Genomic DNA, 114,167 nt, shown 5'->3' on the forward strand with positions numbered 1-114,167 from the left:
GACCAGACCGTTTTCATAGGCGAGGTCGAAGCGACCGAAGTAGTCGCTAGCGGTGGTAGTGTTGCAGCTGGAACCGCCTCCCCACAGCTGACCCACGATGCGGGGGTTGCTGGTCGTCCCATCGGCGAACAGGCCCGAGCCGCTGCTTCCGCCTTCGGTGATGCCGGTGGTCCAGCGGACCTGGTACATCGGGGATTGGGTGTTGAAGGAACTGTCGACGTTGAAGTACTCGACGCCCTGGGAAACAAAGGTATTCAGCACGGACCCGTATCCGATCAGCCGTCCGTCGGAGCGGCGAAGGACCTCACCACCTGGGCTGTGTACGTCGACGTAGTTCGTATTGCCACCTACGACCTCACGCTGAAATGCCCAACCGGCATAGATGGTTCCTGCAGGCGGTGTGTCGATCAGATCCAGCAACGAGGTGTCGGTGCCGACAGGTGTGCGCAGGCTGCCCGAGAACTCGGTTTTGTTATAGCGCAGGTTGGCGCCGCTATAACTGACGTTGGTGGAGAAGTTGTAAGTGGGGTCAAGGGTGTTGTTGTTGCAATCGCTACTGCGATAGAACCAGAAGACATCCAACGAGTTGGCCACCGTTTGCGTGTTGATGCAGTGATTGGCGGTCAGAAAATAGCCCTGCTGCGTGGCACCGCGGTTGGCGATCAGCGTTCCGGTGCAGACATACGACGAGCTGCCGTCGACGAAGTCCATTGAGCCCACGGCATTGGTCACGGGTGGGAGGGTGCAGGTGGCATTGGGGGTCACCCCAGGACAGGCCGACCTTTGCTCGATCTGGCCCAGGCTGGCCTTGGGTGCCAGCACGGCCTGGTGCATGAGCCTGGGCACCGTGAACACGACGGAAGAGGTTGGGCTCCCCTCCGGCAGGTCGATTTCCAGCACCGAGGCTTCACCGACAGTCGTCGGCGTCCAGTAGGTGCGGGCGGCCTCCGAGTCGCCGTCGGCCTTTACAGCGGTGGCGATTCGCGCGTTGATGTGAGCGCCCGTGGTCTCTTGGGCGTCGGCGCTGCCTTCGGCATACACCCGCAGGACTGCATCGTCGGGCAAGGCCTGGACGAGCATCCCCAGGCGCAAGCCAGCCGCCCCGGTGGAGCTGAAGCGCAGGCTGGCCCGCAGCACGCCGCTGGCTGTGGTGTTCCAGACGATCTGCTGCAGGCTCTTGCGCGAGTTGGTGGCGGCCACGTCCCGTGCGAATCCGTTTTGAACCCGCTTGGCTCTCTCAAGGCCGTTTCCTTTTCGGTTGTGCCGCTCCATCTTCTCGATGGCCGAAGCTTCGGGCTGGCCCAGATCCACGCTGATGCCGGGGTTGGGCGCGGCACGCCGATCGATGCTCACCTTGGCAACCGGATTGGCCTGTGCATCCGCACCCTTGGGGGCAGCGCTCTGCAGCACCGCGTCGGTGGCGTTGATGCTGGATGCGCTCTGTTTGCTTTCGAGATCGCTGGCAGTGACGTCACTGCCCTTTGAGATCGACTCGCTGGAGCCGCCTGGCGATTCCCCCGAGCCTCCACAGGCCGCCATTAACAGACTAGCCAGCAGGGCGGCAAGTCGATGATGTTGAACCCTATGTTTTGAGCGCATTCGCATTCCTCCTGAAATAGGTTTTGAATTGTAAAAGAGTGCTTAATTGTTCGGTCAGACCTGAGTCAATCACGCGCGCACTGGCCATGTTCAGCGCACACGGCCCAGCCTGCCGGCCCAGTCCCGGGGGGCGAAGCCCACAGTGACCGAGCTGTCTGCCCAGCCGACCACCGGGCGCTTGATCAGGCTGGGATGCAGCAGCAACACGGCGCGCGCACTCGGGTTGTCCACCACGGCCAGGCGGGTGGCCTCGTCCAGTCCACGCCAGGTGGTGCCTTTGCGGTTGACCAGCGTTTCCCAGCCCGCGGCGGCCAGCCACAGGTCCAGTGCGGCCTCGGGCACGCCCTGCTTCTTGAAGTCGTGGAAGCTGTGCGCGACGCCGTGCTCGTTCAGCCAGGCCCGGGCCTTTTTGACGGTGTCGCAGTTGGGGATGCCGTAGAGTGTGGTCATCCCCGAATTCTGTCACGCGGCCTCTTGGTGAAGGTCGCACTTCACCATGACCCTGCGCAGCCTCTATCCCCCCATCGAACCCTTCAGGACTGGCGTGCTCGACACCGGCGACGGCCATCAGATCTACTGGGAGCTCTGCGGCAATCCGCAAGGCAAACCGGCGGTGTTCCTGCACGGTGGGCCGGGTTCGGGCTGCTCGCCCGACCACCGCCGCCTGTTCGACCCGCAGAAGTACTGCGTGCTGCTGTTCGACCAGCGCGGCTGCGGCCGGTCGAAGCCGGCGGCCTCGCTGGAGAATAACACCACCTGGCACATGGTGGCCGACATGGAACGGCTGCGAGCCCTGATGGGCTTTGATCGCTGGCTGGTGTTCGGCGGCTCCTGGGGCAGCACCCTGGCCCTGGCCTATGCGCAGACGCACACCGAGCGTGTGTCCGAACTGGTCGTGCGCGGCATCTTCACCCTGCGCCGCGACGAGGTGCGCTGGTACTACCAGGAGGGCGCTTCATGGCTCTTTCCCGACTTGTGGGAGGGCTTCCTCGCGCCGATCCCAGAGGTCGAACGCGGCGACCTGCTCGCCGCCTACCGGAAGCGGCTGACCGGCGACGACCCGGCGGCGCAGCTGGAATGCGCCCGCGCCTGGAGCCTGTGGGAGGGCCAGACCATCCGCCTGCTGCCCGACGCGGCCAACACCGCCAAACACTCCAACGACGCCTTCTCGCTGGCCTTCGCGCGCATCGAGAACCACTACTTCGTGCACGATGGCTGGTTCGAGGAGGGGCAACTCATCCGCGACGCGCACAAGCTGGCCGGCGTTCCGGGTGTGATCGTGCAGGGGCGTTACGACGCCTGCACCCCGGCCCGCACCGCCTGGGATCTGCACCGCGCCTGGCCGCAGGCCGACTTCCACATGGTGCCCGATGCCGGCCACGCGTTCAACGAGCCCGGCATCCTGGACCGGCTGATCGAAGCCACCGACCGTTTCGCGGGCTGAGCACGGGGCCTTGTGATGGCCGGGATAATCCCGGCCATGAACACCTTAGACGAGTGGCTGGCTCATTGCGAGCGACAGCATCCCCAGGGCATCAGCGGCATCGAGCTCGGACTGGACCGGGTGCAGCGGGTGGCGCAGCGCATGCGCCTGTCCATGCCCTGCCCGGTGATCACCGTGGCCGGTACCAACGGCAAAGGCTCGACCTGCGCCATGCTGGAGGCCATCTACAGCGAGGCCGGGTACCGGACCGGTGTGTATTCCTCCCCGCACCTCGTGCGGTTCGAGGAGCGCTGCCGCGTGGCCCGCGAGGCGGTGGCCGCCGAGACGCTGCTGCCCGCTTTTGCCGAGGTTGAGCGCGCGCGCCTGGGCGACGGAGGGGCGGGCGACGAGGGCGTCGTGGTGCTGACCTATTTCGAGTTCACCACGCTGGCCATCCTGCGCACGCTCTCGGACAGCGGCATCGACGTGGCCATCCTGGAGATCGGCCTGGGCGGCCGGCTGGACGCGGTGAACATCGTCGACCCGGACTGCGCCGTCATCACCTGCATCGCGCTGGACCACATGGCCCTGCTGGGCAACGACCGCGAGGCCATCGGCTACGAAAAGGCCGGGATCATGCGCACGGGTCGGCCGGTGGTGCTCAGCGATCCGGTGCCGCCGCAGAGTGTGCTGGACCGGGCGCTCGAAGTCGGCGCCCAGCTCTGGCGCATCGGCAAGGACTTCCATTTCGCCGGTGACAAGCAGCAGTGGGGTTGGGCCATGCACCCGTCCCAGGGCGGGCGCAAGTTCAGCGGTCTGGCCTACCCGGCCCTGCGCGGCGCCAACCAGCTGGTGAATGCTTCGGGCGTCCTGGCCGCCATCGAGGCACTGCGACCCCGTCTTCCCGTGACGGCTCAGGCCGTCCGCAACGGGCTGGCCATGGTGGAGCTGCCCGGCCGTTTCCAGATCGTGCCCGGAGAGCCCGCGCTGGTGCTCGACGTCGCCCATAACCCACATTCCGTGGCCGCGCTGGCCGAGAACCTCGACGCCATGGGCTACTACCCGGTCACACACGCGGTGTTCGGCGCCATGGCCGACAAGGACCTGCCCGCCATGCTGGAGCGCATTGCGCCGCTGATCGATCGCTGGCACCTCACCGATCTGCCCCTGCCGCGCGCCAGCCGGGCGGCCGATCTGGCGGCCGTGCTCGACAGCGGCGCCGGCCAGGCTTCGGGCGGGCGCTCGCGGGTGGCCGGATGCCATCCGTCGCCGCTGGAGGCGCTGCGCGCCGCGGTGCTGGAGGCGGACCCCACTGATAGAATCGTGGTCTTTGGTTCCTTCCACACGGTGGGGGGTGTTCTGAAGGATGGCGTGCCGCGTCTGGCGGCCAAGCACCTCGCGAACTGATCCTCCCCGCGATCTCCGCCGGACCCATTTCCGCATGCTCACATCCCGTTCCGGTTCTGCGGGCCACACCGCCTCACCGCCGCCACAAAGCATCGAGGCCGTGCGTCGTCGGGCCCGGCACCGACTGATCGGGGCGGCCGTGCTGGTGCTGGTGGGGGTGCTCGGGTTTCCGCTGCTGTTCGATACGCAGCCCCGCCCGATCGCGGTCGACGTGCCGATCGAGATTCCCTCCCGCCACACGCCCGCAACCCCTGCGCCCAAGACCGAGGCTCCTGCGCCTGCCGCAGCCAGGCCTGCGCCTGTGGCCACGGCCGACAGCCTTGCCGCGCGTGAGGAGGTGGTCGAGCCCAAGGCTGTCGCCAAGCCGGCCGACAAGCCCGTTGAAAAGCCTGCAGAGAAGCCCCAGCTTGAGAAGCCTGCGGCCGAGAAGGCCGTGGCGGAGAAAGCCACGGAAAAACCACCAGAAAAGCCCTCCGACAAGGCCGCCACCGGCAACGAGCGCATCGTGGTGCAGGTGGGTGCCTTTTCGGAAGTCGAGCGTGCCCGCGAGGCCCGGCTGAGGCTGGAGCGGGCCGGGCTCAAGACCTACACCCATGTGGCCGAGACCGCGCAGGGGCGCCGCATCCGGGTCCGTCTGGGGCCTTTCGCCACGCGTGCAGAGGCCGAAAAGGCCGCTGAGCGCGCCAAGGCGCTGGGCCTGTCGACGGCCTTGCTCTGGTTGTGATGGCTTCGGCCTGGGACCTGGGGGCGGCGACATGAACGCAGTGGATGGTTTGTTGCTGTTCGTGCTGCTTTTGTCGGCCGTGGTGGGCATGTGGCGTGGACTGGTGTACGAAGTGCTTTCTTTGATGGTCTGGGTGGCGGCGTTCGTGCTGGCTCAGGCTTATGCAGGAGAGGTGGCGCACCTGCTGCCGCTGGACGGGCTCTCCGCGGCACTGCGCATCGCGGTGGCATTCGTCCTGGTTTTTGTGGCCTGCGCGTTTGCGGGCGGGTTTGTGGCGTGGCTGGTGAAAAAAATGGTGGCGGCCGTGGGGTTGCGTCCCATTGACCGCGTGCTGGGCGGTGTGTTTGGCCTGCTGCGCGGCGCGGTGGTGCTGCTGGCGGTGGCGGTGGTGGTGGGAATGACTCCGCTCCAGTCGCAACAGGCCTGGCAGACGTCCGCAGTGGCGCAGGTGCTGGGTGACAGCCTGCAGGCCCTCCGGCCGCTGCTTCCCGAGCCGGTGGCCCGGTACCTGGCCTGAGTCGACAGTCTTTGTTTCGTTGAGGATCCAATCATGTGTGGAATCGTGGGCGTGGTGAGCCAGGCGCCTGTCAATCAGCTGATTTACGACGCCCTGTTGCTGCTGCAGCACCGGGGGCAGGATGCCGCCGGCATCGTGACCCAGCAAGGGCGCAAGTTCTTCATGCACAAGGCCAAGGGCATGGTGCGTGACGTCTTCCGCACACGCAACACGCGCGCGCTGCCGGGCAATGTGGGCCTGGGCCAGGTGCGTTACCCCACCGCGGGCAACGCCTTCAGCGAGGAAGAGGCCCAGCCGTTCTACGTCAACGCGCCGTTTGGCCTGGTGATGGTGCACAACGGCAACCTGACCAATGCCCAGGGTCTGAAGCAGGAGCTGTTCCAGACCGACCACCGCCACATCAACACCGAGAGCGACTCCGAGGTGCTGCTCAACGTGCTCGCGCACGAACTGGAAAAGTCCACCCGCGGGGCGTCGCTCAAGCCGGCCGATGTGTTCGCTGCGGTGCGTGGCGTGCACCGGCGCATCAAGGGTTCGTATGCCGTGATCGCCCTGATTGCGGGCCACGGCCTGCTGGCGTTCCGCGACCCCTTCGGCATCCGTCCGCTGTGCATCGGTCGCAGCGCCGATGGTGCCCGCATGGTCGCCAGCGAATCGGTCACGCTTGAGGGCAACGGCTTTGAGCTGGAGCGCGATGTGGCGCCTGGCGAAGCCGTGTTCATCGACCTGGACGGCCAGGCCAGCTTCGAGCAGTGTGCGGATAAGGTCAGCCACAACCCCTGCATCTTCGAATACGTCTACCTGGCGCGGCCGGACTCGGTGCTCGACGGCATTTCGGTCTACCAGGCCCGCCTGAACATGGGCAAGACCCTGGCCAAGCGGCTGGTGTCCACCGTGCCGCCGAATGAAATCGACGTGGTCATCCCGATCCCGGAATCTTCGCGCCCCAGCGCCATGGAGCTGGCCCAGATCCTCGGTCTGCCGTACCGCGAGGGTTTCGTGAAGAACCGCTACGTCGGCCGCACCTTCATCATGCCCGGCCAGGGTGTGCGCAAGAAGTCGGTGCGGCAGAAGCTCAACGTGATTGCCAGCGAATTCAAGGGCCGCAACGTGCTGCTGGTGGACGATTCCATCGTGCGCGGCACCACTTCCAAAGAGATCGTGCAGATGGCGCGCGACGCCGGTGCGCGCAAGGTCTACATGGCCAGCGCCGCACCGCCGGTGCGTTTCCCCAACGTGTATGGCATCGACATGCCCACCGCGACGGAGCTGGTGGCGCACGACCGCACGGTTGAGCAGATCCGCGAACTCATTGGTTGCGACGCGCTGATCTACCAGGACGTGGATGCGATGAAGCAGGCCATCGCCGCGCTCAATCCGAAGCTGGCCGGTTTCGACGCATCGTGCTTCGATGGCGTCTATGTCACGGGCGACATCACGCCCGAGACCATTGCCCGCATGAACCAGGGCCGCGACCAGACCGAAGAGGGTCAGGAAGACAGCTCGCGCCTGGCCCTGCCCAACGCCCAGACCGCCTGATCCGTTATGTCATCGAACGCGAAATCCGCAGAGGCTCTGCACCGCGAAACCCTGGCGGTGCGGCTGGCGACCGAGCGCAGCCAGTACGGCGAGAACTCCGAGGCCCTGTTCCTGACCAGTGGCTATGTGCAGCCTTCCGCCGAAGAGTCGGCGCGCCGCTTTGCCGGCGAGGAAGACGGCTACACCTACGGCCGTTCGGGCAATCCCACGGTCACCAGCTTCGAAATGCGACTGGCTGCCATGGAGGGCGCCGAGGCCTGCATGGCCACCGCCTCGGGCATGGCCGCCGTCATGCTGATGTGCTTCAGCCTGCTCAAAGCGGGTGACCACGTAATCATTTCGCAGTCCATGTTCGGCTCCACGCTCAAGCTGATTGGCTCGGAGTTCGGGCGCTTCGGCGTGGAAACCTCGGTGGTGCCGCAGACCGACCTCGAGGCTTGGCGCGCCGCCATGCGGCCCACTACGCGGCTGCTGTTTGCCGAAACGCCCACCAATCCGCTGGGCGAGGTGTGCGACATCGCGGCCCTGGCCGAACTGGCGCACAACGCCGGCGCGCTTCTGGCGGTGGACAACTGCTTCGCCACGCCCGCACTGCAGCGCCCCATCGCGCTGGGTGCCGACATCGTCATGCACTCCGGCACAAAGTACCTGGACGGCCAGGGCCGCGTCATGGCCGGAGCCCTGTGCGCCACCGAAGCCATGGTGCGCGAGAAATTTCTGCCAGTGCAGAAGAACTCCGGCATGGTGCTGTCGCCGTTCAACGCCTGGGTCGTGCTCAAGGGGCTGGAGACGCTGGACCTGCGCATGAAGGCCCAGAGTGCGCAGACCTTGGCGCTGGCGCAATGGCTGGAGGCCCACCCCGCCGTGGCTCGTGTGTATTACCCCGGCCTGGCGAGTCACCCGCAGCACGAACTGGCCATGCGCCAGATGAACGGCATCGGTGGCGCTGTGCTGTCCTTCGACGTGAAGGCGGCGGGCCCCGAGCAGGCGCGCCAGCGCGCCTTTCATGTGCTCGATACGCTGCAAGTGCTGTCGCTGTGCACGAATCTCGGCGACACCAAGACCCTGTGTACCCACCCCGCCAGTACCTCGCACGGCAAACTGTCTGAAGCGCAGCGCCAGGCCGCCGGCATCGGCCAGGGCCTCATCCGCGTCGCCGTCGGCCTCGAACACCTGGACGACATCCGTTCCGACCTGGATCGCGGGCTCTCCAGCCTCTGACTTTTCTTTTTCTCCCATGACCGTTCGCACCCGTTTCGCGCCGTCGCCCACCGGCTTCATCCACCTGGGCAACATCCGCTCCGCGCTTTACCCGTGGGCGTTTGCCCGTGCCACCGGTGGCACCTTCATCCTGCGCATCGAAGACACCGACTTGGAGCGATCGTCGCAGGCCGCGGTGGACGTGATCATCGAAGGCATGAAGTGGTTGGGCCTGGACCACGACGAAGGGCCGTTCTACCAGATGCAGCGCATGGACCGCTACAAGGCAGTGCTGGCCGATATGGTTGAAAAAGGGCTGGTCTACCCCTGCTACATGAGCGTGGCCGAGCTGGATGCGCTGCGCGAACGCCAGATGGCCAACAAGGAAAAGCCTCGCTACGACGGCACCTGGCGGCCCGAGCCGGGCAAGGTGCTGCCGCCGGTTCCAGAAGGCGTCAAACCCGTGCTGCGCTTCAAGAACCCGCAGGGCGGTTCGGTGGTGTGGGAAGACAAGGTCAAAGGTCGCGTCGAGTTCAGCAACGAAGAACTCGACGACCTGGTGATCGCGCGCCCCGACGGCACACCCACATACAACTTCTGCGTGGTGGTGGACGACATCGACATGGCGATCACCCACGTGATCCGTGGCGACGATCATGTCAACAACACGCCGCGCCAGATCAACATCTTCCGTGCCCTGGACAAGGAGCCGCCGGTCTACGCCCATCTGCCCACCGTGCTCAACGAGCAGGGCGAGAAGATGAGCAAGCGCAACGGCGCCAAGCCGGTCACGCAGTACCGCGACGAAGGTTATCTGCCCGACGCAATGGTGAACTACCTCGCGCGCCTGGGCTGGAGCCACGGCGACGACGAGATATTCAGCCGCGAGCAGTTCCTGCAGTGGTTCAACCTCGACCACCTGGGCAGCAGCGCCGGCCGCTTCGACGAAGCCAAGCTGCGCTGGGTGAACGCGCAACACCTCAAGGCCATGGACGACGCAGCGCTGTCGGCGCTGGTGGCTGAGCAACTGGCCAAGCGTGGCATCGCCGCTGACGAACGTTTGCCCCGCATCTGTGGTCTTTTCAAGGACCGCTGCGACACGACGGTCGCTCTGGCCGGCTGGGCAGCGGCCTTCTACACCGACGTGACACCTTCGGACGCCGAGCGCACGCAACACATCACCGATGTGGTTCGTCCTGCGTTGCAGACACTGACCGACAAGCTGGTCGACTGCGCCTGGGACAAGGCAAGCCTCTCTGCTGCGATCAAGGAGACCATCACGGCGCATGGCCTGAAGATGCCGCAACTGGCCATGCCGGTGCGCGTGCTCGTGATGGGCACGGCCCAGACGCCTTCGCTCGATGCGGTGCTGGAACTGCAAAATCGTCAAACAGTTTTGGAGAGGTTGCAGAAGGCCTGAAAAATGGTCTATAATTTGAGTCTTGCTGATTCACACTGAGTTGTTCGCAACAAAGCAGAGTCAGCATCCCAGAAATGGATTTCGTGGGGGTATAGCTCAGCTGGGAGAGCGCTTGCATGGCATGCAAGAGGTCAGCGGTTCGATCCCGCTTACCTCCACCAAAATTGAAGAATTGGGCAGCGTGGTTTTGCTACAATGCACAGTTCGGTTCTTAGGTTTTGACCCTATCGTCTAGAGGCCTAGGACATCACCCTTTCACGGTGAGTACCGGGGTTCGAATCCCCGTAGGGTCGCCAAGTTTGTGGCACTTGGCCTGATGCGAGAGCAGAAGGCAAAAGCTGCACCACTGCGGAGTGGTAGTTCAGTTGGTTAGAATACCGGCCTGTCACGCCGGGGGTCGCGGGTTCGAGCCCCGTCCACTCCGCCAGTTTTGATAAGCCGTTCAGATCTCTGGTCTGAACGGCTTTTTCATTTCCGCAATGCACACCCGGCGTATCTGCTGCGTGCTTTTACACGCTGCTGACCTGCGGCCGCCGTTTCAGCAGTCCGGTCGACAGGGCCGTGCCTGCCATGATGATGAGGCCGCAGCCGATCATCCATGGGGTGATGGCTTCGTCTAGAAAAATGCGCCCGTAGATCAGCGCGAACACGGGCACCAGGAAGGTCACGGTGAGCGCCTTGCTGGGGCCTGCCTGGGCAATGATTCGAAAGAACAGGACGTACGCGAGCGAGGTGCACAGCAGGGCCACGGCGACCAGCGCGCCCCAGGCGCCGGTGCTGACGGGCTGATCCGGCCACAGCCACAACGTGGGCAGCGCCAGTCCCAGTGCAGCGCCGATCTGGCTGCCCGAAGCGGTGGCCAGCGGGTGGACGCCGGTGAGGTGGCGTTTTGTGAAGCTGGCCGCCAGCCCGTAGCAGAACGTGGCGACGAGACAGGCCAGCATGGCCAGCAGGGCTTGTCCTGCAGAGGCGGCTCCCGATGCCAGGCTGAAGCCGGACTTGCCGATCACCAGCAGGCAGACGCCCACGAAGCCGATGGCCAGGCCGGTGGCTCGCCAGGCATCGGGCCGGTCCTTGAGCCATACCCAGGCCACCAGGGCCCCGGTCAGTGGCACCGTGGCGTTCAGGATCGAGGTCAGGCCGGTGCTGATGTGCATGACCGCGTACGCGAACAGGGCGAAGGGGATGCCCGAGTTGAGCAGACCCACGAAGAGGATGAGCCGGGCGCGCTGGCGGAAGTCGGCCCAGACGCCTTTGAGCAGGAACACCGGCAGCAGGAACAGCGCCGCGAACGCCACCCGCAAGCCGGCTGTGGGCAGGGCGCCGAACTCCGCTGCGCCCAATCGCATGAAGAGAAAGGAGGAGCCCCAGAGGGCGGCGAGCAGGAAAAATTCAAGAATGAGTGCGGGCGACATGGACTCAGTGTGCCGGCAAAGGCCTTGTGGAGGGCTGAAGCGTTGATGATGTTCGCTCGGGCCATTGATGCGCTTTGTCGATCAATGCGCGTTCGAGCTTTAGCAGCGCCTGCTTGCGGTCCAGACCACCGGCGTACCCCGTCAGTGAACCGTTGCCGCCCACCACCCGGTGGCAAGGCACCACGATGCTCAACGGATTGCGACCAACGGCGGCGCCCACCGCGCGCACCGCCTGGGGCTTGCCAAGGCCGGCGGCCAGAGCGCCGTAGCTCGTGGTGGCGCCGGCTGGAATCTCCCGCATGGCCTGCCAGACGGTGCGCTGGAATGGTGTGCCCTGCTCCAGATCCAGAGGCAGATCAAAGCACTGGCGCAGTCCCTGGAAGTACTCGTCCAGTTGCCGCGCCGCGGCGTCGAGCACCGGGTGCGACGCCACGGTGGGCCAGGCGGCCAGACGCTCAGCCGGCGGCTCGTGGCGTTGCCGTTGTACGAACCAGAGGCCGGCGAGTCCATTGGCGCTGGCCACCAGCCGCAGATCGCCCAGCGGGCTGCCCACGATGGTCTGGACACGGCGGTCATGTGTGGTGTTCATCGGGAATCTCCTCAGGAACGTTGAAACGGGGGGGCGTGGCCCAGGCGCGTATCACGGCGTAGCTGCGCCAGGGCTGCCAGCGCCGAGCGATGCGTTCGGCTTCCCGTCGGGCCGTGGAGGCGGGCAGGTTCCGCAGCCCCAGCGCCTGCAGGAGCACGACGTCGCCGCTGGGCCATGCGTCGGGCCAGCGCAGGGCCCGCATCGCGATGTACTGGGCCGTCCAGGGGCCGATGCCGGGCAGCGCTTCGAGGCTTTTCAGCGTCGATGCCGGGTCGGCACGACTGTCGAGCACCAGGCGGCCGTCCGCCACCGCGCGCGCCAGCGCGAGGATTGCCTGCTGGCGTTGGCGCACGATCCCGATCTCGCCCAGCAGCTGCCCATCGACCTCGGCGAGCGTCCCGGGCGTGGGGAACAGGCGCTGCAGACCCGGTGGACCGTCGGCCAGCGGGGAACCCAGGCGTTCCAGCAAGCGGCCACACAGGGTGCGGGCCGCCGCCACTGTCACCTGCTGGCCCAGCACGGCCCGCACCGCCAGCTCGAAGCCGTCGAAGGTGCCGGGCACGCGCATGCCGTCGCTGTGGGGAAAATCAGGGTGCAGTACGCGGTCGATGGCCTGCGGATCGGCGTCCAGGTCCAGGGCCGCGCGCACGCGGTCGATGACCGCGGGCAGTGCCGGCAGCAGGCCCTCGCTGACCCGCAGACCGATGCGGTGCTCGTCCGGAAGGAAGCGGATGTGCAGCCAGCCGCTCGCCACCGTGCCCCGCACCGCGAGGCGCAACGTTCGCACCAGGGTCTGTTGCACCAGGTCGACCACTTCGAGCCCCGGCAGGGCCCGGTCGGCGAAGAAGCGCAGCACGTCCTGCACCCGGTAGGGCGGCCGCCAGGAGAGCCGCACCTCGGCCGGCGCCCGGGTGGCCCCGGCCGAGCCGGTCGACCGGCTGCGCCGCAGCTGGGTCGGGTTGAGACCGTAGCGGCCCACGAAGGCATCGTTGAATCGGCGCAGGCTGCTGAATCCGGCGGCCAGGGCCACCTGGGCCACGGGCAGGTCGGTGTCGGCCAGCATCTGTTTGGCGGCCAGCAGACGCTGCGTCTGCAGGTACTGCAGAGGCGAGACGCCCAGCCGGGCTTCAAACAGGCGGCGGATGTGGCGCCCGCTTACCCCCAGCCGAGCCGCCAGCTGCTCCAGCGGTGGTTCATCCGCTCCCGTGTTCCAGGTCTCCGGTGTGTCGAGCAGGGCGGTGGCCTGGCGGATCAGGATGTCCCCGGCGTCCTCGGTCGACCAGTGGCGATCGCGCGGCGCCAGCTCCGGCCGGCAGCGCAGGCAGGGCCGGAAGCCGGCCTGTTCGGCCTGGGCGGCATGCTCAAAAAACACGCAGTTGTCGCGTTTGGGTGTGCGGACCCGGCAGATCGGGCGGCAGTAGATGCCGGTGGAGGTGACGCCGGTGAAGAAACGCCCGTCAAAACGGGCATCGCGCGCGCCCAGTGCCCGGTAGAGAGCGTCGGCGTCGAGCGGTGCAGGGCGGTTCATGGCTGCCATGGTAGGTGTTTTGCCAATTGGCGACTGGCCATTTCCGGACATGTCCCGGGCCGGCAAGCACGGTCCGGCCACCTACAATCGCCGGTTTGTTCTCCCGAGCGACGACCATGCAAGTGACCGCTTCCATCTTCAAGGCCTACGACATTCGGGGCATCGTTCCCGGCGCACTCAACGAAGCGGTGGCCGAGGCGCTGGGCCTGGCCTTCGGCACGGTGGCCCTGCAACAGGGCGAGCGCAGTGTGGCCGTGGGGCGCGACGGGCGGCTCAGCGGCCCCGGCCTGTCCGAGGCGCTGATCCGGGGTCTGGTGGCCGCCGGCGTCGATGTGATCGATATCGGCCTGGCGACCACCCCGATGCTGTATTTCGCGGCCAGCACCCTGTGCAGCAGCGGCATCCAGGTCACCGGCAGCCACAACCCCCGGGACTACAACGGCTTCAAGATGGTCATGGGCGGCCGGGCCATCTATGGCGAGGACATCCAGGCCCTGCGCCGGATGATGGAGACCGAAACCCATGTGCGCCGGGACGGCGGGCGGGTGCGGCATGTCAATGTGCTGAAACCCTATACCGACCGCATCGTTGGCGACGTGACGCTCTCGCGCCCGATGAAGGTCGTGGTCGACTGCGGCAACGGCGTGGCCGGTGCCTCGGCCCCGGCGCTGTTCCGGGCGCTGGGCTGCGAAGTGATCGAGCTGTTCAGCGAGGTCGATGGCGAATTTCCGAACCATCACCCGGACCCGAGCAAGCCTGAGAACCTGCAAGACGTGATCCGCACCCTGCGCGAAACCGACGCCGAACTGGGCATGGCTTTCGACGGCGACGGCGACCGCCTGGGCATCGTGACCAAGGACGGCCAGACCATCTTCCCCGACCGTCAGATGATCCTGTTCTCGCAGGACGTGCTCTCGCGCGTGCCGGGCGGCCAGATCATCTTCGACGTCAAGTGCTCGCAGCGTCTGGCGCCGGCGATCGAGGCGGCCGGCGGTGTGCCGAACATCTACAAGACCGGCCACTCCCTGATCAAGGCGCGCATGAAGGAGCTGGACAGCCCGCTGGGCGGCGAGATGAGCGGCCACATCTTCTTCAAAGAGCGCTGGTTCGGCTTCGACGACGGCAGTTACGCTGGCGCGCGCCTGCTGGAAATCCTCAGCCGCAGCCCCGACGCCAACGCGGTGCTCAATGCGCTGCCGACGTCGCACAGCACGCCGGAGCTGAACGTGGCCTGCGCCGAAGGCGAACCCCACGCCGTGGTGGAACAGTTGCTGACCCTCGCGCGCTTCGAGGCGCTCGCCAAGGTCTCGACCATCGATGGCCTGCGGGTCGACTGGCCCGACGGTTTTGGCCTGATACGCGCCTCCAACACCACGCCGGTGCTGGTGCTGCGCTTCGAGGGCCACACGGCCGAGGCCCTGCACCGCATCGAGCACGCCATGCTGGATCTGCTGCGCCAGGCCAAGCCCGACGCGGTGGTCGGCGCGAGCGCGCACTGAGGACGCCCGGGTGCCGAGCAGCCACGACGTGTCCATCGATCCTGCGCGCCTGAGCGGCGGGGCCCTGGCGGCGGTCACCATCATCGTGGTCACGCGCGAGAGCGCACACTGCCTGCCGGCCCTGAACACGCTGCTGTCGCGCTGTCCGAACGTCATCGTCTCGGACAACGGCAGCGCTGACGGCACGGCCGCCTCGGCGCGCCGGCTCTGGCCGCACGCGATCGTGCTCGACCATGGCCGCAACCTGGGGTTTGGCGCGGCCAACAACCGCGCGCTGGCCCGGGTGCAGACCCCGTTCGCCTTCCTGCTCAACCCGGACTGCGAGATCGACGGCCCGGGCCTGGAAGCCCTGCTCGCAACCGCGGCCGCCATGCCCCAGGCCGCCGTGCTGGCGCCACAGCTGGTCAGCGCTTCTGGCAAGCCCGAGATCAACTACCGCTTTCCCCAGACCTGGTGGTCGCCCCGTGGTCCGGGCGCTTCCGGCCCCACCTGCGTGGGCTTCGTCTGTGGCGCGGCGATGCTGCTGCGCATGGCCTCGTTCCGCGAGGTCGGGTTCTTCGACGAGCAGTTCTTCCTCTACTACGAAGACGACGACCTGTGCCTGCGCCTGTTCAACGCCAGGCAGAACATCGTCGTCGTGCCCGCGGTGCAGGCCATCCACCACTCACGCGGTTCGGTGCGCGGCGCGTCGCCCTGGCGCCACGAGTACGCGCGTGGGTTCCACCACGCGCAGTCCAAGCTGCAGTTCGCCACCAAGTACCGCTCGCGGGAGGAGGCCCAGCGCCTGCGCCGCTGGCTGCTGGTGACCACCACCCTGGGGCTGCCCCTGCGGGCCATCGTGTTTTCGCCCAAGCTGCTGGCCCGCATGTTCGGCCGCTGGCGCGGGCTCATCGGCTGGAGGGCCCGTGGCTGAACATCGCAAGCCGACGCTGTGCATCGGCATCCTCACGCTCAACGAAGCGCACCGCATCGCGCGCTGCATCCAGAGCGCGTCATTCGCCGACCAGGTGGTGGTGATCGACAGCGGCAGCGAGGACCGCACGCGCGAGATCGCCCAGGAGATGGGGGCGCAGGTGCACCTGTACCCCGACTGGCACGGTTTCGCCGAGCAGCGCAACCGGCTCATGACCCATGTGAATGCCGACTTGATCTTCTTCCTGGACGCCGATGAGGTGATTCCACCCGGCCTGCAGGACGAGATCCGCGCGGCGGTGGCCTCTGGCGAGAACGCGGTGTGGAAGATCTACTGGGACCAGGTGGCGTTCGGCCGCACCCTGCACCGCATGGCCAAGACAGAAGGGGGCGTGTGGCGTCTGTTCCGCACCGACCAGCTGCTGCGCTACGAAGGCGTCGTGCACGAGCATGCCGTGCTGCGCGACCCGGCCACGCCGGTCAAGACCTTCGGCACCCGCCTGCTGCACCATTCGCGCGAGTCGGTCTATGGCGGCCTGCTCAAAATGGCGCAGTACGCCCAGCTGGGTGCGGTGCGCCGCGTGCAGGCCGGGCGCCGCGGTGGCGTGCTGCGCGGCCTGGCCTCGGCCACCAGTAACTTCATCCGTCTCTACATCTTCCGGCGCGGGTTCCTGTGTGGCGCGGAAGGCTTCCTGTTCTGCCTGCTGGTGGCACTGGAGTGCTTCTTCCGTTACGCCATCATCCGCTACGACCGGCCTGTGCCCGGCGACACCATGGTCAAGCGCTGATCCTGCGCCCCCGCATGTGCCCGGCACCCTCTCCCACGACAAGCCTGCAATGAGTTTCCGAACGTTTGCCCGCAGGGCCGCCATCTACAGCCTGGTGCTGCTGTTCGGTGGTTTTCCCATATCCGTGGCGCTGGCCAACAGCCTGATGCTGATCGTCGTCCTCCTGTGGGTGTTGAGCCTCGACGGCACGGACCTGCGCGAGTTCCTGCGCAGCTCCTGGGCCAACCCGGTGGTGCGCCCGGCGCTCGCGCTGGCGCTGTTGATCGTCCTGGCCTCGTTCTGGTCGCCCGCCAGCTGGGCGGAGATCGGGGGCTACTACAAGAAGTACGTGAAGTTCCTTCTGCTGCCGGTGTTCATCTTCCTGCTGGCGCGCCGCGAAGACCGCGCCCACTGCTGGACGGCCTTCGGCCTGGCGCTTTTGTTCACGCTGGTGTCCACCTGGCTGAACGTGTGGTTCCAGCTGCCCTGGTCGCGCACCTACAACCAGGGCTTCGGTGCCGACCACACCGTGTTCAAGGACCACATCTCGCAGGGCATCATGATGTCGCTGTTCACCGTCCTGTGTGCGCACTGGGCGATCAAGGCCACTCCGAACTGGAAGAAGGTCCTGTGCTGGCTGGTGGCCGGGCTGGCTGCAGTGAGCATCCTGGTGCTGACGCAGGGTCGCACCGGGTACCTCAGCCTGTTGCTGGCGACCGTGGTGTTTTCGCTGGCGGTGCTCTGGCGCCGCCCGCAGATGCTGCTGGGCGTGGTGCTGGTCGGCGCGATGGCCCTGATGTCGGCCTACACGCTCTCGCCGCAGTTCCAGCACCGCACCAACCTGGCCTGGCAGGAGGCGCAGAATCACAGCGCGGGCACCGTGACCTCGATCGGCGCGCGCATCGAGGTCTGGCGCTTCATGGTCCGCCAGACCGACTTTGACAACGCCAAGCTGATGGGGGCTGGCACCGCCTCCTACCCGGTGCTGGCGCGTTCGTACTTCAAGGACCCGAAGTTCTGCGACGCCATCTGCCCGCACCCGCACAACCAGTTCATCCTGTTCTATTTCGAGCAGGGGCTGCCGGGCTTCGTGCTGATCCTCTGGTTCATGGGCACCATCGTGCGGCAGGGGTTGCGCTACCGCTCGACACACCGGGCGCTGATGCTGGCCTTCGTGAGCATCATGCTGACCTCGAACATGACCCACAGCTCGCTGTGGCTGTCGACCGAGAGCCACTTCTTCATCCTGATGACCGCGCTGCTGATGGCGTCTGCGGGCCGTCGCCCGCCACCACCGGCGGCTCAGGTCTCGCCGGCGTAAGCCTTCAGCAGGTCGTCCCAGCGCGCCTCGTCCCAGTGGAACGGGTGGCGCCGGCCCTGTTCCTTGCGCAGCGAACGGCGCAAGCGCTCCAGGTTCTCCTGCTTCCAGGTCTCGCCCGGTCGCACGCCGCATTTGTCGAAGTCCACAATCCAGGCGGCGCCTTGCGCGTCCAGCAGCAGGTTGTGGCAGTTCAGGTCGGAGTGGAACACCTGGCGGTCGTGCAGCTGGCGGATGGCACGTCCGAGCGAGGTCCAGTCGGCCCTCGGCAATGGGCCCTCGGACAGTGCCTGGGCCACGTTGCGGGTCTGCGGGATCATCGCGACCACGATGTCGGCGGTGTGGCCGATCAGGCCGCGCACCTGTCGTGCGGCCACGGGCGTTGGCACCGGCAGCTCCCAGGCGCGCAGGCGGCGCAGCAGGGTGAATTCGTTCATGGCCCGGCTGGACAGCGGCGAACGGCCCAGGTAGCGGTCGGGGCTGAGCCGGGCCATCAGGCCGCCGCGCCGGTAGTGGCGCAGCACACCCTCGCCGTGGTCCAGCGCCACGCGGTGGGCCTGGCCGCGGCCACTGCCCGTCGCCAGCGCCGTGCTCTCGCTGGAGGGCGGTGTGAACAGGGCTGGCGGGGCCTCGGCAACTTGTGCGGGGTCGAACCAGATGGTCTGGCCGGCCGGCGATGAGGCCCGGGCCGGCGCCAGGCGCTCGGGCCGCATGGGGGCCCAGACCTGGCGCAGCGCCTGCAGGCTGCGCTGGCTGCTGCCCTGCTGGCGCAGCACGAAATCGCGCGCCTGCTGACCCTTGCGCTGCAGCAGGGCCTTGTCGCGCATCCATTGCGCGGCGGTGTGCAGCATCAGGCGGGCCGAGTCGACGCGTTCGCCTGCGCCGCAGGCCTCGACGTCCTGGTACAGCTCCTGGAAGTGGTGGGTGTGCGGGCCGAACAGCACCGGCCGGGCGCAGGCCATGGCCTCCAGCGCGTTGTGGCCGCCGATGGGCACCAGGCTGCCACCGATGAAGCACACGCTGGCGTGCAGATACCAGGTGCCCAGCTCGCCCATGGTGTCGGCCAGCAGCACCGAGGTGCCGGCCGCCGGTGTTTCGCCGCGGCTGCGCCGCACGAAGCTCAGGCCGCTGGCGGTGATCTGCTCGGCCACCTCGTCGAAGCGCTCCGGGTGGCGGGGCACGAGGATCAGCAGCGCGCCGGGATGCTGGCGCGCCAGCTCGGGCCAGGCCAGCAGCAGGGCCGCTTCTTCGCCGTCGTGTGTGCTGCCGGCGACCACGATGGGTCGCCCCGCCAGCCAGGGCAGGCGGTCCGGGCTCTCGGGCGTGTCGCGCTGGTCGAACTTGAGATTGCCGGTCAGCACCAGCCGGCCAGCGGGCACGCCCAGGGCCGCGTAGTGCTCGACGCTGGGCGCGTCGGCGGCGGCCACCAAGGCCATCTGCGGCCAGATGGGCGCCATGAGGGCGCACCAGCGCTGGTAGAACTGGGCCGAGTCGGCCGACAGGCGGGCATTGACCAGGGCCACGGGCGTGAGTCGCTGGCGGCACTGCCAGAGCATTTCCGGCCAGATCTCGCGCTCAATCAGCACCAGCAGGGAAGGCTGCAGCCGGTCCAGGAAGCGGCGTGTGGCCCCTGGTGTGTCGATGGGCGCGAAGACGTGGCGGATGTCATCGCCCCAGTGGGAGCGCAGCGTGCGTGCGCCTGTGGGCGACTGGGTGCTGACCGTGATCGCGTGGTCGGGCCAGGTCTCGCGCAGCGCTGCGATCAGCGGGCGCGCCGCCTGCACCTCGCCCACGGACGCGGCGTGGATCCAGAGGCCACCCATGGACGCGGGTTCGATGCGGATGAAGCCCAGCCGCTCGCGCAGCCGTTCACGGTAGCCGGCGTCCTTGCGGCCGCGCAGCCACAGCCAGCCCAGCAGGGGCAGCGTCAGACCGCGCAGCAGCAACCGGTAGCCGCGCTGGGCCAGGCTGGTCTTGTTCAGCGCCAATGGTCGGCGACCCACTGGGTCGGCAGGACGCGGCGGTACCACTTGCCACTGACGCCGGCGATGGCGTCGGGCGGGTTGGGCTTGCCATGGAAGGCGATGAGGCGCGCGCCTTTGGGGATGGTGGGCGGCTTGAACCAGCCCATGATGCCCGGCTGCAGGCAGTGGCGCTTGAAGCTGCGGCACCACTCCTCGGGCCAGTAGCTGAGCTTGCCCTGGCGCGCCAGGTAGAGCGTGATGAACTCCTGCTCGTTGCGCACCGGCGCGATCGAGGCGGGGTAATCGTTCTTGAGGTGCTCCAGCGCGTCGGCGTGCGCGCCAATGGTGTAGAGGTAGCACGAGGTGTTGCCCGTGCCATCCTTCTTGTCCCATTCCTTGATCACGATGAACTCGCCCTTCTGCTCGAAGAACGGGTCCAGGCTGTCCAGGATGACGATGTCCAGGTCCAGGAACAGGGTGCGGCCCTGCAGGTCGTACAGCGGGTTGGCGAACGAGGTCAGCTTGAGCCAGCCGTGACCGAAGGTCCAGGGTTTGCGCTGGTCGAACTCGTCGAAGCCGACCATGGGGATGGGCTTGACTTCGACGGCGGGGTCGATGCCGGCGCCGTCATCGGTCAGGCAGACAAAACGGAACGGCCGGTGCAGGTGGCGGCGGACCATGCTGTGCAGCTTGTTGACGTACTCGGGGCCGTACTTCTTGCCCCACTTGATGCACAGCACATTGACCGCTTGCATGAATCACCTTTGGCTCTGTCTTGCCGCCGCGGACGGTATGTCCCCGGCGGCCGACCCGGCAGTTTATCCCAGCAGGGAGATCACTTCAGCAAGGCGTTGACCGGCTGCAGGTCGTCGGCCTTGAGCACGCCGCCGGCCTGCTTCAGGCGCAGCTGGCCCACCAGCACGTTGTAGCGCGCCACGGCCAGGTCGCGCTTGGTCTGGAACAGCTGGCTCTGGGCGTTGAGCACGTCGATGTTGATGCGCACGCCCACCTGGTAGTCCAGCTTGTTGGCATCCAGCGCGCTCTGGCTCGACGCCTCGGCCGCTTCCAGCGCCTTGACCTGGCTGGTGCCCGAGACCACGCCGAAGTAGGCACTGCGGATGGCCTGGGAGATGTTGCGCAGCGCGGTCTCGCGGTCGGCGCGCGATTTCTCGACCAGCGCGAGCGCCTCGCGGACCCGGTTCTCGATGGCGTTGCCGGCGTACAGCGGCAGATTGAACTGCAGGCCGACGCTGGCGTTGTTGGTGCGCACGTTGCCGGCGGTCGGGAAGTTCGAGTTGGGGCCGCGCGCCACCTGGTACTGGCCGACCAGGTCCAGTGTGGGCTTGTGCCCGGCCTGCGCCTTCTGCACCTCGACTTCTGCGATCTCGAAGGCCTTGTCGGCCTGGCGCACCGCAGGATGCTGCGTGAGCGCCTGTTCCACCCAGGCCTCGGCGCTGGCGGGCTGCACCGTGGGCAGGTTCACCGGGGCGGCCAGCGGCTTCGGGCTCGCGCCGCGGCGTCCCACCAGCTGGTCGAGGGCGAGCTTCTTGACCAGCAGGTCGTTGCTGGCGGTGATTTCCTGGGCCAGCACCAGGTCGTAGCGGGCCTGGGCCTCGCGCGAATCGGTGACGGTGGTGGTGCCGACCTCGAAGTTGCGCTTGGCGGCGGCGAGCTGCTCGGCCACGGCGGTCTTCTGTGCCTGCACGAAGGTCAGCGTGTCCTGCGCAGCCAGCACGTCGAAATAGGCCTGGGCGGTGCGAACCATCAGGTCCTGCTCGGCGGCTTCCAGCTGGGCACGGGCGATCTCCACCGAGAGCTGACCCTGTTCGTCGTTGTATCGGTTGACCGGGCGGTACAGCGGCTGGCTGGCCGAGAGGGTGACGTTCTGCGAATTGCTGGTGCGGCCGGTGTCCGTCACGTCGTTGCGGCTGTTGGCCCAGTTGGCCCCGGCGCCCAGACCCGCCTGCGGACGCAGGCCGGCCTTGGCCTGGTCGGCCTTGGCGAGGTTGGCGTCGTACTGGGCACGCGCCGACTGAAGCGTGGTGTCGTAGCCCCGCGCCGCCTCGTACAGCTCCACCAGGCTCTGGGCCTGGGCGCCTGTCGCACCCAGCGTGAGGGCGGCCGCGAGGGACAGACGGGTCAGGGCAGAACGACGGGGAGCGAGAGACGGAGCGGTCATGGGGTTTCCTTGGGAACAGGGCGCCGGCGGGGTCAGTACGTGGGAACCCCGGGATCGCGTTGCTGGGACCAGGCGTCGATGCCGCCGTGGATATTGACGACGGCGGTGAAGCCGTTCTGGATCAGGAAGTGCGCCACCTGGGCACTGCGCGCACCGTGGTGGCACAGGCAGGCGATGGGGCGGTCGCGTTCGAGTTCGAGGTAGCGGGCGGGCACACTGCGCATCGGCATGGCCACCAGCTCGAATCCGTCGGGCCGCACCGAGGCGGTCTGCAGTTCCCACGGCTCGCGCACGTCCAGCACCACCGGCAGCGCGCCGGGTTTCTGTGCGCTGGCGTGCCGCAGCCAGTCGTCGAGTTGGGCGGGGTGGATGGCTTGCATGGTGTCGCGGCTCAGAAAGAGAAGCGCGAGGGCTCGGCAAAGTTCCGCAGGCGCGGGGCGATCGTGTCCCAGGGCTGCTGGGTGCTGAAGCCGGCATCGGCCACGCGGGTGACGATGGTGGCGCGCATCACCGGCTCGTGGCCGACGATGGTGATCAGACGGCCGCCCTTGGCCAGCAGGGCCAGCAGCGCGGCCGGCACCTCGGCGACCGAGCCGGCCACCAGGATGGCGTCCCAGGGGCCTTCGGCCGCACAGGCGGCAAAGCCGTTGGCGGCGGCGTCGGCCACGCGCACCTCGGCGTTGGTGATGCCGGCCTGCTGCAGGTTCTTGCGCGCGGCGCTGGCGATGGCGTCGTCGATCTCCAGCGAGACCACGCGCTGGGCCAGGCTGGCCAGCAGGGCGGTGGTGTAGCCGCTGCCAGTGCCGATCTCCAGCACCTTGTCTGTCGGCTTGATGGCCAGGTCCTGCACCATGCGGGCCTGCAGGCGCGGGGCGAGCATGACCTGATCGGCGCTTTCGCCCAGGGGCAGCTCCATGTCGACATAGGCCAGCGCCTTCTGGGCCGCGGGAACGAACTGGTCGCGCTTGACGCGGTCGAGCAGCTCCAGCACGGTCGGGTCCAGCACCTCCCAGGGGCGGACTTGCTGTTCGATCATGTTGAAGCGGGCGCGGTCGAGGCTCAGGGGCGTCGAAGAGGTCATTTTGATACTCCGGTGGGTATGTTAGCCGATCTGTCCCGATTTTACCGAGCGGGGGTCATCGGGCCGCTGACGCCGCGGGAGCGAAGCCCAGCCGGCGGCGCACCCAGTTCGCCAGATCGTCCATGTAGCAGTAGACCACCGGCACCACGACCAGGGTCAGGATGGAGGAGGTGATGACGCCGCCGATCACGGCCTGGCCCATGGGGGCGCGCTGCTCCGAGCCTTCGGTCAGCGCAAAGGCCAGCGGCACCATGCCGACCACCATGGCCAGGGTGGTCATCAGGATCGGGCGCAGCCGCACTTTCGCCGCCAGCAGCAGGGCGTTCTCGCGGTCCAGCGGGGGCTGGCCCTCGAAGCCCTCGCGCGCCCGGATCGCGAAGTCCACCAGCAGGATGGCGTTCTTGGTCACCAGGCCCATCAGCAGCACGATGCCGATGACCGAGAACATGCTCATGGTCGAGCCGAACATCAGCAGTGCCAGCACCACGCCGATCAGGGTCAGCGGCAGCGAGGTCATCAGCGCCAGCGGCTGCAGGAAGCTCTGGAACTGGCTGGCCAGGATCATGTAGATGAAGATGATCGCCAGCGCCAGCGCCGAAACCGCGTAGGCGAAGGACTCCTGCATGTTCTTGGTCGAGCCGCCGAACTCGTAGCGGTAGCCGGGCGGGAAGCTCATCTGATCGAGCACCTGGCGGATCTCGCCCGAGACCTCGCCGGCCGAGCGGCCGTAGACGTTGGCGCTGATGGCCACCTCGCGGTTGAGGTTGCGGCGGTTGATCTGGTTCGGGCCGGTGGCGTCGACCACCTCGGCGATCTGGCCCAGGCGCACCACGCGCGCGCTGCCGTCGGCGTTGTTGCCGACCACGAAGGGCAGTTGCTCCAGGTCGTCGGCGCGGGCGCGCTGCTCGGGTGCCAGCCGCACATTTACGTCGTAGCTCTCGCCATCGGCGGCGCGCCAGTTGCCCACGGTCTGGCCGGCCACGAAGGTGCGCAGGCTGCTGGCCACGGCGGCGCTGTTCAGGCCCGCGTCGGAGGCGATCTCGCGCCGCATCACGATGTCCACCGTGGGCTTGTTGGGTTTGACGCTGGCGTCCAGGTCGACCAGGCCAACGATGGGCCGCACGCGCTCCATCACCTGCTGCGTCAGCCGCTCCAGCTCGGCCAGGTCGTCGCCCTGCAGCGAGAACTCGATCTGCTTGTTGCCGCCCACCGGGTCGAGCAGGCCGGCGTGGGTCACGGTGACGCCGGGCACGGTGCGCAGCCGGTCGCGCAGCTTGGCGGCCATGGCGTCTGCGTTGAGCGTGCGCGCCTGGCGGTCGACCAGGCGCACGTAGACGCTGGCGTACATGGTGCCCTGCGCATTGCCGGTGTTGATGGTGGAGAGCGTGTACTTCACCTCGGGGAACTCGCGCAGGATGGCCTCCACCTGCTTCGTCTTGGCCTCGGTGGCCTGCAGCGAAGAACCGACCGGCGTGTGGAAGGACAGCGAGGTTTCGGAGAAGTCGGCCTTGGGCACGAACTCGGTGCCCAGCAGCGGCAGCATGAACACGCTGCCGATGAACACCGCCAGCGCCAGCGCCATCGTCGAGAGCTTGTGCGCCAGCGACCAGCGCAGCGCGCCCTGGTAGCTATCGGCCAGCCGGTCCTGCACATGATCGAACCAGCCGGTGATGCGGCCGATGGTCTTGTCGTACAGCGTCACCGGCGCAAGGTGCCGCCCATGCTTTTCGATCTCCGGGTCGTGCCAGATGCTGGAGAGCATCGGGTCGAGCGTGAAGCTCACGAACATCGAGATCAGCACAGCCGCGACCATGGTGATGCCGAACTCGTGGAAGAACTTGCCGATGATGCCGCCCATGAAGCCGATGGGCAGGAACACCGCCACGATGGACAGCGTGGTGGCCAGCACCGCCAACCCGATCTCCGAGGTGCCGTCCATGGCGGCGTCGAAGGGGCGCTTGCCCATCTGCACGTGGCGCACGATGTTCTCGCGCACCACGATGGCGTCGTCGATCAGCAGGCCCACCGACAGGGTCAGCGCCATCAGCGTGATCATGTTGATGGTGAAGCCAAACAGGTTCATGAAGAAGAAGGTGCCGATCACCGAGATCGGCAGCGTCAGGCCGGTGATCACCGTCGAGCGCCACGAGTTCAGAAACAGGAACACGATCAGCACGGTGAGCAGCGCGCCTTCGATCAGCGTGCGGCGCACGTTCTCCACCGACACCCGGATGGGCCGCGAGCCGTCGGCAATCGGCTCCAGCTTCACGCCCGGCGGCAGCTCGGCCTTGATCGATTCGACGGCCTTCTTCAGGCCATCGGTCACCGCAATGGTGTTCTCGTCCTGCGATTTCTGCACCTGCAGCAGCAGGGTGCGCTGGCCGTTGTAGAGCGCCAGGCTCTCGACCTCCTGCGTGCCGTCGCTCACCCGCGCGACCTGCGACAGGTGCACCGGGCTGCCGCCGCGCCGCGCCACGATGATCTGGCCGAAGTCCTGCGGGTTCTTCAGGCGCGAGAGCACCTGCACCACGCGGTCGCGCTCGGTGGTCTTGAGCATGCCGACCGGCAGGTCCTGGTTCTCGTTGCGCACCGCCGCCGTGACCTGGTCGGCGGTGACACCCAGCGCCTCCATCGCGGCCGGGTCGAGGTGGATGTTGACCGCGCGCCGGGTGCCGCCCACCAGGGTGACCGAACCCACGCCGCGCACGTTCTCCAGCCGCTTCTTGAGTGTCTGCTCGGCCCAGGTGGTGAGTTCCACCGCGCTGGGCGCCTTGCCGTTCGATGCGTCCGGCAACACGGCCACCGACCAGATCGCCCGGCTGGCCGGGTCGAAGCGCAGCACGCGCGGCTCCTTCACGTCGGTGCGGAAGCTCGGCTTGAGGATGGCGATCTTCTCGCGCACGTCGTCGGCTGCCTTGCGGCCGTCGATGTGCAGCTGGAACTCGATGATGACGACCGACTGGCCTTCGTAGCTGCGCGAGGTCAGGGCGTTGACGCCGGCGATGGCGTTGACCGACTCCTCCACCTTCTTGGTGACCTCGGATTCGACGATCTCGGGCGAGGCGCCGGGGTACTCGGTGGTGACCACGACCACCGGGAAGTCGATGTTGGGGAACTGGTCGACCTTCAGGCGCTGGAAGGCGAACAGCCCCAGCACCAGCAGGGCCAGCATGACCATGGTCGCGAAGACCGGGTTGCGCAGCGAAACGCGGGTGAACCACATGGCGCGGCGCTCAGTTGGCGGCGGCCTTGGCCGGGACCGCGGCGGCGGGCGCTGCGAGCTTCACCTCGGTGCCCTCGCGGATCAGGCCGGCCTGCACACGCAGCAGCTGCGTGCCCGCGGGCGCGGCGGCCACACCGTCGACCACCAGCATCGCCTCACCGGCGCGCTGGCCCTGGCGGCCGAGGGTGACCGGCACGTGGGCGATCTTGCCGTTCTGGATCACCTGGATGTAGGGCTGGGGCTTGTCGTTGCGCACCGACGAGAGCGGCACGGCCAGCGCCTTGAGCTGGCCGGTGACGATCTCGCCCTGCGCGAACAGACCCTGGCGCATGCCGGCCGCTGCGGGCAGGCGCAGGTACACCAGCACGCTGCGGCTGCCGGCCTGCACGCTGGGGTTGATGCGCGCCACCGTGGCGTCCACCGCCTGGTCCAGACCTTCTACCTTGAGTTGCGCCTTCTGGCCCACCGCCACTCGGGCGGCGTCGGCCGGGGCCAGCGCGGCCTCCAGCTCGAAGCCGCTGAGGTCCACGACTTCCAGGATGCGGGCGTCCACACCCACGCGCTCGCCGTTCTGCACCAGCCGGGCCGAGACCTGCCCCGAGAGCGGTGCGCGCAGCGTGGTGTCGCCCAGCGCCTTGCGCGCGATGTCCAGCGCCGCGACGGCGGCCTGGTGGTTGGCCTCGGCGGCGGCCAGGTTGTTGGTCGAGGTTTCGAGCGCGGTGGCCGAGATGAAGCCCTGCTGCACCAGCGACTGGTTGTTGTCCTGTGCGCGCCTGGCGATCGCCACCTGGGCCAGCGCCGATTTCGCCTGCTGCTCGGCCTGGCGCACACGGGCCTGGGCCTCGGTGCTGTCGATGCGGGCGACCACTTCGCCTTCTTTCACCGCATCGCCTTCGCGCTTGCCAATGCCCTGCACCTCGCCGGCCACGCGGGCCTTGATGGCGGCAGTCTGCAGTGCCCGCAGCGAGCCCGAGACGCCGACCGATTGCTCCAGCTCCAGTGCCTCGACCGTGGCTACGTCCTGCGGTGGCACCTCGTACACCGGCGCCTTCTGCGCGGCGACAGCGGCCGCGGCGGCGGCCTCGTTCTGCGCCTTGCGCTTGCCCAGCGCACGCACCACGCCCAGCGCGATGGCGATCAAAAGCAGGGCCAGCAGCAGCCATTTGATCCAGCCGGAACGGGAAGCGGGTGCGTTCATGGGGGTTTTGGAAAAAGTCGGGTGTTCAGGGGCGCACGCGCATGCCGTCCAGCAGCAGGCCAACCTGCGTGTCGAGGAAGGCCTGCGGGTCCAGCCGGTCGCTGGGCGGGCAGCAGGGCGCCATGGAGTGTTTCCACATCAGCAGGAAGATCATGGGTGCGATCAGGCTGTAGACCGCGCTGTCCAGGTCCATCGGCCGGAAGTCGCCACGGTCGATGCCGCGCTGCAGCACCCGCTTGAGCAGTTCCTTGCCGGGGTCGATCACCTCGTGCTGGTAGAAGCTGGCTATTTCGGGGAAGGTGCCGGCCTCGCTCATCACCAGCTTGGTGATGCCCGAGGCGGCCGTCATGCCGATGCGTTCCCACCAGGCGTTCATGGTGTATTGCAGCAGTTCGGCGCTGCTGCCTTGGAAGGCGGCCAGCTCGTCGTTCCACTCGCCGAAGCGGCCGGCGATGTTCTCGCGCACCACCGCCTTGAACAGGTCTTCCTTGCTCGGGAAGTAGAGGAAGAGGGTGCCTTTGGAGACGCCCGCGTGCGCGGCGACCTCCTCGACGCGGGTGGCGGCGAAGCCTTTTTCAACGAACAGGGCGAGGGCGGCGTCCAGCAGTTCGCCCGGGCGGGCTTCCTTGCGGCGTTCGCGTTTGGTGGGGGAGAGCGCGGAATTCATCTTCTAATGACTGACTGGTCAGTAGTTTAGTTCCGCACCCCTGCAGCGTCAATCTGCGCCAGCAGCGTGTGCAGGTGGGCGGCCACATCGGCCGGCCAGCCGGCCGCCAGCGCGTCCACCCGTGCCAGATCGCCCGCGAACAGCGCGCGGCTGACCTCTTCGTACCGCGGCAGGTCGCCGCAGACGATGGACATGAAGCGGTAGGCCGCCTCGGTGGCGCGCCGCTGCGCTTCGGCCGAGCCACCTTCGCGCATGGCCGACTGCACCAGCTTGCGCAGCGCGACCGAGGCGCCGCCGGGCTGGCGCGAGAGCCAGTCCCAGTGGCGCGGCATCAGGGTCACCTCGCGGGCGGTCACGCCCAGCTTGGGCCGGCCGGGGCCGCGCGGTGCGTCGCCGCCCGGGGCCTCGTCCGCATCGTCGGAGGCCGGGGCGGCCGGCAGCAGCGCGAGCAGTTGGGCGGCGGGCGTGCGCCAGTCCAGCTCGACGCGTTCGCTGGTGGTGGCATCCAGCACCAGCGGCATTGCCTCGGGCTGTGCCGCCAGGCGCTGCTGCACGGCGGCGATCACGCCGGCCGGCTCTCCGAGAGCCAACAGGCGGTGGTGTTCAAAAGCGATCCAGTGCGGGGTGAGCGATGGCATGTGTGCGGTGTCCGAATATTACCCGGGTAAAAGTATAGCTCATTTTTACCCGGGTAATAAAACGGACCGCCGCCGTCAGGGGGCCACCGCGTGCAGGGCCAGCGCCCGCTCCACGATGCTGGCGGCGTCGACCGCGAAAAAGCGCCGCAATGCCGCGCGCGTGTCGCTGCGGCCGAAACCGTCGGTGCCCAGGGTGGCGCAGGCGCGTCCGGCGGGCAGGTAGGCGCGCACGCTGTCGGGCACGGCGCGCACGTAGTCGGAGGCGGCCACGATGGGCCCGCGGGTCTGGCTCAGCAGGCGCGCGATGTAGGGCTCGGCGGTGCCCGCGGCGGCGCCTTCGCGCGCCAGCTCGCTCCAGCTGGTGACGCTGACCACGTCCACGCCCAGACCCTGCGCGGCCAGTTGCTGCGCGGCCTGCCGCACCTCGCCCAGGATGGCGCCCGAGCCCATCAGCGTGACGCCGGGGCCGCTGGCCGGGCCCAGGCGCTCGAACAGGTAGGCCCCGGCGATCACGCCGTCCGCCGCGCCCTCGGGCAGGTCGGGCTGGGCGTAGTTCTCGTTCATCAGCGTGACGTAATAGAAGACGTCCTGCTGCCGCTCCAGCATCTCGCGCATGCCGTGATCGAGGATGACGGCTAGCTCACCCGCGTAGGCTGGGTCGTAGGCCCTGCAGTTGGGGATGGTCGCGGCCACTAGGTGGCTGCTGCCGTCCTGGTGCTGCAGGCCTTCGCCGCCCAGCGTGGTGCGGCCCGAGGTGGCGCCCAGCAGGAAGCCGCGGGCACGCTGGTCGGCGGCGGCCCAGATGGCGTCGCCCACGCGCTGGAAGCCGAACATCGAGTAATAGATATAGAAGGGCAGCATGGCCAGGCCGTGCACGCTGTAGCTGGTGGCTGCCGCCGTCCAGCTGGCGATGGCGCCGGCCTCGCTGATGCCTTCTTCCAGGATCTGCCCGTCCTTGGCCTCGCGGTAGCTCAGCACCGAGCCGATGTCTTCCGGCGCGTAGCGCTGGCCCACGCTGCTGTAGATGCCGACCTGCTTGAACAGGTTGGCCATGCCGAAGGTGCGCGCCTCGTCGGCCGCGATGGGCACCAGGCGTTGGCGGAACCCGATGTTCTGCGGGCCGGGCGTGTCGTCCTTGAGCAGGTTGCCCAGCATGCGCACGAAGGCCATGGTGGTGCTCATCTCCTTGCCGCCGGCGGCCAGGGCGAACTGGCCGTAGCCCGCCAGTGGTGGCACGGCCACCGGCTCGCAGGTGGTGTCGCGGCGCGGCAGGTGGCCGCCCAGGGCGGCGCGGCGCGCGTGCAGGTACTGCATCTCGGGGCTGTCGGCCGCGGGTTTGTAGAAGCTTAGGCTTGTGGCCTGGTCATCCGTCAGCGGCAGGTTGAAGCGGTTGCGGAACTCGATGAGGTCGGCGTCGTCCAGTTTTTTCTGGCTGTGCGTCGTCATCTTGCCCTGCCCCGCTTGTCCCATGCCATAGCCCTTTTTGGTGTGGGCCAGGATCACCGTCGGTTGCCCCTTGTGGGCGGCAGCGGCGGCGTAGGCGGCGTGAATCTTGACGAGATCGTGTCCGCCCCGTTTGAGGCGGTCGATCTGCTCATCGGTCATGCCCTGGGCCAATGCGGCCAGCTCGGGGTTCTGGCCGAAGAAATGTTCTCGGTTGAAGCGGCCGTTCTTGGCCGCAAAGGTCTGCATCTGGCCGTCCACCGTGCCCTGGAGCGCGCGCACCAGGGCGCCGCTGCGGTCACGGGCGAACAGGCCGTCCCAGTCGCTGCCCCAGACCAGCTTGATCACGTTCCAGCCGGCGCCGGCGAACAGGCGTTCGAGCTCGTCGATGATGCGGCCGTTACCGCGCACCGGGCCGTCCAGCCGCTGCAGGTTGCAGTTGACCACCCAGACCAGGTTGTCGAGCCGCTCGCGCGCGGCCAGGGTGAGCGCGCTCATGCTCTCGGGCTCGTCCATCTCGCCGTCGCCGAACACGCCCCAGACCTTGCGGCCGGCGCAGTCGAGCAGATTCCGGTCGCTCAGGTAATGCATGAAGCGCGCGTGGTAGATCGAGCTGATCGGCCCCAGGCCCATGGAGCCGGTGGGGAACTGCCAGAAATCGGGCATCAGCCAGGGGTGCGGGTAGCTGGAGAGGCCGCGCGCGCCGTGTTCGGGCGCCACGATTTCCTGCCGGTAGTGCGCCAAGTCGGCCTCGCTCAGCCGCCCTTCGAGGAACGCGCGGGCGTAGACGCCGGGCGCGCTGTGCGGCTGGAAGAACACGAGGTCGCCGCCATGGCCGTGGCTCCGCGCGTGGAAGAAGTGGTTGAAGCCGGCCTCGAACAGGTCGGCCGCGCTGGCGTAGCTGGCGATGTGGCCGCCCAGCTCACCGTAGGCCTTGTTGGCGCGCACCACCATGGCCAGGGCGTTCCAGCGCATCAGCGAGGCCAGCCGCTCCTCGATGGCCAGGTCGCCCGGGAACGGCGGCTGGTCGTCGACCGCGATGGTGTTGACGTACGGTGTGTTGCGCTCGGGTTGCCAGCCCACATGGTGTTCGTGCGCCAGGCGGGCCAGCTCGTCCAGCACGGCACGGGCGCGCGCCGGCCCCTGGGTGTCGATGAGCGAGCGCAGGGCGTCGCGCCACTCCTGCGTCTCGGCGGGGTCGAGGTCGGCGCTGTCCGGGTGCGGGTGGTCGGGGCTGCTGTTCAAGAGAGATTCTCCGGGTGAATGCAGCACTGTAGGCAAGGCATGCACGCATTTGTTGCCGGACTTGCTGAACAATCAGCCCCTGATCAGCACGATGCACCGCAAATTCAATGAAAAGCAGCACAAAGCACCTCGACGCCACGGACCGCCGGATTCTGGAAGAGCTTCAGCGGGACGCCAGCCTGTCCAACGTCGAACTCGCGCGCCGCGTGCACCTCTCGCCATCGCCCTGCCTGGCGCGGGTGCGGGCGATGGAGGCCAGCGGGCTGATCCGCCAGTACGTGGCCCTGCTGGACGCCGGCCAGCTGGGGCTGCACCTGAACGTGTTCGTCTCCATCAGCCTCAAGCAACAGAGCCGCAAGGCGCTGCAGGCCTTCGAGGAACGCATCACGCTGCGCGAGGAGGTGATGGAGTGCTACCTGATGTCCGGCGACGCCGACTACCTGCTGCGCGTGGCCGTGCCCGACATGCCGGCGCTGGAGCGCTTCATCCTCGAACAGCTCTCGCCCATTGCCCAGGTCGAGAAGATCCGCTCGTCGTTCGCTCTCAAACAGGTGCGCTACAAGACGGCGCTGCCGCTGGCGCCGACCTGAACGCCCGGGTGGCGCCGCACCGCCCTCAGCCCAGCCGGATGCCCACCCGCGTGATGCGCCCGCCCTCCAGCGCGCGCACGCTCAGCTCTGCCGCGCCCAGCATGGCGCTGTCGCCTTCGACGGCGGGGCGGCGCAGTTCCTCGCGCATCCAGGTCGCCACGTCGGTCGGCGCGTCGGGCGGCACCGGCAGGCCGTAGAACGAACACAGCGAGTCCATCGGCGTTGCGCCGTCGATCACGAAGTCGCCGAACACCAGGCGGTTGGCCTGCAGGTCGTCCGGCGCAGGCAGCGCCAGGCCCAGGCGCCGCGCGCTCCAGGCGATGGTCGAGCCCTGCAGCAGCAGCGAGGTGAGCACCACGACGAAGGCCACGTTGAAGAAGGTCTGCGCGCCGGGCACGCCGGCCATCAGCGGGAACATGGCCAGCACGATGGGCACCGCGCCGCGCAGCCCCACCCAGGAAATGAACGCGATCTCGCGCGGCGGAAAACGCAGCGGCACCAGGCACAGCGCCACCGCCAGCGGCCGCGCCACCAGCATCAGCACCAGCGACACCCCCAGCCCGGGCAGCAGGGTGGGCAGCAGCTGCGACGGCGTCGCCAGCAGGCCCAGCAGCAGGAACATGCCCGCCTGCGACAGCCAGGCGTAGCTGTCCATGGCGGAGAGCGTGGACCGCACCAGCCGCCGCGCGCGGTTGCCCACAATCACGCCCATGGCGTACACCGCCAGAAACCCCGAGCCGCCCAGCCAGGTGGTGGCCGCGAACACCGTCAGCCCGCCCGAGACCAGCAGCAGCGCGCGGATGCCGCCGCCCCCGTCCTCGCCGCGGCCCAGCCGCTTGAGCAGCTCGGCCATGGCGAAGCCGGCGCCCAGCCCCAGCGCCGCGCCCCAGCCGAACTGCAGGGCCAGCGAGCGCAGCACCTCCAGTGCCGACAGACCGGCGCCGGCCCCTGCGGTGGTGGCCGCCAGCGCCACGCCGATGAGCGCCAGCGTGAGGTACACCGCCATCGGGTCGTTCATGCCCGATTCGATCTCCAGCGTCGCCGCCACGCGTTCGTTCAGCCGCACGCCCGAGGACTTGAGCAGCGCGAACACCGCTGCGGCGTCGGTGGAGCCCACGATGGCGCCCACCAGCAGCGCCATCGGCCAGGACAGGTCCAGCAGCCAGCGTGCCGCCGCGCCGGTGATGCCTGCACTGAGCACCACGCCCAGCGTGGCCAGCAGCAGGGAGGGCTTCAGGCCGGTGCGGAAGGTGTCGAAATCGGTGCGCAGTCCGCCATCGAGCAGGATCACCGCCAGCGCGATGTTGCCGACCCAGAAGCTCAGGCGGAAGTCGTTGAACACCAGTCCGCCCGGCCCGTCCTCGCCGGCCAGGATGCCCGCCAGCAGGAACACCAGCAGGAAAGAAAACCCCGCCCGCGCCGAGACCACGCCTGCCAGCACGCTGACAAACACCAGCGCGGCGGCGACGAGCAGGGGCAGGGCGAGAAAGTCCAGCGAGAGGGCCATGCCCGCAAGCTAACAGAATGTGTGCCAGCGCGGGGCGGGGGGCTGCCAGTCGGGGTGTGAGGGCCACATGGCGTCGGGTCGCCGCCAAGCGCCAAGCGCCATGCCCGTGCACTAGGCCGGCAGATCCTCGTGCAGGCAGAGGCAGTTGCCCTCGGTGTCCATGAACCAGGCGGCCTTCTCGGCGCCGAGCACGCAGACGTGGTTCACCGTTTTCAGGCCCGGAAAGTCGTAGTCCTCGAACACCACGCCCGAGCGTTTCAGCTGCTCGATGCTGGCGGCGATGTCGCTGACCTGGAAGCTGATGGCGGTGTGGTCGCCTTGGTGCCATCGGGTTTGGGGAACAGGGCCAGCGTGCTGCCGCCGACCGAGTAGACGAACTTGCCGTCGGGTTTGAACCCGCCCGGTGCCAGGCCGAGGCAACCTTCGTAGAACGCCCGTGCGCGGTCGATGTCTTTCACGGGCAGCATGGTGGTGACAGAAGCAGTGGACAACATACACAGTCCTTTCGCTCGAACCGGCCACGTTCGCGCCGCCTGGCGCCCGCCAGGCCACCGGGCCGGCGCACCAGCATAGGCTTGCTGGTGTGCGGGCGCCAGTGGCTCTCATTGGGTGGTGTGGGCATGGCTCGAACTACCATGCCCACCCATGACCATGGACGCCCTTGAACTCCTCATCGACCTGCACCAGCCCAACCCCCGCCAGGGCCCGGGCGGAGACGCGCAGACCGAGTTGGCGCTGCACCTGACCGGGCTCGATCCGGCAGCGCCGCTGACCGTGGCCGACATCGGCTGTGGCACGGGTGCGGCCACGCTCGCGCTGGCCCGGCTGCTGCCGCGGGCGCAGATCACGGCGGTGGACTTCCTGGCGCCGTTCCTGGCGAAGCTGCAGCAGCGGGGTGAAGCAGCGGGCGTCGCCGACCGCGTGGTGCCGCTGCAGGCGTCCATGAGCGAACTGCCGTTCGCCGACGCGCAGTTCGACCTGCTCTGGTCCGAAGGCGCGATCTACAACATGGGTTTCGAGAAGGGCGTGAAAAGCTGGCGGCGTTTTCTGAAGCCCGGCGGCGTGCTTGTCGCCTCCGAACTCACCTGGACCACGTCCACCCGTCCGCCCGAGCTGCAGGCCTTCTGGGACACTGCTTACCCCGAGGTCGCCACCGCCGCAGACAAGATGGCCGTGCTGGAACGGCACGGCTACTCGCCTCTGGGCTACTTCGTGCTGCCCGAGACCTGCTGGCGCGACGCCTACTACCGCCCGCTGCAGGCCGCGTTCGCCGACTTCCTGAAACGCCACGGCCACAGCGAGGCGGCGACGGCGGTGGTGGCGGAACACGAGCAGGAGATCGCGCTGTACGACACCCACGCGGCGCACTACAGCTACGGGGTGTATGTGGCCCAGCGGGTGGACTGAATGGGCTCCTCGGAACGTGCCTCGGTGTGGAGCCGGGCCTATCGGCCCGCCGACCGCGCGGCGTGCATCGCCGTGTTCGCCAGCAACGTGCCGCACTTCTTTCACGAAGGCGAGGCTCAAGACTTTGCTGCCTTTCTCGATGGTGAGGCAGACCGCTACCTCGTGGTGCTGGACGGCGCCGACATCGTGGGCTGTGGTGGCTTCGCGCTGGACGAAGACGGGCGAGAGGTCAGTCTGTGCTGGGGCATGCTCCGGCGCGATCGCCATGGGCAGGGCATCGGCGCACAGCTGCTGCGGGCGCGGCTGCAGGCCATTGCGGCCACCCCGGCCGTCAGCGTCCGACTCGTGACCAGCCAGCACACGGCTGGCTTCTACCGGCGCTTCGGGTTTGAGGTTCGGTCTGTGCAGACAGACGGGCTCGCGCCGAGGCTGGATGCGGTGGAGATGCGGCTTGATCTGGCAACGCACCCATGAAACGCAACAACAACTCTGCACCGCCGCTAACGGAACCCGCCAGATGACCAATACAACCCTCCAACTCCAGCGCTTGCAGTCGCTCACCGGCGAACAGCGTGAGCGCGTGCTGACCCTGCACATCTCGCCCGAGCAGATCGAGTTCGCCGGCACCACCGCGCAGGCCGTTTCGGTGTGTGAAGGCGCTTCGCCCGACGAGGTGGCGGGTCTCGCCATTCTCGAATCGGAGACACCCATCGGCTTTGTGCTTCTGAGCCGGGGAGCACGGTTGCCGGACTGGGCACCTGCAGGTTCTGCTGCGCTCCGTGCCATGCGCATCGATAGCCGCGAGCAGGGGAAAGGCCATGGGCGGTCTGCGCTGGTGCAGGTGGCCGCGTGGGTGTCGGAACACTGGGTGTCCTGCAGCACGCTCGCACTGTGTGTGGACGACCAGAACCTCGCTGCCCGGCGCGCCTACGAAGCGGCGGGGTTCACTGAGTACTCGGAACCGAGGGCGGGGCGCATTGGGCTGGTGCGGTACCTGGCAAAGCCCTTGGCAGCATCCCTATGAGTCGTCGTCCGGTGATACAAAAAAGGGCTGCCACTGGCAGCCCTTCTTGTTGGCAAGCGCGAACCCGATCAGTTCGCAAACGCCGCAATCCCCGTGATCGCCCGACCCAGGATCAGCGCGTGCACGTCGTGCGTGCCTTCGTAGGTGTTCACCACCTCCAGGTTCACCAGGTGGCGCGCCACGCCGTATTCGTCGCTGATGCCGTTGCCGCCCATCATGTCGCGGCTCATGCGGGCGATGTCCAGCGCCTTGCCGCAGCTGTTGCGCTTGAGGATGCTGGTGATCTCGACGGCGGCCGTGCCTTCGTCCTTCATGCGGCCCAGGCGCAGGCAGCCCTGCAGGCCCAGGCTGATCTCGGTCAGCATGTCGGCCAGCTTTTTCTGGATCAGCTGGTTGGCGGCCAGCGGGCGGCCGAACTGCTGGCGGTCCAGCACGTACTGGCGGGCGCGGAAGTAGCAGTCTTTGGCGGCGCCCAGCGCGCCCCAGGCGATGCCGTAGCGCGCGCTGTTCAGGCAGGTGAACGGACCCTTGAGGCCACGAACGTCGGGGAAGGCGTTTTCTTCCGGCACGAATACCTCGTCCATGACGATTTCGCCGGTGATGGAGGCGCGCAGGCCGACCTTGCCGTGCACGGCCGGGGCAGAGAGGCCCTTCCAGCCCTTCTCAAGAATGAAGCCGCGGATCTGGCCGCCGTCGTCCTTGGCCCAGACCACGAACACGTCGGCGATCGGGCTGTTGGTGATCCACATCTTGGCGCCGGACAGGCTGTAGCCGCCGTCGACCTTTCGGGCGCGGGTGATCATGCTGCCGGGGTCGCTGCCGTGGTTGGGTTCGGTCAGGCCGAAGCAGCCGATCCATTCACCCGTGGCCAGCTTGGGCAGGTACTTCTGCTTCTGCGCTTCGCTGCCGAACTCGTTGATCGGCACCATCACCAGCGAGCTCTGCACGCTCATCATGGAACGGTAGCCGGAATCCACGCGCTCCACTTCGCGCGCCACCAGGCCGTAGCAGACATAGTTCAGGCCGGCGCCACCGTACTGCTCGGGGATGGTCGGGCCCAGCAGGCCCAGCTCGCCCATCTCGCGGAAGATGGCCGCGTCGGTGGTCTCGTTGCGGAAGGCCAGCTGCACGCGCGGCAGCAGCTTTTCCTGGCAGTAGGCGCGCGCGGCGTCCTGCACCTGGCGCTCGTCGTCGGTCAGCTGGGCGCTGAGGTGGAACGGGTCTTCCCAGCTGAAGGTGTTCTTGTTGGATGCCATGGTGCGGGTCTCCGGTGAAGGGGTGGAATGCGTTGGGTCGGACGAGATTGTCGGGCGACCATGAATAGCTGTCTAATATTGATTGCCGATTGATCAATACACAAAGCAGATTCATGGAATTCCGCCACCTGCGCTGTTTCACCGTGCTCGCCGAGGAGTTGCACTTTGGCCGCGCGGCCCAGCGCCTGGCCATGACGCAGCCGCCGCTGTCCATGGCCATCCAGCAGCTCGAAGCCGACGTGGGCGCGCGCCTGTTCGAGCGCAACAGCCGCGGCGTGGCGCTCACGGCCGCGGGCCTGGCCTTTCTGCCGCGCGCGCAGGCGCTGCTGGAGCAGGCGGCGCTGGCGGCGCGCGAGGCGCGCGACGTGGGTCAGGGGCTGGCGGGGCAGCTGCAGATCGGCTTTGCCGGCACCGTGCTCTACCGCGGCCTGCCGCAGGTGCTGCGCGAGTTCGCCGCCGCGCACCCCAAGCTGCGGCTGGCGCTGCGCGAACTCAGCAGCAGCGAACAGCTGGTGGAGCTGGTGCACGACCGGCTGGACCTGGGCTTCGTGCACACCACGCGGGTGCCGGCGGGCTTCTCGCAGATCCTGGTGTCCAGCCAGCCTTTCATGGCCTGCCTGCCGGCCGGCCACCCGCTGGCGAAGAAACGCAAGCTGCCTTTGCGGGCTTTGAAAGAAGAGTCCTTCGCCATCGTCATGCGCGCGGTTTCGCCCGACTACCACGACCGCATCCTCGCTGCATGCGCCGACGCGGGGTTCGAGCCCGCGCTGGGTTTCGAGCTGCGGCACTGGCTGAGCGTGGTGTCGGTGATCGCGCAGGGCCTGGGCGTGGGGCTGGTGCCTGCGGCGCTGCAGCAGGCCGGGCTGCCGGGCGTGGTGTTCCTGCCGCTGGAGCAGCCGCTGGCGCCCTACGACACCCACTGCCTCTGGCGCACCGGGCGCGACCAGTCGGCGCTGGGGGTGTTTCTGGCTGCGGTGCGCGAGGTGTCGGGCGGTTGACGGGGTGGTGTGGCCGGCCTCCGAACACGGTGGTCAGGCGGCGGCCTGCTCGGGTTGCCAGCGCAGGTCGGCGATGTCGCGCGACGGCGGGGCACCGAACATCCGCCGGTACTCGCGGCTGAACTGCGACGGGCTTTCGTAGCCCACGCGGAAGGCTGCGGTGGAAGCGTCCAGGCGGTCGGACAGCATCAGCCGCCGTGCTTCGGTCAGGCGCAGCTGCTTCTGGTACTGCAGCGGGCTCATGGCAGTGAGCGATTTGAAGTGGTGGTGGAAGGTGGTCAGGCTCATGCCCACCTCGCGCGCCAGGGTCTCCACCCGCAGCGGTTCGGCAAAGCGGGTGTTCAGGCTGGCGATGGCGCGGGCCACCTGGTGGCTCTGCGTGTCTACGGTCGCGATCTGCCGCAGCCGGGCACCCGCCTCGCCGGCCAGCAGCCGGTAGTGGATCTCGCGCCGGATCAGCGGCGCCAGCGCTGGGATGTCCTCGGGCTGGTCCAGCAGCGCCAGCAGGCGGTCGAAGGCTTCGAGCAGCGGCGCGGTGAGGGCGCCGGTGGTCATCGCGCGGGTGTCGGCCTCGGGTTTGCGGGCCATGGCCGGTGGCATCTCCAGCATCAGCGAGGCGATGTCGCGCCAGTCCAGCTTCAGGGCCACGGCCAGGTAGGGGCGTTCGGGGCTGGCCTGCAGCAGCGCGGTCTTGACCGGCAGGTCCATCGAGGCGATCAGGTAGTGGTTTTCGCCATAGCTCATGCTCTCCGAGCCGAGCACCACGCGCTTGCTGCCTTGCACGATGACGGCCACGCACGGCTCATACATGCTGCAGCTGTTCACGGCCGGCTGGTCGTGCCGCATCAGCATCACGCCCGGCAGCTCGGTCAGTTGCCGGACGCCGCTGTCGCCCGCCCGCGCCAGGATGCGCCGGGTCAGCGAGGAACGGGGTGCGCGCATTGCATCGAAGATGGAAGGATCGGGCATGGTGGTGCAGGGGTGGGGCGTTGGCGCGGATGGTATCGGGGCTTGCCTGTTCGTGCCGGGTGACCGCAGGAATGGGCAAACATGGCGCAGTTTCTGGCTAGCGCGCCGCCGGACTCCGGTTTCACACTGCGCTCCTCGCTGGGCCTCGCCCACCACCTTTCAGGAGAAACCATGACCCCATTGCTTGTCAACGGTCGCGCCCAGTCGCTGGACGTCGATCCCTCCACCCCCGTGCTCTGGGCTTTGCGCGATTCGCTGGGCCTGACCGGCACCAAGTTCGGCTGCGGCGCGGCGCTGTGCGGTGCCTGCACCGTGCACGTCGATGGCCAGGCCGTGCGCTCCTGCGTCACGCCCGTTGGCAGTGTGGAAGGCAAGCGCATCACCACCATCGAAGCCGTCACCGGCGGCGGGGACCGTGTGGGCAAGGCCGTGCGCGACGCCTGGGTGAAGCACGACGTGGCCCAGTGCGGCTACTGCCAGAGCGGCCAGATCATGAGCGCCACCGCGTTCCTGAAATCGCTGCCCAAGGGCGCGCAGCCCAGCGCCACCGACATCGACAGCGCCATGGCCGGCAACATCTGCCGCTGTGGCGCCTACGCCCGCATCCGCGCCGCCGTGGCCGACGCCGCGCGCACCCTGGCCTGAAGGAGACCACCCCATGTTCAACGCTTCCACACAAGAACTTCCGCGTGCCCTGCAACTGATGCTGGCGCGCGACCAGGCCCCGGCGCCCGTGGCCGAGTTGCCGCGGCGCAGCTTCCTAAAAATCGGTGCCGCCAGCGGTTTTGCGCTTGGTGTCTTCCCGCTGCTGTCGCGGGCACAGGGCAGCAGCGCCGCGCTCGAAGGGCTCAAGCCCACGCAGCTGCCTGGCGCCTTCGTCGCCATCGCGACCGATGGCACCGTCACCGTCACGGTCAACCGCCTCGAATTCGGGCAGGGCGTGCAGACCGCGTTGCCCATGATCCTGGCCGAGGAGCTGGACGCCGACTGGACCAAGGTGCGCAGCCAGCTGGGCACCAACAACCCGGCGTATGCCGACCCGCTGTGGGGCATGCACCTCACGGGTGGATCCACCGCCATCAAACACAGCTTTACCCAGTACCGCGAGCTGGGCGCACGCGCCCGGGCCATGCTGGTGCAGGCGGCGGCCACGCGCTGGGGCGTGGCTGCCGCCAGCCTGCGGACCGAGAAGGGCGTGGTCATCGGTGCCGGTGGCAGGAGAGCCACCTACGGCGAGCTTGCCGAGGCCGCCATGGCCCTGCCGGTGCCCGAGCGGATCGCGCTCAAGGACCCGAAGCAGTTCCGCCTCATCGGCCAGCCCACCACGCGGCTGGACGCCGCCGCCAAGAGCAGCGGCCGGCAGGACTTCGGCGTCGATGTGCGGCGACCCGGCCAGCTCACCGCCGTGATCGCACGTCCTCCGGTGTTCGGCGCCAAGCTGCGCTCGGTGGACGACACCGCGGCGCGCGCCGTCAAGGGCGTGAAGGCGGTGCTGCGTGTGCCACTGGACCGTGGCGCCGAGGGCGTGGCGGTGATCGCCGAGGGCTACTGGCCCGCGAAGACCGCGCGCGATGCCCTGAAGCTGGCGTGGGACATTGAGACGATGGAAAAGGTGGACAGCGCCCGCCAGTTGGTGCAGTACCGTGAACTCGCCCGGCAGACCGGCGCGAAGCACTTCGACGCCGACATGGCGCCGCTGGCGAACGCGCCACAGAAGATCGAGGCCGAATTCGTCTTCCCCTATCTGGCACACGCGCCCATGGAGCCGCTGAACTGCACGGTAGAACTGGGCGAGCAGGGCGCGACGCTCTGGGTCGGCTCCCAGTTTCCTGGCGTCGACGGCATGGCCGCTGCCGCCGTGCTGGGTCTCAAACCCGAGCAGGTGCAAGTGCGGGTGCAAGCGGCTGGCGGTGGTTTTGGCCGACGCGGCATCCCCAACAGCGACTACGTGGTGGAGGCCTGCGCCATCGCCAGGGCGGCACAGGCTGCTGGTCTGCGCGCCCCGATCCGCACCCTGTGGAGCCGCGAGGACGACATCAAGGGCGGCTACTACCGTCCCATGCACCTGCACCGGGCGCAGATTGGTTTTGACGCCGATGGCAAGGTGCTGGCCTGGGACCATGTGATCGTGGGCCAGTCCATCATGGCGGGAACCTTCTTCGAAGGCACCACGGTGAAAAACGGCGTGGACATCACCACCGTGGAAGGCATGCGCGCGCCTTACCCGATGCCCATGCGGCTGACGGTGCACCACCCCAAGGTGAACGTGCCGGTGCTGTGGTGGCGCAGCGTGGGCAGCACGCACACCGCCTTCGTCATGGAGACGCTGGTCGACCAGATCGCCCGCGAAACGAACCAGGACCCGGTGGCCTACCGCATGAAGCTGTTCGGTGAAGCGCACCCGCGCCACCGCGCCGCGCTGCAACTGGCGGTGGACCGCAGCGGCTACGGCAAGAAGGCGCTGCCCTCCGGCCGCGCCTGGGGCGTGGCGGTGCACGAGTCCTTCGACTCGGTGGTGGCCTACGTGGTCGAGGCCTCGGTGAAAGACGGCCAGCCCGTGCTGCACCAGGTCACGGCCGGGGTGCATTGCAATCTGGTGGTCAACCCGCGCACGGTGGAAGCGCAGGTGCAGGGGGCAGCGCTGATGGGACTGGGCATGTGCCTGCTGGGCGCTGCCATCACCTTCAAGGACGGCGTGGTCGAGCAGCAGAACTTTGGCGACTACACCGTGGCGCGCATTACCGACATGCCGGCCATCGCCGTGCACACGGTGCCCAGCGCCGATCCGCCCACCGGCATGGGCGAACCGGGTCTGCCGCCGCTGGCACCGGCGTTCGCCAACGCCATCAGCCGCCTGACGGGCAAGCCGCTGCGCGAGCTGCCCTTCCAGATGGCCTGACCGGAGCCACACCATGGAAGACCTGGACACCCAGGTCCTGCGCAGCGCGCAGGCCTGGCACACCGCGGGCCTGCCGGTGCTGCTGGTCACCGTCACGCGCACCTGGGGCTCGTCGCCCCGGCCGCCGGGCTCGCTCATGGCCATCAACGGTCGGGGCGAGGTGGTGGGCTCGGTCTCGGGCGGCTGCATCGAGGACGACCTGATCCGCCGTGTGCGCGACGAGGGCGTGGCCTCCGTCTGTGCGGAAGGGCGACCCGCCACGCTGCGCTACGGCATCTCGGCCGACCAGGCGCACCGCTTCGGTCTGCCCTGCGGCGGCACGGTGGAGCTGGTGCTGGAGCCGGTGGCCGACCACACCCGCCTGCCCGACCTGCTGCAGGCCACGTTGGCGCGGCGCAGCACCGAGCGCCGGCTGGACCTGCGCACGGGCATGGTCACGCTGAGCGAAGGGCGGCGCGACGGCCTGCCTGAGCTGGGCGACGAGACGCTGGTGACGCACTTCGGCCCGCGCCACCGGCTCATCGTCATCGGCGCGGGCGACCTCTCGCGCTTCCTGTGCCAGATGGCGCTGGGGCTGAACTTCGAGGTCGTCGTCTGTGACCCGCGCGACGAGCAGCACGCCGGCTGGGCGCTGGACGGCGTCACCATCAGCCGCGAGATGCCAGACGACCTGATCCTGCGCCTGAAGCCCGACGCACACACCGCGGTGGTGGCGCTCACGCACGACCCCAAGCTGGACGACCTGGCGCTCATCGACGCGCTGCAGTCCGAGGCCTTCTACGTCGGTGCCATCGGCTCGCGCCGCCACACCGGCCTGCGCCGCGAACGCCTGCGCGAGCACTTCGGTCTGGCTGAGACCGAGCTGGACGCGCTGCACGGACCGGCCGGCCTGTACATCGGCAGCAAGACGCCGGCCGAGATCGCGCTGTCCATCATGGCCGAGGTGGTGGCGGCCAAGAACGGCGTGGCACGGGCAGCGACGGTCCCCGTGGCCGAGGGCAAGGCCGCACTGCCAGCGGGCGGCCATGCGCCGGGCATGGACATGGCCGTGACCTGCAGGGTGTAACCCGGGCGGGGCATACTGCCCGCCAAGGAGACCCCACCATGACCCATTCAACCATCGTGCTCGGCGGCGGCTGCTTCTGGTGCACCGAGAGCGTCTACAAGGAAGTGCGCGGCGTGACCGACGTCGAGTCGGGCTACAACAATGGCCAGGCGGCGCAGCCCAGCTACGAAGACGTGTGCACCGGCACCACCGGCTGCAACGAGGTGGTCAGACTCGAATACGACCCGGCACTCATCAGCACGCGCGAGATCCTCGAAATCTTCTTCGTGGTGCACGACCCGACCACGCTGAACCGCCAGGGCAACGACGTGGGCACGCAGTACCGCAGCGGCATCTACTTCACCACCGAGGAACAGCGCGCGACCGCGCAGGCGCTGATCGACGAGCTGACGGCCGACAACGCCTTCGGCCGCCCCATCGTCACCGAGGTGCTGCCCCTGGCGAACTACTGGCCTGCTGAGGACTACCACCAGGACTTCTTCGAGCGCAACCCGCACCAGGGCTACTGCATGGCGGTGGCAGCGCCCAAGGTGGCGAAGTTCCGCAAGACGTTTACCCGTTTGGCGAAGTGACTGGGTCAAGAATGCCGCGGAACCGGCTTCGCCGGGCCGCAGGCATTGCCCCCTACAGGGGGTCGGGCGAAGCCCGGCGGGGGTGGGTCAATCTCGGCCAGAGCACGATCACGGCCAGCCCGCTGAGGACCAGGGCGCCCGCACCCAGCTTCCAGCCCGGCAGGGCCTCGCCCAGCGACAGCGCCGAGGCGCCCATGCCGAACACGGGCACCAGCAGGGCCAGGGGCGTGACGGTGGCGGCGGGGTGTCGGGCGAGCAGCCAGTTCCAGACGCCGTAGCCGAACAGGGTGTTGCCCAGCGCCTGCCACAGCACGCTGCCCCACACCACCGCATCGGCGCCTTGCAGGGCCGCCGTGATGGCCGGCACCCCTTCGGTCAGCACGGAGATGAGCAGTAGCGGCGGCACCGCGAACGCGCTGCTCCAGACCATGAAGTGCAGCATGTTGACTGGCCCGAGCGACTTCACGACCAGGTTGGCGCAAGCCCAGAAGAACGCCGCGCCGATCACCAGCATCAGACCCGCCAGGGTGACGGTGGCGTCCAGATGCGCGGCGATGACGCCCAGCCCCGCCAGCGCCAGCAGCAGGCCCGTGACCTGGAAACCCCGCACCCGCTCGCGCATCAGCACCAGGGACATGCCGATGGTGAAGAACACCTGGATCTGCACCACCAGCGAGGCCAGCCCGGGCGAGATGCGGCCCTGGATGGCGAGGAACAGCAGACCGAACTGGCCCACGCCCAGCAGCACACCGAAGGCGGCCAGCTTGCGCCATGGCGCGGTGGGGCGCGGGATGAACAGCAGCCAGGGCAGGGCCGACAGGGCAAAACGCAGCGTGGCGAACAGGAAAGGCGGCAGCCCGTCCAGCCCCCAGCGAATGACTACGAAATTCGTACCCCAGACAAAGACGACGGCGAGGGCGAGCAGGAGGTGGGATGGGGGCAATCGGGGCTCCGCGGGCGGTGGGGAGGGCAGTGTATCGGTCGGGTCCGTCGCCGGTCGGTCGCGCCCGTGCGTGACATTGTTCCGAATGGGCGTCAGGCAAGAGGTTTCAGTCGCCCTCTACAACATGTTACAAAAGCATTCAAACCCGGAAAAGGCTTGATTTTCCTCAACTTTTTTCGTGATCTGACTTCAGTCTGACGTGCTGCCTGCCGATGAAGTGGGTGTACCGGCATTCCGTCCCAAGACGTGCACAAGCAGCGTCGATGCCCGGTGCAGAGGACACAGGCATGAACAAGTCTTACAGGTCAATCTGGAATCCAAGCCTGGGTTGTTACGTCGCGGCGCCGGAGAGCGCCACGGCCCATTCGTCGGGGACCTCGTCGGCGCGTGCGGTGCGCAGCAGCTGCCCGGCGCGCAGCCGTTCGGTGATGGCGCTGGAGCCGCGCATCCTGTTCGACGGCGCCATGCTGGTCACCGCCGTCGAGACCGATGGCGAACAGGCGCCCGAAGCCAGCACCGTTGAGGACGCCGACGCGGCAGCGCCAGCCGCCAGCGAGCAACCAGCGGCCACCGCCGACGCAGACACCACGGACACCGACGCCACCGAGGTCGCGGCGACGGAAGAGACGGAAGAAGACGTTGCGCAGGAGGTGGACGCCTCCGCTGAAGAGCAGGCCCCCACGGACGCCGACGCAGACGCCAGCACCGGCGACGATGCCGACGACACCGAACTGGCCACCGAGCCGGCGCCCCCGGGTCGCAACGAAGTGGTGTTTGTCGACGGCCGCGTGAGCGACCCCGGCGCTTTTGCCGCCGACGGCCGCGAAGTGGTGGTGCTCTCGAGTGGGCAGGACGGCCTGACCCAGATCGCCAACGCGCTGGCCGGCCGCACCGGTGTCGACGCCATCCACATCGTCAGCCACGGCAGCGACGGGCAGCTCCTGCTGGGCAGCAGCGCCATCACCGCCGAAACCATTCAGACCTCCCAGCTGACGTCGCTGCAGCTCATCGGCCAGGCCCTGTCCGCCGACGGCGACATCCTGATCTACGCCTGCGACTACGCCGCGGGCGCCGACGGCCTGGCGGCGATGGACCTGATCGCCGACATCACCAGTGCCGATGTGGCCGCCTCCATCGACGCCACCGGCCACGAGTCGCTGGGCGGCGACTGGACGCTGGAGCAGAGCACGGGCGAGATCGAGGCCCAGTCGCTGGACATGGCGTCGTGGGACGGCGAGCTGCCCGCCTATTCCGGCGACGCCCTGGCCGCGAACCTGACGCTGTCGGGCAGCGCCACCGCCGTGGCGCCCGACACCATCCGCCTGACCCCCGATGCGGGCAGCCAGAGCGGCGCCGCGCAGTCCTCGTTCGAGATCGACCTGACCGAGGACTTCAGCCTGTCGTTCAGCGTCTACCTGGGCACCAGCGACGCAGGGGCTGACGGCGTGACCTTCATCATGCACAACGACCCCGCCGGGGCGCAGGCCCTGGGCGACATGGGTGGCGGGCTTGGCGCGATGGGCATTGCCAACGGCGTGGTGATCGAGTTCGACACCTACGACAACGGCAGCCCCGACCTCGCCAACGACCACACCTCGGTCTGGGACTCCGACAGTGGCGAGGTCATCGTGGCCGCGCAGGACCTGGGCGACATCGAGGACGGCACCTGGTACCCGGTGGAAGTGACCTGGGATGCGGCCACCGAAACCCTGTCCTACTCGTTCAACGGCGTGCCCATGGGCAGCACCTCGGGCCTGCTGTCTGCAGGGCGCTTCGGCACCGGCAACACGGTGCACTTCGGATGGACCGCCGCCACCGGTGGCGCCATGAACGAACAGGCGGTGCGCATCGACTCGTTCACCGGTGAAATCAACTTCGCCCCGGTTGCGGTCGACGACAGCTTCACGGTCAGCGAAGACGGGTCGACCCTGCTCGGGCAGGTGCAGGCCAACGACAGCGACCCCGAAGGTGGCGCGCTGAGCGCCACGCCCCTGAACGCCACGGGCTCGGCGGGCGGCAGCCTCGGCACGGACGACTCGGGCAACCTGGTGTTCATCCCGGGCTCTTCGTTCGACGACCTGGCCGCGGGCCAGACGCGCGACACGACCTTCACCTACACCCTGCAGGACGAGCAGGGTGCCACCGCCACCGCCACCATCACGGTGACGGTGCAGGGCGCCAACGACGCTCCCGATGCCCAGGACGATCACTACGACGCGACCGAAGACGGCGCCTTCACCCTGGGCAGCGTGCGGGCTAACGACAGCGACATCGACAGCAGCGAACTCTGGGCCGAGATCAACACCGCAGAGGGCTCCAACGGAGGCACCTTCGGCCAGGACGACGCGGGCAACCTGATCTTCATTCCTGGCGGCGCGTTCGACGACCTCGCCGCCGGCGAAACCCGCGACACCAGCTTCTCCTACGTGCTGCACGACAGCGAGGGCGGCCAGTCCACGGCCACGGTGACCGTGACGGTGCACGGCGTGAACGACGCGCCGGTGGCCGAGGCGGACCAGTTCGTGGCCTCGGAAGACGCGGCCTTGTCCCTCGGGCGGGTGACGGTGAACGACTGGGATGTGGACGGCAGCGAGCTCTGGGCAGACACCTCTGCCACGGGTGCCGGTGACCAGGGCGGCTTCTTCAGCTTCGACGACTCGGGCAGCCTGGTCTTCAACCCCGGCACCGACTTCGACGACCTGGCGGTGGGCGAGAGCCGGGACACCCAGTTTGCCTACACCCTCTACGACGACCAGGGCGCCAGCGCGACCGGCACCATCACCGTGACCGTGCTCGGGGCGAACGACAACCCGGTGGCCCAGGACGACAGCTTCGAGGCCGACGAGGACACGCTGCAGTCGCTGGGGAGCCTGACCGGCAACGACAGCGATGCCGACGGCGACGAGCTGCAGGTGGTGTTGCCCGGCATCGTGGCCGGCAGCACCGGCGGCCGCTTCTGGCTGGACGACTCCGGCAGCCTGATCTTCGACGCCAACGGCGACTTCGACGACCTGGACGCCGGTGAATCGCGCGAGACCTCGTTCACCTACTCCGTCACCGACGGCCTGGGTGGTTCCTCGGAGGCCACCGTGACCGTGGTGGTGAACGGCGTGACCACCGACCCAGCGCAGGACCCACCTCCTCAGGGCGGCGATGAAACGGGTGTGATCCCCGATTCGCCCAGCTATCCCAACCAGATCGTGTTCGTGGACGCGCGGGTGCCCGACCCCCAGGCGTTTGCCCTCGACGGCCGCGAGCTGGTGATCATTTCCGACGAAGCGGACGGCCTGACCCAGATCGCCAACCTGCTGGCCGGGCGCACCGGCGTCGAGGCGATCCACATCGTCAGCCACGGCAGCGAGGGCACGGTGACCCTGGGCCTGGGCGACATCAACGCCGGCAACGTGCAAGCCGGGCAGATCCTGGCCCTGCAGGCAATCGCCCAGTCGCTGACCGTGGAAGCCGACATCCTGATCTACGCCTGCGAGTTCGCGGGCGGCCAGGATGGCCTGAACGCCATGCTGCTGCTCTCGCAGTACACCCAGGCGGACGTGGCCGCTTCGCTGTTTGTCACCGGTTCGCCCACGCTGGGCGGCAACTGGTCGCTGGAAGCCACGGTGGGTTCGGTGGAGACGACGGCCCTGGCGCCCCAGAACTGGAACCACCTGCTGGACGTGCCGCAGGCACCGCAAACACCGCAGGAGCCACAGGTGTCGCCGGAACCGTCGCAGCCGCAGGCACCCCAGCGCGCCGAGGCCACGCCGGTGGCCAAGCGCTTCTTCCTCGCGCCGTCAGACGGCGCGGCGCAGCAGCATTCGGCGCCAGATGTGCGCCACATGCACACCGCGGCCGAGCCGCGCTCGCTGTCTCTCGAATCGTCTGGCACTGTCCGGGTCCAGGGGCTAGAAACCGTGCTGCGCGAACGCGTGGCCGCCGCGCAGCCCCTGCCGTCCACCGACCTGGCACCGGCGCTGCCCCAGGCCGATGCACAGGCGCCCGCCACCGACACGGGCCTCACACCGGTCTGGCCGGTGGAGCGCCCGCAGATCTGGAGCGCGGCTCAGCCCTGGCTGGACGAGCTGGCCGTTGAAGACGCCGAGGCCGAAGAGACGCCACACGCCGCACCGGGCCTGCGTGCCCAGCTCAGCCAATGGGCCCAGTGGGGCATGGGCCGGCCGCTGACGCGCGCCGCCGTTCGCGCCTGAAGCCGGTCAGGACGGGGACAACCGACCCGCCACGAACCGGGTCTGCCTGTGCGTGGCGTTGCGCGCCAGATCTGGGTCGTGGCTGACCAGCAGCATGGCGCAGCCGCCCTCGGCCATGGCCTCGCACAGCGCCGCCATGGTCTCGCGCTGGGTCAGCGCGTCCAGCCGCGAGGTGGGCTCGTCGGCGAACACGAACACCGGCTGCAGCAGCATGGCGCGCAGGATGGCCAGGCGCTGCAGCTCGCCGCCCGACACCTCGCCGGGCAGACGGTCCAGCAGCTCGTCGGACAGGCGCAGTCGCTGCAGCCAGTGGGCGGTGGGGTTGGCGTCCAGCCGGTGCAGCTGGAGCAGATCGTGGATGCCGCGGCGCAGCGTCTGGCCGGGGGCGAACGAGGCCACCGGGTCCTGGTAGAGCTTCTGGAAGCGCCAGGCCGGCACCCCCGCGCGGCGCCGGACCGTGCCCTGGCGCGGTGTGAGTGCGCCCACCATCACATTGCCCAGCGTGGTCTTGCCGCAGCCACTGGGGCCGACCACCGCCACCGACTCGCCTTCGGCAATCGGCAGGCTCGCACCCTGCAGCACGGCGCGTTCGCCAAAGCTCACGCTCACCTGCTCGGCAGAAACGACTACCTCACCCTTTGCCGCTTCGCGCACCGGGGCCAGCGAGGGCCAGTGGCGCGGCTGCGCGGCGATCAGCTCACGGGTGTAGCCGTGCTGGGGTGCATGGAGCACCGCGGCCACGTCGCCGGCTTCGACGATGCGGCCCTGGCGCATCACGGCCACGCGCCCGCCCAGCCGCAGCGCCAGGTCCAGGTCGTGGGTGATGGTCAGCAGCGCCTGACCCTGGCGCTGGGCGTCGGCCAGCAGCTGGGCCACCTGCTCGCAGGCACCGGCGTCCAGCCCCTTGGTGGGCTCGTCGGCCACCAGAACGCGCGCATCGCTCTGACTGGCGCAGGCCATGCCCACGCGCTGCGCCATGCCGCCCGAGACCTGGTGCAGCCACTGCCGGCCGGCGTGGGCCAGGCCCAGCGCGGCGAGGTGGCGGTCGGCCTGGGCCAGCGCGTCCGGCCAGCGGCGGCCGGCGGCGTAGCGGCCCGCCTCGGCCACCTGGGTGCGCAGGCGCATCACCGGGTTGAGCGCGGTCCAGGGCTCCTGCGGCAGCATCACGATCTGCTGGCCCCACAGCGGCTGCGTGAGCGTGCGTTGGCCGTTGGTTTCGCGGCCGGCGATCTGCACCTGGCCGCTGGCCTGCATGACGTCGGGCAGGGTGCCCATGATGGCCTGGGCCAGCAGCGACTTGCCCGCGCCGGATTCGCCCACCAGGGTGAGCCGCTCACCGGCCCGCAGTTCGAAGCTGCAGCCTTGCAGCAGCATTCGGCCTTCGGGTGCCGAGCGGCCGGGGCGCAGGCGGATGCCCAGGTCCTGCACGCGCAGCACCGTGTCGCCTTGATTCATTCGGTGGCTGGTGCTCATGCCGGGACTCCGTGGTGGACCTCATCGGCCGCGCGGCCGACCAGGGCCTGCAGCGCGCCGATCACCAGCACCAGCGCCACCACCGGGGCGGCGAGCAGCCAGGGCGCTTCGTAGTAGTAGGGCAGGGCCTCGGTCATCATCAGGCCCAGCTCGGCCTGCGGCGGGCGCAGTCCCACGCTGATGAAGCCCAGCGCCGCAATCGCCAGCACGGCCGTGGCCACGGCGTAGGCCCACAGGCGGGCCAGCACGCCGGCCACCGGGCGCAGCACATGCCACCAGGCGATGTAGGCGGGGCCGAAACCCAGCAGGCGCGCCGCCTGCACCGGCTGCCCCAGCAGGGCCGAGCGCGTGTGCGAGCGCATCAGGCGGAAGAACTCCACCCAGGCGGTGAGCACCAGGCCGCTGTAGAGGGCCCACTTCTGGCCGGGCGCCATGGCCGCGATCAGCAGCACCCAGAGCAGGCCGGGGATGGAGGCCACCGCGTCTGCCACGACCGACGCGGCGCGGTCCACCCAGCCGCCGCGCGCGGCGGCCAGCAGGCCCAGCGCAGAGCCCAGGGCCACGGCCAGTCCGGCCGAGGCCAGGGCCAGGCCGAGCGAGGTGCGCAGGCCCTCGCCCAGGCGGACGAGCTGGTCGCGGCCCAGGTGGTCGGTGCCCAGCCAGTGCGTGGCACCGGGAGCCTGCAGGCTGGCCATCAAGTCCTGGGTGTGCGGGTCGGGCGCCAGAAACGGCGTGAGCACGGCGGTGGCAGCGACCAGGCCCAACAAGGCCAGGGAGATGAAAGATGTGGGCTTCATGGAGTGGGCTCCGCTGCAGGGTTGGCGGGGGCCGGGTCGTGATCGGGCTGGCGGCGCGCGGCCGGCGCGTCGGCTAGGCGCGGGTCCAGTGCGTGCAGCAGCAGGTCCACCGCGCTGCTGAGCAGCACGAACAGCAGGGCCATGGTGACGGCAGTGCCCTGGACCATGGGCACGTCGCGCGCGATGACGGCATGCACCAGGGCGTGGCCGATGCCGGGCCAGGCAAAAAGGGTCTCCACCACCACCATGCCTTCAATCAGCAGCACCAGCTGCACGCCCGCATAGGCCAGTGTGGCCAGCAGGACCTGGGGCAGCGCGTGGCGCCACAGGGCGGCGCGCAGCGGCAGACCCTTGACCTGGGCGAACTCGAACGCGTCCGAGCGCAGCAGCTTCAGGGCCGCGTCGCGCACCACCTGGGTGAAGCCGGGGCACAGCGCCAGCGCCAGCGTGAGCGCCGGCAGCACCACATGGTTGGCCTCTTCGTGGCCGGCCACCGGCAGCCAGTCCAGCTCCACCGCCAGCAGCGTGGACAGCACCACACCGATGAGGAAGGACGGGCTCGCGCGCAGCACGGTGTTGAGCGAGTCGGTGGCGTGGCGCAGCCAACCATCAGGCCGCAACGCAGTCCAGAGGCCCAGCGCCAAGCCCAGCAGCAGCGCCAGGGCCCAGGCCACCAGCGACAGCCACAGGGTGTGACCCAGCTGCACCGCGAGCAGCGAGACCACCGTGTCGCCCAGCACCACCGAGCGGCCGAGGTCGCCCTGCGCCATCTGCCCCAGCCAAGCGGCCCAGCGCACGAGGGCCGGGCGGTCCAGGCCGAGTTCGGCGCGCACCGATTCCGCGATCTCGGTGTTGACCACGTCGTAGCCGTAGCGGCCGGCCGCGATGCGGTAGGCCGAGTCGCCGGGCAGGGACTCGGCCATCACGAAGCACAGCGTGCCCACGGCCAGCAGCACGAACACCACCTGCAGCAGCAGGCGGGACAGCAGACGGCCCGGCATCACGCGGCCCAGCCCATGCGGCTGATGCGGTAGCTGCGCTCCAGCGGGTCCACGCTCACGTTCACCAGGCGCGTGCTGGCGGTCATGGAGTGCTGGTACCAGGCCACCGGAATGACCGGCAGCTCGGCCTGCAGCACGGTGGCGATGGCGCCGCGCAGCGCGGAGCGGCGTTTCGGGTCGACCGCCGCGCTCATGTCGGCCAGGGTCTGGCTGACCTGGGCGCTGTGCCAGCCCATGGCGCCCCAGTCGCCGCCCTTGGGGCCGAAGTCCTGCAGCAGGATGCCCAGCGGATCGGGCACCAGGCCGTAGTTGCGGGCCACCAGGGCCAGCTCCAGCGAGCCGTTCTGGTGGCCGCTGGGGATCTCGCTGGAGTTGCCGATGCTCACCGCCATGTCGATGCCCACGGCTTTGAGTTGGGCCTGGATCGCGGTGGCCAGGGGCGGCAGTTCCGGTCGGTCGGAGAAGGTGCGCAGCGTGAGCTTGAACGCCTCGCCGGCCTGGTTGCGCAGCACGCCGTCGGCGCCCGCCTGCCAGCCCGCCTCGCGTAGCAGCGTGCGCGACTGTTCAAGGTTCTGCGCCAGCGGCGCCAGGCCGGGCACATGCCATTCGGCCACGGCCGGCGGGAACAGCTGGGTGGCGGCGGCCTCGGGCGCGCGCATCAGGGCGGTCGCCATGCCGCTGCGGTCCAGCGCCAGACTCATGGCCCGGCGCACCCGCAGGTCGGCCAGGAAGCGGTGGCCGGCGTTGACCTTGATGTAGATGGTGCGGGGCAGGGGCAGCCGGTGGAGCTGCAGTTTGCGGTTGGCGCGCAGGCGCTCGTAGCCCACCGGGTCGTGGGTGTAGACCAGGTCGGCCTGGCCCGACGAGGCCATCATGCCCCGCGTCTCGCCGCGCGAGGCGCCCAGGTAGTCCACCGCCTCAATCACCGGCTTGCGACCATCGAAGCCCTCGAAGCGGCGCGTGCGCAGGGACTGCGGCGCCTGGACCTCAACCACCTGGTAGGGACCGGAGCCGATGACCTGCCGCACGCTGCCGTCGGCCGCGTACGACGCGGGCGCCAGGATCAGCGTGCTGTTGTGCGCGAGGAAGGCCGGCAGCGCACTGAAGGGTTTGGCCAGCCGGAACAGCACCTCGCCGCCCTTCGCCGCGATCTGCTGCGCGCCCGTGTTGCGCAGCAGGCCAGGCTGGGCCAGGGCCCGTTGCAGGCAGGCGGCCACGGCCTCCGCGGTGACCGGGGTGCCGTCATGAAAGCGCGCGGTGGGGCGGATGGCAAAGCGCCACTCCAGCCCGTCGGCCGAGGTGGTCCAGCGGCTGGCCAGGCCGCCCACGAACAGGCCCTTGTCGTCCACCTCGACCAGGGTTTCGGCCACCTCCAGCCGCGTGAAGATGTAGCCGGTCTTTGACGGGTCGAGGGTCATCACCTCCCAGGGGGAGACCACCTTGAGCGTGCGGGTGCCCTGGGCATGGACCAGGCTGGTGGGCAGGGCCGCGGCGGCGGCGGTCGCCTGCAGCAGGCGACGGCGGGTGTGGTTCGGCAGAGGCACGGCGGTGGTGATTGACATATATCAATTGAGAATTATTCGCAATAAGAATGATCTTAGCGGAGTGCGGGCGGGGCTGGCAGATTCCGTCGGCGGCCCGGACGGTGGTCAATGGTTGACCCGGGGCGGAGCGACCGACTGCGAAAGCCCTTGCAGGAGCAGGTCCCTGGGCAGATCGCGGCCGATGAACACCATGCGCGACTCGCGCGTTTCACCGTCGCGCCAGGGGACACCACGATCCGCTCCCATGAGCATGTGCACGCCCTGGAACACGATGCGGCGGGCTTCACCTTCGATATGAAGGATGCCCTTGTAGCGCATCAGTTTGGGGCCATGCACCTGCACCATGGCACCCAGGAAGTCTTCGATGCGCGCCAGGTCCAGTGGCCGCGTCTCGCGGAAAACGAACGAGCTCACATCATCGTCGTGCGCGTGGTCCACATCGGTCAGGAAGTCGGGCTCGATCTCGAGGATGGCATTGAGGTTGAAGCCGCGCAGGTCCAGCACCTCCTGCAGGTCGATCTGGCCGAAGCTGGCCTCGGTGATGGCGGCGCGCGGGTTCATGCGCATCAGCCGTGCCTTGAGAGTCAGGATGTCGGTCATCGGCACCAGGTCGGTCTTGGTCAGCACGATGCGGTCGGCAAAGCCCACTTGTTCCTGCGCCTCGTGGTGTTCGCGCAGTTGATCTGGCGCATGCAGCGCGTCCACCAGCGTGACGATGGCGTCCAGCAGGTAGTGCATGCCGATGTCTTCGTCGACGAAGAAGGTCTGCGCCACCGGCGCCGGGTCGGCCAGACCGGTGGTCTCGATGACCACACGGTCAAAGCGCAGAGTGCCCGCGTTTCGTTTGGCGGCCAGCTCACCCAGGATGCGCACCAGGTCGCCGCGCACGGTGCAGCAGATGCAGCCGTTGTTCATCTCGACGATCTGCTCGCCGGCGTCCTGCACCAGCAGCTCGTTGTCGATGCCGGATTCACCGAACTCGTTCTCGATCACGGCGATGCGCTCGCCATGGTCTGCCTTGAGGATGTGGTTGAGCAGCGTCGTCTTGCCGCTGCCGAGGAAGCCGGTGAGGATGGTGACGGGGATCAGTCCTTGGGACATGGTGTGCTCCTGCGGTCAGGCGGTTTCGGCGGTGGCTTCCCATTGCGGGAAAGGGTCGGGCAGCTCGGACCACCCCTTGAGGCCCTTGCGGCTTTCGGTGTAGTTCAAGTGCATGGCCTTCCAGGCCTGCTCGATGGCGGCGCGGTCCAGGTTCCGGCCGATGAACACCACCTCGTTGAGGCGGTCGCCCCAGGGCTCTTTCCAGCGCGCCTCGATGGCCTGGCGTTGTGGCGATCCCTTTGACGGCCAGCGGTCGCGCGGGGCACTGGCCCACCAGCGGCCCACCGGTTCGTGGGTGGCGGTGTTGCCGGCGCGGGAGTAGCTCACCACCCACTGCGGCCGGCTGGCCAGCCAGACGTAGCCCTTGGCGCGGATCAGGCCCGGCAGGGGCAGGTCCATGAAGGTGGAAAAGCGCCATGGGTGGAGCGGCTCGTTGCTGCGCAGCACGAAACTCTCGATGCCATAGGCCTCGGTCTCGGGCGTGTGCTCGCCTTCGAGTTCGCGCGCCCAGCCGGGCATGGCGCTGGCGCGTTCCAGGTCGAACCGGCCGGTGCCCAGGATCTGCCGCAGCGGCACCTGGCCGTGGTCGGCGTAGACGACCTCGGCCACCGGGTTCAGTGCCTTGACCACGGCGGTCACCTCGTCGCGCCTCGCCGCATTGACCTTGTCGATCTTGTTGATGACCACCACGTCGGCAAACTCGATCTGGTCCGTCAGCAAGGCGGCCAGGGTTCGGTTGTCCTCGGGGCCGGCGGTCTCGCCTCGCTGTTCCAACAGGTCGGTGCTGGTGAAGTCGGCGAGCAGGTTGAGCGCGTCCACCACCGTGACCATGGTGTCGATGCGGGCCACCTGGTTGAGCGACTCGCCGTCCTCGTCTTCAAAGTCGAAGGTGGCGGCCACCGGCATGGGTTCGCCGATGCCGGTGGACTCGATCAGCAGGTAATCGAAGCGCCCTTCGGCCGCGAGCTTGCGCACCTCCAGCAGCAGGTCTTCGCGCAGCGTGCAGCAGATGCAGCCGTTGCTCATCTCGACCATCTTCTCTTCGGTTCGTGAGAGCGCGGCGCCCGCGTTCTCGGCTCCGAGCTCGACCAGCGAGGCGTCGATGTTGACCTCGCTCATGTCGTTGACGATGACCGCCACGCGCAGGCCGTCGCGGTTGGCCAGCACGTGATTGAGCAGCGTGGTCTTGCCCGCGCCCAGGAAGCCCGAGAGCACGGTCACGGGCAGGCGTCGGTCGCGTGGTGCAGCGTTGAAACCCATGGTCGTGCGCCGGTTCACTGGCCTTTGATGGCCTGTGTCATGGCCATGGTGTTGATTCGCATCATGGCCATGTAGGTCCCGGCCGGGCCGCTTGCGTCCGACAGGGAGTCGGAGAACAGCTCGCCAGCGGGCTTGACACCCGTTTCGCGGCCGATCTGCTCGATCAGGCGCGGGTCGGAAATGTTCTCCACGAACAGGGCCTTGATCTGTTCCTTCTTGATCTGGCGCACCAGCTGGGCCACGCCCTTGGCCGAAGCTTCGCTGTCGGTGCTCACACCCTGTGGCGCCAGGAACTTCACGCCGTAGGTCTTGGCGTAGTAGCCGAAGGCGTCGTGCGAGGTGATGAGCTTGCGCTGCCCGGCCGGGATGGCGGCCCAGGCGGCCTTGATTTCGGTGTCCAGCGTCTGGAGCTGGGTGGTGTAGGCCGCGGCGTTCTTCCTGTAGCCCTCGCAGCCGGCGGCGTCGGCCGCGCACAGGCCCTTGGCGATGTTGGCCACATAGGTGATCACATTCGGGACGGCCTGCCAGGCGTGCGGGTCGAGTTCGCCGTGGTCGTGGTGACCGTGTTTCCCGGCTTTGTGGTCGTGGTCGTCTTCTTCGGTCTGCAGGGGCTTGATGCCCTGGCTGACCAGCACCGGTTGGCCCCTGTACCCGGCGGTCTTGAGCAGGCGCTGCATCCAGCCTTCAAAGCCGAGGCCGTTGGCGAACACCACCTGGGCCTGCGCCACCTGTTTCGCGTGCGAGGGTGAGGGCTGGAACACGTGCGCGTCGGCACCGGGGCCGACCAGCACGTCCACCTGAACGCGATCACCACCCACCTGGCGGACGAGATCGCCCAGGATGCTGAAGCTGGCTACGGCCTGGATGGGGGCAGTGGTCTGGGCGTGGCCCAGCGGGCTGAAGGCGAGGGCGCCGAGCGTGACAAGCGACGCAATGGCGCGACGACGAAGGTACTGTTGCATGGTGCGGGTCCTTGGAATGAGATGGGAGGAGAAAACGGTTCAGGCCTGCAGGTGGCGCGGGCCGGTGGGACGCTGGCGCAGCACGCCGCGCGGCGCGAAGGCCATGGACAGCAGGTAGACCGTGCCCAGGCCGAGCACGATGACCGGGCTGGTCGGCCAGTCGGCGTGGTAGGACAGCAGCAGGCCGGCGATGGACGTGAGCAGCGCGATGCCGGTGGCCACGGCCACCAGCGGGCCGAGGCGCCGCACCCAGAAGCGCGCGCTGGCGGCCGGCAGCACCATGATGCCCACCGCCATCAGCGTGCCCAGTGCGTGGAAGCCGGCCACCAGGTTGATCACCAGCAGGGCCAGAAAGCCGACGTGCGCCACCGCGCCCAGCCCGCTGACTTGGCGCAGGAAGCCCGGGTCCAGGCATTCGAGGATCAGCGGTCGTCGGATCAGGAACAGGGTGACCAGCGTCACGCCGGTGATGCCCCAGAGCAGTGCCAGCGCCGCATCGTCCAGCGCCAGCACGCTGCCGAACAGCACATGCAACAGGTCCACGCTGTTGCCGCGCACCGAGACGATGAGCACGCCCAGCGAGAGCGAGATCAGGTAGAAGGCTGCCAGGCTGGTGTCCTCGCGGATCAGCGTGTGGCGCGCCACCAGGCCGGAACCGATGGCCACCGCCAGACCGGCGACGATGCCGCCCACCGTCATGGCCGCCAGCGACAGGCCAAACAGCAGGTAGCCGATGGCCGCGCCCGGCAGGATGGCGTGCGCCATGGCGTCGCCCGTGAGGCTCATGCGCCGCAGCATCAGGAACACGCCCACCGGAGCGGCCGACAGGGCCAGCGCGATGCAGCCCAGCAGGGCCTGGCGCATGAAGCCGAATTCGATGAAGGGGCCGAAGATCAGGTTGCCTTCGTTCATGGCGTGGCCTCCAGCGCGGGGCCCTGCGAGTGCATGTGCGGGTGATACCCCCTGGCGGGCGAGCCGGTCTCGCATTCGCCGGCCTGCTCGTCGAAGGGTTCGCGCAGCGACTGCGCGCGGGCCCAGTTCGCGTCGGTCAGCACCTCGGCCGTGGCGCCCCAGGCCACCGGCTCGCGCGCCAGCAGCAGGGTCTGGGGGAAGTGTTCTCGCACCTGCGCCAGATCGTGCAGCACGGCGATCACCGTCTTGTCCTGGCGCTGCCAGCCGTGCAACAGGGCCAGCAGGTCGGCGGTAGTGCGCTGGTCCACCGCGGCAAAGGGTTCGTCCAGCAGCACCACGGGCGCGTCCTGCAGGACCAGCCGCGCGAACCGCGCGCGCTGCAGCTGCCCGCCCGAGAGCGTGTCCAGCCCGCGCCTCTCGAAGCCCGAGAGGCCGACCGCGGCCAGCGCGGCATCGCACTGCTGCCGGTGCGCGGCGGTGAAGCGCCCGAGCGCGCCGACCCGCCGCCACAGACCGCTGGCCACCATGCCACGCACGTCGATGGGAAAGCTGGCGTCGAGCTCGCTGTGCTGCGGCAACCAGGCGATGTGCTCGCGCCGCAGGCCTTCGATGTGGCCCGACAGCGGCGCCAGCGCTCCGGCCAGCGCCTTGACCAAGGTGCTTTTGCCGGCGCCGTTGGGACCGACCACGGCCACCAGCGCACCGGGTTCAATGTGCAGGCTCAGGTGGTGCACCGCCGGGTGGCGCTCGTAGCCCAGCGTCAAGTCGCGCAGGGTGATGGTGGGGGCTTGGGGGCCTGTCATTGGGCTGTGTAAACTGTTGCAACTCAATTGCGATAGTGCGAATGTTAACGCAACATTGTTGCGATAATGGAGGCCTTCTATGGCAACCCGACCCAGCCCCAAAGAACCGGTGACCGTGCCGGCCGAGATCCAGACCCGTCTGGAAGCCGCCGGCCTGCGCCGCACCCTCGCCACACGCGCGGTGCTGGGCCTGTTCCTGGCCAACCCGCAGGGCACGCTCAGCCACGCCCAGGCCCTGGCCTCGCTGCAGACTCGCGGGCTGGACATCAACCGCGTCACCCTCTACCGGCTGCTGGAACGCCTGGCCGCCTGTGGTGTGCTGCAGCGCCAGACCGACGACGACGCGCGCACCTGGCGCTTCCGACTGGCCGACCTGAGCGAGGACGGCACTGCGCCGCGCTTCGAATGCGACGCCTGCCATCGGCAGTTCCGCCTGGCCTCGGCGAGCGAACCGGCGCGGGCCGTGGCCGACGAGCTGATGCGCACGCTGGCGGGCATGGGGCACCGGGGCCTGCGGCTGGACATGGCCGTGCACGGCACATGCGCCGACTGCGCCGATCCCTCGGGCAGCCCGGCGACGGAGCCGCCGCGGTGATCGAGACCCGCGACCTTGCCTTCTCCTACTCGCAGGCGCCTGTCCTGCGCTTCCCCGACGTGGCGGTGCCGCAGGGCGGCACGCTGCTGCTGCGCGGGCCCTCGGGCAGCGGCAAGTCCACCTGGCTGGCCCTGGTCTCCGGTCTGCTCACGCCATCGTCCGGGGAGGTGGTCGTGGTCGGGCAGGCGGTGCACGCGCTGGCCGGCGCGGCCCGCGACCGCTGGCGCGCGCGTTGCCTGGGTTTTTTGCCGCAGAAGCTGTTCCTGAGCGAAGCGCTGTCGGTGGCCGACAACCTGGCGCTGGTGTTCTTCGCCGCCGGACTGCCGGTGGACCGGGGCGCCATCGGGCGTGCGCTGTCGGCGCTGGACCTGTCGGCGCTGACGGAGCGCAAACCGTCGCAGCTCTCGGGTGGCCAGGCTCAGCGGGTGGCATTGGCGCGGGCGTTGCTGCTGCAGCCCAAAGTGTTGCTGGTCGACGAACCCACGGCCAGCCTGGACGACGAGGCCTGCGCGGCCGCGCTGGCGCTGCTGCAGCGTGGTGCCGCCGAGGTCGGCGCGACGCTGGTGATCTCGACCCACGACGCACGCGTGGTGCAGGCGCTGCCCGCCGCGCAGACGCTGCGGCTGGCGCGGGAGGGAGTGGCATGAACGTGCTGAGCCTGTCCTGGCGCTACCTCTGGTCGCGTCCGCTGTCCACGGCGCTGAACCTGCTGTTGCTCACACTCGGGCTGGCCTCGATGGCCTTCGTGCTGATCGCACAGCACCAGGTGGACCGTGCGTTCGAGCGCGACCTGCAGGGCATCGACGCGGTGGTCGGCGCCAAGGGCAGCCCGATGCAGCTGATCCTGGCGGGTGTGTTCCACATCGATGTGCCGCCGGGCAACATCCCTCTGGAGGAAGTGAAGAAGCTGCAGGCCCATCCACAGGTGGCGCAGCTGATTCCGCTGAGCCTGGGCGACAACCTGCAGGGCTTCCGCATCGTCGGCACCACGCCGGACTACGCAACCCACTACGGCGCGACCCTGGCGCAGGGCGCGTTCTGGACCGCGCCGATGCAGGCGGTGCTGGGCGCCCAGGTGGCGCGCAGCACCGGTCTGGCGCTAGGCCAGTCTTTCGTCGGTGCGCACGGGCTGGGCAGCGGCGGCGCGGTGCACGGCGAGGCGCTGTATGCGGTGAACGGCGTGCTCGCGCCCTGCGGCTGTGTGCTCGACCGGCTGGTGCTGACGGCGACCGAATCGGTCTGGAAGGTGCACGACGACATGCACGCCACCGAGGACATGGACGAAGAAGACCGCGCGGCCATCGAGGCCGACCGGGAGGTGACGCTGGCCTTGATCCGCTACCGCACGCCGCTGGCGGCCGCGAGCTTTCCGCGCTTCATCAACGACAGCACGCCGATGCAGGCGGCCTCGCCGGCGGTGGAGATCACGCGCCTGCTGAGCATGGTGGGTGTGGGCACGCGTGTGCTGCAAGGCCTGGGCGCGGTGCTGCTGGCGGTGGCCGGGCTGTCGGTGTTCATCGCGCTCTGGGGCGCGGTGCGCGAGCGCCGCCACGACCTGGCGATGCTGCGCATGCTCGGCGCGCCGCCGACCCGGGTGGGCGCGCTGGTGCTGTGCGAATCGCTGTGGCTGGCGCTGATGGCCTGCACGCTGGGCTTGCTGGCGGCACACGGTCTGACCGCGCTGATGGGGCAGATGTTGATGGACCAGCAGTCGCTGGCCATCACGGGCTGGCAGTGGGTGCCCGCCGAAGGGTGGGTGCCGCTGCTGGCCCTGGGGGTGGCGGTGGTGGCGGCGCTGGTGCCGGCCGTCAGCGCCTATCGGGTCGATGTGACCCAGTTGTTGAACACGAGGTGAAACCGATGAAAAAGACCGCTCTCTTCCTGGCCCTGTCCGCCTGCATGACCACCGCCGCGCTGGCGCAGCACTCCGACAAGGAACTGCAGGAAGACATCCAGCGCCACCGCGCCATGGCCGCGGCCCACGAGGGCGCGGCCAAATGCCTGGAGACCAAGAGGGACGAGAAGGTCTGCATGGCGGAACTTCAGGCCGCGTGCAGGGGTCTGGCGATTGGCAAATACTGTGGGATGAAGCACGCGCATTAATGGGCCACCCCCGCGCCGCGCTTCGCGCGTCACCCCCTCCAGGGGGCAACGCGAGCGGCCCGGCGGAGCCGGTTCCGCCGCGTTCTTGAATGAAGTCCTTGCTCTCTTATGAATCTTCGTTTTCGTTGCTTGCTGTTGCCGCTGGCTTGTTTCTCCGGGTTGGCGTTGGCGCAGCTGACGTCGCCCATTGGCACGCCTGCCGCGCCGGCCGCCGGGGCTGCAGCCGATCCCGTCGTGCCTCCGCATGTGCAAGGGCAGGGGGCTGGGGTGCACAGTCCGCTGTCGCCGTTTGCGCCGCTCAAGCCGCGCGAGGACGTGGTGCCCTGGTCGCTGCTGACCGACATCAAGACCGAGGTGAAGAACAAGCGCATCACACCGGTCTACACACCGGGCGTGCAGGCGCTGAACCAGAAGACGCAGAAGGTGCAGGGCTTCATGCTGCCGCTGGGGCCGGGCGAGCAGCAGCGCCACTTCCTGCTCGCATCGGTGCCACCGACCTGTTCGTTCTGCACGCCGGGCGGGCCGGAAAGCATGATCGAGGTCCGCACCAAGGCGCCGGTCAAGTACAGCCTCAATGCGGTGGTGGTCGAGGGCACGTTCCACGTGCTGCAGAACGACCCCTACGGCCTGTACTACCGCATGACCGAAGCGGTCGGCGTCAAGTAGCGCTGGTGCCGTAGGCCATGGGCGGTGGCGTGAACACCGCGCCGTCCAGGCCATTGGCCATCGCCACCACCCACAGCGCGGTGTAGAGCGCCACGAACCCCCAGAGCCCACGCCGCCCCGCGCCCGCGGCCGCCAGCAGGGCGCCGACGAAGGGAATGAACTGCTGCGCGTGCATGCCCACGAAGTGCGCCGGCCGCAGGTCGCCGCCGCCCAGGTGCCAGCCCACCACCGGCAGGCCCGCACCCGACGGGGGTTGCACCGAACCCAGCAGGCCGCCCGCGCCCGCACCCAGCACGAAGGTCAGGACCAGGCCGATCACGACCGCTTCGCGCCACACGGGTGCCAGGTCGGCCCTGCCGTGGCGCGCGATGCGCCAGGCCAGCACCGGCTGCGTCGCCGTCATCGCCAGCGCGCCCAGGCCCATCAGCGTGTACATGACCTGATGGAACGGGCTGCTGAAGTTGAAGTGCGAGGCCTGGCCCAGCGCGGCCTGCAGCGTGATGTAGCCGATCTCGAACAGGCCGGCGCCCAGGGCCACCGCCACCAGCGCACGCACGCTGGCGTGGCGCCGCTGTGCCTCGGGCAGCAGGCCGACGAACCAGGCGGTGCAGAGCCAGAACAAGCCGATCGAGGCCATGAACTTCAGCGGCTTGACCCAGACGTTCACCTCTCGCACGGTGCGCTCGTCCAGACCGAGCGCCACCAGGGCGGGCAGCATGGCGGCCCAGATCAGCAGGGCGGCGATGGTGAGGGTGCGCTGGCGTTCGAGGGCCTCGCGCAGCAGAACCGATGGCGTGAACGACCGCGCCCGGTCGGGCGTGAGGGCAGGAAAGGCGGCGAGGGCGGAGGAGGGTTTCATGGGGCGACTCCGGTGGTGGAAGGGGCGGCGGAACGGCGGAGGCTGCGGACCAGGGCAAACGCCAGCAGGCCCAGCGGTCCGAAGAGAAAACACAGCACCAGCAGCGGCACAAGCAAGGCGTGCGGCCAGCCCAGGCGCGCGGCTTCGGCCGCGATCCAGCTGCCCACGAACAGGTCGAAGGCCAGGTAGTGCACCCAGCCGGCCACCAGCACGCCGGGCACATCGAACAGCGCACGCACCTCGGCCTGGCTGCCGAAACCGCCTTCGCCGCGCCAGTGGGTCAGCAGCATCAGCGCGTACACGGCCGACAGCAGCACCGGCACCGCGCGGCCGGAGAGCCAGCGCACGCGCCCGCTCCAGGGGGCCCGCGCAGGCGACGCGATCAGGGCGGTCCAGGCCAGCAGCGCCAGCGCGTTGCAAAGGGAAAACACGGCATCGGGGGACATCGGGCACTCCTGGGCGGGTTGGGTTGGCATGAACTAGACAGTGTCTGGTCCGGCATCCTATGGGCTCGACTTGACACTGTCAAGTGATGCACACTCGGGCCATGTCTGCCCGTTCCACCGACCCCGCACAGCCCGACCTGAAACAGCGCATCCTCGAAGCCGCCGAGCACCTGCTCGAAGCCGAGGGGCTGGCCGCCCTGTCCATGCGCGAGGTGGCGCGCCGCAGCGGCGTGACCCACCAGGCGCCGTACCACCACTTCGCCGACCGCGAGGCCATCCTGGCCGAACTGGTGATGCGCGGCTTCACCGAGCTGAGCGCCCGGCTGGCGCAGGCCAACGAGCAGATTGCCGCCGTGGGCCGGCTGGAGGCGGGCATTGCGTCGGGACTGGCCTACGTCGGCTACGCCATCGATCACCCGGGCGTGTTCCGGGTCATGTTCCGGCCCGAGCTGTGCGACGTCACCCGCTTTCCCGAGGCCCAGAAATCGGGCTCATCGGCCTATGCGCAGCTGGAGCGGCTGGTGTCGGAAATCCACGGCGCCGACCAGGTGGCCACGCTTGCCATGGTCTATTGGTCGCAGGTGCACGGCCTGGCCTGTCTGGTCATCGACGGACCCGTGGGCGTGCAACTGCCCGGGGCCGCCGAGCGGCGCGCTTACGCCCGGTCCGTGCTGGAGCCCTTTGCGCGCCAGATGCTGGCCCCGGCCGGGCAGTGTTGACGGGGCGCGGGTAGCATCGCCCGGGTGAACCTCGCCAGCCACCCCGTCGTCGCCTCCCTCACCCCCGTCTTCCTGCTGATCGCCCTGGGCTACTTCGCCGGGCGGCGCGACTGGATCCGCGAGTCCGCGGTGCGGGACCTGTCCAACCTGGTGTTCCTGCTGCTGATCCCGGCGCTGCTGTTCCGAACCATGAGCGGTGTGCACGTCGAAACGCTGGACTTGCGGCCGCTGGCGGCCTATTTCCCGGCGGCGCTGCTGCTGCTCTCTGCGTCCATCGCCTGGCGGGGCTTCAACCGCTCCAGCGTCGTGATGGCCCTGGGCGGGGTGTTTTCCAACATGGTGATGATCGGCATCACCCTGGTCGAGCTGGCCTACGGCAAGGCGGCGCTGGTGACGCTGCTGACCCTGGTGTCGGTGCATGCGCTGATCCTGCTCACCGTGGGCTCGGTGGTGCTGGAGCTGGTGGTCGCCCGCGAGGCGCGCGACGGCGGTGAGCGCGCGCCCCATGTGCTGGAGACCGCCTGGTCGGCCTTCAAGGGCGCGCTGATCCACCCGATCCCGCTGCCCATCATCAGCGGTCTGCTGTTCGCGCAGACCGGCTGGAGCCTGCCGGCCGTGGTCGACAAGCCGCTGCAGCTGCTGGGCAGCGCCTTCGGTCCGCTGGCGCTGGTGCTGGTGGGCGTCACGCTGGCGCGCACCCCGCTGGGCGGACACCTCAAGCCCGCTCTGTGGATCACGGCGTCCAAGAACCTGGTGCTGCCGCTGCTCGTCGGGGTGTCGGCCTGGGCCTGGGGCATCACTGGTCTGCCCCTGACGGTGATGGTGGTGGCCGCGGCGCTGCCGATGGGCGCCAACGTCTTCCTGTTCGCGCAGCGCTACGAGGTGGCCGAAGGTCTCACGACCGCCGCGATGGGCTTGTCGACCGTGCTGGCGCTGTTCACGCTCAGCGCCGTGATGCTCCTGATGACATATGTGAACTGATCGGTTGGCGCGGGGTGGTCCACCCTATTGGCTGATCTTGCGGGCCTCTTCGACCTGGTACTCGAAGTAGCGCTGGATGCCGAAGGCCAGGCTCCCCATGAAGGCTATGGTTCCCACCAGCAGGCCCAGCACCAGCGCGCCGATGGTCAGCCAGTTGGTGGCGCCGGCGCTGTCTTCGGGTTGTGCCTGCGGGTTGAACCAGCCGTTCCAGCGCGGCCGGTCGCTCAGCGCGTAGACGATGCCGGCCAGGCAGCTGGTGGCGATGCTCATGCCCAGAAACGGAATCAGCAGCCACGACAGCACGTCGTCCTGCCCGAAGGCGCCCACCCGCTCAACACCCCACCAGCCCAGCGCCGAAGCGATGGGGTGCAGCCAGCCGATCCAGTCGCCCAGGCCACGCAGGTAGAAGCGGTGCAGTCCCATGTGACCGCCCAGCACGGCCAGCCAGACGGTCAGTGTTTTGCTTTTCGGACGGCTCATGCCTCGCCCTCAGGCGGGGTGCGGTCCCCCTCGCCAATGGCGCGCTGCATCATCACGATGTCCAGCCAGCGCCCGAATTTCCAGCCGCACGCCTGGACCACACCGATCTGCTCGAAGCCCAGGGCCTTGTGCACCCCGATGGAGCCGGCGTTGGCCGAATCGCCGATCACCGCCATCACCTTGCGGATGCCGCTGCGTTCGAGGGTTGCCAGCAGCTCGGCCAGCAGCGCGCGTCCCAGGCCCTTGCCGGCGGCTTCGGGGGCGAGGTAGATGGAGTCTTCCACCGAAAAGCGGTAGGCCGGCCGTGGCTTGAACCAGTTGCCGTAGGCGTAGCCCAGGATCTCGCCGGCTTCCTCGGCCACCAGCCAAGGCAGCCCCTTGGACAGCACGTCGGCCCGGCGGGCGGTCATCTCTTCCACGGTGGGTGGGGTGGTTTCGAAAGTGCCGGTGCCGTGCAGCACATGGTGTGCGTAGATGCGGGTGATGGCGGGCAGGTCGTGCTCGGTGCTGGGGCGGATCAGGGGCATGGGAGGGGCGGGGGAAATGAGGTGCTTGGGTTCTGGAGACAGCCGGCTATAATGGCAGGCTTTGCAGCGTTTCGCTGGCCGGGTGGTCAGTCGTGTGTCTCAAGCGCTGTGAGAAAACACTGTCACGTGTTGTGCCGGTGTTCACCACCACCCGAAGGATAAATCATGGTCGTCATTCGACTCTCCCGCGGCGGCGCCAAGGCCCGTCCGTTCTACAACATCGTGGTCGCCGACAAGCGCAACCGCCGCGACGGTCGCTTCATCGAGCGCATCGGCTTCTACAACCCCCTGGCCAAGGGTGGCGAAGAGCCCCTGCGCATCGCCCAGGACCGCCTGACCTACTGGACCGGCGTCGGCGCCGAGCCGTCGGACACCGTGGCCCGTCTGGTCAAGCAAGCCGCCGCCAAGGCCGCTGCCTGATCTCCCTGCGTTCGCAGTGATCCCCTCGAACGGCCCGTTCGAAGCATCGCCCCTGCCGGCGGATGCGGTTGAACTGGGCCGTTTTCTTGACGCCTGGGGCGTCAAAGGCTGGGTCCACATCCAGCCGTACAGCGCCGACACCCGTGCGCTGTTCGAATCACCCGACTGGTTCCTGTTGCCGCCCGAAGCCCGGTTCGCGCGCGGCTTTTCGACGTTTGCAGGCCCGGTTCGTGTGCGCGTGGCCGAGATCAAGGTGCATTCCGATGGCGTCGTCGCCCGCCTGGAGGGTGTGGCGGACCGCAACGGTGCCGAGGCGCTCAAGGGTGTGCGCATCCACGTGCCGCGCAGCGCCTTTCCGGCCGCCGCCGACGGTGAGTACTACTGGGTCGACCTGATCGGTCTGGATGTGGTCAACCGCGAGGGCGTGCACCTCGGTGTGGTGCGCGACCTCATGCCCACCGGCCCGACCTCTGTGCTGGTGATGGAATACACCGAGACCGTGGATGGCGTCGACAAGACGGCCGAGCGCATGGTGCCCTTTGTGGCGGCCTACATCGACGATGTGGACCTGAAGGCCCGCCGCATCACCGCCGACTGGCAGACCGACTACTGACCGGAGCGCGCCATGCGCTTTGACGTCATCACGCTTTTTCCCGAACTCTTCGAACCGTTCTTCCGCAGCGGCATCAACCGACGGGCGTTCGAATCCAAACAGGTGGACGTGCGCCTCTGGAACCCGCGCGACTTCGCCGAGGGCAACTACCGCCGCGTGGACGACCGGCCTTTCGGCGGCGGACCCGGCATGGTCATGATGGCCGAGCCTCTGTGGCGCTGCCTGCGGGCCATCCGCGCCGACCGCGCCGAACCAGAGGGCGCGCCTGCGCCGGTGGTGCTGTTTTCGCCCACCGGCCAGCGGCTGGATCACGCCATGGCGGTCGGCTATTCGCAAAGCGCAGGCGCGGTGCTGGTCTGCGGGCGCTACGAAGGCATCGACCAGCGCTTTATCGACGCCTGTGTGGATCGCCAGATCAGCCTGGGCGATTTCGTGCTTTCGGGCGGCGAGATCGCCGCCATGGCCCTGCTCGACTCGGTGGCGCGTCTGATGCCAGGCGTGCTAGGGGACGAAGGCAGCCACCAGCAGGACAGCTTCAATCCGGCGCTGGACGGGCTCCTGGACAGTCCGCACCACACGCGACCCGAGGTGTGGGAGGGACCGCAAGGCCCCGCTGCGGCCCCTGAAGTGCTCATGGGCGGGCACCACGAGCGCATCGCGCGTTACCGCCGGGAGCAGAGTCTGGCGCTCACCGCGCGCCAGCGACCGGACCTGCTGGCGCAGGCGCGGGAGGCGGGGCGGCTCACGCCGGTCGACGAAGCTTTCCTGCGCTCCTTGAAAAAGCTATAATCCAAGGCTTTTCGATCCTCTGGCCGGCCGTTGTGACCGGTGACCACCTCGGCGGTGGTCAGGGAATTGCAGCCTCTTGTGTAGCGCGGCCATGATCGTTGAACAGGAAACCATGAACCTCATCCAGACCCTCGAGCAGGAAGAAATTGCTCGCCTTGGCAAGACCATTCCCGCGTTCGCCCCTGGCGACACCGTGATCGTCAACGTGAACGTGATCGAAGGCACCCGCAAGCGCGTGCAGGCCTACGAAGGCGTGGTGGTGGCCCGTCGCAACCGCGGTCTGAACTCCAGCTTCATCGTGCGCAAGATCTCCAACGGCGAAGGCGTGGAGCGTACGTTCCCCCTGTACAGCCCGCTGATCGCCTCGATCGAAGTCAAGCGCCGCGGTGACGTGCGCCGTGCCAAGCTGTACTACCTGCGCCAGCGCAGCGGCAAGTCGGCCCGCATCAAGGAAAAACTGGGCGCGTAAGCACACAGCTTCCGCCAAGAGCCGGGCGCCTGATGACCCACCTCGAAAAGCCGCTCACCCGAGCGGCTTTTTTGTGCCTGTTTCATACTCGTCCCCATGTCTTCCACTGCGCCAACGCGCTATCCCCCCACCTTTGATCCGCGCCAGGTGCCCGTGCTGAACGGTGCCGGCGCCGAGTTGCTGGCGGCCGCGCCTGCCGGACGCCTCACTCCAGAGGGGCTGCGGGAGCGTTTTGCGCGCCCGCCGGTCTGGACCCCGGAGCTGGTGCGCGAGCGCCGATTCACCGACCGGGCACCAGCGCCAGCGGCCGTGCTGATTCCGCTGGTGGTTCGTGAGCGCCTGGGGCTGCTGCTGACCCAGCGCACAGCCCACCTGTCCACCCACTCGGGGCAGATCGCGTTTCCGGGGGGCAAGGTCGATGCCGAGGACCGGGATGCCACCGCAGCGGCACTGCGCGAGGCACAGGAGGAGATCGGCCTCGAACCGGCGCACGTGGAGGTGCTGGGCCGCCTGCCCGAGTACGTGACGGGCACGCAGTTCCACATCACACCGGTGGTGGCACTGGTGCAGCCCGGTTTCACGCTCCTGCCCAACCCTGGCGAGGTGGACGACGTGTTCGAGGTGCCGCTGGACTTTCTCATGGACCCGGTGAACCACCGCCGCCATGGGTTCGAATGGAATGGCGAGATGAGGGAGTGGTACTCGATGCCGTACCAGGAGGGCGCGACAGAGCGCTTCATCTGGGGCGCCACCGCTGGCATGCTGCGCAACCTGTATCGTTTCCTCACCGCCTGAGGCGCCGGGTCGCGCGGGGCGCTCGCTATCATCGGGCCATGATCTTTTTCGCCATCCTGCTGGCCTTCCTGATCGAACAGGCGCGCCCTCTGTCGATCAACAACCCCGTGTTTGCTGGTCTGCGGAGCTGGGCCCGGCTGGTGCGCCGCAACCTGGACACCGGTCAGGCGGTGCATGGATGGCTGGCCTGGGGCCTGGCCACCATGGGGCCGGCCCTGCTGGCGGCCCTCGTGTACTGGGGCCTCTGGCAGTTCAGCAACGTGCTGTCGTTCGTCTGGCTGGTGCTGGTGCTCTATGTGACGCTGGGCTTTCGCCAGTTCAGCCACCACTTCACCGACATCCGCCAGGCGCTGGAGGTGGGCGACGACCTGCTCGCCCGCGAGAAGCTGGCGCAGTGGCTGCACGTGGAAACCAGCAGCCTCCCCCGGGCCGAAGTGCTGCGGCAGGTGATCGAACAGTCGGTGCTGGCCGCACACCGCCACGTGTTCGGGGTGCTGGCGGCGTTCGTCGTGTGCTGGCTGCTCGGACTAGGGCCCGCGGGTGCGGTGTTCTACCGCATGGCCGAATACCTCTCGCGCAACTGGCGGCTGCGCTCCGATGGCACCCCCAGTCAGGCCACCCAGCAGGCTGCGGCCACAGGATGGCAGTGGGTGGACCATGTGCCCGCCCGCGCGACGGCGCTCGGTTTCGCGGTGGTGGGCAACTTCGAGGAGGCTGTGGCGAGCTGGCGGGGTGAGGCCGAACAGTTCGGTCCGGGCACCGATGGCGTGGTCCTGGCCGCCACTTCCGGCGCAATCAACGTGCGTCTGAACGCCCGCGAAGGAAAACTGGAAGAGGCCGAAGGAGTCGCGACCCGGCCCGAGCCCCAGCTTGCCCATCTGGCCAGCGCGGTGGGCCTGGTGTGGCGCAGCGTGGTGCTCTGGATGCTTCTGCTGGCCCTGTTGACGCTGGCCCGCCTGCTCGGCTGAGCTCAGTAGCCCCGTTTGGCGGAGAGTTCCGCGAACAGGTCACCGTAGATGCGGTACCGGTTGGGGGCGATGGTGTTGTCCCCGGTGCTTTCGCCCTGCACCTTGGCGCGCACGCCGCAGCCGGGTTCGTGCAGGTGGGTGCAGTTGTAGAACCTGCATGCGCCGAGCGCGGCGCGCAGATCGGGCATGAGGCTGGCCAACCGGGTCGCCTCGATGTGGTTCAGGCCGAATTCCTGGAAGCCGGGCGAGTCGATCAATGCGGTGGTGCGCGCCGTGTCGACCCAATACCAGGTGGTGCTGGTGGTCGTGTGTTTGCCCGAGTTCAGGGCGCGCGAGATCTCTCCCGTCTGTGCCTGGGCCTGAGGCACCAGGCGGTTGACGAGGGTGCTCTTGCCGACACCGGACGGACCGAGCACCAGGGTCGTCTTGCCCTCCAGCCGCTGCATCAGGGGGCTCAGACCGGACGTGGCATCGTCATCGCCTTTGAGTCGCAGGGGCAGCACAGCCAAGCCCATGGCGCGGTAGGGGGCCAGCCGCTCCCAGGCACGCTCGAAAAGGGGACCGAGATCGGCCTTGTTGAGCACGATCAGCGGTGCGATGCCCTCGGCCTCGGCGGCCACCAGCGCGCGCGCCAGCTGGCTCTCGGAGAACTCCGGCTCGGCCGCCAGCAGCACCAGCACCTGATCGAGGTTCGCGGCGAACGACTTGGTGCGCAGTTCGTCCTGGCGGTAGAAGAGGTTGATCCGCGGCTCCACCCGCTCGATGCTGCCCTCATCCCCGGTGGGCATCCAGCGCACCCGGTCGCCCACCACAGCCTGGCTCTTTTTGCCTCGCGGGTGGCAGATGCGGCGTTGTCCGTCCGGGCTCTCGACCAAGCAGTGCCGTCCGTGCGCGGCGACCACCAGTCCGATGTCGATGGACCCCTCGGACTCCGGAGCCCGGCCCGCGGCATCCGCACGCGAACGGGAGTGGGGCGAGTGGTTCATGCAGCCGCACCTTGCAGGCGCGCGATGCGCTCGCTGGCGGGCGGGTGCGAGTAGTAGAAGCGGGCGAACACCGGATCGGGGGTGAGGGTGCTGGCGTTGTCCTTGTACAGCTTGAGCAGGGCGCGGGCCAGGTCTTGGCCATCGGTGTGTGTGCAGGCGTATGCATCGGCCTCGAACTCGTGGCGGCGCGCGAGCTGCGCCAGCAGCGGCGAGAGGAAGTAGGTGAACAGCGGCACCACCATCAGGAACAGCAGCAGCGCCAGGGCGTCGTTGGGGGCTTCCAGCGATGGCACCACGCCCAGCCCGGTGTAGAACCAGGCCTGTCTCGACACCCAGCCCAGCACAGCAAAGCCCACCAGGCTGAGCGCGAACATCAGCACGGTGCGCTGCAGGATGTGGCGCCGCTTGTAGTGGCCCAGTTCGTGCGCCAGCACCGCGTCGATCTCCGGCGGCGCGAGCTGTTTGAGCAGGGTGTCGAAGAACACCACGCGTTTGGCGGCTCCGAAACCGGTGAAGTAGGCATTGGCGTGGGCGCTGCGTTTGCTGCCATCCATCACGAACAGGCCCTTGGCGGCGAAGCCGCAGCGCTGCATCAGCGCATTGACGCGGGCCTTGAGCGTTTCGTCCTGCAACGGTTCGAACTTGTTGAACAGCGGTGCAATCAGCGTGGGGTAGAGCACCAGCAGCAGCAGGTTGAACACCATCCATGCCCCCCAGGCCCAGAGCCACCAGGTGGGCCCGGCGGCGTCCATGAGCCACAGCACCAGCGCCGCAATCGGCAGTCCGATCAGCGCGCCGACCACGGCGCCCTTTAGCAGGTCGCCGAGCCACAGGCCCACACTCATCTTGTTGAACCCGAAGCGCTCTTCCAGCCGGAAGGTGGACCACCAGCCCAGCGGCAGGGTCAGCACCGCGCCAATGAGAGTGAACGCACCCAGCAGCGCGAGTTGCTGCCACATGCCGGGCTCCATCCATTGCAGCAGCAGCTGGTTGAGCGCATGCAGCCCACCCAGCAAGGTCCAGCCCAGCAGCAGGGCGGCTTCGATGGCCGATTCGAGCATGCCGAAGCGGGCCTTGGCGACTGTGTAGTCGGCGGCCTTGCGGTGGGCATCCAGCCCGATCGTCGCAGCAAACGGATCGGGGACCCGGTCGCGGTGGCGGACCACGTGGCGGATCTGCCGGCTGGCCAGCACGGTGCGGACGATCAGTCCGCCCACGAGCAAGGCACAGAAGAGGTAAGTGAAGGCGAGGGCGCTGCTATCCATGCCGAGAGTCTATCGAAGCGGCGCCATGGATGCCGCGCAGGGACATGGCGGTCATGGGCGAAAATCGGTGCATGAGCCAAGACCACACCAACCCGGCTGCCGTGGCCGCCGAAACCCCTGTTCCCACCTTGAGCAAGAGCGACCAGAACCTGGTCTGGCTCGACTGCGAGATGAGTGGGCTCGACCCTGAAAAAGAACGCCTGCTGGAGATTGCGGTGGTGATCACAGGCCCCAACCTGGAGCCCCGGGTGGAGGGCCCGGTGTTTGCCATCCACCAGAGCGACGCGGTTCTCAATGGCATGGACGCCTGGAACAAGGGCACCCACGGCAAGAGCGGTCTGATCGACAAGGTCAAGGCCAGCACCATCGACGAGGAGCAGGCCCAGGCCGAGCTGCTGGCCTTCATCGGCCAGTACGTGCCGAAAAATGGTTCCCCCATGTGCGGTAACAGCATCGGGCAGGACCGGCGTTTTCTTGTGAAGTACATGCCCAAGCTGGAGGCGTACTTCCACTACCGCAATCTGGACGTCAGCACCATCAAGGAACTGGCCAAGCGCTGGAAGCCCGCGGTCTACGACAGCTTCAAGAAGCACCAGAGGCACACGGCGCTGGCCGATGTGCACGAGTCCATCGACGAGCTGGCCCACTACCGCGAGCACTTCCTCCGGATGGATTGATCAGCTACAGAGAACAAAAAAGGGCCGAAGGCCCTTTTTTGTTCTCTGCCAGAAGACTCCGGACAGGCTCAGAACACCGTGAGGCTGAACCAGTAGGCCACCGCCGCCACGAAGGCCGACGCCGGGATGGTCAGCACCCAGGCCCAGACGATGTTGCCGGCCACGCCCCAGCGCACCGCGCTGGCGCGCTGCACCGAACCCACGCCAACGATGGCGCCGGTGATGGTGTGGGTGGTCGACACGGGGATGCCCAGCGCCGTGGCCAGGAAGAGCGTCATCGCGCCGCCGGTCTCTGCGCAGAACCCGCCCACCGGTTTGAGCTTGGTGATCTTCTGGCCCATGGTGCGCACGATGCGCCAGCCGCCGAACATGGTGCCCAGGCCGATGGCCGCGTAGCACGACACGATGGTCCAGGTCGGCGGCGACTTGTCGGCCGATGACGCGTAGCCGGTGGCGATCAGCAGCATCCAGATGATGCCGATGGTCTTCTGCGCATCGTTGCCACCATGGCCCAGGCTGTAGGCGCCCGCCGAAACGAGCTGCAGGCGCCGGAACCAGCCGTCGACCTTGAGCGGCCGCGCGCGCCGGAACACCCAGGCCACCAGGACCATCATCAGCGAGCCCAGGATGAAGCCCAGCAGTGGCGAAACGAAGATGAACGCGACTGTGCGCAGGACGCCGGTGGCGATCAGCGCGCCCGCGCCGGCCTTGGCGATCACCGCGCCGACGATGCCGCCGATGAGCGCGTGCGAGGAGCTGCTGGGGATGCCGTAGTACCAGGTGATCAGGTTCCAGGTGATCGCCCCGGTAAGGGCGCCGAACACGACGTGCGTGTCGATCACCGAGGGATCGGCGATGCCCTTGCCGACGGTGGCCGCCACACTGAGCTTGAAGATGAAGATGGCGATGAAGTTGAAGAAGGCGGCGAACACGACCGCCTGTCCGGGCTTGAGCACGCCCGTGGAAACGACGGTTGCAATTGAGTTGGCGGCATCATGAAACCCGTTCATGAAGTCGAAGACCAGCGCCAGCGCCACCAGCATGACCACGACCCAGAGGGCCGCCTGAACGGTTGTCATGGGAAGGCCCTGCCGATCAGGAGTTTTCGAGGACGATGCCCTCGATCAGGTTGGCGACGTCCTCGCACTTGTCGGTGATGGTCTCCAGCAGCTCGTAGATCGCCTTGAGTTTGATCACCTCCCGCACTTCCGGCTCCTCGCGGAACAGCTTGCTCATGGCCGAGCGCATGACGCGGTCGGCGTCCGATTCGAGGCGGTCGATCTCTTCGCAGGTCTTCACCGCGGCTTCGGCGGTCTTGGGGTCGTTGACGTCCTTGAGCAGGCTGACGGCGTGCTTGAGCCGTTCGCAGCACTTGACGCTCAGGTCGGTCAGTCGCGAGATCTCGTCGGTCATGTGCCGCACGTCGTACAGCGCCATGGTTTCCGCCGAGTCCTGGATCAGGTCGGCCACGTCGTCCATGGTGTTGATCAGCGAGTGGATCTGCTCGCGATCGATCGGGGTGATGAAGGTGGTGTGCAGCAGGCGGTTCACCTCGTGGGTGATGCGGTCGGCGGCGCGTTCTGCATGGTCCACCTCCTGGTTGTACTTGTCCCTCAGGATCGGGTCGCTGTAGTGGGCCACCAGCTGCGAAAACGCATGCGAGGCCTTGACGATCTGTTCGGCGTGCTGGTTGAACAGCTCAAAAAAATTGCCCTCTTTGGGCAACAGCTTGCCAAAAAACATGGCGTCTCCGGTGGTGGAATGTGAAATTGATGTGACGTTTGAGCGTCGAATCGGTGGATTTTAGCCGCCGGCACCCTCGTCGCCCGAAGCGCAAGTGCCGGCCGATCTTCGAGCTCACTTCGAAAACTTGGGGGAAACCCGGATTCGTGTCATAATCTTCAGCTGCCTTCACAAGAGGGCAATTTTTGTGCATCTGCCTCACACAAGAGGCCTCCCGAATGCCCGCCAGAACCGTCTTACGACGCAATCAGGCCGGACACGGACGAGGCCACTCGCTAAGCACGCCGGAAGCCTTCCGGTCTGTCCCGCGGTACCGTTTGTGGTTGATGTTTTGTAACCACGAACGGATCAGACGCCAGCGGGTTCCGGCAACGGCCGGCATTTCCCTATGGTCTGTTCTGTTCAACGACGCCCTTTGTGGCGCCAGGACGAACATGAGCGACGCTTTTGAAGATCGCGGCGAATTCACGCCCGACATTTCCTCCAACGAACTGCTGGCCGAAGTACCCGTGGCCACGGAACCCAACGCTTTCGAGCTGCTGGGACTGGCCCCGGAACTGGTGCGCGCGGTGGCCGATCTGGGCTACACCCAGCCCACCCAGGTGCAGTCGATGGTCATTCCCAAAGCCATCCGTCAGGAGCACCAGGCCGACGAACGTTATGCCGACCTGATGGTTTCCAGCCAGACGGGCAGCGGCAAGACTGCGGCCTTCCTGCTGCCGGTGCTGCACACCCTGCTCAAACAGCAGGACGCGCGGGCCGAGGCCGAGCGCCTGGCGTTCGAGAAGGAAACCGCCGAGGCGCTGGCCGCCGGCAAACCCGCACCCAAGCGCTCCAAGCGCAAGGACCCGACCAACCCCCGCAACTTCAAGGCCGCCACGCCCGGCGCGCTCGTGCTGTGCCCGACCCGCGAGTTGGCGCAGCAGGTGGCGCACGATGCCATCGACCTGGTGCGCCACTGCCGTGGCCTGCGCATCGCCAACGTGGTCGGCGGCATGCCGTACCAGTTGCAGATCGCCAGGCTGCAGAATGCCGACCTCGTGGTCGCCACGCCGGGCCGACTGCTAGATCTGCAGCGCTCGCAGCAGCTCAAGCTGGACCAGGTGCAGTTCCTGGTGGTCGACGAAGCCGACCGCATGCTCGACCTGGGTTTCTCGGACGACCTGGCCGAAGTCAACCAGCTCACCAGCCAGCGCGACCAGACCATGATGTTCTCGGCCACCTTTGCGCCGCGCATCCAGCAGCTGGCGCTGCGCGTGATGCACGATGGCGGCAAGCATGTGCAGAAGGTGCAGATCGACAGCCCGCAGGAAAAGCACGCCAACATCAAGCAGGTGCTGTTCTGGGCCGACACCGCCGAGCACAAGCGCAAACTGCTGGATCATTGGCTGCGCGATGCGTCGATCAACCAGGCCGTGGTGTTCTGCAGCACCCAGGTGGAATGCGATGGCCTGGCCACCGACCTTCAGCAGACCGGCTTCCATGCTGTGGCCCTGCACGGTGCACTGAGCCAGGGGTTGCGCAACCGGCGCCTGATGGCGCTGCGCAGCGGTCAGGTCCAGATCCTCGTGGCCACCGACGTCGCTGCCCGCGGCATTGACGTGCCGACCATCACGCACGTCTTCAACTTCGGCCTGCCCATGAAGGCTGAGGACTACACACACCGCATCGGCCGTACTGGCCGCGCGGGGCGCGATGGCCTGGCCGTGACCTTTGCCGAGTTCCGCGACCGTCGCAAGATCGGCGACATCGAGGCCTACACCCACCAGCGCATCGCTGTGGAGGTGGTGCCCGGTCTGGAGCCGCGCCAGCGCCCGCCGCAGCCCGAGTTCAATGGCCGCGGTCGCCCGGGTGGTGGCCGTCCGGGCAATGACCGTTTCCAGCGCCCCTCCGGCGACCGATTTGGTGGTGACCGCTTCGGCGGCGACCGCCGTCCGGCACCGCGCGGCCCCCGTGTCGAAGGGCGCTTCGACGCTCCTCGCTTCGAAGGCCGTGACGCCGCGCCGCGCGGCGATGTGCGTTTCGACAGCCGTCCGGACCAGCGCCGCGATCACGCGCCCGCGCGTGGCTTTGGCAAGCCCCAGGGTGGGGCTGGCAATTGGGGTCGTGGTGACGCCGGTGCGTCCCGCCCGGCCGGCCCGCGCCGCCAGCCGCGCTGAACCCGTTCAGCGCGTTCTGTTGAACATCAGCGGCGCCAGCCGCTCGATGTAAAAGGCTGCGGCACCTGTGGACAGGTGCCCGTAGTCGTAGGAGAGCGGTTGCGTGGCGTCTTCTGACAGACGGGTCAGGCATCCTTGGGCATTGCAGAAGAAGTCCATCCCCGAGATGAACTCGATGCCCATCTTTCGGGCGCGCTCGCGCATGATCTCGGTCGCCCTGCGCACCTCTGGGTCGAGAAATTCCTCGCCCAGCCGCAGGGGGGGACGCGCCTGCACAGGCCCCTTTTTCCATTCCTCCAGCAGGATCTGCGGCAGGTGCTTCCTCCAGTAGGGAACGGCGCCCAGCATGATGATCCGGGGCACTCCTGCCTGTTTGACCTGCTCCACCGTGGCTTCTAGGTTGCGCAGGTCGTAGCGCTTGTTGTGCCACCAGGAGTAGAGAATCACGATGTCGGGCTTGGTGTCCCGGATCGCCTGGATGTTGGCGTCGTTGAGGCTTCTGCACAGTGGCCTGGGTTCGATGTCCAGCACCGACGGACAGATGGCGGCGGTGCGTTCCGCCAGGCCAAACTCGTGGCGGCCTGATTCTTTCAGCGCCTTGAAGCCCGGGTACAGCGACCCCGCGTGCGAATCCCCCCAGATGAAGACCAGCGGCCGTTTCTGTTCGATGCAGAACGGTTTGTAGTGGGATGGGGGCAGGCGGTAGTCCAGCATGCAGTCCTTGTCCCGCCAGCCGTTGACGACGGCCGACCGGCCCCCGGTGGACATGAGGTGGCGCACCAGCTCAGGAATGCGCTGTTCGAAACCGTTGTGGCGGTGGATGGCGAGGCCGGCGACCGGGATCAGGCACAGGCCAGCGCAGAGGGCGGTGGTGACCACCGTGCCATTCATGCGCCCCAAGCGGATCGGCTTTTCGAGGAGCCGGTGGGTTGCCCAGGCCAGGACGAAGGCCAGTGCCATCCACGCCAGCGGCTGCGCCCAGCCTGGCTCGCCCGCGGTTTTGAAGTGGGCAAAGGATTGCAGCGGCCAGTGCCACAGGTACAGCGGGTAGCTGATGAAGCCAATCCCCACCAAGAGTTTGTTCGACAGCACGACCCGGTTGAGCCCGGCCGAGGGGCCCGCTGCGATCAGCAGTGCTGTTCCCAGCGTGGGCAGCAGCACCCACCAGCCAGCGGGTGTTGCCTCCGACGCGATGTTCATCAGCGCCAGCGTCAGCAGAGCCGCACCGGTCCAGGCGAGTGTATTCGGGTGTCTGGCAGGTGCTTTTGCTGGCCTCGTGGCCAGCAGCGCACCGGCCAGCAGCGCCAAGAGCAGGGCCGCCGCGGGGCGGAACGTCGCCATGGTCTGGTCTTGCGCCAGATACAGATACAGATGCAGAAGGAAGGACAGCAGCAACGCGGCCGCGGTCCAGCGCATCGTGTGCAGGCGCCAGCGGTGCAGCGCCCACAGCGTCAAAGACCACAGCAGGCAGAACTGCACCCACAAGGCCAGCGGCCAGAGATGCAGCAGTGGCTGGCTGGCAGATCCGGCAGCAAAGGAGCCAGCTATTGCAGTGAAGTTGGATCCGAACGTGCTGGCTGCTACGGCCTGTTGTCCCAGTTGGCGGTAGTCGGCCGGCGGCAACAGAAACCAGCCCGCGACCAGCACCGCGGCCAGCACCAGGAGCAGAGCAGGGAAGAGGCGCCGGATGCCCCGTGCGTAGAAGTCGCCGAAGCTGAAGCCCGGGTTCTGCAGCCCCGAGAGGATGCTTGAGCTGATCAGATAGCCGGAAACGACGAAAAAGACGCCGAGGCCTGCAAAACCCCCGCCGAGGACGTCGGGAAAGGCCTGCTGGAGCAGCACGGACCCGACCGCCACTGCCTTCAGGCCATCAAGGTCGGGACGGTGCGAGGCGACAAGGGCTTTGGCAGACATGGGCTGGCGGCTGCGTCGGTGGCGCCAGGGGTCGGCAGAGCGCCGACGTGATCGGCACCCGGGCCTTCAGGAGCCCGGATGTCCGGCGATCACGCGTACAACTGGCGGGCGATGGTGTGAGCCAAGGAGTCGGGCAACTCGACGTCATCGAACATCAGCATCTGACCGGCACTCACCGAGCGGGTCAGCACCGCGTCCTGGATCATGCCGATGGGGACGTGACCCTTGACGTCGGTGATGCGGGCTGCCTCGCCGCGCACCTGGAATCCACCGATGGCCCGGTCAATGCGCGTGCCGGCGGGCATGTCGTGTTTGGCAATGCCCACAATGGAGATGGACGGGCTGCTGGAGTTGTTCAGCAGCACACCACCGCCGTGGAGCACCCGCCGCACGGTCTTGATGATCTCGTACTGGCAGAGGTGGAACGGACGGACCAGCACATAGTAGGGGCCGTCGCCCAGCTTGAGGTAGTTCAGCGCCTTCCACTCGGACTTGTCGTGCGTGCCGACCACGAAGACACCCGCGTTGCCCGGTGCGAGCACGTAGTCGGAGATGGCCTGCCCCCGCTCGGCCGCTCCGCGCGCCAGCTCGATGGCCGCCTTGGTGACGTCGGTGGTCTTGGGGCCTTCCATGCCCTGGCGCGTGATCGTGCCGCCAAAGCCGTTGGCCACCAGGGCCTGCTCGATCTGGATCTTGGTGCCGTCGGTGAACGAGGTGGTCTGCTCGACGCTGATGCCCTGCTTGCCGGCCCAGTACGCCATTTCTTCGGGCGTCGGATGGTGGTTCAGAAAGCCCTTCATGTTGCCGTACACGAGGGGCTTGAAGCCCATCATCACCGCTTCTTCTCGCAGGGCGGCGATCGAGCCGGGCTGGTCGCCTTCCGCCTCGGTGAGGAGACCCTTGTCGGCGAAGTAGGAGCCGGTGGTGACGTGGAACTCGGAGTTCATCGTGACGACCGGCTTGCCGGCCTTCAACGCGATATCGATGATGCGCGTGGCGTGCAGCACGTCACCGCTGCATTCGACAATCAGGTCGGACTTGTCCAGGAGTTCCTGCTCCGAGTGCGTGAAGCGGTCGGTGCAGGGAAATCCTTCGACGCTGGCGGCGAGGCGCCGGGTGAGCACGGCGCTCAGGGTCAGGTCGGTGGCGTGGTTGTGCAGCAGCCGGGCAAAGCCACTGGCAATGAAGCCGGTTCCGACCAGGCCGATGCGTTTTTGGGGGCTGTTCATGGTGAGTGATGACAATGATTTGTGAGGCCGCTCAGACGCTGTAGCGCAAGCGGCTGTCGGATTCCTGCCCCGCTTCCTGCGGCGCGTAGCCGGACACCAGCTCGGTCAGGAGTTCCTTGGTACCTTCGACGTTCCGTTGCTCCAGCAGGGATTCCAGCTGCTGGAGTTTTTCCAGCAGCACAGGCCAGGCGACGAACTCTTCGTGGGCCTTCATGATGCGGGGATGGGAGGTCGGGCGCGGGTTGTTGCCGATCAGGAGTTCCTCGAACAGCTTCTCGCCCGGGCGCAGGCCCGTGATCTCGATCTCGATGTCCCCTTCGGGGTTGTTCTCGTCACGCACGCAGAGACCGGAGAGCTCGATCATCCGGGTGGCCAGGTCCATGATCTTGACGGGATCGCCCATGTCCAGCACGAACACGTCGCCCCCCTTGGCCATGGCGCCTGCCTGGATCACCAGCTGGGCTGCCTCTGGGATGGTCATGAAGTAGCGCGTGATGTCCGGGTGGGTCAGCGTGATGGGACCTCCATCGCGTATCTGGCGCCGGAACTTGGGAACCACCGAGCCGGAGGAGCCCAGCACGTTGCCGAAACGGACCATCGAAAAACGCGTTTTCGGAGCCGTGGCCGCCAGCGCCTGCAGCGCCATTTCCGCCAGGCGCTTGGACGCGCCCATGATGTTGGTCGGGCGCACCGCCTTGTCGGTGCTGATGAGCACGAAGTCGCTCACGCCGTGTTCCGCCGCCGCCCTGGCGGCTGTGAGGGTGCCCAGGGTGTTGTTCCGGATGCCTTCGATCGGGTTGTGCTCCACCAGGGGCACATGCTTGTAGGCCGCTGCGTGGTAGACGGTGTCGGGCTTCCAGTCGGCGAAGATCTCGTTGAGTCGCTGCGCGTCACGCACAGAGGCGAGCACCGGCACCAGCAGGGTCGCGTTGTCGTCGATCTTCTCCTGCAGTTCCTGCTGGATCTCGTAGAGCGCAAATTCGCTCTGCTCGATCAGTACGAGTGTGCTTGGATTCACCGACAGGATCTGACGGCACAGCTCACTGCCGATGGAGCCGCCGGCCCCGGTCACCAGCACCACCTTGTCGGTGATGTTGCGTCCCAGCAGGATGTGGTTGGGCGCGACCGGTTCGCGGCCGAGCAGGTCGTCGATGTCCAGTTCGCGCAGGTCTGAAGTGCTGACCATGCCCTGCGCCAGTTCGCTGACGGCGGGCAGGGTGCGCACCTGGACATGGGCCCGCAACATCTGCGCGATCATTTCGTTGCGCCGGTGGCGGCTGACCGAGGGGATGGCGAGCAGGACGGTGCTGACCTGCAGCGAGGTCACCAGGCCCGGTAGATCGGCGGGGCTGTAGATCGACAGACCATTGAGCACATGGCCGTGCAGCCGGTCGTCGTCGTCCAGAAAACCAACCACCCGCATCTCGTGGCTGTTGGCCATGGCCGCCGCCAGCTGGCGCCCGGCGTTGCCGGCGCCGTAGATCAGCACTCTGGGCAGGGCCACCATCCGCAGCTGATTGCGGTAGAGACCTCCGAGCCAGAAACGGGCCAGCATGCGCGACGCACCGACGGTCAGGAGCAGCAGCATCGGTTGGATCAGACCCACCGTGCGGGGCACGCCGTCCACCCCGTAGGCGGTGAACACCGTGGCAAACAGCAGACCGTAGACCGCTGTTGCCTTCAGGATGGTCTGCAGCGCGGACAGACCGGTGTAGCGGAAGATGGCCCGGTAGAAACCATTGACCACAAAGATGGGCAGCGCCAGCAGCAGCGACACGCCGACGGCCCACATGGGTTGCCAGTAGCTGTCGCCCGACAGCTTGACCCACTCGCCCAGGCGCAGGTAGTACGACAACCAGACTGTGAGAATGCACAGTGCGGCGTCCACCGACAGCACCACCACCCGCTTGGCAGGGCGGGGCATGGCCAGAATGGGCTGTGCGAATCGGTTCAGCATCGTGTGGGCGTCGAATCGTGTGTCAGTGGGTCACCCCGTCGCGGCGCAGCACGCGCCACGCCGTGAGGAAAATGATCTTCAGGTCCAGTCCCAGCGACCTCTTCTGCAGGTACTCGGCATCCAGCCGGACTTTCTCGGGAATCGGCAACTCGTCCCGACCGTGAATCTGGGCCCAGCCCGTCAGGCCGGGGACCAGCCGGTGAACACCGGCCTCGGTACGCAAGGCGATCAGATCGTCCTGGTTGAACAGGGCGGGGCGTGGCCCCACCAGACTCATGTCGCCTTTCAGGATGCTCCAGAGCTGTGGAAGCTCGTCCAGACTGGTTTTTCGCAGAAAGGAGCCCACTGGCGTCAGATACCGGTCGGGATCTGACAGCAGGTGGGTGGCCACGGCGGGCGTGTCCAGTCGCATGCTGCGAAATTTGGGCATCTTGAAAATGCGGTTGTCCCGGCCGATGCGATCACTCCAGTAGAGGGCGGGACCGGGTGAGGTCCAGCGAACCACCAAGGCGATCAACCCGATGGGCAGCAGCAGGATGGCGGCCGCGCACAGCGCAAAGAACAGGTCGAAGGCGCGTTTCATGCCATCACATCCTGTACCGCGAGACGCAGGCCCTGCTCCACCGTCAACCGGGGCGTCCAGCCTAAAACCTGTCTAGTATGCCCGATGTCGACCTGCAGCGACCCGATCAGTCGGTCGATTTGAGGGCCTCGACCCAGCAATTTTCCCGCCATGCGCAACCAGGTCACAGGCACCGGCCACAGCCGGGCGGGCCGGCCCATGGCACGCGCGAGTGCGCGCACCAGGTCCGGCGTCGAAAGATCATGGCCGTCCGATGCCAGAAAGGTGTGCCCTGCGGCGGCGGGCTGTTCCACGCAGCGGAGCAGCAGATCGGTCAGGTTGCCCAGCGCCAGGAGCGAGCGCCGGTTGTCCACCGCGCCCAGCGGCAGCGGCGTGCCGTGGGCCACCGCCTTCATGAGTTTGAGGAAGTTGGCTTTCACCCCGGGACCGTAGACCAGGGGCGGCCGGACCACCACCAGTTCAAGGCCGGTTCTTCCGGCTACCTCGTGAAGGGCTTGTTCGGCCTCCCATTTCGACTGACCGTAGGCGTCTTCAGGCGCTGGCGCCATGCCGGACGTGAACGGGTGACCCGGCGCCGTGTGCTCGCCATGCACCTTGAGTGAACTCAGGAACACCAGCCTGCGAACACCCGCAGCAGCTGCTGCGACGGCCAGGGAGCGGCTGCCCTCGACATTGACCCGCCGGTAGGACTGTAGTGGGTCGGGGTCGGTGTCCTGCACCATGTGCACCCGGGCGGCGCAATGGATCACGCAGTCGACCCCCTGCAGGCTCTGGCCCCAGTCGGTTCCTGGTCCCAGCTCTCCAACGGCCCAGGTGTCTTCTTCGCCGGACGCGGAGCGCGTGATGGCCCGGACAGAGAATCCGTGGGCCTTCAGGTGCTGGCAAAGGGCGCGCCCGACAAAACCGTGGGCGCCGGTGACGGCCACGATCACGGTCATTGCGGACGGCGGTCCCGGTTCTCCAATGTCAGCGAGCGGACCTCTTCCATCAGCTTGCGGTTGGCCGACAGCAGGTCGGCCACAAAAGCGATCAGGATGGTTTGGAAGCCAATGATCAGCAGGGAGCTGGCCAGGATCAGGGACTGGATATGTCCGTCGTAGTCCATGGTCAGCCATTTGTAGAGGAACCGCAGGCCGATGATGAAACCCAGTGTGAACAGGGCGATGCCGATGCTGGCGAAGAAGCGGAACGGACGGTAGATCACGAACACCCGGATGATCGTGACGATGCTGCGCTGGATGTAGGAGGCAATGCTCTTGACCAGGCGCGACGGGCGGAGATCGCCATTGACGCGGATCGGCACCGAGGTGATGGCCATGTTCTTCTGGCCCGCCTGAATGATGGTTTCCAGCGTGTAGGTGTAGTCGGAGAACACGGTCAGCCGGCGTGCGGCGGAGCGGCTCATGGCGCGGAAGCCGCTGGGCGCATCGGGGATGCTGGTCTTGCTGGCCACCCGAACCACCCAGCTGCCCAGCTTCTGCAGCAGCTTCTTGATCGGGCTGAAGTGCTCGATGGCGGCAATGGGGCGGGCACCGATCACGATGTCGGCCCTGCCCTCCAGGATCGGGCGGGTCAGCGCGGGGATGTCGTCGGCGTTGTACTGGTTGTCGGCGTCGGTGTTGACGATCACGTCGGCACCGTGTTCCAGGCAGGCCTGCAGACCGTTCATGAAGCCACGCGCTAGGCCCTGGTTGCGGGTGTGGCGCACCACGTGGTCGACGCCGTGGGCCAGGGCCACCTCGACCGTGTTGTCGGTGCAGCCGTCGTCGATGATGAGCCACTCGACCTTGTCGAAGCCGGGCACTTCGCGCGGCAGGGCCGCCAGGGCGATGCCCAGGGTGGCGGCTTCGTTGTAGCAGGGGATCTGGATGATGAGTTTCAAGAGGAACTCCGTGGAAGGTTGCGGCGTGTGTGGGTGTCGTGCCGGCGGGTCATTGCGGGCACAGGTCGTTCTTCAGCGGGCCCACGCTGCCGTCGCGGTATTCGGCCAGCAGCCGGACATCGCAGGGTTTCAGGGTGGTCGGCAAGTGTCTGGCGGTGAAGGCGAACCCGGTGTTCAGTGCTTTTTGCGTGCCCAGGGCGGCGGCGACATCGTCCCGTTTGATCAGCACCGGAACGGACGAAACAAACTCGTCTCCGGCCAGGATCCAGAGGCGCTGGGCCTGATCGCCCAGTTTGGTGTCATAGACCCAGCCTTTGGCCCGCAACTCCCCATTGGTTAGCGTGAGCGTTTCCACATTGCCTTCGGTGGTGAGGCGGCGGGGGAGGCGAATCGACATCGCTTCGAGCCCGTTGCGGTCGGCGTATCCGATGTTGCGAGGCAGTTCCTGCAGGGCCTGTTGCTGTTTGAGCAGCACCTGAGGAGCAGAGGCCCAGAACACCACGAGAGCACTGGCCGCAAAGAGGGTGGTGACCGTCTGTTTGAACCAGCCCGGCTGGCAGAGCACGAAGAACGGGAACCACAACACCGGCAGCAGGTACATGTAGTAGCGCGGTTGCAGACCCGAGAGCACGCCATTGACCAAGTAGGCGCGGTAGCCGAACACCACATGGACAACGACGGTGCCCAGTGTGGCCAGTGCCATGGCATCGAACAGCCGGACGGCCATGCGGTTGGAGGTGAGCATGGGCGTGCTGAAGCGCACCACCAGCCATCCCACGATGGGCAGGCAGACCATCGTGTAGAACACCGGCTGCCAGCGGTCTCCGATGGGGGTGATGCTCAGGTGCGACATGATGCCGTGCAGCCGCCGCCACATGGCACCGACGTACTCCCTGACGTAGCCGGCCAGGTCGAGCGGTTCGGCTGGTGGCGTGCTGCCATAGAGCCTGCCGGGCGATGGGAAAACACCTCCGTGCTGGAGCAGGGTGTAAATGTAATAGCTGCCCACAACAACGGAGAAGACGGCCAAGTGGCGCCAATAGTTGCGAACCAGCACCGCCGGATGGATACGGCGGAGGTTGCGCAACCCCCAGGCGCCCAGGAACAGGATCATGAAGACGATGCCTGTGGCCTTGGTGAGGAAGACAATCAGCAGTCCGGCCAACAGCACGACTGGCGCCAGGGTGTCCGGTCCCTTGCGGGCGGGATTGGCCATGCGCGATAGGCCGTAGAAGCCCATGGCCATGCCCAGATACAACAGGGTGTCGTTGGACACGCTGCCAGCGATATACGAGAACATGGGCACGCTGGCGCAGGCGAACAGCAGCAGCGCGGTGGTGGTCTGAGTCAGGCGCAGTTCCCGGGCCATCAGCACCATGAAGCTCAGTCCCAGCCCCACGAAGCCGACACCGATCAACCGGAAGATCAGGTAGTCCGCTTTCGGGTTCAGGGAGAACAGCTTGCCGACCACACCCAGCGCGCTGTAGTACAGCGGTGGATGGCCCAGGTAGTTGGTCTGGGTGAACCCCATGATCTTGCCGTCGCTGTAGTTTGGCAGTGCTTGCGGCGAGCGGATGCTGTCGTTGATGTAGGACAGGTGGGGCATCTCGTCCGGCGGATAGCTCAGCGGCGAATGGCCGGCCATGACCACGCCCTGCAAGACCACGAACACGAGCATGAACAGCGCCAGCGGCATGCCCGCCCAGGTGTTCAGACCCTGGCGGAGGCTGCGGTGGAAGCGTTGGAACATGCGCGGGTACCCCTCAGGTCAGACCGGCTCGCCGTGGCGAACGCGGGGGGGCCAGGCGAGACCGAAGTCCTCGTGATCCAGCGAGAGATACGGGCTGTAGGCCGGGTCGCGGGCCATCATGGCGGGCCAGCGTTTCCACATGTAGTCCACCTCCTTCTGGAACCGTGCCTTCTTTTCCGGGGTGTCTTCGTAGCCCCGGGTGGCCGACTCGTGGTGGAAGAGCAGGGCGTGCGGCGTGAACAGGTTGCGCAGGCCCATCTCGGCGAACCGCAGGCACAGGTCCACGTCATTGCAGGCAACCTTGAGGTTGACGTCGTCGAACCCGCCGACCTGGTCAAAGTGCTTTTTCTGCACCGCCATGCAGGCGCCGGTGACTGCGCTGAAGTTGCTCGCCAGCGAAGCCCTGCCGACGTAGCCGTGTGCATAGAGAGAGAAGCCTTTGTGGGCATGCCCGGCCCAGCCGCCGATGCCCAGCACGACACCGGCGTGCTGGATGGTGGTGTTCGGATACAGCAGCTTGGCACCCACGGCGCCGATGCCCGGGCGGCAGGCCTGGCTCACCAGTTCCTCCAGCCAGTCGTGCGAGATCACCTCGATGTCGTTGTTCAGGAAACACAGCACCTCGCCGGTGGCCTGCGAGGCCCCCAGGTTGTTGATGGCCGAATAGCTGAACGGTGAATCGTCGCCGATGACCCGGAAGTTGGGCGTCTGGGCCTGCTCGGCGAAGTAGGCCAGCGCCTCGGGATTGTCCGAGCCGTTGTCCATCAGCAGGATTTCGTAGTTCTTGTAGGTGGATTTGTCCCGGATGCTCTCCACGCACGTCCTGACGAGGTCCACCGCGTTGCGGGTCGGGATGATGATGCTGACCTTGGGCGCCGGTTTGGGCAGCCGGTGGCGCGCGCGGTACCCGTGGCCGATGAACTGCGCCCGGGCATTGATGCCCATCCGCTTGTAGTGGTCGTTGAGCGCCCGTTCACCGGCGAGCATGGCGTAAGGCTTGATGTTCAGGTCGGCCGTGGCGGTGCTGCCGGCATGGGCACGCCAGTGGTAGAGGATGAACGGCACATGGACGATCTGCTCGGCCTTCACCTTCTCGATCACCCGAAGCACGAGGTCGTAGTCCTGGGCGCCTGCATAGGCTTCCCGCAGACCGCCCACCTCGCGCATGAGGTCGCCGCGGTAGAAGGCCAGGTGGGTGACCAGGTTGTGCGAATAGAACAGGTCCGGGTTCCAGTCGGTCTTGAAATAGGGGTCGTAGCGCTTGCCGTGCTCGTCCAGCTTGTCCTCGTCCGAGTACAGCATCCGCGCGTCGGGATGGCGGGCGACGGCCTTGACCATGTACAGCAGGGCGTGTGCAGGCAGCACATCGTCGTGGTCCAGAAAGGTGATCCAGTCGCCGGACGCCAGGGCCAGTGCGCTGTTGGTGGCCGCCGAGATGTGTCCGTTGGTGTCCCGGAAGGTGACCTTGATGCGTGGGTCTTTGGCCACCCACTGTTCCAGAAAGGGGCGGACCTCGGGGTCGGTCGACGCATCGTCGGCGATGCACAGCTCCCAGCGCGGATACAGCTGTTCCTGGACGGACCTGATAGCCTGCCCCAGCCAGTCGAGGTTGGCGTTGTAGGTCGGCATCACGACCGATACGAGCGGAACTTCGGTCATCGAGGCAGCCTCTTGCCTGAGTTGCTCGACCATTGCGCTGTCCAGCGTGTCGTATCGACGCACCCACTCCTTGTAGTCGCGCACATCCATGGTCTTGGGCGCGTGGTCTGCCACTTCTGCCGCAACCGCAGTGGCATCGGCGGCGTTTGCATGCAGAGCCTGCTTGAACGCCAAGCCCATCCCCTTGCCAGCTGCCAGCGCTTCCTGGAACACTCGAGCCGAGTACTTCACGTCCTGGGCCACGACACTCAGGCGCCTCAGGGGGGCGGTGACGCGCCAGCTGGTGGACTGGTAGAGATTGTCGATGTGGGTCGCGTGCGCCTTGGCAGCTTCTTCGTGCGCCAGCACGCGCTGGGTCAGCGTCATGACCTGGTGCTGTGCGGACACCAGCTGCAGGTTGCGGTCGGTGTAGTCCTGCAGCAGGTCCACCAGCTGCTGTTCTCGGTCCTTGAGTTCTTCGGCAAGCCTGGCGCACTCGTCTTCCAGCGACAGCACTTTGGAAGACTCGGTCATGGTGGACGTGTCGTGTTCGGACATTGTGATTTCTTCAGATCAGATGGGCTTGGCGCAGCTCGCGCAGTCGAAGACGGTAGGCTTCTGCCACCGCGCGCGAGGAGTAGTGCCGACGGATATTGTCCTGTGCCTTCTGCACCAATCGACCTGCTTCCTGCCTGTGCTCGACCAGCCGCTGCATCTGCTCAGCTGCCTGGTTGACGTCCGGGTCGCACCAGTATTGGCCCTGATGAAAGATGTAGTCTTTGGAGGTGAGCGCCACCAGCGGTCCCTGAACCAGGTAGCTCGTTTCAGGGGTGCAGAAGTCGGTGTTGCCGGAGAACGCCGTGGTGACCGTGGGTATCCCCAGCAGCATCGATTCAGCAATGATGCGGCCAAAGCCTTCTGAGCGGTGCAGGGACACGTAGGCGTTGCAGGATGACATGAGCTGCACAAGTTCGATCCGCTGCATGGTCCGGTCAATCACGGTCACTCGCGGGTCGCCACCGATTTCATGCTCGATGGCCTGCCATGCCTCGGAACTTCTGTCGAGAGTGATGGCCTTTATCACCAATCCGACACCCTGGTCGGTGCGGAAGGCTTTCTTGAATGCTTGCACTGCGGCAAGCGGGTTCTTCCTGGACAGCCACGAGTTGCCGTCGAACATGACCAGGAAAAGAAAGCGGTTGTTGGGCAGTCCAAACAACGAGCGGTTTGGCGCTGGGCTCTCGGGCAGCTCGACAGCCAGGGGCATCTTGCGAACGGGCTTTTCAGTTCTGTTTGCAAAGGCTTGCCGGACGAAATCGCTATACACCCACAGCTCATCCACCGAGTCGATCACCCCTGTCAGGTGGTCCGGCCAGACAGGCAGTTCCCAGTGCCAGCCACCGATGTTGTAGGTGCCAGAGTCCAGCAATGGACGACCGCCTTCCATTCCGAGCCGGATGGTCTCGGTGGGTGGCAGGCAGTAGAGGGAGACTGGCCATGTCGGACGTTCGACAATGTGGCCGTCCAGCGAGTGGTCTGACTTCTGCGGGCCGGGCATGGGCGCATCGACCACGGCGAAGGGGATTCCGGCCAAGCCCGCAGACTGGGCAGCCATGCGAACATCCTCTGCAATACCGATCACACTGCGCGCATAACCGACGATGTTCATTCCCGGTTGCTCGTCCAGCGGGTTGTTGAACAACGATTCCAGAGGGCCGTACTCGCGGACCCCGTGAGCAGCCCACCACGCCAGCAGGGCATCACACCCCGCGGGCTGGCTGAGATCGAACGCCTGCCGAAGGTCGGTGCGCGACGAGCAGACACGGAAAGGCACGTAGGGCAGAGGCTTGCCGCAGCGGCCGTTTTCGGGCGCGCAGGCATCGAATGAGGTGGCAAGCTGATGGAGGTGTTGCCTCAATTCCGTCAGCCACATCAAAGACCAGGAGGGGACGCCGAACTCGGCACAACCACTTCGCAACCACCACGCCAGACCGTTGAACCAGTTGTCTTCCGTGTCGGGTGCAAAGAGGGATTTGTCCAGGTCGCTGCGACCAGCCACGATCAGGGACAGAAAGCGTGGCCAGGGCAGACGGCCCTGCACATGCCAGTCGAGTGCGCTCAGTTCCGCAGATACGCTCCAGCGCACGCGCGGATGTTCGCGGTGTCCGAAGAGAAACCACCAGCGCAACAGTCCGATGCGACCTTCGTCGGTTCGGATGTCGTGAGAAGCCTTCAGGTCTGGGCGATCATTCCAGATCAGCTGCAAGGGCCAAGGCAACGCCTTCGTGAAGGCTGCGGCGTCGATATGCCCGCCGCGGCTGTGTGCTTCGAACCCCGGCATGAGGTCGAGCAGCGTTGGCCAGTTGCCTTGAAGTGCGCTGGACAGGCCGGTGCCTCCATCGGCAAGAAACTGTGACACGTCGTAGCTGCCCAGGTGCGCCATGTCGCTGGCGGTCAGACGCCACTCCAGCTCGGGGTACTCCCGGTGCAGCCTGCTCTCCCACAGGGCATAGAAGGCCAGACGGTCCGTCAGCTTCGCAAGATCCAGGTGCCGCAGTTCAGGACGGATCGCGGCCATGGCCTGGAGCCCTGCAGGCACGCCCAAGAGCCAGCCAGTTTGGTCCGAGGGAGCCCGTGCTGACCACGCGGTATGAGAAGACACTGGAGGATCCTGTAAGGCGCTCATAGACATGGCCGCACCTACCTGCGGCCAACCCGCGATTATAGGTGGCGCACCCCGGGATCCCCGCGGGGGTTCAGCGTGGAGCGGACTGCGTTTGAGCGGCGTGTGCCTGAAGCATGACCGACAGGCAATTGCTGAGTGGGTAGGCCGGCAACGGGCCAATGCAGTTGATCAGCTTCTCGGGGGCTCCGCACAGCTGGTGCACCTCGCTCGCGCGGACGAAGGCCGGGTTCACCCGAACATCGATATCGTGACCGGTGATGGCCCCGAGCATGTCAAGTACCTGTTGCAGGCTGAAGACTGTACCCGTACACACGTTGTAGATCTGGCCGGACTCGCCGTCGTCAAGCAACCGGAGGTAGGCCTCGCAGACCATGCGAACGTCGTTGAACTCCCGCTCGACGTGGAGATTGCCCAGCTCGATTGCCGGCGCCCGGCGTGCGAAATGATCGACCAGCTTGGGGATGAGAAATGAAGGGGCTTGTCCAGGACCCGTGTAGTTGAAGGGGCGGGTGATGACGATGGGCAGACGGTCGGCGAAAGTCATTGCCATCTGTTCCATCGCCAGCTTGCTGGCCGCGTAGTGATTTACCGGCGCTGGTGACTGGGTTTCGGTGATCGGAGACTGAGGGCAGTTTCCATAGACGTTGGCGCTGCTGGCGATGAGCAGCTTTCTAGGGCGTGAGGTGACTGAAAGCGCATCGAATGCTCTGAGCAGATTTGTCGTGCCCACGGTGTTGACCGCATAGAAGGCCGATTCGTCGGCATGTCCCACGAAGCTGATGGCTGCGAGGTGCACCAGGGCATCGCACGGACCGGCGCGCTCCACCGCCCGTGCCACCGCGGATGCGTCGGTCAAATCGATTGAAAGGTCGACAGCCTCGTGCCCGTACCCGGTCGCTACCTGCTGAAAATGTCGTCCGGTGAAGCCCGAAGCTCCTGTCAGAAGAATACGCATCAGAACGAAAACCCGATCTGATTGCGTCGCAGGTCGGCCTCCACCATCATCTGGCACAGTTGCTCAAGGGTGGTTTGGGGTTCCCAGCCCAATGTGGCTTTCGCGTGCGCAGGGTTGCCGATCAGCAAATCCACCTCGGCCGGTCGGTGGAACCTGGGGTTGATCCGCATCACGGTCTTGCCACTGGACACATCCACTGCGGTCTCGTCTTCCGCTTGACCGCGGAAGTCCACTTCAATGCCCGCACCCTTGAACGCCATGCGCACGAAGTCGCGCACGGTCTCCGTGCGGTTGGTGGCCAGCACAAAAGTGTCGGGCCGATCGGCTTGCAGCATGCGCCACATGCCCTCGACGTATTCCTTGGCATAGCCCCAGTCGCGTTTGGCGTCCAGATTGCCCAGTTCCACGCAGTCAAGCTGTCCGAGCTTGATCTTGGCCACTGCATCGGTGATCTTGCGGGTGACGAACTCGCGGCCACGCAACGGGCTTTCGTGGTTGAACAGGATGCCGCTGCTGCCGAAGATGTCGTAGCTTTCGCGGTAGTTGATGGTCATCCAGTGGGCGTACAGCTTAGCCACGCCATAGGGGCTGCGCGGGTAGAAAGGGGTGCTCTCGACCTGCGGAATGGCCTGCACCTTGCCGAACATCTCGGATGTGCTGGCCTGGTAGAAGCGGATCTTGCGGTTGACCAGGCGGATCGCTTCGAGCAGGTTCAGTGCGCCCACGCCGGTGATCTGGGCCGTAGTGGTGGGCTGGTCGAAGCTCACGCCAACAAAGCTTTGCGCCGCCAAGTTGTAGATCTCGTCGGGCTGAACCTTCTGCACCAGTGCGATGCTCGCGCCCAGGTCGGTCAGGTCGTACTCGACCAGGTGCAGGTTGGGGTGGTTCTGAACGCCAAGTTCCTCGATGCGCCAGAAGTTGACGGAGCTGGTGCGGCGGTAGGTGCCGTAGACGGCGTAGCCCTTGTTCAGCAGCAGTTCTGCGAGGTAGGCGCCGTCCTGGCCGGTGATGCCGGTGATGATTGCGGTTTTCATTGTTGTGTCCTTTTGAAGGCTGATTGATATTGGTCGATGAGCCGATCCGAACAGAAGCAGTCCAGCACACGCTGACGAGCCGTGGCGGCGCGCATGGCGGCTTCTTCGGGAGATCGAACCACCTGGCGCATCTGGTCCGCCATGGAGTCGATATCTGGATCAACCCAGACGAACCCTTTGGGGTAGGGATGGTATTCCGCTGGCAATTCCACTTTGTTGAATGCGACCGGCCATGCGGTGGCCGAATCCACGAACGATGCCAGTCCGCCGAACGATGTTGTGATGATCGGCACTTGAGCGGCCATAGCCTCGATCACGGTCAGTCCCAGACCTTCGGAGCGGTGCGGTGACACATACGCGAGCGAGTTGGCGATGAGGTCGTGAAGATCTGCTGTTGCAAGCAACTCGTCCACAACCTTGATTCTGGGATTGCTCGCTGAGTGCTGGTACAGGGCGTCTACCTCCTCAATCTCTCGATTGGGGTATGTGACCTTGAGCACCAGTTCCACATCCCCGTGTTCGTCGTGGTCAGGGAATGCCTGCTCGAAGGCTTTCACCAGTGCCAACGGGTTTTTCCGCTCCAGGATGCTGTTGGCATCGAAACAGTAGACGAAGTAGCGCGGATGCCCCTGGTCCTGGGTTTTTCGCACCGGCATGGTCTCAAGGTACTTGAGATAGGGCGGCATGAGCGTGACCGGCTTGGACGTGGCCGAACGCAGCGTATCGGCAATGAAAGGTGTGGGTGCCCAGAATTCGTTGAAGTACTTGAGCGAAGCGTGCCACTCCGGCCGCAACACAGGAAGCTCCCAGTACCAGACAGCGATGTTGTGGGCGCCGTCGAGCAACTCATGACCACCTCCGTGCTCCAGCATCAAGGGCAAAGTGTCCCCGTTCATGTGAACCACATTGATCAGTGCATCTTGGATGAATGGTGGGAGAGGAAGCTCACCAGGGGGGATGGCACTTTGCCTGGGAAATGCCAGCGGCTGGCACATCGTCCCCAGTCTGGTGAATCCTGCTTCCCGCAGCCCCCGGAGATAGCCACGTGCGCTCACACCGAGACCCGAAACCTTGTCCAGCGGGCCCACCACGTTGATCAGTGGATTGTCCTCATGGAGCTGAATAGACGTTGTCGGGGGCTTCTCGCGCACCTGGACTCGTTGGTCCGCTGACAGTCGAATGCGATGGTGCAGTGCCATTCCATGGTGACGACCGACGTTCAGAAAATGACAGAGGGGGCGGTCCAGCCAGGGGGGCCAGCGCAGGATAGGTGGCCAGATAGCGTTGGCCGTCGAAGTCGGGAGGCGCACCCAATCCCAGTGCTTCACCGAGCACGGCGTAGTGGTAGAGCGCGCAAATGCCCTTGAGCGCACCATCCGGAAAATAGCCTCGATAGGCCTTGGGGTTGAAGCAGGCGTTGGGCCATCGCCCCTCGGCATCTCCGTACTCCACGTAGTGCCTCAATGCATTGAGGCCAAGCGCGGCGAGGTCGGGGTTCGTGGCGAGATAGTGCTTCGCGTCGAACAGTCCTGAGCGTGCTATTGCAAGTACCTGGGTAGTGATGCTGTGGCGGCCAGCTTGGGGGCCCAGCGCCTGGTCCCAGTTCGCCCCCATGGCGTTTGCGAGTGCCTTGGCTTCAGTGTCGAGGGCATCCAGGACATGCCGGAAGTCTTCTTGCGAAAACGGATCCAGTGTTGATGGGTCGATCATGCTGTTCGGTCGAATCTGGTGTCAGGCTGCCGGGTGGGTGTTTTCTCGGCACAGGGCCCCCAGACGGGTACCACAGTAGGGATCGAAGTCAACCCACGACTGCCATCGTCGGAGGAACTCGGTGCGCTCGTGACCCAGATCGTGTGTCCGGTTGAACGTGGAGTTGTGAAAGTGGTAGAGCTTCGCGTAGGGCGTGTACACGACTCTGTAACCATGCGCCACGCAGCGCAGACAGAAGTCAATGTCGTTGTAGTCGACGCGGAAGAACTCGTCGAAGCCACCCAGCCTGTCGAAGACCTCCTTGCGGTAGGCCATCAAGGCGCCAGTCACCGCGCCATAGTTTCGAATCACCGATGCATAGCGACCATACTCCGACGCGTCAGATGGATGACCCATGAAGACATGCCCCGCTGAACCATTCAGACCAATGGCGATGCCCGCGTGCTGGATCGTCCCATCCGGGAAGAGCAACTGGCCACCAACCACGCCCACCTCAGGTCGACACACCTGCTCCACCAGTGCCTCGATCCAATCGGGGGCAATCACCTCCAGATCGTCATTGAGCAGCACGACAACGCCGGATGGAACCAACGAAGTTGCGAAGTTTGACTTGCCCGCAAACGAGAACGCGCCCTCCGCATGGTACGTCGCCGTCGAATGGCCATGAGAGCGCAACACGGCCTCCAACTCGTCAGGCACGTAGCCATCGTCGACCACGATGATCTTGTAGTTGGGGTAGGTCGATTTGGCAATGACCGAGTTGACGAAGTTCAGCACCATGAGGAAGGATCCTCTGCCTTCCACCGTGCGATAGCGCATGTTGCTGAGGATCACCAGGGTCACGGGAAGCGCCGATGGAATGGACCAGCGGACGCGCAAGGCCCCGGCTTGTGTGTCGGGTAGAACAATGGCGCCTGGGTCTGTGGTCTGCTGAAGATAGGTCTGCGCTTCGGGGGCCGCTGCCAGCAAGGCGGGTTCTGTCAACAATCCGCCCACTGCTGGTGCGCTTCCTCCTGCGGGTGCGTCTTGCCTGAGGTACATCACCTCCTCCAGGTGCCCCGCAGGGGCGTGCTGGCCCACCAGACGAAGCGACAGCAGGTACTCGGCGGCGACAGACGATTGCCAAGGTTCGCAAGGCAGCGACAGCAACATTGATTTCCTGATCGCGAGAAAACGCCCCAGAACATTGACCGCGAGTTGATGGTCCGGTGACCAGCCGGGTTTGTGGAAGCGCTCGCTCTCGGTGCCATCTGCGTGCATGATCGCTTCGTCTGTATAGACGGCCATCAGCTCCTCACGCTCGGCCACCAGTTGCCCGATGCGCTTGACCAGATCGTCGTCCACTACATCGCCGGGAGTGATCAATCCCAGGAAAGACGAGGTTGACAATCCGGCGGCCGCGATCAATGCCTCAACTTCGGAGTTCTGCGCTGGGACGCGGCGGATTCTCCAATCCCGGTCCAGCCAGTTGGCCACCGTGTCGTCCGGGTCCTGGTGTGCACACAGCAGCAGTTCCCAGGACGGGTCGGTCTGGCGGAAGACCGATTGCAGCGTGCGGTCGATGGCTTCGCCGCCCTGCCCGTTGAGAAACACCACAAATCCGACAGACACCGGACCGTTGCGCGCTTGGCTCAGCCGAGCAACTTCCTTGAGCTCTTCATCCTGTTGCGCTGTTGCCATCGAGAACGTGTCGATGACCGAATCAAGCGGTCGGGGCAGGTTGTCCAAATGCGGGTTGGCCAGCACGGCCTCTCGTGTGTTGGGCACATCGCTCAGGGCTGGCACGCCTTGCATTCGCGATGCCATAGCGTTTGCTTTGAGCTGAGCCTGCCACTCCGGATTCCGAGTGGACGTCTCTAACACGCTGAAAGTGCCCGGAGCGATGTCCTTTAGCTTGTCGTAGAGGCCGCGATGCCGCTCATACAACCAGAACGCTGCCGAGTCGCGCGCCCCGGGCGCAACGCCAGCTGCCTTGAAGATCAGCGGGACGGCACGCCGCAACACCGGCAGTACCAAGCGGTTTTTGATCCGCCTGAGCCCTGAAGAACGAGAGGCGTCGGCCTGCAAACGTGCATGGATCCCGCCCAGTTGGTCTGTGGTCCAGTTGCAATGGGCTTCCGCAGCGTCAAGGCGAACCAGCATCTGCTCGATCTGCTTCTCCATGACGACCTGTCGCTGCACGGAGCTTCGCAATGTGGCTTCCAGCAATTCGATACGCTGGCGATATTGCGCAGTGCGCATCTCGAGAAGCGACACCCGAGAACTTGTCTCAATCTTGTTTGAGGCTGGAGAGCTCTCCAAAGGGTGGTTCATCTTGTTGGAAATTCAATGTGGTGGAGGGATTGCGCCTTCCAATGGGCCGCTAAGAAAATGCAAAACATGGCAAACAAGCCCAGCAACCCGCTGCAGCTTATGTCAAGGGAGTCTGAGCAGTTTGCGCGACGATTTAGTTGCAGATGCCCTCTGCCGATCTCTGTTTGACTCGTTTGGAGTCCCTGGTCAAGGCAAGTAGCATCTGATTTAAACGAAGGCCAACTTTAGAGTGGCGATGCGCTGCACGCCAGCGCTCATTTTGCTGTGCCTTTTTTTCGAAAATGTCCCCCTTGGACAGGATGACATTTGAAACATGAACTATGCCCTCGGCAATATCCATGGGTGATGTTCCTGGGAGGAAGTACACTGCTTGTGCCACGTCGTCAAAGATGCTTAGCGGAGTGACCGCCACAGGACGGCCGCTTGCGATTCCGTGGCGGACAGCTGCGCTCGATGACTCGCCTGTGTCTTGGTATGGAAAAACAATCAGGTCGGCTTTGGATAGCTTGTCTAAACACTCTCTATCGTCCAGGTAGTCAGTGCATACGGACACGGTGTCATTCAAGTCCATAGTCAATATCTTTCTCTTGGCCTGCTCAATGATGTCTCTTGATTCTTGTGCAGGATATTCAGCATTTATCATCTGCAAGCGTACGCGCATACCCTTGGAGCGCAGAATTGCAAAGGCATCAATCAGCTCAAGCAGTCCCTTGTGTGGAAGGAAAAAGCCGTATGATGCGATCACAAGTTCTTCATCATTTCTAGGGGCGGATCTTGCATTTGGTGCGTAATCGATGAGGCCGTGCGGGAATAGGGAAACATTGTCGACTAATCCGAGCTTTTTGAGCCGGTTCATATCATTGGTTGAGTGCACCAAAATGCGGTGGCAACGCATTAAGGTTGGTGCGATAGTGCCGAGTTTTTTGTGTGGGGCATGCATGGGATCGGTCGTGGCATGCATGGTCACAACTACTGTTCGGCCGAAGTCTATTTGTTCGTTCAGGAATTTTGCAAAGACTGCAAGATCGAAGAAGCCAAAGTTGAATTGAACAACGATGGTGTCAAGGCTATGTTCATGGATGGCCTTAGATAAATCGTCCAGGGAGTCATTGTCGCCAGTCGTCCAGCAGCGTTTAATGTATTGAGCATCATCAAAGATATTCGAATCTGTATGCGCAGCCAACACGGTTACTGGAGTAGGCATGCAGTTGATGAGATGTTCTGAATAGGCGGCAATGCCGCAACGGGTATTCCAGGTTGATACCCAGCCAATGCGCGGAGTTACAACCTCCGTGCCTTCGGCCCAATGGCGAGCGGCCTCTACCATGCGTTCGGCTGTTTGGGACCATTGAAAGTGCTCATTCAACTTGCGCTGCCCAGCGGTAACGCGGACCTGCCGTGCATCTTCTGGCGTCTCATATACCTCGCGCATGAGTTCAGTCAGATGTTCCTCGTCGGGTTCAGCCCAAACCGAAGCGGAGAGATCAAAGTGGGTTCTTGCTCGCGCAAATTTGTAGTCGATAAGCCAAGCAGTTTCTTGTGTACAAAAGTCAGTCTGACCACTCCAGCCAGTGGTGATTACTGGCAGGCCGGATATCATGGCTTCAGCCATGGGCAAACCAAACCCCTCGGCACAGCTGGGGGCCACCAGTGCGTGACATTGCTCGTAGAGAGCTTTCAATTTCGGCTCAGAATAATCTTCTTCCAGAATGAGAACGTCGGGATATCCTGAATCATTTGCTCTGGCATCAATCAGCCAGCGATGTATCTCATTGTGAGGGTTCGGAAAGGTCTTGATGATCAATGTCACATCATCGGATGCGCGAAAAGCCTTGCCATAGGCGCGCAACATAACCTCAGCCCCCTTTCGGGGGAAGCAGGATGATACATGCAGAAATCGGAAAGAGCGTGCGCTGATGTGGAAGCTCTTGTCCGAATTGATGCGATACCAATGGTCAATTCCTAGCGCGCTTACTTCTATGGGGATGGTAACCCCATGATCAATCATCACTTTCCGGACATGTTCGGACATTACTGTCATGCCCTGCAGGGAAAGATTAAAAGCGTCGACGTACTCTGATGGGAATCCAGATTCCTCCCAGCCATATGCATGTAGTGCATTTAGCCTGCTATTCATGTCCAATACCCTGGGCGGGTAGAGGTTTCGGCTTGCTACGTCGGAGTCGAGTGACGAAATGGTGGAAGAGCGTCTATGCATTTCAATCAAGTCCATTTTGTCTGATAGAAATGCTTCATTCGGCACAAAGTCGCCGGGTCCCTCGGTGGAATGCAAGGCTACGCGGTGACCTAAGGCTGACAATGCTCGTGCAACTTCGCGATTTACCAAGGCCAAGCTATAGCTGCTATCGAATGGTCCCTCGATTCGCCAGTTAATGCTTGGCGGAAGTGTTTTGGGACGAAGGTGCTGATCAAGTTGTTGTGTGTTGTGTGCGATGCAGGATGCAATGTGTCGCAGGTCGGTATCGAAATTTGAAGGGCCTGCTGATGTGGCTGATGCAATTTTATCGATCAAAATCCGATAGATGGAATCTAATTGCTTTGCGGTTTGCTCCCATGAAACTGAATTTTGGGGCTCTTCGCCTGCAAGCATCTCCCACGCTTTCATCGCTCGGCTGGCTGTGTCGTTCCAGGAGAAAGCTTTTGCTTGTAATAAGCCATTTTTGCTCAATCTGCAGCGGAACTCACTGTCGGATAGTGCTTGAGCGATTTTCTTGGAGATGGCTGTTGCACTGAATGGATCAAATAGTGCATCGTCAAGCCCAATTACCTCAGGTAAACTCGAGGTATTAGATCCAATAACAGGAGCGCCGCAAGCCATGGCCTCTAATGCTGGCAGTCCGAAGCCCTCATGCCAAGAGGGGAAAACATACAGCGAGCACAGGTTGTAGAGGTGGATTAGCTCATCATCGGCAACATAGCCCGTGAACAGCAGTTCACCTTCTGTGACGCCAGCATCGCTAGCATGCTCCTTGAGGCGGGAAATCTCGCCTTCTGGCATCCTACCGGCAAAGACCAGTTGATGAGCGCTGCGAAGGCTAACTGGCAGTGCAGCAAACGCGTCAATGAGTCTTGGTAGATTTTTTCGATCATCCGCGCCTCCGGTATAAAGCACGAAAGGACGCTGGATGGCATATTTTTGTCTAAGACTATTGCTTGTACGGGCATCCAAGCTTATGGGGCGAAAAACTTCATCAATCGCCGTGGAAATGTTTATGGCGTGTCCTTCAGCAATTCCTAACGCCTCAATGGCTTCTTGTCTGGAGAAATTTGAGATTGTTAGGTGCAAGCTCGCTCGTTTGAGGGACTCGATCTTACTGAGGTAATACCGTTCGTAGCTAGGATTGGGTTTCAGATAGTGATCAGCGTTCAGCAGCGGAATGAGGTCATAAAGAGTGACGCTCACGGGTGTTGTCGTATCAAGCCGACCAATGCTGGTCACTGCATCGTCTACATAGCCTTCGAACAGACTGCAGACGTGAATGACATCGGGTCGCAGACTTGCTAGGAAGGCTTCGCGCATCAACTCAGCCGCCTCGCGTCGACTTTCGTTGTTTTCTCGCCTCGCACAAACTGGACCGGGTGCTTGCCAGACTAGGATGTTCCTTTGTGGCAAGACACCATCAAAGGCGTAACGGATAGGATCGATGGTGTCGGGGAATAGACCGGAGAGAGCAAGGATGACCTCGTGCTCACCCCGGTTGTTAGCTAAGGCCTGCGCGAACGAGAGGGTGTAGCGGCCAATGCCCCTGAAGCGGCTTTCCGTTTGTGCTCCCTGCATATCAATAACGATTCTCATTCTTTGCTAGCCTGTCTATTCCGCTCAATTGCTGTCATTAAATCATCCAAAATCCGATTGGCGCGGGGCGTCAAAGGGATGTTGGATTGTGAAAATGGTTTGGTAGTCAGAGAGCTGCCCGACTCGAAAGAAGAGTCTGTTGTAGGTGTATTCAGAACTGTGGGGAATGTGGGGGCAGCATGCGGTTGCACAAGACCGCGGTTGATCGCCATTAAATGGAGGTGGTGTGCAATCGTCGGGAACCGCTTCAGAGCTGCTGAAAGTCGCAGTCGCAATCGTGGTTGCCCAAGCACAAACCTCATCGGCGGCAATAACAGCGAGCGAACTAAAAATTTCAATGCCCGAGACAGGGTAGTAATCGCACGCCGGATTCCGGAACTCAGCCACCGCAGTGGTGCGGTCACACGCCAGGAAGTACTGTTGAGAAGGTCACTAACGCGCTGGTCCCTGATCGCTAATGAATGCTGAAGGCTGTGCAGCGTCGCTTCTAAAGCAACAATCTTATCTCGTGCCTGAGTCACGTCAATCTGTACTTGTTGAGCGACGGATGAGGCGTGGTCAGCCGCGGCAATGGCATGTTGTGCGATCGAGATGGTGCGGTCAGCGGAGGAAAGGGCTTGTTGTGCGACAGAGGATGAGTGTGCAGAAGAGGTAACTGCTTGGTACGCCATAGAGATGGCCTCTTTCGCGACAGCAGAATTTGCCGTCAACGTTTCGCCAGAAGTCCTGAGTTCGGTCTGCACTGCGCGCAAGCCGCTTCTAATGTGCTGACTCAACTTCTTTTGCGCTTCTATCGCTTCCTCAATCACCTGCATCCAGAAATCTTGGGGGCTGCTGGTGGACGGATAACAATTGCTATTTTCCGAACCATTCAGCAAAGACTGGTACATGAGCCGGAAGGACCATTTGGCCATGGGAATGCACCAAAGCGCTGATGCCCACGCTTGGTATTGTGGTGGTAGTCTCAAAGGGCTGATCGCGATGGATCGCAATGGATCTGGGTCATCGATCTCGCGGTTGACGACTTCTTGGAGGAATATAAAGAATGAGAAGAAAGGGTTGACGGGCCAGACACAGTCCTTCGCAACAGGGGAAATAGAGCCGTAGTCGATGAGATGCACAGCACCGTCATCGGCAACAAGAACATTCCACGTCCGGACATCATCATGGAATAGTCCTGCTGCCTCAAGACATGTCAGTTGCTCCAGAACGGTTAGCAACAATGCATGGGTATTGAGAGCGGTCTTCTCGCGCAGCAAGTCAAGAAGAAGCCGACCAGGCAGTCTTTGCATGACCACCCAAGCTTCCTTTTCATTACTGTCGCAATGGATGAGTTTTGCAGCAAGGAATCCAGTAGATGGATTCTTCAGGAATTCCGTCTCGCGACTGAAATGACTCAGATTAGCTTCGCCTAGTACATGATCAAGTCGATATTGCTTGACTATTTGGTCCTGTCCGAAAAAATAGCGGCGACTTGACTGATAGACTCCGTTGGCCAGAGCGTGGGGGTCCATTGTCCAGCTGTGGAAGTGAGAGGCCTGACCATTCAGTATCCAGTATTGACTGCTAGCAACAAGCAATGGCCGAGCAATGTTAGCCAAGTGAGTGCCGTGCCGCGCAACTTCATGGACAAAAGGAATCGATGCCAGCAACGATCTAGGGTCTTCAGGTTGTGAGGCACTCCAGTAGAGAGGCTCTTCGCGAAGTGCTAGTTCCAGCACTAATGCCCCGCTTTTTTCTGCAGCAAGGCCAAGAAGATCCTGGACAACTGCGACACCTTTTTCGTGCACGATGTGATGGAAGACGCTCAGCCCCAGCACAAGGTCATACTGGCCCGGCACCAGGCGGCCGATGATATCCTCGATTCTGCCTACTTCGAAACTGACAGCCAAAGACGTATTCTCTCTAGCAATTGCATTGCAAAGAGCTACATTTTTTTCGAGGTAGTCGACCCCATGAACGGTTGCACCGCGCTCGGCCAAGTTGAGGCTGAAATAACCTTGGGCACAACCAAGGTCCAGCACTCGAAGCGGTCTGGAGAGCATACGCTGCATCGCGTCATGGATACGTGCAATGTGTTCGAACCGATTGAGACTGGTTCGGGACACATGGTGAGACAATTCTGGATGCCCATAAATAGGCTGGTAGACCTCTGGCAGGTCCGCAACAAAGTGCTTAATCATGCCGTGATACTCTTCTGTGGGGTGTCCAGCTTTTGAAATGAGGCTTCGAGATCCACAATGCCCCAAAATTGCAGAGTTCGACCTACGTGGAGTAAGACCGAATCATAACGGCGATCAAGAGGCACTAAATTGCTCAGGGGGTCGCCAGAGGATATCCCGAACGACACTAGGTAGTGCCCTTCATTGAGGGTTAGGGGCAGGGAAAACTTGAATAGCTTGGTCTCTCCAGCGCGAACTGAGATAATTTCTCTCCCGTGTGAAGAGACAAAGGAGTTGGTGCCATAGAGAAAGATGCCCTCTAGTGTCTTTATTAGAAAGCCGGGGACAACACTCTCAAAATCGGTGTCAAATCGAACTTTGAAGATGAGGTCAGTGTTGGCGTTCGCCTCAATACGAGTAGGGTATTTTTCACCATCGGCAATCAAAAGATAGTCGAGGATGACTGCTCCACCATGTCCCCACCGATGCTCTTTTGGATGGTAACCAGGACGGGTATGGAACTCGTCAATCGCCCCTTGAAAGAACTGTTGCTCTTCCTTGTCGTTGGCTACGTAGGGTTCAGCGTGAGTGTTCTTCCGCTTGCCGAACAGCTCGTCCATATAGCGGTTGGAAACCGCTCTCGAAGAACCATCCATGACTACTTGCCCATTTTTCAGAAAAATGGCGCGGCTGCAATGTTTGACGACGTCCGCAGTGCTGTGAGTAACCAATAGAAGTGTCGTGCCTCGTTCTTTGAACTCGTTAATGCGTTGAAAGCACTTTGCTTGGAAATATGCGTCTCCAACGGAAAGCGCTTCATCTACGATCAGGATGTCAGGCCGGATGGCTGTTGCGACAGCAAAAGCGAGGCGAACTTGCATGCCGCTGCTGTACACACGGACGGGTTGATCGATGTACTCTCCTATTTCAGCAAACGCCTCAATTTCGGGGAGCAGTCTTTGAATCTCTTCTGTGGAGTTGCCGAGCAGCTGGCCTGCCATCAAGACGTTCTGCTTGCCTGTGAAGTCGGGGTGGAAACCCATTCCAAGTTCTAGCATAGCTGCAACTCGGCCAGTCAAATGAACGGTGCCAGTTGTTGGTCGGGTTGTGCCAGTAAGCATCTTGAGGAGCGTGCTCTTTCCCGCGCCGTTGATGCCCATGATGCCTACCGCCTCGCCTGGGTTCACGGTGAAGCTGATGTCCTGCAGAACCCATTTGAGGGTGTGCCGCTTGGGGTAGAAGGGCAGCAGCCATTCGGCCAGTCGCGCGCGGCGTGACTTGTACTGCTTGTAGGCCTTGCCCAGGTGGGAAACGGAGATCGTGCCCATGATGCTTCCTGTCAGCTGCCGTTCAGAGTTCGTCCACCATCTCGCCGGCTCGTCGACGGAACAGGTAGAGGCCGTAGGCGCAAAGAGCCACGGACAGCGCCGCCACCGGCCAGAGGCTGTACCAGTTTGGCCAACGCCCGTACACCAGTACCTCGTGGTAGGCGGTGACCAGCCGGAACATGGGGTTCCAGCGCATGTAGGCCTGGCTTTCTGCCGGCAGGATTGTGGTGGGATAGACGATGGGGGTGAGCCAGAACCAGAACGTCAGAAAGATGCCGAAGAACTGCCCGACGTCACGGAAGAACACGTTGAGCATGCCCAGTGTGATGCCAAGGCCAATGGCAAAGGCCACCTGCAGCGCCAGCAGCGGCGCCATGGCTGCAAATGCAAGGCCAGGGAAATTCCCGCTGATGATCAGGAACACCACGAACAGGCCGAACACAATGGCGAAGTTCAGCAGTGCATTGCTGACCACGATGACCGGCAGACACAACCGTGGGAAGCTGAGCTTTTTGAGCAGGTTGGCATTGGCAACGAACATGTTGGTGGCACTGTTGGTGATCTCCGCAAAGAGACCCCAGGTCAGCAGGCCTGAACACAGATAGATGCTGAAGGCATAGGTGCTCTCGACCTGAGGCAGTCGGGCCTTCATCACCTCCGAGAAGATGACCGTGTAGACCACGATCATCGAGAGCGGATTCAGGATGTTCCAGGCCGCACCCAAAACGGAGTTGCGGTACTTGGACTGGAACTCTCGTTTGACGCTGCCCAGGATAAAGCCGCGGTAAGCCCAGAGGGCGCGGAATACCTGCATCACGCTCTGCCGTAGACGTCCGCAAGGCGAACGATGTCGTCTTCACCCAGGTAGGTGCCACATTGCACTTCGATCAGCACGAGCTCTGCATCACCAATATTGGTCAGCCGGTGTCGCTCCTTGAGCGGTATGTATCGGTATTCGCCAGCGCGCGTGGTGGTTTCGGTATCTCCGATCTGGATCAGCGCTTCGCCTTGCACAACAACCCAGTGCTCGGCTCGTTTGTGGTGGTACTGCAGGCTCAGGCTCTGTCCGGGGCGCACAGTGATGCGTTTGACCTTGTAGCCCGCCTCTTCTTTCAAGGTTGCGTATGTGCCCCAGGGGCGCTGTACGGCGGCGGGCAGGATGGTGGTCTGGTAAGACGCACTCTCGATGTGCCGCTCCTTGAGCATCTCAACCACGCGCTTGACGTTCTGAGCCTGTTCCTTGCTGGCAACCAGCAGTGCGTCGGGGGTGTCTACCACCACAAGGTCCTTGACCCCCACTGTGGCGATCACCTTGTGGCCATGGCTCTCCATATGCACATGGGTGCCGGTCGTGTCCACCGCAGCCCAGTGGGTGTCCCCAGTGGTTCCCATCGTATTGCCCGCTGCATCGGCCGTATGTGATTGCGCCACAGAGGGCCAGGCACCGACATCGCTCCACCCGAAACGAGCCGGCACCAGCATAACGTTGCCAGCCTTCTCCATGACAGCGTAGTCGATGCTGATGTCAGGCTGCAGGCCAAAGGTATGTGCGTCAAAGCGCGTCACCTGGGCGGCCCCGACGGCGCCAGTCGGCGGCAGCGCCGAGGTGCCGCCGCTGTTCATCACTGTTTGCGCCGTCTCTAGCACGTCAGGAGCGTGGTTTGCGAGCGCCTCCAGAATGCCTCTTGTGGTGAAGCAGAACATGCCGCTGTTCCAGTAGTAGCGGCCGGTGGCGAGGTACTCCTGCGCGGTGGCGAGATCGGGTTTTTCAACAAACTGAAGCACCGGTTGGGCCTGCCGCCCGACTTTGGCGACCTCGATGTAGCCGAAACCGGTTTCCGGTCCAGACGGCTGTATGCCGAACGCGACGAGCTGCCCACCTTGCGCATGACGGGCAGCTTCCAGCGCGTTGGTCACAAAAGACTCGGTGTCCGGGATCAGGTGGTCGGCCGGCAGAACCAGCATCACGGCATCGTCGCCATGCAGCTTCTGACAGGCGAGGGCAGCCAGTGCAATCGCCGGCGCTGTGTTTCGACCCTTGGGTTCGAGGAGGTAGTGAGGATGAGGCGGGTCCGACATCTCAGCCAGCAGACCCTGGGTCAGGAACAGGTGGTCCTGGTTGGTGACCACGATCAGGTGGTCGGTGCCGCACGCCTGGCCTCGGCTGATGGCTTGTTCCAGCAGGGTTCGACCACCCAGCTTCATGAAAGGCTTGGGGTAGGCCTGGCGAGATGCGGGCCACAGGCGGGTACCTGCTCCGCCGGAGAGAACAACGGAAACGAGTTTCATCGGTAACTAGTCATTCCTTGGGGTATCAGTCAAAAACTTCGGCGTTCTTGAGCAGCAGGGCTGCCTGGTCCTTGCCCGACAGGGTCGGTGTTCCGTCGTATCCCCACTCGATGCCTAGGTCGGGATCGTTCCAGAGGATGCTGCGCTCGTGAGCAGGGGCGTAGTAGTCGGTCGTCTTGTAGAGGAACTCGGCGGTCTCGCTGAGTACGACGAAGCCGTGCGCAAAGCCCTCGGGCACCCACAGCTGGTGCTTGTTCTCAGCCGTCAGGTGCACGCCCACCCATTTCCCGAAGGTGGGCGATGAGCGGCGGATGTCGACCGCGACATCGAACACCTCGCCCTGGACCACTCGCACCAGCTTGCCCTGGGCCTGCTGGACCTGGTAGTGCAGCCCGCGCAGCACGCCCTTTGTGGATTTGGAGTGGTTGTCCTGCACGAAGCGCACGGGGCGCCCCACCGCTTCTTCAAAGCGGGCGTGGTTGAAACTCTCGAAGAAGAAGCCGCGCTCATCGCCGAACACCTTGGGCTCGAACAGGATGACCTCGGGGATGGACTGTGGGGTCGCTTTCATGGCTCAGCGCAGCTCGTCTTTGATGATCTGTTGCAGGTACTGGCCGTAGCCGTTCTTGGCCAGCGGCTTGATCAGGCGTTGCACCTGCTCGACGTCTATCCACTTGCTGCGGTAGGCGATCTCCTCCGGGCAGGCCACCTTCAGGCCCTGGCGCTTTTCCAGGGTGGCGATGAACTGGCCGGCTTCCAGCAGGCTGTCGTGGGTGCCGGTGTCCAGCCAGGCGTAGCCGCGACCCATCACCTCCACCTGCAACGAGCCGGCTTCCAGGTACAGGCGGTTGAGGTCGGTGATCTCCAGCTCGCCGCGGGCAGAAGGCTTGAGGTTCTTGGCCAGCTCCACCACCTGGTTGTCGTAGAAGTAGAGGCCGGTCACCGCGTAGTTGCTCTTGGGCTGGGCAGGTTTTTCTTCCAGGCTGAGCACCTTGCCCGAGGGGTCGAACTCGGCCACGCCGTAGCGCTCGGGGTCGTGCACGTGGTAAGCGAAGACGGTGGCACCGTCCGGGCGCTGCGTGGCGTTGCCCAGCAAGGCCGCGAAGTCGTGGCCGTAGAAGATGTTGTCGCCCAGCACCAGAGATGACGGGTCGTTGCCGATGAACTGCTCGCCGATGATGAAGGCCTGAGCCAGGCCGTCGGGGCTGGGCTGCACGGCGTACTGCAGGTTCAGGCCCCACTGGCTGCCATCGCCCAGAAGATCGGTGAAGCGCGGGGTGTCCTGCGGGGTGGAGATGACCAGGATGTCGCGGATGCCGGCGAGCATCAGCGTGCTCAGCGGGTAGTAGATCATCGGCTTGTCGTACACGGGCATGAGCTGCTTGCTCACCGCCTGTGTCACGGGGTACAGACGCGTGCCGGAGCCGCCGGCCAGGATGATGCCTTTTCTGTTCATGGCGTTCTCAGGATCTGTTGCAGGATGTGGTTCAGCCCTTCCCGCCACGGCGGCAGGCGCAGGCCGAAGGTCTTGGTGAAAAGGCTGGTGTCCAGCCGCGAGTTCAGAGGACGGCTTGCGCGGGTCGGGTAGTCGGCGCTGGCGATCGGATGAATGTCCGCTGGGGTCAGGCTCAGCGGCTGACCCGCTTGGGTGGCACGCTCGATCACGAAGCTGGCGTATTCGCACCAGGATGTTTCTCCGCCCGCGCTCATGTGGTACAGCCCGAAAGGAAAGGCAGGGTCGTGGCGCAGGCGCATCGCGAGGTGCGCGGTCAGGTCAGCGATCAGGGCTGCAGAGGTGGGGGCGCCGACCTGATCATGGACCACGCTGAGTTCCTTGCGCTCGGCCGCCAGGCGGAGCATGGTCTTTGCAAAGTTGTTTCCGTGAGCTCCGACCACCCAGCTGGTGCGCAGCACGAGGTGCCGAGCAGTGCTGCGCATCAAGGCCTGCTCACCATCGCGCTTGCTGCGCCCATAGGCTCCAAGAGGTGCTGTCGCATCCGTTTCCACGTAAGGCGTGGCCTTGCGACCATCAAAAACATAGTCGGTGGAGTAGTGGATGACCGCGGCGCCCAGGCGTGCAGCTTCTTCGCCCATGACCCCAGGGGCAATGGCATTGACCGCTGTGGCGAGTTGTCCGCCGGCCTCATCTTCGGCACGATCCACCGCGGTGTACGCGGCGGGATTGACGATGAGATCTGGGCGCGAAGTCCTGATCAGGGCTCGCAGCGCCTGTTCGTCGGCCAGGTCGCAGTCGCCCGAATCCACTGCATGAACGGTGCCCAGTGGTGCCAGGGCTCTCTGCAACTCAAACCCGACCTGGCCGTTCTTGCCGGTCAGGAGAATCTTCATGCAAGCGCTCCGTACTGCTGGCCGATCCAGTTCCGGTAGTCGCCGCTTTGCACGTGCGCTACCCAGTCGGGATGGTCCAGGTACCACTGAACGGTCTTGCGGATGCCGGTGTCGAAGGTTTCGGCGGGCTTCCAGCCTAATTCTCGGTGAATCTTGGTCGCGTCGATGGCGTAGCGGCGGTCGTGGCCCGGCCGGTCTTTCACGTAGGTGATCTGCGTGGTGTACGACTGGCCGTCGGCACGGGGGCGCAGATCGTCCAGCAACGCGCAGACCGTCTTGACGATCTCGATGTTCGGCTTTTCGTTCCAGCCGCCCACGTTGTAGGTTTCACCTGTGGCTCCGGCTTCGAGCACGCGGCGGATCGCACTGCAGTGGTCCTTGACGAACAGCCAGTCGCGCACCTGCATGCCGTCGCCGTAGACCGGCAGTGGCTTGCCGGCCAGAGCGTTGACGATCATCAGCGGGATCAGCTTCTCGGGGAAGTGGTAGGGACCGTAGTTGTTCGAGCAGTTGGTGGTCAGCGTCGGCAGGCCGTATGTGTGGTGGTAGGCACGCACCAGGTGGTCGCTGGCCGCCTTGGAGGCCGAGTAGGGGCTGTTGGGCGTGTAGGGCGTGGTTTCGGTGAACGGTGCATCGTTCGGTCCCAGCGTGCCGTAGACCTCGTCGGTCGAGACGTGCAGGAACCGGAATGAAGACCTGGCTTCACCTTCTAGAGCACCCCAGTACGCACGCACGGACTCAAGCAGGTGGAAGGTGCCGACCACGTTGGTCTGGATGAAGTCCTCCGGTCCGTGAATGGATCGGTCGACGTGGCTCTCGGCAGCGAAGTTCACCACGGCTCTGGGCTTGTGTTCTGCCAGCAGGCGGTCCACAAGAGCTCTGTCGCCAATGTCGCCCTGGACGAAGATGTGTCCGGGGTTCCCCTGCAGGCTGGCCAGGTTCTCGGGGTTGCCGGCATAGGTCAGCTTGTCCAGATTCACCACGGGTTCCTGTGACTGTGCGATCCAGTCGAGCACGAAGTTCGCGCCAATAAAGCCTGCGGCGCCGGTAACCAGAATCATCTTTTCTCCTGCTTGATGTCTCGGGCGAGATCGTGGGAACCCTTCTCCTACCCATGGGATGGAGCGGTTCTGAAGGGCTTGTGTCTTGAAGGGCTGGCTATACCAATGGCAGGCGGCCCAGGTGCTTGCCAAAGTAGCGCGCCATGCTCGCAGCATGCCAGCGCATGTACCGGAAGTTGTGCCGGCTGGCGCGCTGGGCCTCATGCACCACCGTGACCCCCGGATCGCACATCACTTTCCAGCCCGATTTCCACAGGCGGGCGCAGATGTCCACATCCTCGTAATAGAGGTGGAATTTAGCATCAAAACCTCCCACATCCCGAAACGCCTGGGCACGAAACAGCAGGAACATGCCCGCCACCCACTCCACCGGGCGGGCGCCTGACTGGGGCGTCAAGTGGTAGCGGCCATCGTTCAAGCCAGCGAGTTTCTGCGCCAGGTTCCAGGGTGTGGGAAAGCGCCGCGCGTTGTCCTCTGGCTGTCCGGCCGAGCCCAGCACCAGCGGCGCCACCAGCCCCACCGTGGGGTCCTGCATTGCGGCCAGAAGGCCCGGGAACGGGTTGGTTGGCAAACGGATGTCCGGATTTGCCACGCAGTAGAACGCTTGTTCGCACCCCTCGAAGGCCTGGTTGTGGTTGCCGGCAAATCCCAAGGGCAATGGGTTGTGGCGCGCCAGGACAGTCAAGCCGGTTGGCGGGCGCATGGGCGCGTCCGGGATGTTTTCCGTGACCACCAGTTCATCCACCTCGGTCGTTCCGGCCAGGTCCTGCAGGAACTGGTTGGCCAGCCGGGCCTGGCCGTGGCTGACCATGGACAGGCGGATGCTCACAGGCGCCTCAGCACGCGGTAAATCAGGCGCTGCAGGGGCGGAAACGGCAGCGACAGCTGGGATGCGAGCCAGGTGGTGAACCGTTGGCCGGTGGTCAGCTCACCACCGAAACGTGCCAGAAAACCATGAGCCTGCCGGGCGTTGAGGCGAAAGATCTCGCCGTGCCGGTCGTCGAACAAGCGGTGCACGATGGTCTTGAAGGCCACGGGCTTGTCCTGCGCCTTGGCGCCTATGGCGTTGCTGGCGTGCTGGCGGTAGTCGATCAGCGACTGGTCCAGGTACTGGCGGCTGCCCAGGGCGCTGGCTACCAGCGACAGCCACCAGTCGTGCATGATGGCTTCGGGTGGGACCGGCAAGGCCTTTTCCAGCAAGGCACGGTTCATCAGGCTGGTGCATCCGGTCAGCGTGTTGCTCAGCAGTTGGGCCGGCAGACTGCTGAGATCGGGGCGCAGGCCCTGGTACCGGGCCATTGAAGGGGCGATTTCCCGGCCGTCCTCTTCGATGACACGCAGGTCGCTGTGCACCAGGGCCGGGGCGCCGGGGCGGGCTTGTTCAAGCGAGCGGATGGCGGCCAGCCCAACGGCCAGTTTGTCGTGGTGCCAGACGTCGTCCTGATCGGAGAGTGCGATGTAGTTCGCGCTCCCGAAGCCGTTTGGCTCTAGGTCCAGGGCCTGTCGCATGAGGCATGAGAAGTTGCCACTGGCGCCCAGATTGCCCAGGTCGTCCTCGATCACCGTGATGCGCGCGGGCCAGCGCAGCCGGAGTTCGTGCAGCAGCCCGGGTGAACCGTCGCTCGATCCATCGTCGCGGCACAGGAGGTGGGTGCTCACGCCGCCCTGGTTCAGGATGGATTCCACCTGTTGTGTGAGGAAGCGCTCGCCGTTGTACACCGGCAGCAGCACCAACACCCAGGGCGAAGCGGCGTCTGAAATGGTCGGGGCTAGAGACTGGCTCATGAAGTGTGATGGGGTGGACCGCCGGTGAGGCCTGGTCAAAGCTGGTTGAGGGCCAGGCCCAGCCAGAACGAGGCACGACCGGAGCGGGTCTGTCGCCAGAGACCGCTGTGGCGTCCGGCCTGCATGCGCCCGATCAGATCGGGGCGGCGGCGCATGTCATGGAACTTGCGCAGCAGGTCCAGCGACTTGGGTTGCAGCTCTTGGGCGATGTCGTTCATAGCCGCTTCTGTCTGATCACCCCAGAGCCGGTACTGCCCCTTGAACAGCATGCCCATGCGCAGGACCTTGTCCCAGGAGCGGCCTTGCGATCCGATCAGGTTGTCGGCGTGCTGGCGGTAGAGCAGGCAGGGCTCCGGATCGAAGTGCATCTGCCCGCCGCAGCCGGTGACGACCTGGTAAGCCGTCCAGTCGTGCAGGACCGAGTGCTCGGGTCTGACCCGGCGCATCAGCCGCAGCAGGGGCTGGTTGAACACCATGGTGTTGCCACTGGCCACGTTCTGCAGCAGGGCATTGCCGAAACCCAGGGGGCGCTGCGGCAGGCGGCTGATGCCGATGGGTTCCAGTCGCTCGTTGACCAGGCGGGTGCGCGCGGCATACAGCGCTGGCTGGCCCGCGGCCACGCGCAGCGCGCGCAGGGTCGTCACTGCACGGGAAAGCTTCTCCGGTAGCCACACGTCGTCCTGATCGCTGAAAGCGATCAGGTCGTGACTGGACGTGGGCTCTACAGTGCGCAGGAGGTGGAAGAAGTTGGCCGTGGAGCGTCGGCCCGGTCCCTTGACGAGCCGGATGCGGTGGCCACCGTGCGCGTGTGCAAAGGCCTCACACACTCGAACGGTGTCGTCCGTCGATCCGTCGTCGCTGACGGTCAGCGTCCAGTGGGTGTGGGTCTGGCCTGCGATCGATTCCAGCTGCTCGCGGATGTACCTGGCCCCCTGGTAGGAAGCCAGCAGCACATGCACGCAGGGCAAGGCGCCAGAGGCTTCACTCATTCGGCGGCGCGTCGCGTTCCCAGCACCTCGTGCAGGATCGCGGTGAAGCGTTTTCCGAAGGTCTCGGTGGCGCACTGTTGCCTGAACACCTTGTGGCCGTTAGCTGCAATGTGCTGGCGCAGAAGTTCGTCATTCTTGAGGCGCAGGATGGCGTCGGCCAGCGCCTGGGGATCGGCTGGATTCACCAGCAGCACGCTCTCGCCGTCCTTGAGCAGCTCCTGAACGGGCTCGTTGCGGCTGGTGATCAGGGGCTTGCCCACGCCAATAGCCTCGACGACCTTGTTGGTCAGCACGAGCTTGGCGCGCTCGTTGTCGCCAAAGATACCCAGGCACACGTCGGCCCGGGCCATCAGCTCGGCGAGCTTGGCGTACGGCACGGGGTCGAGGAATTTCACATGCGGCAGGCCAAGCTCGCGGGCCAGTTGCATGTCCTCTGTGTAGGTCAGTCCTTTGCCCACGATCTGGAACTTCACACCATGTGGTTCCAGCAGCTTGGCGGCCTTGAGGATGTGGCGCACGCCATGGAAGGGGATGTACTCACCATGGAAATGCACGAGAAACTCGCCATCGGAGGGGCGCGACGGTCCCGGCTTGATCACGCTGTCGTCCACAGCCAGAAAGAGTCGGCGGAACTTGCTGGTCTCGGTGTGGATGGTGCGCCCGAAATGGCCGATGACATAGTGGCTGTCCAGGATGGACAGTTTCGTCATCTTGTAAGCCAGCCAGTCGCTCAGACCATAGATGCGAGCCTTGAGCGAGCCGGGTGCGGCCTTCTCCCGGTCGAACACCATCGTGTCGAACGTGGTGATGTACATGTCGAACAGGATGGGTTTCCATGTCAGCAGCCGCACCAGCGGTGCGAGCAGCTGGCCGTAGAAACCAACCACGACCGCATCGCAGCGGGGAGCGTTCAGGAGAGTTCTGAGCAACAGGCCCGGGTAGTGCTTGAACGACTTGTCCGGCGGCAGGCATTCGACAACCTCAAAGCCGTTCTGGCGCATGGCGTTGAGCACGATGCGGGTGCGTGAGTAGGCGGCCTCCCGTCCAGCGACATACAGGATTTTCATCAAGAACCGGATCAGAAGCGGAGGTTGGCCTTGAGCACCACGCTCTGGGTGTTGCGCACGTCCTGCAACTGGGCGCCGTAGGTGGCGCTGAACTGAAGGTGGCGTGCCACGTCCATGGTGGCCTGCAGACCCAGCTGGGTGCGCTCGACCTTGGACAGCGGGAAGATTTCGCGTTGCACGACACCAGGCGAGCCCGCCTCGCGCATCGACACAGTCACGGTGTCGCGCGACAGGCTGGAGACGTGGTGCAGGCTGCCACCAAAACGCAGCTTGCGCTGACCGCTCAGGGCGATCGGGTCGGTCTGCAGGTCCACGCCGATCCCCGAGAGCCACTCGTTGACCCGGTTGGAACTGAACAGCACGTCGGTGGTGTAGAGGGTGGAGGTCAGGGCCGGATCGAGGCTGTGCGACTGGTTGGTCAGCGACACCCAAGGCGTCACGCTGAAGAAATCGCCGCGCATCGGGTAGCGCATCTTGTTTTCGAACGACCAGGTGCTACCGCTCTGGCGGTTCTCCAGCGTGCGCCGGACGAGGCCGTCCTGCGCGTGGCTGGCGAAATTCAGATCCAGATGGGAGAACTGGCTGCTCATCACCCAGCCCGACACCGGCTTGTTCCAGTACAGCG

Annotated in this window: 100 protein-coding genes, 3 tRNA genes and 1 pseudogene (1 of these 104 running past the window's edge); 40 read left to right on the forward strand and 64 right to left on the reverse strand. The window is 65.8% G+C overall.

The window, feature by feature from the left end; all coding sequences use genetic code 11:
• Together HFL01S_RS01745 and HFL01S_RS01750 are read right to left on the reverse strand one after the other, a co-directional pair.
• On the reverse strand, positions 1-1,599 hold a 1,599-nt coding region (locus HFL01S_RS01745; RefSeq protein ID WP_157538735.1), incomplete at its 3' end, for a trypsin-like serine peptidase.
• 90 nt (positions 1,600-1,689) lie between these two features.
• Positions 1,690-2,049, reverse strand: a complete 360-nt coding sequence (locus HFL01S_RS01750; protein ID WP_066253847.1) for an arsenate reductase — start codon at positions 2,047-2,049, stop codon at positions 1,690-1,692.
• Between the two features lie 46 nt (positions 2,050-2,095).
• Between HFL01S_RS01750 and pip the strand changes: the two genes are divergently transcribed.
• The 10 genes from pip (at position 2,096) to HFL01S_RS01800 (ending at position 10,256) form a co-directional block, all read left to right on the forward strand.
• Entirely contained in the window at positions 2,096-3,043 is a 948-nt protein-coding gene (gene pip / locus HFL01S_RS01755) for a prolyl aminopeptidase (RefSeq protein WP_066253849.1), read from the forward strand.
• A 36-nt stretch (positions 3,044-3,079) separates the two neighbouring features.
• Positions 3,080-4,429 (forward strand): bifunctional tetrahydrofolate synthase/dihydrofolate synthase, encoded by a 1,350-nt coding sequence (gene folC, locus HFL01S_RS01760; protein WP_245644718.1) that lies wholly within the window; start codon positions 3,080-3,082, stop codon positions 4,427-4,429.
• A 34-nt stretch (positions 4,430-4,463) separates the two neighbouring features.
• Positions 4,464-5,153: an SPOR domain-containing protein gene (locus HFL01S_RS01765; RefSeq protein ID WP_066253857.1), complete on the forward strand. Its 690-nt coding sequence runs from the start codon at positions 4,464-4,466 to the stop codon at positions 5,151-5,153.
• Between the two features lie 31 nt (positions 5,154-5,184).
• On the forward strand, positions 5,185-5,670 hold the full coding sequence (locus tag HFL01S_RS01770; RefSeq protein WP_066253860.1) for a CvpA family protein: 486 nt from the start codon (positions 5,185-5,187) through the stop codon (positions 5,668-5,670).
• Between the two features lie 33 nt (positions 5,671-5,703).
• Positions 5,704-7,209 carry an amidophosphoribosyltransferase gene (gene purF / locus HFL01S_RS01775; RefSeq protein ID WP_066253863.1) on the forward strand — a complete coding sequence of 502 codons (1,506 nt, stop codon included), beginning with the start codon at positions 5,704-5,706 and terminating at the stop codon, positions 7,207-7,209.
• Positions 7,210-7,215: 6 nt separating this feature from the next.
• Positions 7,216-8,430 (forward strand): O-succinylhomoserine sulfhydrylase, encoded by a 1,215-nt coding sequence (locus HFL01S_RS01780; protein WP_066253865.1) that lies wholly within the window; start codon positions 7,216-7,218, stop codon positions 8,428-8,430.
• A 16-nt stretch (positions 8,431-8,446) separates the two neighbouring features.
• Positions 8,447-9,829 (forward strand): glutamate--tRNA ligase, encoded by a 1,383-nt coding sequence (gene gltX, locus HFL01S_RS01785; RefSeq protein WP_066253868.1) that lies wholly within the window; start codon positions 8,447-8,449, stop codon positions 9,827-9,829.
• 85 nt (positions 9,830-9,914) lie between these two features.
• Positions 9,915-9,990: transfer RNA gene (locus HFL01S_RS01790), tRNA-Ala, on the forward strand.
• A 59-nt stretch (positions 9,991-10,049) separates the two neighbouring features.
• Positions 10,050-10,125: transfer RNA gene (locus HFL01S_RS01795), tRNA-Glu, on the forward strand.
• 54 nt (positions 10,126-10,179) lie between these two features.
• Positions 10,180-10,256, forward strand: a tRNA-Asp gene (locus tag HFL01S_RS01800).
• 82 nt (positions 10,257-10,338) lie between these two features.
• Here HFL01S_RS01800 and HFL01S_RS01805 read toward each other — a convergent pair.
• Genes HFL01S_RS01805 through HFL01S_RS01815 form a run of 3 tightly spaced genes read right to left on the reverse strand, consistent with a single transcriptional unit; the run spans position 10,339 to position 13,361 of the window.
• Positions 10,339-11,244, reverse strand: a complete 906-nt coding sequence (locus HFL01S_RS01805) for a DMT family transporter (protein ID WP_066253871.1) — start codon at positions 11,242-11,244, stop codon at positions 10,339-10,341.
• 4 nt (positions 11,245-11,248) lie between these two features.
• Positions 11,249-11,833 carry a methylated-DNA--[protein]-cysteine S-methyltransferase gene (locus tag HFL01S_RS01810; RefSeq protein ID WP_066253873.1) on the reverse strand — a complete coding sequence of 195 codons (585 nt, stop codon included), beginning with the start codon at positions 11,831-11,833 and terminating at the stop codon, positions 11,249-11,251.
• Positions 11,817-13,361 carry a DNA-3-methyladenine glycosylase 2 family protein gene (locus HFL01S_RS01815; protein WP_066254605.1) on the reverse strand — a complete coding sequence of 515 codons (1,545 nt, stop codon included), beginning with the start codon at positions 13,359-13,361 and terminating at the stop codon, positions 11,817-11,819. The genes HFL01S_RS01810 and HFL01S_RS01815 overlap by 17 nt, the downstream gene beginning before the upstream one ends.
• A 116-nt stretch (positions 13,362-13,477) precedes the next feature.
• Here HFL01S_RS01815 and HFL01S_RS01820 point away from each other — a divergent pair, with 116 nt between their 5' ends.
• From HFL01S_RS01820 to HFL01S_RS01835, 4 genes are read left to right on the forward strand one after another with little or no spacing between them, the layout of a single operon-like run.
• Positions 13,478-14,860, forward strand: coding sequence for a phosphomannomutase/phosphoglucomutase (locus HFL01S_RS01820; RefSeq protein WP_066253876.1), 1,383 nt, complete (start codon positions 13,478-13,480; stop codon positions 14,858-14,860).
• Between the two features lie 28 nt (positions 14,861-14,888).
• Positions 14,889-15,773 (forward strand): glycosyltransferase family 2 protein, encoded by an 885-nt coding sequence (locus HFL01S_RS01825; protein WP_245644719.1) that lies wholly within the window; start codon positions 14,889-14,891, stop codon positions 15,771-15,773.
• Positions 15,766-16,560 carry a glycosyltransferase family 2 protein gene (locus HFL01S_RS01830; protein ID WP_066253878.1) on the forward strand — a complete coding sequence of 265 codons (795 nt, stop codon included), beginning with the start codon at positions 15,766-15,768 and terminating at the stop codon, positions 16,558-16,560. The genes HFL01S_RS01825 and HFL01S_RS01830 overlap by 8 nt, the downstream gene beginning before the upstream one ends.
• Positions 16,561-16,609: 49 nt before the next feature.
• On the forward strand, positions 16,610-17,860 hold the full coding sequence (locus HFL01S_RS01835) for an O-antigen ligase family protein (protein ID WP_066253881.1): 1,251 nt from the start codon (positions 16,610-16,612) through the stop codon (positions 17,858-17,860).
• Here HFL01S_RS01835 and HFL01S_RS01840 read toward each other — a convergent pair.
• Positions 17,842-19,845 carry a 3-deoxy-D-manno-octulosonic acid kinase gene (locus HFL01S_RS01840; RefSeq protein ID WP_066253883.1) on the reverse strand — a complete coding sequence of 668 codons (2,004 nt, stop codon included), beginning with the start codon at positions 19,843-19,845 and terminating at the stop codon, positions 17,842-17,844. The two genes, HFL01S_RS01835 and HFL01S_RS01840, sit on opposite strands and share 19 nt — an antisense overlap.
• Positions 19,846-19,931: 86 nt before the next feature.
• Between HFL01S_RS01840 and HFL01S_RS26010 the strand changes: the two genes are divergently transcribed.
• Positions 19,932-20,750, forward strand: coding sequence for an alpha/beta hydrolase (locus HFL01S_RS26010; protein ID WP_439648594.1), 819 nt, complete (start codon positions 19,932-19,934; stop codon positions 20,748-20,750).
• Here HFL01S_RS26010 and HFL01S_RS01850 read toward each other — a convergent pair.
• The 8 genes from HFL01S_RS01850 to mdeB all read right to left on the reverse strand — a co-directional run bounded on the left by HFL01S_RS01850 (position 20,657) and on the right by mdeB (position 31,495).
• Positions 20,657-22,000, reverse strand: a complete 1,344-nt coding sequence (locus tag HFL01S_RS01850; protein WP_066253889.1) for a TolC family outer membrane protein — start codon at positions 21,998-22,000, stop codon at positions 20,657-20,659. The two genes, HFL01S_RS26010 and HFL01S_RS01850, sit on opposite strands and share 94 nt — an antisense overlap.
• A gap of 32 nt (positions 22,001-22,032) precedes the next feature.
• Positions 22,033-22,380, reverse strand: a complete 348-nt coding sequence (locus tag HFL01S_RS01855) for a rhodanese-like domain-containing protein (protein WP_066253891.1) — start codon at positions 22,378-22,380, stop codon at positions 22,033-22,035.
• Positions 22,381-22,391: 11 nt separating this feature from the next.
• The gene (locus HFL01S_RS01860; protein WP_066253895.1) at positions 22,392-23,081 is read right to left on the reverse strand and encodes a protein-L-isoaspartate O-methyltransferase family protein; all 690 of its coding nucleotides are present in this window, start codon (positions 23,079-23,081) and stop codon (positions 22,392-22,394) included.
• Between the two features lie 55 nt (positions 23,082-23,136).
• Positions 23,137-26,304 carry an efflux RND transporter permease subunit gene (locus HFL01S_RS01865; protein ID WP_066253897.1) on the reverse strand — a complete coding sequence of 1,056 codons (3,168 nt, stop codon included), beginning with the start codon at positions 26,302-26,304 and terminating at the stop codon, positions 23,137-23,139.
• Between the two features lie 10 nt (positions 26,305-26,314).
• Positions 26,315-27,502 (reverse strand): efflux RND transporter periplasmic adaptor subunit, encoded by a 1,188-nt coding sequence (locus tag HFL01S_RS01870; protein ID WP_066253901.1) that lies wholly within the window; start codon positions 27,500-27,502, stop codon positions 26,315-26,317.
• 25 nt (positions 27,503-27,527) lie between these two features.
• Entirely contained in the window at positions 27,528-28,169 is a 642-nt protein-coding gene (locus HFL01S_RS01875; RefSeq protein ID WP_066253903.1) for a TetR/AcrR family transcriptional regulator, read from the reverse strand.
• A 26-nt stretch (positions 28,170-28,195) separates the two neighbouring features.
• A complete protein-coding gene (locus HFL01S_RS01880; RefSeq protein WP_066253906.1) occupies positions 28,196-28,807 on the reverse strand; it encodes a DUF2239 family protein in 612 nt (203 codons plus the stop codon).
• Positions 28,808-28,882: 75 nt separating this feature from the next.
• Positions 28,883-31,495: an alpha-ketoglutarate dehydrogenase gene (gene mdeB, locus HFL01S_RS01885; protein ID WP_066253909.1), complete on the reverse strand. Its 2,613-nt coding sequence runs from the start codon at positions 31,493-31,495 to the stop codon at positions 28,883-28,885.
• A gap of 107 nt (positions 31,496-31,602) precedes the next feature.
• Here mdeB and HFL01S_RS01890 point away from each other — a divergent pair, with 107 nt between their 5' ends.
• Positions 31,603-32,085: an Lrp/AsnC family transcriptional regulator gene (locus HFL01S_RS01890; protein ID WP_066253911.1), complete on the forward strand. Its 483-nt coding sequence runs from the start codon at positions 31,603-31,605 to the stop codon at positions 32,083-32,085.
• 25 nt (positions 32,086-32,110) lie between these two features.
• On the opposite strand, the gene HFL01S_RS01895 is transcribed toward HFL01S_RS01890, so the two are convergent.
• Both HFL01S_RS01895 and HFL01S_RS25960 read right to left on the reverse strand, forming a co-directional pair.
• Positions 32,111-33,592, reverse strand: coding sequence for a potassium/proton antiporter (locus HFL01S_RS01895; RefSeq protein WP_066253914.1), 1,482 nt, complete (start codon positions 33,590-33,592; stop codon positions 32,111-32,113).
• A 111-nt stretch (positions 33,593-33,703) separates the two neighbouring features.
• Positions 33,704-34,086, reverse strand: a pseudogene (locus tag HFL01S_RS25960) (VOC family protein).
• A gap of 151 nt (positions 34,087-34,237) precedes the next feature.
• Here HFL01S_RS25960 and HFL01S_RS01905 point away from each other — a divergent pair.
• From HFL01S_RS01905 to HFL01S_RS01915, 3 genes are read left to right on the forward strand one after another with little or no spacing between them, the layout of a single operon-like run.
• Positions 34,238-34,999: a class I SAM-dependent methyltransferase gene (locus HFL01S_RS01905; RefSeq protein WP_218008587.1), complete on the forward strand. Its 762-nt coding sequence runs from the start codon at positions 34,238-34,240 to the stop codon at positions 34,997-34,999.
• Positions 35,000-35,473 (forward strand): GNAT family N-acetyltransferase, encoded by a 474-nt coding sequence (locus HFL01S_RS01910; RefSeq protein ID WP_066253917.1) that lies wholly within the window; start codon positions 35,000-35,002, stop codon positions 35,471-35,473.
• The gene (locus HFL01S_RS01915) at positions 35,451-36,023 is read left to right on the forward strand and encodes a GNAT family N-acetyltransferase (RefSeq protein ID WP_169802298.1); all 573 of its coding nucleotides are present in this window, start codon (positions 35,451-35,453) and stop codon (positions 36,021-36,023) included. The genes HFL01S_RS01910 and HFL01S_RS01915 overlap by 23 nt, the downstream gene beginning before the upstream one ends.
• A 68-nt stretch (positions 36,024-36,091) precedes the next feature.
• Here HFL01S_RS01915 and HFL01S_RS01920 read toward each other — a convergent pair whose 3' ends face one another.
• Complete coding sequence (locus HFL01S_RS01920) at positions 36,092-37,279, reverse strand: acyl-CoA dehydrogenase (protein WP_066253925.1); 1,188 nt, start codon at positions 37,277-37,279, stop codon at positions 36,092-36,094.
• A 113-nt stretch (positions 37,280-37,392) separates the two neighbouring features.
• On the opposite strand from HFL01S_RS01920, the gene HFL01S_RS01925 reads away from it, so the two are divergent.
• Complete coding sequence (locus HFL01S_RS01925; protein WP_066253929.1) at positions 37,393-38,277, forward strand: LysR family transcriptional regulator; 885 nt, start codon at positions 37,393-37,395, stop codon at positions 38,275-38,277.
• 33 nt (positions 38,278-38,310) lie between these two features.
• Here the strand turns inward: HFL01S_RS01925 and HFL01S_RS01930 are convergent, their stop codons facing one another.
• Complete coding sequence (locus HFL01S_RS01930; protein ID WP_157538736.1) at positions 38,311-39,246, reverse strand: AraC family transcriptional regulator; 936 nt, start codon at positions 39,244-39,246, stop codon at positions 38,311-38,313.
• 171 nt (positions 39,247-39,417) lie between these two features.
• Between HFL01S_RS01930 and HFL01S_RS01935 the strand changes: the two genes are divergently transcribed.
• From HFL01S_RS01935 to msrA, 4 genes are read left to right on the forward strand one after another with little or no spacing between them, the layout of a single operon-like run.
• A complete protein-coding gene (locus HFL01S_RS01935; protein WP_066254615.1) occupies positions 39,418-39,891 on the forward strand; it encodes a (2Fe-2S)-binding protein in 474 nt (157 codons plus the stop codon).
• Positions 39,892-39,904: 13 nt separating this feature from the next.
• Entirely contained in the window at positions 39,905-42,145 is a 2,241-nt protein-coding gene (locus HFL01S_RS01940; RefSeq protein WP_066253932.1) for a xanthine dehydrogenase family protein molybdopterin-binding subunit, read from the forward strand.
• A 13-nt stretch (positions 42,146-42,158) separates the two neighbouring features.
• Entirely contained in the window at positions 42,159-43,211 is a 1,053-nt protein-coding gene (locus HFL01S_RS01945) for an XdhC family protein (protein WP_066253934.1), read from the forward strand.
• A 38-nt stretch (positions 43,212-43,249) separates the two neighbouring features.
• Complete coding sequence (gene msrA / locus HFL01S_RS01950) at positions 43,250-43,783, forward strand: peptide-methionine (S)-S-oxide reductase MsrA (protein WP_066253935.1); 534 nt, start codon at positions 43,250-43,252, stop codon at positions 43,781-43,783.
• 52 nt (positions 43,784-43,835) lie between these two features.
• Here the strand turns inward: msrA and HFL01S_RS01955 are convergent, their stop codons facing one another.
• Complete coding sequence (locus HFL01S_RS01955; RefSeq protein WP_218008588.1) at positions 43,836-44,726, reverse strand: EamA family transporter; 891 nt, start codon at positions 44,724-44,726, stop codon at positions 43,836-43,838.
• 287 nt (positions 44,727-45,013) lie between these two features.
• Here HFL01S_RS01955 and HFL01S_RS25540 point away from each other — a divergent pair, with 287 nt between their 5' ends.
• Positions 45,014-48,931, forward strand: a complete 3,918-nt coding sequence (locus HFL01S_RS25540) for a DUF4347 domain-containing protein (protein WP_169802299.1) — start codon at positions 45,014-45,016, stop codon at positions 48,929-48,931.
• A 6-nt stretch (positions 48,932-48,937) separates the two neighbouring features.
• Here the strand turns inward: HFL01S_RS25540 and HFL01S_RS01965 are convergent, their stop codons facing one another.
• From HFL01S_RS01965 to HFL01S_RS02005, 9 genes are all read right to left on the reverse strand, one after another.
• Positions 48,938-50,404 (reverse strand): ABC transporter ATP-binding protein, encoded by a 1,467-nt coding sequence (locus HFL01S_RS01965; RefSeq protein ID WP_066253942.1) that lies wholly within the window; start codon positions 50,402-50,404, stop codon positions 48,938-48,940.
• Positions 50,401-51,201 (reverse strand): ABC transporter permease, encoded by an 801-nt coding sequence (locus HFL01S_RS01970; protein ID WP_066253945.1) that lies wholly within the window; start codon positions 51,199-51,201, stop codon positions 50,401-50,403. The genes HFL01S_RS01965 and HFL01S_RS01970 overlap by 4 nt, the downstream gene beginning before the upstream one ends.
• The gene (locus tag HFL01S_RS01975; protein WP_084383071.1) at positions 51,198-52,202 is read right to left on the reverse strand and encodes an ABC transporter permease; all 1,005 of its coding nucleotides are present in this window, start codon (positions 52,200-52,202) and stop codon (positions 51,198-51,200) included. The genes HFL01S_RS01970 and HFL01S_RS01975 overlap by 4 nt, the downstream gene beginning before the upstream one ends.
• Positions 52,202-53,764, reverse strand: coding sequence for an ABC transporter substrate-binding protein (locus HFL01S_RS01980; protein ID WP_084383037.1), 1,563 nt, complete (start codon positions 53,762-53,764; stop codon positions 52,202-52,204). Before HFL01S_RS01980 ends, HFL01S_RS01975 begins: the two co-directional genes overlap by 1 nt.
• An 87-nt stretch (positions 53,765-53,851) precedes the next feature.
• Positions 53,852-54,847: a CobW family GTP-binding protein gene (locus tag HFL01S_RS01985; RefSeq protein WP_066253947.1), complete on the reverse strand. Its 996-nt coding sequence runs from the start codon at positions 54,845-54,847 to the stop codon at positions 53,852-53,854.
• Between the two features lie 15 nt (positions 54,848-54,862).
• Complete coding sequence (locus HFL01S_RS01990) at positions 54,863-56,107, reverse strand: GTP-binding protein (protein WP_066254620.1); 1,245 nt, start codon at positions 56,105-56,107, stop codon at positions 54,863-54,865.
• 14 nt (positions 56,108-56,121) lie between these two features.
• The gene (locus HFL01S_RS01995) at positions 56,122-57,069 is read right to left on the reverse strand and encodes a metal ABC transporter substrate-binding protein (RefSeq protein WP_066253949.1); all 948 of its coding nucleotides are present in this window, start codon (positions 57,067-57,069) and stop codon (positions 56,122-56,124) included.
• A gap of 39 nt (positions 57,070-57,108) precedes the next feature.
• The gene (locus HFL01S_RS02000) at positions 57,109-57,981 is read right to left on the reverse strand and encodes a metal ABC transporter permease (RefSeq protein ID WP_066253952.1); all 873 of its coding nucleotides are present in this window, start codon (positions 57,979-57,981) and stop codon (positions 57,109-57,111) included.
• Positions 57,978-58,784, reverse strand: coding sequence for a metal ABC transporter ATP-binding protein (locus HFL01S_RS02005; RefSeq protein WP_084383038.1), 807 nt, complete (start codon positions 58,782-58,784; stop codon positions 57,978-57,980). The genes HFL01S_RS02000 and HFL01S_RS02005 overlap by 4 nt, the downstream gene beginning before the upstream one ends.
• A 79-nt stretch (positions 58,785-58,863) precedes the next feature.
• Here HFL01S_RS02005 and HFL01S_RS02010 point away from each other — a divergent pair, with 79 nt between their 5' ends.
• From HFL01S_RS02010 to HFL01S_RS02030, 5 genes are all read left to right on the forward strand, one after another.
• The gene (locus HFL01S_RS02010; protein WP_066253955.1) at positions 58,864-59,379 is read left to right on the forward strand and encodes a Fur family transcriptional regulator; all 516 of its coding nucleotides are present in this window, start codon (positions 58,864-58,866) and stop codon (positions 59,377-59,379) included.
• Positions 59,376-60,026, forward strand: coding sequence for an ABC transporter ATP-binding protein (locus HFL01S_RS02015; protein ID WP_066254622.1), 651 nt, complete (start codon positions 59,376-59,378; stop codon positions 60,024-60,026). Before HFL01S_RS02010 ends, HFL01S_RS02015 begins: the two co-directional genes overlap by 4 nt.
• A complete protein-coding gene (locus tag HFL01S_RS02020; RefSeq protein ID WP_066253959.1) occupies positions 60,023-61,234 on the forward strand; it encodes an ABC transporter permease in 1,212 nt (403 codons plus the stop codon). Before HFL01S_RS02015 ends, HFL01S_RS02020 begins: the two co-directional genes overlap by 4 nt.
• 5 nt (positions 61,235-61,239) lie before the next feature.
• Positions 61,240-61,482, forward strand: coding sequence for a hypothetical protein (locus tag HFL01S_RS02025; protein ID WP_084383039.1), 243 nt, complete (start codon positions 61,240-61,242; stop codon positions 61,480-61,482).
• Between the two features lie 267 nt (positions 61,483-61,749).
• Complete coding sequence (locus HFL01S_RS02030) at positions 61,750-62,148, forward strand: DUF3299 domain-containing protein (protein ID WP_245644721.1); 399 nt, start codon at positions 61,750-61,752, stop codon at positions 62,146-62,148.
• Here HFL01S_RS02030 and HFL01S_RS02035 read toward each other — a convergent pair.
• Positions 62,141-63,007: a hypothetical protein gene (locus HFL01S_RS02035; RefSeq protein ID WP_066253965.1), complete on the reverse strand. Its 867-nt coding sequence runs from the start codon at positions 63,005-63,007 to the stop codon at positions 62,141-62,143. The two genes, HFL01S_RS02030 and HFL01S_RS02035, sit on opposite strands and share 8 nt — an antisense overlap.
• Positions 63,004-63,453: an ABA4-like family protein gene (locus HFL01S_RS02040; protein ID WP_066253968.1), complete on the reverse strand. Its 450-nt coding sequence runs from the start codon at positions 63,451-63,453 to the stop codon at positions 63,004-63,006. Before HFL01S_RS02040 ends, HFL01S_RS02035 begins: the two co-directional genes overlap by 4 nt.
• A gap of 101 nt (positions 63,454-63,554) precedes the next feature.
• On the opposite strand from HFL01S_RS02040, the gene HFL01S_RS02045 reads away from it, so the two are divergent.
• Together HFL01S_RS02045 and HFL01S_RS02050 are read left to right on the forward strand one after the other, a co-directional pair.
• Positions 63,555-64,172, forward strand: coding sequence for a TetR/AcrR family transcriptional regulator (locus HFL01S_RS02045; RefSeq protein ID WP_066253972.1), 618 nt, complete (start codon positions 63,555-63,557; stop codon positions 64,170-64,172).
• 24 nt (positions 64,173-64,196) lie between these two features.
• A complete protein-coding gene (locus HFL01S_RS02050) occupies positions 64,197-65,153 on the forward strand; it encodes an AEC family transporter (RefSeq protein WP_066253974.1) in 957 nt (318 codons plus the stop codon).
• A gap of 24 nt (positions 65,154-65,177) precedes the next feature.
• Here HFL01S_RS02050 and HFL01S_RS02055 read toward each other — a convergent pair whose 3' ends face one another.
• Entirely contained in the window at positions 65,178-65,633 is a 456-nt protein-coding gene (locus HFL01S_RS02055) for a hypothetical protein (protein ID WP_066253977.1), read from the reverse strand.
• Entirely contained in the window at positions 65,630-66,160 is a 531-nt protein-coding gene (locus HFL01S_RS02060; protein WP_066253979.1) for a GNAT family N-acetyltransferase, read from the reverse strand. The genes HFL01S_RS02055 and HFL01S_RS02060 overlap by 4 nt, the downstream gene beginning before the upstream one ends.
• A gap of 165 nt (positions 66,161-66,325) precedes the next feature.
• On the opposite strand from HFL01S_RS02060, the gene rpsP reads away from it, so the two are divergent.
• From rpsP to HFL01S_RS02090, 6 genes are all read left to right on the forward strand, one after another.
• Positions 66,326-66,580: a 30S ribosomal protein S16 gene (gene rpsP / locus HFL01S_RS02065; RefSeq protein ID WP_066253981.1), complete on the forward strand. Its 255-nt coding sequence runs from the start codon at positions 66,326-66,328 to the stop codon at positions 66,578-66,580.
• A gap of 16 nt (positions 66,581-66,596) precedes the next feature.
• A complete protein-coding gene (gene rimM / locus HFL01S_RS02070) occupies positions 66,597-67,193 on the forward strand; it encodes a ribosome maturation factor RimM (protein WP_066253984.1) in 597 nt (198 codons plus the stop codon).
• A gap of 12 nt (positions 67,194-67,205) precedes the next feature.
• Complete coding sequence (gene trmD, locus HFL01S_RS02075) at positions 67,206-67,982, forward strand: tRNA (guanosine(37)-N1)-methyltransferase TrmD (RefSeq protein ID WP_066253986.1); 777 nt, start codon at positions 67,206-67,208, stop codon at positions 67,980-67,982.
• Between the two features lie 112 nt (positions 67,983-68,094).
• Positions 68,095-68,451 carry a 50S ribosomal protein L19 gene (gene rplS, locus HFL01S_RS02080; RefSeq protein ID WP_066254627.1) on the forward strand — a complete coding sequence of 119 codons (357 nt, stop codon included), beginning with the start codon at positions 68,095-68,097 and terminating at the stop codon, positions 68,449-68,451.
• Positions 68,452-68,547: 96 nt separating this feature from the next.
• Positions 68,548-69,246 carry a CoA pyrophosphatase gene (locus HFL01S_RS02085; RefSeq protein WP_066253991.1) on the forward strand — a complete coding sequence of 233 codons (699 nt, stop codon included), beginning with the start codon at positions 68,548-68,550 and terminating at the stop codon, positions 69,244-69,246.
• 38 nt (positions 69,247-69,284) lie between these two features.
• Positions 69,285-70,214: a CobD/CbiB family protein gene (locus HFL01S_RS02090; RefSeq protein ID WP_066253993.1), complete on the forward strand. Its 930-nt coding sequence runs from the start codon at positions 69,285-69,287 to the stop codon at positions 70,212-70,214.
• 2 nt (positions 70,215-70,216) lie between these two features.
• Here HFL01S_RS02090 and rsgA read toward each other — a convergent pair whose 3' ends face one another.
• Both rsgA and HFL01S_RS02100 read right to left on the reverse strand, forming a co-directional pair.
• Positions 70,217-71,200: a ribosome small subunit-dependent GTPase A gene (rsgA, locus tag HFL01S_RS02095; RefSeq protein WP_084383040.1), complete on the reverse strand. Its 984-nt coding sequence runs from the start codon at positions 71,198-71,200 to the stop codon at positions 70,217-70,219.
• Positions 71,197-72,465 carry a M48 family metallopeptidase gene (locus HFL01S_RS02100; RefSeq protein ID WP_066253996.1) on the reverse strand — a complete coding sequence of 423 codons (1,269 nt, stop codon included), beginning with the start codon at positions 72,463-72,465 and terminating at the stop codon, positions 71,197-71,199. The genes rsgA and HFL01S_RS02100 overlap by 4 nt, the downstream gene beginning before the upstream one ends.
• 71 nt (positions 72,466-72,536) lie before the next feature.
• On the opposite strand from HFL01S_RS02100, the gene orn reads away from it, so the two are divergent.
• On the forward strand, positions 72,537-73,142 hold the full coding sequence (gene orn, locus HFL01S_RS02105) for an oligoribonuclease (protein ID WP_066254634.1): 606 nt from the start codon (positions 72,537-72,539) through the stop codon (positions 73,140-73,142).
• Positions 73,143-73,210: 68 nt separating this feature from the next.
• Here the strand turns inward: orn and HFL01S_RS02110 are convergent, their stop codons facing one another.
• Positions 73,211-74,221, reverse strand: coding sequence for an inorganic phosphate transporter (locus tag HFL01S_RS02110; protein WP_066253997.1), 1,011 nt, complete (start codon positions 74,219-74,221; stop codon positions 73,211-73,213).
• A 16-nt stretch (positions 74,222-74,237) separates the two neighbouring features.
• A complete protein-coding gene (locus tag HFL01S_RS02115) occupies positions 74,238-74,885 on the reverse strand; it encodes a DUF47 domain-containing protein (RefSeq protein WP_066254000.1) in 648 nt (215 codons plus the stop codon).
• Between the two features lie 434 nt (positions 74,886-75,319).
• Here HFL01S_RS02115 and HFL01S_RS02120 point away from each other — a divergent pair, with 434 nt between their 5' ends.
• Entirely contained in the window at positions 75,320-77,044 is a 1,725-nt protein-coding gene (locus HFL01S_RS02120) for a DEAD/DEAH box helicase (protein ID WP_066254003.1), read from the forward strand.
• A gap of 6 nt (positions 77,045-77,050) precedes the next feature.
• Here HFL01S_RS02120 and HFL01S_RS02125 read toward each other — a convergent pair whose 3' ends face one another.
• From HFL01S_RS02125 to HFL01S_RS02260, 28 genes are all read right to left on the reverse strand, one after another.
• Positions 77,051-78,958, reverse strand: a complete 1,908-nt coding sequence (locus HFL01S_RS02125) for an acyltransferase family protein (RefSeq protein ID WP_066254006.1) — start codon at positions 78,956-78,958, stop codon at positions 77,051-77,053.
• Between the two features lie 89 nt (positions 78,959-79,047).
• Entirely contained in the window at positions 79,048-80,187 is a 1,140-nt protein-coding gene (locus tag HFL01S_RS02130; RefSeq protein ID WP_066254009.1) for an NAD(P)-dependent oxidoreductase, read from the reverse strand.
• Between the two features lie 31 nt (positions 80,188-80,218).
• Positions 80,219-82,144 (reverse strand): polysaccharide biosynthesis protein, encoded by a 1,926-nt coding sequence (locus tag HFL01S_RS02135; RefSeq protein WP_066254011.1) that lies wholly within the window; start codon positions 82,142-82,144, stop codon positions 80,219-80,221.
• 22 nt (positions 82,145-82,166) lie between these two features.
• Positions 82,167-82,727 carry a sugar transferase gene (locus HFL01S_RS02140; protein ID WP_066254014.1) on the reverse strand — a complete coding sequence of 187 codons (561 nt, stop codon included), beginning with the start codon at positions 82,725-82,727 and terminating at the stop codon, positions 82,167-82,169.
• Positions 82,724-83,665, reverse strand: coding sequence for a UDP-glucose 4-epimerase family protein (locus tag HFL01S_RS02145; protein WP_066254016.1), 942 nt, complete (start codon positions 83,663-83,665; stop codon positions 82,724-82,726). The genes HFL01S_RS02140 and HFL01S_RS02145 overlap by 4 nt, the downstream gene beginning before the upstream one ends.
• Positions 83,662-84,609, reverse strand: coding sequence for a glycosyltransferase family 2 protein (locus HFL01S_RS02150; protein ID WP_066254018.1), 948 nt, complete (start codon positions 84,607-84,609; stop codon positions 83,662-83,664). The genes HFL01S_RS02145 and HFL01S_RS02150 overlap by 4 nt, the downstream gene beginning before the upstream one ends.
• 49 nt (positions 84,610-84,658) lie before the next feature.
• Complete coding sequence (locus HFL01S_RS02155) at positions 84,659-86,359, reverse strand: glycosyltransferase family protein (RefSeq protein WP_066254023.1); 1,701 nt, start codon at positions 86,357-86,359, stop codon at positions 84,659-84,661.
• A gap of 18 nt (positions 86,360-86,377) precedes the next feature.
• Complete coding sequence (locus tag HFL01S_RS02160) at positions 86,378-88,555, reverse strand: glycosyltransferase family 2 protein (protein ID WP_245644722.1); 2,178 nt, start codon at positions 88,553-88,555, stop codon at positions 86,378-86,380.
• 10 nt (positions 88,556-88,565) lie between these two features.
• A complete protein-coding gene (locus tag HFL01S_RS02165) occupies positions 88,566-90,575 on the reverse strand; it encodes a glycosyltransferase family 4 protein (RefSeq protein WP_066254025.1) in 2,010 nt (669 codons plus the stop codon).
• A gap of 178 nt (positions 90,576-90,753) precedes the next feature.
• Entirely contained in the window at positions 90,754-91,638 is an 885-nt protein-coding gene (locus HFL01S_RS02170; RefSeq protein ID WP_066254028.1) for an NAD-dependent epimerase/dehydratase family protein, read from the reverse strand.
• On the reverse strand, positions 91,638-92,672 hold the full coding sequence (gene gmd / locus HFL01S_RS02175) for a GDP-mannose 4,6-dehydratase (RefSeq protein ID WP_066254031.1): 1,035 nt from the start codon (positions 92,670-92,672) through the stop codon (positions 91,638-91,640). The genes HFL01S_RS02170 and gmd overlap by 1 nt, the downstream gene beginning before the upstream one ends.
• Entirely contained in the window at positions 92,669-93,823 is a 1,155-nt protein-coding gene (locus tag HFL01S_RS24535) for a glycosyltransferase family 4 protein (protein ID WP_169802300.1), read from the reverse strand. Before HFL01S_RS24535 ends, gmd begins: the two co-directional genes overlap by 4 nt.
• Positions 93,783-94,382: a hypothetical protein gene (locus tag HFL01S_RS25345; protein ID WP_169802301.1), complete on the reverse strand. Its 600-nt coding sequence runs from the start codon at positions 94,380-94,382 to the stop codon at positions 93,783-93,785. Before HFL01S_RS25345 ends, HFL01S_RS24535 begins: the two co-directional genes overlap by 41 nt.
• 21 nt (positions 94,383-94,403) lie before the next feature.
• The gene (locus HFL01S_RS02185) at positions 94,404-96,695 is read right to left on the reverse strand and encodes a glycosyltransferase family 2 protein (RefSeq protein WP_084383043.1); all 2,292 of its coding nucleotides are present in this window, start codon (positions 96,693-96,695) and stop codon (positions 94,404-94,406) included.
• Between the two features lie 133 nt (positions 96,696-96,828).
• Complete coding sequence (locus HFL01S_RS24540; protein ID WP_084383044.1) at positions 96,829-100,512, reverse strand: glycosyltransferase; 3,684 nt, start codon at positions 100,510-100,512, stop codon at positions 96,829-96,831.
• The gene (locus HFL01S_RS24545) at positions 100,509-102,695 is read right to left on the reverse strand and encodes a methyltransferase domain-containing protein (protein WP_084383045.1); all 2,187 of its coding nucleotides are present in this window, start codon (positions 102,693-102,695) and stop codon (positions 100,509-100,511) included. The genes HFL01S_RS24540 and HFL01S_RS24545 overlap by 4 nt, the downstream gene beginning before the upstream one ends.
• Positions 102,692-104,002, reverse strand: coding sequence for an ABC transporter ATP-binding protein (locus HFL01S_RS02205; protein WP_066254043.1), 1,311 nt, complete (start codon positions 104,000-104,002; stop codon positions 102,692-102,694). The genes HFL01S_RS24545 and HFL01S_RS02205 overlap by 4 nt, the downstream gene beginning before the upstream one ends.
• A gap of 22 nt (positions 104,003-104,024) precedes the next feature.
• Positions 104,025-104,816: an ABC transporter permease gene (locus tag HFL01S_RS02210; RefSeq protein WP_066254044.1), complete on the reverse strand. Its 792-nt coding sequence runs from the start codon at positions 104,814-104,816 to the stop codon at positions 104,025-104,027.
• Entirely contained in the window at positions 104,816-106,291 is a 1,476-nt protein-coding gene (locus tag HFL01S_RS02215; protein ID WP_066254045.1) for a mannose-1-phosphate guanylyltransferase/mannose-6-phosphate isomerase, read from the reverse strand. The genes HFL01S_RS02210 and HFL01S_RS02215 overlap by 1 nt, the downstream gene beginning before the upstream one ends.
• A gap of 25 nt (positions 106,292-106,316) precedes the next feature.
• Positions 106,317-106,862 (reverse strand): dTDP-4-dehydrorhamnose 3,5-epimerase, encoded by a 546-nt coding sequence (rfbC, locus tag HFL01S_RS02220; RefSeq protein WP_066254047.1) that lies wholly within the window; start codon positions 106,860-106,862, stop codon positions 106,317-106,319.
• Between the two features lie 3 nt (positions 106,863-106,865).
• Positions 106,866-107,747 (reverse strand): glucose-1-phosphate thymidylyltransferase RfbA, encoded by an 882-nt coding sequence (rfbA, locus tag HFL01S_RS02225; protein ID WP_066254051.1) that lies wholly within the window; start codon positions 107,745-107,747, stop codon positions 106,866-106,868.
• On the reverse strand, positions 107,744-108,640 hold the full coding sequence (rfbD, locus tag HFL01S_RS02230; RefSeq protein WP_066254053.1) for a dTDP-4-dehydrorhamnose reductase: 897 nt from the start codon (positions 108,638-108,640) through the stop codon (positions 107,744-107,746). The genes rfbA and rfbD overlap by 4 nt, the downstream gene beginning before the upstream one ends.
• Positions 108,637-109,701, reverse strand: a complete 1,065-nt coding sequence (gene rfbB / locus HFL01S_RS02235) for a dTDP-glucose 4,6-dehydratase (RefSeq protein WP_066254056.1) — start codon at positions 109,699-109,701, stop codon at positions 108,637-108,639. Before rfbB ends, rfbD begins: the two co-directional genes overlap by 4 nt.
• 97 nt (positions 109,702-109,798) lie before the next feature.
• Entirely contained in the window at positions 109,799-110,530 is a 732-nt protein-coding gene (locus HFL01S_RS02240; protein ID WP_218008589.1) for a glycosyltransferase family 2 protein, read from the reverse strand.
• Positions 110,527-111,486, reverse strand: a complete 960-nt coding sequence (locus HFL01S_RS02245; protein WP_084383046.1) for a glycosyltransferase family 2 protein — start codon at positions 111,484-111,486, stop codon at positions 110,527-110,529. The genes HFL01S_RS02240 and HFL01S_RS02245 overlap by 4 nt, the downstream gene beginning before the upstream one ends.
• A 35-nt stretch (positions 111,487-111,521) precedes the next feature.
• Positions 111,522-112,475 (reverse strand): glycosyltransferase family 2 protein, encoded by a 954-nt coding sequence (locus tag HFL01S_RS02250; RefSeq protein ID WP_084383047.1) that lies wholly within the window; start codon positions 112,473-112,475, stop codon positions 111,522-111,524.
• Complete coding sequence (locus HFL01S_RS02255; protein ID WP_066254066.1) at positions 112,472-113,542, reverse strand: glycosyltransferase; 1,071 nt, start codon at positions 113,540-113,542, stop codon at positions 112,472-112,474. The genes HFL01S_RS02250 and HFL01S_RS02255 overlap by 4 nt, the downstream gene beginning before the upstream one ends.
• Before the next feature lie 11 nt (positions 113,543-113,553).
• On the reverse strand, positions 113,554-114,167 hold the end of the coding sequence (locus HFL01S_RS02260) for a GDSL-type esterase/lipase family protein (protein WP_066254068.1). 1,183 nt of this gene lie beyond the right edge of the window; only the last 614 of its 1,797 coding nucleotides appear in the window; its start codon lies beyond the right edge, outside the window; the stop codon is at positions 113,554-113,556.

Origin of the sequence: Hydrogenophaga flava NBRC 102514, from assembly GCF_001571145.1 — a bacterium.
GTDB classification, from domain to species: domain Bacteria; phylum Pseudomonadota; class Gammaproteobacteria; order Burkholderiales; family Burkholderiaceae_C; genus Hydrogenophaga; species Hydrogenophaga flava.

Bases quoted from the DNA above. Each gene is read 5' to 3' on its own strand.
- HFL01S_RS01750 (WP_066253847.1), bottom strand. From the start codon at position 2,049: ATGACCACACTCTACGGCATCCCCAACTGCGACACCGTCAAAAAGGCC.
- pip (WP_066253849.1), top strand. From the start codon at position 2,096: ATGACCCTGCGCAGCCTCTATCCCCCCATCGAACCCTTCAGGACTGGC.
- folC (WP_245644718.1), top strand. From the start codon at position 3,080: ATGAACACCTTAGACGAGTGGCTGGCTCATTGCGAGCGACAGCATCCC.
- HFL01S_RS01765 (WP_066253857.1), top strand. From the start codon at position 4,464: ATGCTCACATCCCGTTCCGGTTCTGCGGGCCACACCGCCTCACCGCCG.
- HFL01S_RS01770 (WP_066253860.1), top strand. From the start codon at position 5,185: ATGAACGCAGTGGATGGTTTGTTGCTGTTCGTGCTGCTTTTGTCGGCC.
- purF (WP_066253863.1), top strand. From the start codon at position 5,704: ATGTGTGGAATCGTGGGCGTGGTGAGCCAGGCGCCTGTCAATCAGCTG.
- HFL01S_RS01780 (WP_066253865.1), top strand. From the start codon at position 7,216: ATGTCATCGAACGCGAAATCCGCAGAGGCTCTGCACCGCGAAACCCTG.
- gltX (WP_066253868.1), top strand. From the start codon at position 8,447: ATGACCGTTCGCACCCGTTTCGCGCCGTCGCCCACCGGCTTCATCCAC.
- HFL01S_RS01805 (WP_066253871.1), bottom strand. From the start codon at position 11,244: ATGTCGCCCGCACTCATTCTTGAATTTTTCCTGCTCGCCGCCCTCTGG.
- HFL01S_RS01810 (WP_066253873.1), bottom strand. From the start codon at position 11,833: ATGAACACCACACATGACCGCCGTGTCCAGACCATCGTGGGCAGCCCG.
- HFL01S_RS01815 (WP_066254605.1), bottom strand. From the start codon at position 13,361: ATGAACCGCCCTGCACCGCTCGACGCCGACGCTCTCTACCGGGCACTG.
- HFL01S_RS01820 (WP_066253876.1), top strand. From the start codon at position 13,478: ATGCAAGTGACCGCTTCCATCTTCAAGGCCTACGACATTCGGGGCATC.
- HFL01S_RS01835 (WP_066253881.1), top strand. From the start codon at position 16,610: ATGAGTTTCCGAACGTTTGCCCGCAGGGCCGCCATCTACAGCCTGGTG.
- HFL01S_RS26010 (WP_439648594.1), top strand. From the start codon at position 19,932: ATGGAAGGCGATGAGGCGCGCGCCTTTGGGGATGGTGGGCGGCTTGAA.
- HFL01S_RS01850 (WP_066253889.1), bottom strand. From the start codon at position 22,000: ATGACCGCTCCGTCTCTCGCTCCCCGTCGTTCTGCCCTGACCCGTCTG.
- HFL01S_RS01855 (WP_066253891.1), bottom strand. From the start codon at position 22,380: ATGCAAGCCATCCACCCCGCCCAACTCGACGACTGGCTGCGGCACGCC.
- HFL01S_RS01860 (WP_066253895.1), bottom strand. From the start codon at position 23,081: ATGACCTCTTCGACGCCCCTGAGCCTCGACCGCGCCCGCTTCAACATG.
- HFL01S_RS01865 (WP_066253897.1), bottom strand. From the start codon at position 26,304: ATGTGGTTCACCCGCGTTTCGCTGCGCAACCCGGTCTTCGCGACCATG.
- HFL01S_RS01870 (WP_066253901.1), bottom strand. From the start codon at position 27,502: ATGAACGCACCCGCTTCCCGTTCCGGCTGGATCAAATGGCTGCTGCTG.
- HFL01S_RS01875 (WP_066253903.1), bottom strand. From the start codon at position 28,169: ATGAATTCCGCGCTCTCCCCCACCAAACGCGAACGCCGCAAGGAAGCC.
- HFL01S_RS01880 (WP_066253906.1), bottom strand. From the start codon at position 28,807: ATGCCATCGCTCACCCCGCACTGGATCGCTTTTGAACACCACCGCCTG.
- HFL01S_RS01890 (WP_066253911.1), top strand. From the start codon at position 31,603: ATGAAAAGCAGCACAAAGCACCTCGACGCCACGGACCGCCGGATTCTG.
- HFL01S_RS01895 (WP_066253914.1), bottom strand. From the start codon at position 33,592: ATGGCCCTCTCGCTGGACTTTCTCGCCCTGCCCCTGCTCGTCGCCGCC.
- HFL01S_RS01905 (WP_218008587.1), top strand. From the start codon at position 34,238: ATGACCATGGACGCCCTTGAACTCCTCATCGACCTGCACCAGCCCAAC.
- HFL01S_RS01910 (WP_066253917.1), top strand. From the start codon at position 35,000: ATGGGCTCCTCGGAACGTGCCTCGGTGTGGAGCCGGGCCTATCGGCCC.
- HFL01S_RS01920 (WP_066253925.1), bottom strand. From the start codon at position 37,279: ATGGCATCCAACAAGAACACCTTCAGCTGGGAAGACCCGTTCCACCTC.
- HFL01S_RS01925 (WP_066253929.1), top strand. From the start codon at position 37,393: ATGGAATTCCGCCACCTGCGCTGTTTCACCGTGCTCGCCGAGGAGTTG.
- HFL01S_RS01930 (WP_157538736.1), bottom strand. From the start codon at position 39,246: ATGCCCGATCCTTCCATCTTCGATGCAATGCGCGCACCCCGTTCCTCG.
- HFL01S_RS01935 (WP_066254615.1), top strand. From the start codon at position 39,418: ATGACCCCATTGCTTGTCAACGGTCGCGCCCAGTCGCTGGACGTCGAT.
- HFL01S_RS01940 (WP_066253932.1), top strand. From the start codon at position 39,905: ATGTTCAACGCTTCCACACAAGAACTTCCGCGTGCCCTGCAACTGATG.
- HFL01S_RS01945 (WP_066253934.1), top strand. From the start codon at position 42,159: ATGGAAGACCTGGACACCCAGGTCCTGCGCAGCGCGCAGGCCTGGCAC.
- msrA (WP_066253935.1), top strand. From the start codon at position 43,250: ATGACCCATTCAACCATCGTGCTCGGCGGCGGCTGCTTCTGGTGCACC.
- HFL01S_RS25540 (WP_169802299.1), top strand. From the start codon at position 45,014: ATGAACAAGTCTTACAGGTCAATCTGGAATCCAAGCCTGGGTTGTTAC.
- HFL01S_RS01965 (WP_066253942.1), bottom strand. From the start codon at position 50,404: ATGAGCACCAGCCACCGAATGAATCAAGGCGACACGGTGCTGCGCGTG.
- HFL01S_RS01970 (WP_066253945.1), bottom strand. From the start codon at position 51,201: ATGAAGCCCACATCTTTCATCTCCCTGGCCTTGTTGGGCCTGGTCGCT.
- HFL01S_RS01975 (WP_084383071.1), bottom strand. From the start codon at position 52,202: ATGCCGGGCCGTCTGCTGTCCCGCCTGCTGCTGCAGGTGGTGTTCGTG.
- HFL01S_RS01980 (WP_084383037.1), bottom strand. From the start codon at position 53,764: ATGTCAATCACCACCGCCGTGCCTCTGCCGAACCACACCCGCCGTCGC.
- HFL01S_RS01985 (WP_066253947.1), bottom strand. From the start codon at position 54,847: ATGTCCCAAGGACTGATCCCCGTCACCATCCTCACCGGCTTCCTCGGC.
- HFL01S_RS01990 (WP_066254620.1), bottom strand. From the start codon at position 56,107: ATGGGTTTCAACGCTGCACCACGCGACCGACGCCTGCCCGTGACCGTG.
- HFL01S_RS01995 (WP_066253949.1), bottom strand. From the start codon at position 57,069: ATGCAACAGTACCTTCGTCGTCGCGCCATTGCGTCGCTTGTCACGCTC.
- HFL01S_RS02000 (WP_066253952.1), bottom strand. From the start codon at position 57,981: ATGAACGAAGGCAACCTGATCTTCGGCCCCTTCATCGAATTCGGCTTC.
- HFL01S_RS02005 (WP_084383038.1), bottom strand. From the start codon at position 58,784: ATGACAGGCCCCCAAGCCCCCACCATCACCCTGCGCGACTTGACGCTG.
- HFL01S_RS02010 (WP_066253955.1), top strand. From the start codon at position 58,864: ATGGCAACCCGACCCAGCCCCAAAGAACCGGTGACCGTGCCGGCCGAG.
- HFL01S_RS02020 (WP_066253959.1), top strand. From the start codon at position 60,023: ATGAACGTGCTGAGCCTGTCCTGGCGCTACCTCTGGTCGCGTCCGCTG.
- HFL01S_RS02025 (WP_084383039.1), top strand. From the start codon at position 61,240: ATGAAAAAGACCGCTCTCTTCCTGGCCCTGTCCGCCTGCATGACCACC.
- HFL01S_RS02035 (WP_066253965.1), bottom strand. From the start codon at position 63,007: ATGAAACCCTCCTCCGCCCTCGCCGCCTTTCCTGCCCTCACGCCCGAC.
- HFL01S_RS02040 (WP_066253968.1), bottom strand. From the start codon at position 63,453: ATGTCCCCCGATGCCGTGTTTTCCCTTTGCAACGCGCTGGCGCTGCTG.
- HFL01S_RS02045 (WP_066253972.1), top strand. From the start codon at position 63,555: ATGTCTGCCCGTTCCACCGACCCCGCACAGCCCGACCTGAAACAGCGC.
- HFL01S_RS02055 (WP_066253977.1), bottom strand. From the start codon at position 65,633: ATGAGCCGTCCGAAAAGCAAAACACTGACCGTCTGGCTGGCCGTGCTG.
- HFL01S_RS02060 (WP_066253979.1), bottom strand. From the start codon at position 66,160: ATGCCCCTGATCCGCCCCAGCACCGAGCACGACCTGCCCGCCATCACC.
- rpsP (WP_066253981.1), top strand. From the start codon at position 66,326: ATGGTCGTCATTCGACTCTCCCGCGGCGGCGCCAAGGCCCGTCCGTTC.
- trmD (WP_066253986.1), top strand. From the start codon at position 67,206: ATGCGCTTTGACGTCATCACGCTTTTTCCCGAACTCTTCGAACCGTTC.
- rplS (WP_066254627.1), top strand. From the start codon at position 68,095: ATGAACCTCATCCAGACCCTCGAGCAGGAAGAAATTGCTCGCCTTGGC.
- HFL01S_RS02085 (WP_066253991.1), top strand. From the start codon at position 68,548: ATGTCTTCCACTGCGCCAACGCGCTATCCCCCCACCTTTGATCCGCGC.
- HFL01S_RS02090 (WP_066253993.1), top strand. From the start codon at position 69,285: ATGATCTTTTTCGCCATCCTGCTGGCCTTCCTGATCGAACAGGCGCGC.
- rsgA (WP_084383040.1), bottom strand. From the start codon at position 71,200: ATGAACCACTCGCCCCACTCCCGTTCGCGTGCGGATGCCGCGGGCCGG.
- HFL01S_RS02100 (WP_066253996.1), bottom strand. From the start codon at position 72,465: ATGGATAGCAGCGCCCTCGCCTTCACTTACCTCTTCTGTGCCTTGCTC.
- orn (WP_066254634.1), top strand. From the start codon at position 72,537: ATGAGCCAAGACCACACCAACCCGGCTGCCGTGGCCGCCGAAACCCCT.
- HFL01S_RS02110 (WP_066253997.1), bottom strand. From the start codon at position 74,221: ATGACAACCGTTCAGGCGGCCCTCTGGGTCGTGGTCATGCTGGTGGCG.
- HFL01S_RS02115 (WP_066254000.1), bottom strand. From the start codon at position 74,885: ATGTTTTTTGGCAAGCTGTTGCCCAAAGAGGGCAATTTTTTTGAGCTG.
- HFL01S_RS02120 (WP_066254003.1), top strand. From the start codon at position 75,320: ATGAGCGACGCTTTTGAAGATCGCGGCGAATTCACGCCCGACATTTCC.
- HFL01S_RS02125 (WP_066254006.1), bottom strand. From the start codon at position 78,958: ATGTCTGCCAAAGCCCTTGTCGCCTCGCACCGTCCCGACCTTGATGGC.
- HFL01S_RS02130 (WP_066254009.1), bottom strand. From the start codon at position 80,187: ATGAACAGCCCCCAAAAACGCATCGGCCTGGTCGGAACCGGCTTCATT.
- HFL01S_RS02135 (WP_066254011.1), bottom strand. From the start codon at position 82,144: ATGCTGAACCGATTCGCACAGCCCATTCTGGCCATGCCCCGCCCTGCC.
- HFL01S_RS02140 (WP_066254014.1), bottom strand. From the start codon at position 82,727: ATGAAACGCGCCTTCGACCTGTTCTTTGCGCTGTGCGCGGCCGCCATC.
- HFL01S_RS02145 (WP_066254016.1), bottom strand. From the start codon at position 83,665: ATGACCGTGATCGTGGCCGTCACCGGCGCCCACGGTTTTGTCGGGCGC.
- HFL01S_RS02155 (WP_066254023.1), bottom strand. From the start codon at position 86,359: ATGTTCCAACGCTTCCACCGCAGCCTCCGCCAGGGTCTGAACACCTGG.
- HFL01S_RS02160 (WP_245644722.1), bottom strand. From the start codon at position 88,555: ATGTCCGAACACGACACGTCCACCATGACCGAGTCTTCCAAAGTGCTG.
- HFL01S_RS02165 (WP_066254025.1), bottom strand. From the start codon at position 90,575: ATGGCCGCGATCCGTCCTGAACTGCGGCACCTGGATCTTGCGAAGCTG.
- HFL01S_RS02170 (WP_066254028.1), bottom strand. From the start codon at position 91,638: ATGCGTATTCTTCTGACAGGAGCTTCGGGCTTCACCGGACGACATTTT.
- gmd (WP_066254031.1), bottom strand. From the start codon at position 92,672: ATGAAAACCGCAATCATCACCGGCATCACCGGCCAGGACGGCGCCTAC.
- HFL01S_RS25345 (WP_169802301.1), bottom strand. From the start codon at position 94,382: ATGATCGACCCATCAACACTGGATCCGTTTTCGCAAGAAGACTTCCGG.
- HFL01S_RS02185 (WP_084383043.1), bottom strand. From the start codon at position 96,695: ATGAACCACCCTTTGGAGAGCTCTCCAGCCTCAAACAAGATTGAGACA.
- HFL01S_RS24540 (WP_084383044.1), bottom strand. From the start codon at position 100,512: ATGAGAATCGTTATTGATATGCAGGGAGCACAAACGGAAAGCCGCTTC.
- HFL01S_RS24545 (WP_084383045.1), bottom strand. From the start codon at position 102,695: ATGATTAAGCACTTTGTTGCGGACCTGCCAGAGGTCTACCAGCCTATT.
- HFL01S_RS02205 (WP_066254043.1), bottom strand. From the start codon at position 104,002: ATGGGCACGATCTCCGTTTCCCACCTGGGCAAGGCCTACAAGCAGTAC.
- HFL01S_RS02210 (WP_066254044.1), bottom strand. From the start codon at position 104,816: ATGCAGGTATTCCGCGCCCTCTGGGCTTACCGCGGCTTTATCCTGGGC.
- HFL01S_RS02215 (WP_066254045.1), bottom strand. From the start codon at position 106,291: ATGAAACTCGTTTCCGTTGTTCTCTCCGGCGGAGCAGGTACCCGCCTG.
- rfbC (WP_066254047.1), bottom strand. From the start codon at position 106,862: ATGAAAGCGACCCCACAGTCCATCCCCGAGGTCATCCTGTTCGAGCCC.
- rfbA (WP_066254051.1), bottom strand. From the start codon at position 107,747: ATGAACAGAAAAGGCATCATCCTGGCCGGCGGCTCCGGCACGCGTCTG.
- rfbD (WP_066254053.1), bottom strand. From the start codon at position 108,640: ATGAAGATTCTCCTGACCGGCAAGAACGGCCAGGTCGGGTTTGAGTTG.
- rfbB (WP_066254056.1), bottom strand. From the start codon at position 109,701: ATGATTCTGGTTACCGGCGCCGCAGGCTTTATTGGCGCGAACTTCGTG.
- HFL01S_RS02245 (WP_084383046.1), bottom strand. From the start codon at position 111,486: ATGAGCCAGTCTCTAGCCCCGACCATTTCAGACGCCGCTTCGCCCTGG.
- HFL01S_RS02250 (WP_084383047.1), bottom strand. From the start codon at position 112,475: ATGAGTGAAGCCTCTGGCGCCTTGCCCTGCGTGCATGTGCTGCTGGCT.
- HFL01S_RS02255 (WP_066254066.1), bottom strand. From the start codon at position 113,542: ATGAAAATCCTGTATGTCGCTGGACGGGAGGCCGCCTACTCACGCACC.